The following is a 112,945-nucleotide window of genomic DNA, read 5'->3' as shown; positions in this document are numbered from 1 at the left end:
TTGGTGGAGAAGTAAGCCGCGTGCGGGCCACCGAAGCCCAGCGGCACGCCGAAGCGTTGCGCCGAACCGATGGCGACGTCCGCGCCGAACTCGCCCGGGGCGGTCAGCAGGGTCAAGGCCAGCAAGTCAGCGGCCACGGCCACCAAGGCGTTGGCGGCGTGGAAGCGCTCGGTCAGTTCGCGGTAATCGAACACGTCACCGTTGCTGGCCGGGTATTGCAGCAGCGCGCCGAAGAACGGCGTTACGTCAGTCAGTTCACGCTCATCGCCAACAACCACATCGATGCCCAGCGGCTCGGCACGGGTGCGCAGCACGTCGAGAGTTTGCGGGTGGCTGTGGATCGAGGCGAAGAATTGGTGGCTGCCCTTGTTCTTGCTCAGGCGTTTGCAGAAGGTCATGGCTTCGGCAGCGGCAGTGGCTTCGTCGAGCAGCGAGGCGTTGGCGATCGGCAGACCGGTGAGGTCGCTGATCATGGTCTGGAAGTTCAACAGTGCTTCGAGACGGCCTTGGGAAATTTCCGGCTGGTACGGGGTGTAAGCGGTGTACCAGGCCGGGTTTTCCAGCAGGTTGCGCAGGATTGGCGACGGCGTGTGGCAGTTGTAGTAGCCCTGGCCGATGTAGGTCTTGAACAGCTGATTCTTGCCGGCGATGCCTTTGATCATCGCCAGGGCATCAGCTTCGCTGAGGCCGTCGTCCAGGCCGAGCACGCTGGTGCCTTTGATGCTTTCAGGAATGACGCTGGCGCTCAGGGCTTCGAGCGAATCGAAGCCGAGGCTGTTGAGCATGGCTTGCTCGTCACCGGCGCGCGGGCCGATGTGACGGGCAATGAATTCGTTGGCGGTGCCGAGGTTGATCTGGGTCATGTCGGTATTCCTCAGGCTTCGGCTTGGGCTTTGATCAGACGGTCGTACGCGTCCTGGTCGAGCAGTTTGGCCACGGCCGATGCATCGCTTGGCTTGAAGCGGAAGAACCAGCCTTCACCCAGCGGATCTTCGTTGACCCGTTCCGGGGCATCTTCCAGCGCCGGGTTGACTTCCAGTACGTCGCCGTCGAGCGGCATGTACACGCCGCTGGCGGCTTTTACCGATTCCACGGTGGCGGCTTCGGCGCCTTTTTCGTAAGCCTGCAGCTCAGGCAGTTGCACGAACACCACGTCGCCCAAGGCGTTCTGCGCGAAAGCGGTGATGCCGACAGTAACGCTGCCGTCAGCTTCGGTGCGCAGCCATTCGTGATCTTCAGTAAAACGCAACTCGCTCATGGAAACTCCTCAGGGGGCCAGACTCGTCTGGTGGACGCGGTGGAATAGTCGGGCGCGAAGGCCCTTATTTATGAGGGGTTGATTAGCAAGAATGCGGCCAAGGTTGATTTGTATATGTAAATCAATGGTTTAGATGTTAGTGATGTCGGCAAGGTCGGCATGTCTGTAGCGAAATCGCTACAGCTTGGGGCGAGGATAAAAGCTGAACGGGATCAAAGCCTTGCACAGCAGTGATTGGGGGAGGGTGTATCGATATCGTTCCGCTGTAGCGCTTTCAGTACAGGTGGAGGTCGCTTTTAAACTGGGAACCCTGATTTTTTGAATTGGAAACCCGGACTGTAGGAGCTGCCGAAGGCTGCGATCTTGACCCGGGCAATACACATCCAAAGTCAAAAGATCGCAGCCTCCGGCAGCTCCTACAAGGGAATTTGTGGTGTGTTCAGGGTTTGTTGGGAATGCCGTACTTGCGCAGGCGATGGGCGATGGCCGTGTGCGAAGTTTGCAGGCGGCTGGCCAGTTGGCGGGTCGAGGGGTAGCTGACGTAGAGTTTTTCCAGCAGGGTTTTTTCGAAGGACTCGACCGCTTGTTCAAGGCTGTCGACATCGCTGTCTGACTGCCGTGCGACGGAGGTGCCGGCGATGTCGAGATCGCCAATATCCACCAGACTGCTCTCGCAAATCGCCGCCGCGCGGAAGATCACGTTCTGCAATTGCCGCACGTTGCCCGGCCAGCGGTTGCCGAGCAGTGCCGGGTAAGTTCCCGGGGCGAGACGGCAGACCGGGCGCTGAATCTGCGCGCAGGCCTGCTGCATGAAATAGCGCGCCAACAGCAGAATGTCCTGCCCGCGTTCACGCAACGGCGGCACTTCAACGTTGAGCACGTTGAGGCGATAGAACAGGTCTTCGCGGAACAAGCCTTCGCTGACCATTTTTTCCAGATCGCGGTGGGTCGCGCTGAGGATGCGCACGTTGACCTTCACTTCGCGATCACCGCCAACACGGCGGAAGCTGCCGTCGTTCAAGAAACGCAGCAGCTTGGCCTGCAAGTACGGCGACATCTCGCCGATCTCATCGAGAAATACCGTGCCTTGGTTGGCCAGTTCCATCAGTCCGGGTTTACCGCCGCGCGCCGCACCGGTAAAGGCACCGGGGGCGTAGCCGAACAGTTCGCTTTCGGCGAGGTTCTCCGGCAGCGCTGCGCAGTTGAGGGCCAGAAACGGTGCACTGTGTCGCGCACTGATGGCGTGGCAGGCACGGGCGACCAGTTCTTTACCGGTGCCGGTTTCGCCCTGGATCAGCAGCGGCGCATCGAGGGCGGCAACCCGTTGCGCACGAGCCTTGAGGGTGCGGATTGCCGGGGATTCGCCGAGCAGCGCGTCGAAACCTTCGGCGTGGTCGTGGTGCAGCGCCGAGAGTTGTTCGCCGATGCGGTTTGGTTGGTACAAGGTCAGCAGGGCGCCGGCGTCGGTGATCGGCGTGGCGTCGAGCAGCAAGGTCTGACCGTTGACGGTGATTTCACGCAGCGGCAGACGGAAGCCGTGTTCGAGCAAGGTGTCGAGCAGGGCGGGGTCGTTGAACAGTTCAGAGACGCTTTCACCGGCCGGTTCACGACCATAGAGTGCGATCAACGCCGGGTTGGCCAGCAGCACTTTACCGGCGCTGTCGAGGGCGAGCACCGGATCGGTCATCGCCGCGAGCAAGGCATCGAGCTGCAAGTGCCGACGCTGGCCAGGAAGAATGTCGACCACGGTTACCGCCTCGACGCCGAGCACGCGGAACAACGCATCTTTCAGCTCTTCGAGCACTTGCGGGCTCAGGGTCGGCGCGTCGATGTAGACGTTCGGCGGGATCATCTCCACCGCATCCAGATTGAGGTTGCGCCCACCGAGGATAGCCAGGACTTCCTGGGTGATGCCGACGCGGTCGATGAAGCTGACGTGGATACGCATGGGACGGTTCAGTGATCTGCAGAGCGGAGGGTGGCAAGTATGCCTTGGGCTTGGAGAGAGGTGAAAGCAAAAGCACCCTCATCGGAAACGCCGCCCGCCCATCCCTCTCCCGGAGGGAGAGGGGGCCGACCGAGGTGTCTGAGGTTTGACATCGACCTGAAAGAACCGGTCGATTATGGATTCGGTAAAGCAGAGTCGGGCCGGCAAAACTATCGAGCATCCCTCAATCAGTCCCCTCACCCCAGCCCTCTCCCGGAGGGAGAGGGAGCTGACCGAGGTGTCTGGCGCTACACGTCGACCTGAAAAATCGAGTCGATTATGGATTCAGTGATGCAGGATCAGGTCGGTGTAACTCTAGAGCATCCCCCAATCAGTCCCCTCTACCTTTGGGAGAGGGCTAGGGTGAGGGGCTTTTGCGGGTTATTCGAAATGCTCAAGATTGACCGGATCCCCGGATTGCATATTCAACTTCTGCCGAATGTCTTCAAACATCAGGTCGTAATGCTTGTGCACCGAACCGATCTGGCTGTGTGCCTTGGGGATCCCGTACTTCTCGGCAATCCGGGTCACGTCACGGGCGAAGTTATAAGCCTCTTCCTTGGGCAGGAAAAACGTTTCCTTCATGTCCTTGCCCTGCATATTGCCATGCAGGGTGAACTGTATTCCTTTGCCTTTCGAAGGATCGGTAAACACTTCATAGTCGAGGTGTACGTTGTAATTGACGTCATCGTCGGTCAACGCGTGCCGCTCGATATGCAAATGACCAGGTTCGAATTGGGCCATGGTTTTCTCCTTTCAAGGCATGGGAGAAGGGCAGACCCTCGGCCTGCCCCCGGAGTTTCTAATTATCGGTAAGTGATGCCCGGCTTCGCGGTGGTCACACGCGTACCGGCCGTGCCCTGGACGATGGCTTCGATGTCCGCCAGCGAACCGATCACCGCGACCTTGCCAGTATGGCGCGCAAATTCGCAGGCTGCCTGCACCTTCGGCCCCATGGAGCCAGCGGCGAAACCGAGGCGTTCGAGTTCATCTGGATGCGCTTCGGCAATGGCTTTCTGCGTGGGTTTACCGTAATCGATGAACGCCGCATTGACGTCCGTGGCGATCACCAACAGGTCGGCTTCCAGTTGCTCGGCGAGCAGCGACGAGCAGAGGTCTTTGTCGATCACCGCCTCGATGCCTTTGAGGTTGCGGTTCTCGTCGTACATGGTCGGAATCCCGCCGCCGCCAGCGCAAATCACGATGCTGCCCTTGTCCAGCAACCACTTGATCGGGCGGATTTCGAAGATGCGTTTTGGCCGTGGGCTGGCGACTACACGGCGGAACTTGTCGCCGTCCGGGGCAATTGCCCAGCCTTTGTCGGCGGCGAGTTTTTCCGCTTCGGCCTTGTCGTAGACCGGGCCGATCGGCTTGGTCGGGTTCTTGAAAGCGGGGTCGTTGGCGTCGACCTCAACCTGGGTCAGCAGGGTGGCGAACGGCACTTCGAAATCGAGCAGGTTGCCCAGTTCCTGTTCGATGATGTAGCCGATCATGCCTTCGGTTTCCGCACCGAGTACGTCCAGCGGATAAGGGGTGACCGAGGTGTAGGCCGCTGCTTGCAACGACAGCAGGCCGACTTGCGGGCCATTGCCGTGGGCGATGACCAGTTGGTTGCCGGGATGGATCTTGGCGATTTGCTCGGTGGCGATGCGGATGTTGGCGCGCTGATTGTCAGCGGTCATCGGTTCACCACGGCGGAGCAGGGCGTTACCGCCCAGCGCTACGACGATACGCATAATGCAATCCTTTCAGAGTTCGATGACCCTGTAGGAGCTGCCGAAGGCTGCGATCTGTTGATCTTGATCTCTAACAAGCAAAGTCAAAAGATCGCAGCCTTCGGCAGCTCCTACAGGTTGTTGGTTGATCAGGAGAACCTGATCATCCAGTTACAGATCAGCGAGGGTCGAGACCAGAATCGCCTTGATCGTGTGCATGCGGTTTTCCGCTTGCTCGAAGGCGATGCAGGCAGGCGACTCGAACACGTCGTCGGTCACTTCGATGCCGTTTTTCAGGTGCGGATACTGTTCGGCGATTTGTTTGCCGACTTTGGTGTCGCTGTTGTGGAACGCCGGCAGGCAGTGCATGAACTTGGTGCGCGGGTTGCCGGAGGCTTTCATCAGCTCGGCGTTGACCTGGTACGGCAGCAATTGCTGGATACGCTCGGCCCAGGCTTCCACTGGCTCGCCCATCGATACCCAAACGTCGGTGTGAATGAAGTCGACGCCTTTAACGGCGGCTTTCGGGTCTTCAGTCAGGGTGATGCGTGCGCCACTTTCTTCCGCATATTTATGGCAACGCTCGACCAGATCATCCAGTGGCCACAGCGCTTTTGGCGCGCAGATGCGCACGTCCATGCCGAGTTTGGCGCCGACCAGCAGCAGCGAGTTGCCCATGTTGTTGCGCGCGTCGCCGAGGTAGGCGTAGCTGATTTCATGGATCGGCTTGTCGGCGTGTTCACGCATGGTCAGCACGTCGGCGATCATCTGTGTCGGGTGATATTCATCGGTCAGGCCGTTGAACACCGGCACCCCGGCGAACTTGGCCAGCTCTTCGACGATTTCCTGTTTGAAGCCACGGTACTCGATGGCGTCGTACATGCGCCCGAGCACGCGGGCGGTGTCTTTCATGCTTTCCTTGTGGCCGATCTGCGACGAGTTCGGGTCGATGTAGGTGACGTTGGCGCCTTGGTCATACGCCGCCACTTCGAACGCGCAACGGGTGCGGGTCGAGGTTTTTTCGAAGATCAGGGCGATGTTGTTGCCCTTCAGGTGCTGCTGCTCGGTGCCGGTGTACTTCGCGCGTTTCAGATCGCGGGACAAGTCCAGCAGGTAACGCAGCTCGCGTGGGGTGTGGTGTTCCAGGCTGAGCAGGTTTCGGTTGTGAATGTTAAAAGCCATGATGGATCTCCTTCGGTGTCGGTTATCCCCCTGGCCGCACGTTGTAAGTGACGGCCAGGGCTCAGAGGTTTAGTAATCGATCGGGTCGCGGATGATCGGACAGGTCATGCAGTGGCCACCGCCACGGCCACGGCCCAGTTCACCGGCGCTGATGGTGATGACTTCCACGCCTGCCTTGCGCAGCAGGGTGTTGGTGTAGGTGTTGCGGTCGTAGCCGATGACCACGCCCGGCTCCACGGCCACCACGTTGTTGCCGTCGTCCCATTGCTCGCGTTCAGCGGCGAAGCTGTTGCCGCCGGTTTCCACCACGCGCAGCTTCGGCAGGTTGAGGGCTTTGGCCACGGTGTCGAGGAAGGTGCCTTCTTCGCGGCGGATGTCGATGCCGCCCTGTTTGCTTTCGTCTGGTCGCAGGGTGAAGGCGACGATCTGATTCACCACCTCAGGGAAAATCGTTACGAGGTCGCGGTCGCAGAAGCTGAACACGGTGTCGAGGTGCATCGCCGCGCGGGATTTCGGCAGGCCGGCGACGATGACTTTTTCCACGGCTTTGTTCTTGAACAGGTTCAGCGCCAGTTGGCCGATGGCCTGACGTGATGAGCGCTCGCCCATACCGATCAACACCACGCCGTTGCCGATTGGCATGACGTCGCCGCCCTCTAGGGTGGAGCTGCCGTGTTCCTTGTCCGGGTCGCCGTACCAGATTTCGAATTCGGCGTTGGTGAACTGTGGATGGAATTTGTAGATGGCGGTGGCCAGCAGGGTTTCCTGACGGCGCGCTGGCCAGTACATCGGGTTCAACGTCACGCCACCGTAGATCCAGCAGGTGGTGTCGCGGGTGAACTGGGTGTTCGGCAGCGGCGGCAGAATGAAGCTGGAGTGGCCGAGGAAGTCGCGGAACATCTGGATGGTTTTGCCACCGAAGCTGTCCGGCAGATCATCGGCGGAGACGCCACCAATCAGAAATTCGGCAATGTGCCGTGGTTCCAGGCTTTTCAGCCAGGATTTGACTTCGTTGATCAGGCCCAGGCCCACCGAATCGGCGGTGACCTTGCGCTCGAGAATCCAGTCCAGCGCTTCCGGGATGGCGACGATGTCGGTCAGCAGGTTGTGCATCTCCAGTACATCGATGCCGCGCTCACGCATTTTGGTGACGAAGTCGAAGTGGTCGCGCTTGGCCTGGGCCACCCAGAGCACGTCATCGAACAGCAGCTCGTCGCAGTTGTTCGGGGTCAGCCGCTGATGGGCCAGACCTGGGGAGCACACCATGACTTTGCGCAGTTTGCCGGCTTCGGAATGTACGCCGTACTTAACTTTTTCCGTGGTCATTTCAGATCCTCCAGATAACAAATCAATCAGGGATTACAGAGTCAGGAAGCCGTCGTAGAGACCGTAGGCAGCCACCAGGGCACCCACGACCACTGCGGCGAAAATCAGCTTCTCGACGTTAGTGAAAATCGGTTGTTTGAGTTCCAGCTTGGCTTTGGCGAACAGGATCGCGCCAGGTGCGTAGAGCAGGGCCGAGAGCAGCAGATACTTGACCCCGCCGGCATACAGCAGCCACACCGCGTAAATCAGCGCGATGCCGCCGATAATCAGATCCTTGCGCCGTTCGGCCGCGAAGCCTTCGTAGCTTTCGCCGCGCACCGCCAGCAGCAGGGCGTAGGCCGCTGACCACAGGTACGGCACGAGAATCATCGAGGTGGCGAGGTAGATCAGCGACAGGTAAGTACTGGCCGAGAACAGCGTGATGATCAGGAAAATCTGCACCATCGCGTTGGTCAGCCACAGGGCGTTGACCGGTACGTGGTTGGCGTTTTCCTTGCGCAGGAACTCGGGCATGGTGTGGTCTTTGGCGGCGGCGAACATGATCTCTGCGCACAACAGCACCCACGACAGCAGCGCCCCCAGCAGCGAAATGATCAGACCGACGCTGATCAGCACCGCGCCCCAGTGACCGACCACGTGCTCAAGCACGGCGGCCATCGACGGGTTCTGCAGTTTCGCCAGTTCCGGCTGAGTCATGATGCCCAGCGACAGCACGTTCACCAGCACCAAAAACAGCAGCACGGTGATGAAACCGATCACGGTGGCTTTACCGACGTCCGAGCGTTTTTCGGCGCGGGCCGAGAAGATGCTCGCGCCTTCGATACCGATGAACACCCACACGGTGACCAGCATCATGTTGCGCACCTGGTTCATCACACTGCCCAGATCCGGGTTTTTGATGCCCCAGATGTCGGCGGTGAAGATGTCCAGTTTGAAAGCGAACACCGCGATCAATACGAACAGCAGCAGCGGTACCACTTTGGCGACCGTGGTCACGAGGTTGATGAACGCCGCTTCCTTGATCCCGCGCAGCACCAGAAAGTGCACGGCCCATAGCAGCACCGAGGCGCCTATTACGGCTGCGACGGTGTTGCCCTCACCGAAAACCGGAAAGAAATAGCCGAGGGTACTGAACAGCAGAACGAAGTAACCGACGTTGCCCAGCCAGGCACTGATCCAGTAGCCCCAGGCGGACGAGAAACCCATGTAATCGCCGAATCCGGCCTTGGCGTAGGCGTAGACACCGCCGTCCAGGTCAGGCTTGCGATTGGCGAGGGTTTGGAAGACAAAAGCGAGGGTGAGCATGCCGACAGCGGTGATGGCCCAACCGATCAGTACCGCGCCGACGTCGGCGCTGGCGGCCATGTTTTGTGGCAAAGAGAATATCCCGCCACCGATCATCGAGCCGACTACCAATGCAACCAGTGCACCTAGTCGTAGTTTTCCGGGAGCTTCAGACATTGCATGACTCCATTGCAGGAGAGAAGAGATCACAGCGTAGTTCTGTTGTCTGTTCAAACAGCTGACTTAGATCAGTGCATGGTCACATTCCATTGTTAATGAATGACTTAGGCTTCGGCTGAAGGCATAAAGCTCCTGCCTGCAAGGCCCGTCCTAGAGGTGTTGTGGCTACATTTTTGGGAATGGCTATTATTACTTTAGAATTATCACGCTAGTTCTTTTTCAGCTTTTGGCAAATTTTCCGCCTCTGTTTTCAGTACAGAATTGATTTATCAGGATCAGCGCACAAAACTGTCTTAACGTGCTAGGCGTTAGCGTCATCGGCTATATATAAATGGGCGTTAATTGGCGTTACCTGATAAACGTCATCTACCTTTATCCGTTTAGTTAATAGTTGTTACAAATAAACTCTCACCACACTTCAAAGGGAAACTGAAATGTCGCAACCGACGCAAAAGCTGCGCCTTGGCGCGTTGATCGCCCTGGTGGTGGGTTCGATGATTGGCGGGGGGATTTTCTCGCTGCCGCAGAACATGGCGGCGCGCGCCGACGCCGGGGCGATTCTGATCGGTTGGGGGATAACCGCGATCGGCATGCTGACCCTGGCATTCGTGTTCCAGACGCTGGCCAATCGCAAGCCGGAACTGGACTCAGGTGTCTATGCCTACGCCAAGGCCGGGTTTGGCGACTACATGGGCTTCTCGTCCGCCTGGGGTTACTGGATCAGCGCGTGGCTGGGCAACGTCGGTTATTTCGTCCTGCTGTTCAGCACCCTTGGCTATTTCTTTCCGGTGTTTGGCCAGGGCAATACGCCGATCGCCATTGGCTGCGCCTCGGTGCTGCTGTGGGCCGTGCATTTTCTGGTGATGCGCGGGATCAAGGAGGCGGCGCTGATCAATCAGCTGACCACGGTGGCCAAAGTCGTACCGCTGATCATGTTCATCGTCATCGCTGCCGTCGCCTTCAAGGCTGACATTTTTACCCGCGATATCTGGGGCACCAGCAACCCGAACTTCGGCGGGGTGATGGATCAGGTGCGCAACATGATGCTGGTCACGGTGTTCGTGTTCATCGGCATCGAAGGCGCCAGCGTGTACTCGGCGCGGGCGGAAAAACGCAGCGACGTCGGCCGCGCCACGGTCATCGGTTTTGTCGGCGTGCTGGCGTTGCTGGTGCTGGTCAACGTGCTGTCGCTGGGGATCATGAGCCAGCCGGAGCTGGCCAACTTGCAGAACCCGTCGCTGGCGGCGGTGCTCGAGCACATTGTCGGGCCGTGGGGGGCGTTGTTGATCAGTATTGGTCTGGCGATATCCCTGCTCGGCGCGTTGCTGTCGTGGGCACTGCTGTGTGCGGAAATCCTTTTCGCCACGGCAAAGGACAAGACCATGCCGGCGTTCCTGAAAAAGGAGAACAAGAACCACGTGCCGGTCAACGCGTTGTGGCTGACCAACGCGATGATCCAGATTTTCCTGTTGATCACGCTGTTTTCGGCGGGCACTTACACCAGTCTGATTTACTTGGCGTCGTCGATGATTCTGGTGCCGTACCTGTGGTCGGCGGCGTACGCGGTGTTGCTCAGCGGGCGCGGCGAAACTTACGAACACGCTTCGGCCGAGCGCACCAAAGACCTGCTGATCGGCGGTATTGCCCTCGGTTATGCGGTGTGGCTGTTGTATGCCGGCGGGGTGAAGTATTTGCTGCTGTCGGCGCTGTTGTATGCGCCGGGGGTGATTCTGTTTGCCAAGGCCAAGCATGAGGCGGGTGAACCGTTGTTCACCCATGTCGAGAAAGGCATTTTTACCTGCGTGGTCATCGGCGCGGGGTTGGCAGCGTATGGGTTGTACAGCGGTGTGCTGTCGTTGTGAGGTTGTCGCTTGCGTATGCGCCGCCGTATGACTGGGAGGCGATGCTGGGGTTTCTGGCGGCACGGGCGGTGGTAGGGATGGAGACCGTGAGCGATGGCGTGTATTCGCGCAGCATCGGGTTAAACGGTGTTCACGGCACGGTTTCGGTGTGGCTTGGGACGGCGCATGCGCTGGAGGTCGAGCTGGACTTTCCTGATCCGGCAGCGGTGCCAGAGATCGTTATCAGGTTGCGGCGGATGTTTGATCTGGATGCAGATCTGACGCTGATGCAAGCGCATCTGGCGAATGATCCGTTGCTGGCGCGGTTGATCGCCGAGCGTCCGGGATTACGGATTCCCGGGGCGTGGGATGGTTTGGAACTGGCCTTTCGCGCGGTGCTCGGGCAGCAGATTACCGTGGTTGCGGCGATTCGCTTAGCGGGCAAACTGGTTGCGCAATATGGCGCGCCGCTGGATTCGGGCGTGCCGGGGCTGACTCACGTGTTTCCCGAGGTGGGCGTGTTGGCGGCGGCAGATCTGGCAACGCTGGGCATGCCGAAAAGTCGCGGGCGCACGCTGTCAGGTGTGGCGCAGGCGTTGCTCGATGAGCCTTCATTGTTTGAACCGAATCGCGAGGGCGGCATGGCGCGGTTGTTGGCGTTGCATGGGATTGGCGAGTGGACGGCGCAGTACATTGCGTTGCGGCAGTTGCGCGATCTGGATGGGTTTCCGACCGGAGATGTCGGGTTGTTGCGGGCACTGGAAGTGCTGGAAGGAGAGCGGCCGACAGCGCGGAATTTGTCTTTGCGGGCAGAGGCGTGGCGGCCGTATCGGGGGTATGCGGCGCAGCTTTTGTGGACATCTCTGAGCCGGGCAGATTGATACATCATCTCTCAGCCTGAAATCGCAGCCCTCACCCCAGCCCTCTCCCGGAGGGAGAGGGGGCCGACCGAGGTGTCTGGCGCTATACGTCGACCTGTTAAATCGAGTCGATTATGGATTCAGTGATGCAGGGTCAGGTCGGCGTAACTCCGAAGCATCCCCCAATCAGTCCCCTCTCCCTCTGGGAGAGGGTTAGGGTGAGGGGCTTTTTAAACCCACTGTGGTCGATGGGAGCCCAGTTCTGTAGCCGGCAACGCCCACCGAATCGGTGTGCCGCTGATCTTCACCGGCACCTGCAAACGATGCGCCGGGCCCCACGGGGTCTGCTCTATCAACGTGCTCTGGTCCTGTTCATCCTCGACGCGCAACGCTTGCGTTGTCCCCGGCCCATGCTCGATCAACAACTTTGCCGTACGCGCCAGCGACAATCGCGCCGAGCCCGAGCGGCCATTCGCCAACTGCTCAGTCAGCAACCTGAGCGCACTGGCCGCCATCAAGTACCCGGTCGCATGATCCAGCGCCTGCACCGGCAATGGCGTCGGGTTGTCAGCTTGTTTCCAGCGCTGCCCGGCCTCGGCGATACCGCTGCTCATCTGCACCAGACTGTCAAAGCCCCGGCGGTTCTGCCACGGGCCACTCCAGCCGTAGGCGTTGAGGCCGACATCGATCAGGCCCGGTGCCAGATGGCGACGGCGCTCAACGCCGAAACCGAGATTTTCCAAGGCGTCGGCGCGGTAACCGTGCAGCAAAATATCGGCGTCTTTCAACAAGCCTTCGAACACCGCGCGATCCGCCGGATCCTGCAGGTTCAACCGCGCGCAACGTTTGCCGAGGGTCATTTCCGGGACAACACCGGGCTCGTTCCAGGTCGGTGAATCGATGCGCAATACATCGGCGCCAAGGCCAGCGAGAAAACGACTGGCGGTGGGGCCAGCGAGCACCCGCGTCAGATCCAGTACCTTGATCCCGGCCAACGGCTGCGCCACCGAGCCTTGCCACGCTTGCTTGTGTTCATCCGGCGAATCGATGAAATGCACCAGCGGCTCGGCATTTACCGCCAAGCCTTGCGGATGCTTCTGCCACTGCGCCCAACTGCGCATCTCGGCCGCGCAACCCTTGACCTCGACTACCGCTTGCTCCAGGTCCGTGCTCGTCCACTGCGCGACTTTCGCCGCCATCGCGGCACGGTCGGCGCAGGCACCGAGCACACGTTCAGCGGCGGCGCGGTGATGCGGGGCGTTGGTGTGCAGACGGATCCAGCCGTCTTGCGTGAGGTAATCGCCGGCAACCGGGTCCCACAGCGGTGGTACTTGCCAGCCCATCGGGCGCAGCGAGGTCGAGAACCAGAACGAGGCGAGACGTCGGTCGACTGCAATGTTGGATAGGTGGCCGGTTTGCTGATGCAGGAGTTCGCTGACAGCCTGACCGGCAGCGGCGATGCTGGCGCAGGCAAGCTCAGTGACGGCGAATGCCGAGGGCAGGGCGCCACGATCTGTGAACGGAATCGGCGTGCGGGGCAAGCCGAGTGCGGCTTGAATGGACGTGAGCAAATCAGTCATCGAAGGCCCTCCGGAGCGAGAGGGCGATGATAGTGCAAAACAACTTTGAATCAGATGAAATCCCCGATTGCAGGGTTGCCACTTGACCCTGTGGGAGCTGGCTTGCCAGCGATAGCGGAGTGTCAGTCAACAATGTACTGACTGATGTGCCGCCATCGCTGGCAAGCCAGCTCCCACAAGGTTTTGTGGTGGATTGAGTGGCGGGCTCAGACGCGGAACTGATCCATCAACTTCATCTGCTGACTGGCCAGGGCATTGAGCTGGCTGCTGATCGCTGCCGACTCAGTGGCCTGCTCGGTCAGCGTTTCAGTCACGGTACGAATCGCCGAGACGTTGCGATTGACCTCTTCGGCCACCGCACTCTGTTGCTCAGCCGCGCTGGCAATCTGCAGGTTCATGTCGCTGATCACCGTTACCGCATCGCTGATCTTGCCCAGCGCATCCACCGCCTGACGAATCTGCCCGGCGTTGTTGTGCGCCTGGGTCTGGCTCGAATGCATGGTCGCGACCACGCCTCGGGTGCCGGTCTGAATCCGTTCGATCACGATGCGAATCTCTTCCACCGAATCCTGCGTACGTTTGGCCAGGTTGCGGACCTCGTCGGCAACCACGGCGAAACCACGGCCACTCTCACCGGCACGGGCGGCTTCAATCGCCGCGTTGAGGGCGAGCAGGTTGGTCTGCTCGGCGATGCTGCGGATCACCTCCAGTACCGAACCGATTTGCTCGCTGTTGACCGCCAGCGCTTCAACCTCGGTCACCGCTTTGCTGACTTCATCGGCCAGTTGATTGATGTCACGGGTGCTGCGCTCGATGATCGACATGCCGTCCTTGGCCGACTGATCGGCACCTTTCGCGGCATTGGCCGCGTTGGATGCGCTGTTGGCGACGTCATGGGCAGTGGCGCTCATTTCGTTGGAGGCGGTGGCCACCTGATCGATCTCGCGGAACTGCACCTGCATGCCTTCGCTGGTCTGGCGGGCGATTTCCGAAGACTGGTCGGCGGTGCCGCGTGCTTCGGTGATGCTCTGTTTGATCTGCGCGATAGTCGGTTGCAGCTTGTCGAGGAAGCGATTGAACCAGTTGACCAGTTCGCCCAGTTCATCCTTCTTGCTGTAGTTCAGGCGTTGGGTCAGATCGCCTTCGCCGCTGGCAATATTTTTCAGCATCTCGGCAACGCTGTTGATCGGCCGGGTGACGCCGGATGCGGTCAGCCAGATCAGCAACAGACCGACCAGACCAGCGACCACGGCAACCAGCAGCGCCGTGATCACACCGGTTTCCTGAGCATCGTCGAGTACCGCTTGCAGCTTGACCGAGTCGGCCAGCAGCACGTGTTTCGGCAGGTCGATGACCACGCCCCAGGCGCGCGAGTTGCCAATCGGATCGACCGGGTACACGGCACGAATCAGCTCGCCCTGTTCGAGAATCTTCGGTGTGCCCGAAGTGAGCAGTTGCAGCACATCCTTGCCATCGGCACCGAGGGTGTCGCTGATTTTCTTGCCGACCTTGCTCGCGTCGGAACTGTCGGCAGCGAGCACGCCGCTGCCGGAGACGATCAGCATGTGCCCGGCGTTGTTGAACAGGCTGCGCTGGGAATCCACGGCAGCGGCTTGCAGGGCGTCGAGGGCGATGTCGACACCGACCACGCCGATGGCTTTACCGTCGACGATGAGTGGGACGGAAATGGTCGTCATGAGCATTTCCTTGTTGCCCACGGTATCGGCATACGGATCGAGCAGGCAGGTACGCTTGTTGTCGCGAGGGCAGGTGTACCAACTGTTGTAGGGCGTGCCACTGACGCTGAGGGTGGTTTTGGTCAGGTCTTCTTCGACCATGATGGTGTTCAGCGAGGCGCCGGCGGCGCGACTCCAGTAGGTGGCGAAACGCCCGGCTTCGTTGGATTGGCGGGCGGCGTCGTTAGCGAATTCGCTGTCCTTGCCGTCGAGAGCGTTCGGTTCGAAAGCGAGCCAGATGCCGAGCACTTTGTCATTGCGCTCGAAGGCGGTTTTCAGGCTCAGGTTCAACTCTTCCCGCAAGGCGCCGGCGTCCAGCGAACGCTTGGCGGCCATCACCCGCAGGTCCTTGATCTGATCCGCTACGGCAGTGATCACCGTCAGGCTTTCGCCGAAGGTCTTCTGCACGCGCACGGCCTGCTCGGCGGCTTTGGCTTGCAGCAGATTTTCGACACTGGCGGTGAGCAGCTTGTTGCTGGAGTCACTGACCAGTTCGTCGTTCTGATTGGTCTGGTAGATGTTCATGCCGACGATCAGCGCAACCACACCGAGCAGGCACAGGCCGGAGAGCAGAACGATTTTCAGGCGAATGGACAGAGAGTCGAACATGGGGCGATCTCGCGAATGAATAAACGGGTGGCAGGCGGATATGAACTATCCGGTTCGCCAAATCCATTCAGCGCCATTCAATGCTCATCGGCGTGGAACGAGAGCGCATGAGGCGGCTGCCGACGAACGGTCAGCGCTAAACGTTTGCGCAGGGGAAAGTGCTGAAAAAGCGATTAATTACAGGGATGTTTCAGTGCGAAGACGGGTCAGTGCAGACCCGGATGGATTCCGGGCGCGACCAGATCCACAGATTGCCCAGGCTCATCCCGGCAATCGCCAGATAGACCGGCCAGCCGTGGTCGAGCATCACCAGCATCAAGGTGGCGCACAGCAACATGCTCACCGTCGCACTGACCTTGGCCTTGCGCGCAATGATCTTGCCATTGCGCCAGTTGCTCAGGATCGGCCCGAACAGCCGATGGTTTTCCAGCCAGGCACTCAGGCGCGGCGAACTGCGGGTCGCGGCCCAGGCGGCGAGGAGGATGAACTCGGTGGTCGGCAGGCCGGGCACGACAATGGCGATCAGGCCGATGCCGAGGCTGACGTAGGCCAAGAGGCCGAACAGCACGCGGGCGAGTTTCGAGGAGGCGGGTTGCGGCATGGGCTCAGCGGTGGCTTCTGAAGCGGAATGGAGATCTTACAGGCTTACGCAGGACACCTGTAGGAGTGAGCCTGCTCGCGATAGCGGTGTATAAGTCGACATTCATGTTGAATGACAGGACGCCATCGCGAGCAGGCTCACTCCTACAGGGGGATGTGTGTTGTGTCAGGCCGGTTCGGCTTCAGTGGCGTAAGCCTGTTCCAGCAACACGGTGAAGCGGTTGAACGCATCGATCGCGCCTTGCTCGACTTCAGCTTCTTCTTCAGCAGTGAACTGCAGCGAATCGAGAGTACGCACGAAGCTCTTCCAGCCCTCGGCACGGCCACCTTCTGGCTCACCCAGATGACGGGCGCCAAAGGTTTCGCTCAGCTCCAGCGCCACAGCGCGTTTGATCAGGAACGCCGCACCGAGCTTCGAACCTTCGGAGACAAAAATCCAGCCAAGAGCACGAGCCTTGCTCGGGTTTTTCACCGCGCCTGCGACCGCTGCCGGCACTTCAGTGTCGAGGTCGGCAAGGTCAGCCTTGGCCGCTTCGGCGCGGCAACGGGCCGGCAGATCCGGGACGATCGCAGTCAGTTCTGCATCGTTGTACAGCTCGACCAGTTCCGACTGGAACAGGTATTGCGCGACGACAAAACGGGCGAAGTTGGCGCGGGTCTCGAACGGCGCATGGGCTTTGACCAAGGCGTCGAGCTTGCTGTGCGGCTCGTGGGTGATCTGGTTCAAGCGTTGCGAACGCAGGGCTTTTTCCGAAGTGGTCATGACATGTCCTTGATAAAAGAGGCGCTTGATAACGAGACGAACAAGAAGACGTGCAAGCGTAAAAAAACCTCACGGCGCGGTGCCTGAACACGCGCCTTGAGGTTGGCCGGATCAGATGTCCCAGATCAGGTTGATCGCGAAGTTGCGGCCCGGTTGGGTCAGGCGATCGAGGTTGGCCGGTTGCGTTACCGATGCTTCGCCGACGCTGTCGTAACCACGCACGTCATCCCACAGCCAGTATTTCTTGTCGGTCAGGTTGTAGATGCCGCCGCTGACGGTGACGTCGTCGGTGACTTTGTAGTACCCGGCCAGATCAAGAATGCCGAAGCCCGGGGTTTTGAACTGGCTGCTGACGCCATCCGGCGACTTGAAGTTGCTGTCGTCGACGCGATCCTTTTTCTTCACCACGGTCCAGCTCAGCAGGCCGCCATAGTTGTCCTGGTCGTAACCCAGACCGAACACACCGGTCAGCGGGTTGACGCTGTTGATCGGCTCGCCGTTGTCGTTGTTGCGACCGTAGGCGTAGGCGATCGAGCCTTGGGTATACAGGCCTTGCGGGGCGCCGAACGCATCCAGATTCAGGCGACCTTTGACTTCCGCACCTTTGATGGTGGCGTGCTTGATGTTGGCCGACTGGAAGGTCAGTTCGTTGCGGCCCGGGGTCACGGCGTCTTCATTAATGAAATCACGGTACTTGTTGTAGAACACCGCTACGTCAAACGAGCCTTGTTCGAAGTTGCCGCGCAGACCGGTCTCATAGCTTTTGCTTTTTTCCGGTTCGAGGTCCGGGTTCGGCGCCACGCTGTATCCGGTGGTGGTGTTTTCGAAGCGGCCGTACAGGGCTTTCGCGGTCGGCGTACGGAAACCTTCAGCGTACTGACCGTACCAGGTGTAATTCTCGGTCAGGGCGTAGGTCAGACCGAATTTCGGCGAGACTTTGTGCCAGGTCTTGTTCTTGTCGCTGACCGTGCCTTGGCCGTCAGCCGCCACGGTGTTGAGGAATTCCTGGGTGATGTGCGGCTTGAGCTGGGTGTAGTCGTAGCGCAGGCCCGGCAGGAAGGTCCAGTTGTTCCAGCTGATCTGATCCTGAGCGAACACGCTGTAGGTGTTGATGGTCGGGTCCGGGAAGTCGGTGGCTTTGGCCAACACGTCAGCGGTGCTGGTCGCACCAATGGCGGTGCAGCCACGACCGACCGCCAGGCAGGTACCGTCGCCGCTGCGCGAGCCGGTGACTTTCTGTTGCTTGATGGTGGTGCCGTAGGTCAGCACGTGATCGGTGTCGCCGATGGCAAACGCCTTGTCCAGTTGCGCATCGAAGACCCACTGCTTTTCTTCGTAAATGGTGTCGCGAGTACGCAGCACTTTACGGGTGATCGGGTAGTAGAACTCGGTGGTGCTCTGGTCGGTCTTGGCGATCTGGTGGTTGAGGCTCCACTTCACGTTGTCGACCAGCAGGCTGTCGAGGGCGAAGCGGTGTTCGATACCGAAGCGCTCACGGGTGATGGTGTCGTTACCGGTGCGCCACTGGTACATGCCGCCGGGCAGCACGCTGTTGGGAATGGTCGGCGCGCCGTTGAAGTACGGGCCGCCGTAAGCACTTTTCTGATCGGTATCGCGATCATCCTTGTACTTTTCGTAGGTCAGGCCCAGGCGCGAATCTTCGTTGTAGTTCCAGCCGATCTTGGCCAGCACGTTGTAGGCGTTGACGTCTTCCGGGTTGGCGGCGGTGCGCTCAAGGCCAGTGCCATTGTTACTGCCGTAGGAGTCGGTTTCGTGACCGTCGCGCTGACTGTAGTGCAGCAAGCCGTCGAACTGGTTGGCGCGGCCGGCGACGGTGGCGGACTTCAGCCAGCTGTCATCGGCCGAGCTGTAACCGGTTTTCAGGCGCGCACCGACATCTTTGCCCGGCTTGATGATGTCGTCGGCATCGAGGGTGTAGTAGCTGACCGCGCCGCCGATGGCGTTGCTGCCGTACAGCACCGAGGCCGGGCCTCGGAGGATTTCCACGCGTTTGACGATTTCCGGATCGACGTAATTGCGCTGAGTCTTGGCGTACGGGCCGTTGAAGAAGCCGTCCGGGACTTCCACGCCGTCGACTTGCGTCAGGATGCGGTCGCCGTCGATACCACGGATGTTATAGCCGCTGATGCCGCCACGGGTGCCGGCGCCGCCGACGGAAACGCCCGGCTCATAACGCACCAGATCCTTGATGGTGTTGACGTTGTTGCGGTCCAGGTCCTGGCGGGTCTGCACGGTGACGGTGGCCGGCACGCTGTTGACCGACTGCTCCTGACGGGTGGCGCTGATGGTCACCTGATCCAGATTGAGGGTGCCGCTGGCGTTGCGCTTTTCCAGCACGACATTGTTGTTGCTGATTTTGCGGAAGCTCAGGTTGGTCCCCACCAACAGACGCTCCAGAGCTTTTTCCGGTGGCAGCGAGCCACGCACGCCCGGCGACGACACGCCCTGACCCAATTCTGCCGGCAAACCGACCTGCCAACCGGTCACGGCGGTGAAGGCGTTGAGTGCCGACACCAGCGGCTGTTGGCCGATGGAGAACGAGTAATCACCCATGTTGCGTGCCGGTTGCTCGGTGGCCGCCATCAGCGGCGCAGTGCCGGCCATCAGGATGGCCGCGGTCAGCAGCGACAATACGCGGGAAGGGGAGGAAGTCTGGCGGGTAAGGCGTGAGGACATCGATAGCGCTCCGTGTCGCACGAATCTTTATAGGTGCTGATTGGTTCGCGTGATGCGAATCAATTGCATTGGCTATAACGAGACGTACTGACGCTGGCTATCGAGTAAAAATAATTCTCATTTAGTTCAGGATAACCAGGGCGGGGAATTCTTTCAGTTGCGCTGACGTGATGTGAGCGAGGGAGCGAACCACATCAAGCGGCTGGTCGAGACGGTAATTACCGGTCACGGCGACGTCGGCCAGTTGCTCGTTGGTGTTGATGATCCAGCCTGGATAGTAGCGGCGCAATTCGGCCAGCACCTGGTTCAGCGGGCAGTTCTCGAACACCAGTCGGCCCTGCACCCAGGCCAGATCAGTGTTGGTATCGAGTTTGGCCGGGCGGTCGAAACCGTTGGGACCGATGCGAATACTTTCGCCGGCCGTCAGGCGCACACGGGCATCGTTGTGGGTGGCGCGCAGATCAACGTCACCGCGCTGCACATTGACCTGCGCCACGCCGTCGAGGTAACGCACGGCAAACGCGGTATCGCGTACGCTGGCGGTGACCGGCCCGGCATCGATTTCCAGCGGTTGACTGCGGCCGCTGGCAATTTCGAAAAACGCCTCGCCCTGAAACAACCGGGCGACGCGCTGTTGATCGTTGATGGTGCTGGAGAATGCCGAGTTGGTATTGAGCAGGACTTTCGAGCCGTCCTCCAGTTGCAGACGCTGGCGCTCGCCCACCACAGTCAAATGATCGGCCTGAATGCGCATCGGCAAATTGCTGAAACTGAACAAACCGAGCACCAGCACGGCGGCGGTGGCCAGCGGTTTCCAGTGGGGGCGCAGACGCTTGAGGAAGGTGACTTTCGCAGGTTTGGCCGCCAGGCTTTGCGCGCACTGGGCGATTTGCGGGCCGTCCCAGATCGCCTGGGCCTTGGCGAACGCTTCGGCATTCAACGGATCGGCCGCCAGCCAGGCGTGAAATTGCCGGGTCTGCTCCTCGTCCGGGCTGCCGAGCACGATGAGCCAGTCCAGTGCCTGGTCCATTGCGTTTGCAGCGTCCTGCACCGAATCCGGCGAAGGCGAGCGGTGGGTGTCCGTCACGGTGTTTCCTCGGGCTTCTGGCGAAGCAGTTTCTAGCGTCAAGCTGCAAGCTGCAAGCCAGATGCGTGTACTGCTTTTCGTTTTTACCTGGAGCTTGAAGCTTACAGCTTGCCGCTGCTGTCGTGTCGTTCGGCGACGCCGATGCAAATGGTCATGATCAGCTTCAGTTCTTTTTGCACGGTGCTGAGGGAGACGTTCAGTTCATCAGCGATTTCCTGATAACTGTTCCCGTGCAACCGGCTGAGGATGAAAATCTGCTGCTGGCGCGGGCTGAGTTGACTGAGGCTCACGTTCAGGCGCTCCAGCATCTGTTCGGCGTGGGCGGCGTCTTCGGCGCTGCTGGCGGGGGCGGCGATGCTGTGCACGACATCTTGCGGCACGTCATCGACCATGGTCCGTGAATGGATCTTGCGCGCGCGCAAGTGATCCAGCGCCAGATTGCGCGCGGTCTGGAAGACAAACGGTTCGAGGTGATCGATGGCCCGCTCGCTCAACGCCCGTGTCACGCGCAGGTAGGTCTCCTGCAACAGGTCTTCAGCGGTGCTGTGATTGTTGACCATCCGTTCCAGCGTGCGCAGCAAGGACGTGCGCTGGGTGAGGAAGACGTGGTTGAAGCGCGATTGACTCACGGGAGGACCTGATCCATTTTGAGCAAATGATAATGCTTATCATCTGCCCGTATGGTCAAGCCCTGAATTGTCAAAGAACGGTAAAGCCCGGGATGGAACCCAATGCAGGAGCTGCCGAAGGCTGCGATCTTTTGATGTTGATCTTAAAAACAAAATCAAAAGATCGCAGCCTTCGGCAGCTCCTACAGGGGGGACAGGGCAACCTTATTCCGCGTTACACAGCGCCAGGCAGTTATCCAGCATGCGGTTGGAGAAGCCCCACTCGTTGTCATACCAGGCCAGCACTTTCAGCAGTTTGCCGCTGGATTTGGTGTGGTTGGCATCGAAGATCGACGACAGCGGGTTGTGGTTGAAGTCGCTGGAAACCAGCGGCAACGTGTTGTAACCCAATATCTTCGAATGCTGGCTCGCAGCCTTGAGCAGGGCGTTGACTTCTTCTGCGCTGGCTTCTTTTTTCAGCTGCACTGTCAGGTCCACCAGCGACACATTGATCACCGGCACCCGTACGGCCATACCAGTCAGTTTGCCAGCCAGTTCCGGCAGCACCAGACCCACCGCTTCAGCGGCGCCGGTCTTGCTCGGGATCATGTTCTGCGTGGCCGAACGCGCGCGGTACGGGTCGGTGTGATAGACGTCGGTCAGGTTCTGGTCGTTGGTGTAGGCATGAATAGTGGTCATCAGACCGCTTTCAATGCCCAGTTCGCGGTGCAGCACTTGCGCCACTGGCGCCAGGCAGTTGGTGGTGCACGAAGCATTGGAGATGATCTGGTGCGACTGGCGCAGAATGTCGTGGTTCACACCGTAAACCACGGTAGCGTCGGCGCCTTTGGCCGGCGCCGAGATGATCACTTTGCGCGCGCCGGCAGTAATATGCGCGGCGGCTTTGGCGCGGTCGGTAAAGAGACCGGTGCATTCGAACACCACATCAATCTTTTCCGCCGCCCATGGCAGTTCGGCCGGGTTGCGAATCGCGCTGACCGCAATGCGGTCGCCATTGACGGTCAGACTTTCGTTGTCATGCTCGACTTGAGCATCGAATGTGCCGTGAACGGTGTCGTACTTGAGCAGATGGGCATTGATCGAGCTGTCGCCCAGATCGTTGATGGCGACGATCTGCAAATCCTGTCGATAGCCTTGGGTATACAGTGCGCGCAGGACATTACGGCCGATGCGGCCAAAACCATTGATTGCGATTCGAAGAGTCATGGAACAGCGCCGCCGTCGTTTTGTTGTTGGAATTACAAGATTATTCGCATAAAAATAGAAAACAAGCCTTTTTAGTGGCAATATTTTGTTTTATCTACAACGAGTGACCTGAATCAACTGGTCCGAATGGTCAAAAAAGCCGTCTGTCATTCCAACAACAACGGCGTTTGATCAGCATAGACAATCAGGTCGCCACATCCGTTAGCCTGGAGTTCTACACATGCATCCCCGCGTTCTTGAGGTCACCGAACGGCTTATCGCCCGCAGCCGCGCCACGCGTCAGGCTTACCTTGCACTGATTCGCGGCGCCGCCACTGACGGGCCGATGCGCGGCAAGCTGCAATGCGCCAACTTCGCCCATGGCGTGGCCGGGTGCGGCAGCGAAGACAAGCACAGCCTGCGGATGATGAACTCGGCGAACATCGCCATTGTTTCGTCTTATAACGACATGCTCTCGGCGCACCAGCCGTACGAAGTGTTCCCGGAACAGATCAAGAACGCCCTGCGGGAAATCGGTTCGGTCGGCCAGTTCGCCGGCGGTACGCCGGCGATGTGCGACGGCGTCACCCAAGGCGAGCCAGGCATGGAACTGAGCCTGCCGAGCCGCGAAGTGATTGCCATGTCGACCGCTGTGGCGCTGTCGCACAACATGTTCGACGGTGCGCTGATGCTCGGCATCTGCGACAAGATCGTGCCGGGCCTGATGATGGGTTCGCTGCGTTTCGGCCACCTGCCGACGATTTTCGTCCCGGGCGGGCCGATGGTTTCGGGGATTTCCAACAAGGAAAAAGCCGACGTGCGCCAGAAGTACGCCGAAGGCAAGGCGACCCGCGAAGAGCTGCTGGAATCGGAGATGAAGTCCTACCACAGCCCGGGCACCTGCACCTTCTACGGCACCGCCAACACCAACCAGTTGCTGATGGAAGTCATGGGCCTGCACTTGCCGGGCGCCTCTTTCGTCAACCCGAACACGCCGCTGCGTGATGCGCTGACCCGCGAAGCCGCGCACCAGGTCACGCGCCTGACCAAGCAGAACGGCAACTTCATGCCGATCGGCGAAATCGTCGATGAGAAGTCGCTGGTTAACTCGATTGTCGCGCTGCACGCCACCGGCGGTTCGACCAACCACACCCTGCACATGCCGGCCATCGCCATGGCCGCCGGCATTCAACTGACCTGGCAGGACATGGCCGACCTCTCCGAAGTCGTGCCGACCCTGAGCCACGTCTACCCGAACGGCAAAGCCGACATCAACCACTTCCAGGCTGCTGGCGGGATGTCGTTCCTGATCCGCGAACTGCTTGGCGCCGGCCTGTTGCACGAAGACGTCAACACCGTGCTCGGCCGCGGCTTGAGCAAGTACACCAAGGAACCGTTCCTTGATAACGGCGAGCTGGTCTGGCGCGAAGGCCCGGTCGACAGCCTCGACGAAAACATCCTGCGCCCGGTCGCCCGTGCATTCTCGGCAGAGGGTGGTTTGCGCGTTATGGAAGGCAACCTCGGTCGTGGTGTGATGAAGGTCTCCGCCGTTGCGCTGGAAAACCAGATCGTCGAAGCACCGGCGATGGTGTTCCAGGATCAACAGGATCTGGCCGATGCGTTCAAGGCTGGTCTGCTGGAAAAAGATTTCGTCGCGGTGATGCGCTTCCAGGGTCCGCGTTCCAACGGCATGCCCGAGCTGCACAAGATGACGCCGTTCCTCGGCGTGCTGCAGGATCGCGGCTTCAAAGTCGCGCTGGTGACGGACGGCCGGATGTCCGGCGCCTCGGGGAAAATCCCCGCAGCGATTCACGTCAGCCCGGAAGCTTATGTCGGTGGCGCTTTGGCGCGCGTGCAAGAGGGCGATATCATCCGCGTCGATGGCGTCAAAGGCACCTTGGAACTCAAGGTCGATGCCGCCGAATTTGCAGCGCGCGAACCTGCCAAAGGCCTGTTGGGCAACAACATCGGCAGCGGACGCGAACTGTTTGGCTTCATGCGTTTGGCCTTCAGCTCGGCGGAGCAGGGCGCCAGCGCCTTCACTTCTGCCCTGGAGACGCTTAATTGAAACTGGCTTTGGTCGGTGACATCGGAGGCACCAACGCGCGGTTTGCGTTGTGGAAAAACCAGCAACTGCAATCGGTTCAGGTCTTGGCCACCGCCGACCACGCCAGCCCGGAAGAGGCAATCAGCCTCTACCTGAGCGGGCTCGGTCTGGCGCCGGGTTCGATCGGTTCGGTGTGCCTGTCGGTGGCCGGCCCGGTCAGTGGTGATGAATTCAAATTCACCAACAACCACTGGCGCCTGAGCCGCACGGCGTTCTGCAAAACCTTGCAGGTCGAGCAGTTGTTGCTGGTCAACGACTTCTCGGCGATGGCGCTGGGCATGACCCGGTTGCAGCCGGGCGAATTCCGTGTGGTCTGCGAAGGCACGCCGGAGCCATTGCGTCCGGCGGTGGTGATCGGGCCGGGCACTGGTCTTGGCGTCGGCACCTTGCTCGATCTCGGTGAAGGTCGTTTTGCGGCGTTGCCGGGCGAGGGCGGTCACGTCGATCTGCCGCTGAGCAGCCCGCGTGAAACCCAACTGTGGCAGCACATCCACAACGAGATTGGCCATGTCAGCGCGGAAACCGCGTTGAGTGGCGGCGGTTTGCCGCGAGTCTACCGCGCGATTTGCGCAGTGGACGGGCATGAGCCAACGCTTGATACGCCGGAAGCGATCACGGCGGCCGGTCTGGCGGGTGATCCGATTGCCCTGGAAGTGCTCGAGCAGTTCTGCTGCTGGCTCGGCCGTGTCGCCGGCAACAACGTGCTGACCACGGGTGGACGTGGTGGGGTTTATATCGTCGGTGGTGTGATTCCACGGTTTGCCGATTTCTTCCTCGAAAGCGGTTTCGCCCGCAGCTTCGCTGACAAAGGGTGCATGAGCGATTACTTCAAAGGCATTCCGGTGTGGCTGGTGACAGCGCCGTATTCCGGCCTTGTCGGCGCTGGCGTAGCCCTGGACCAATCAATCCCGACCTGAAATGCAATCAAACTGTAGGAGTGAGCCTGCTCGCGATAGCTGTCTTGGATTCAACACATTCGTTGACTGACAAACCGTTATCGCGAGCAGGCTCACTCCTACAGTTGTTTTGTGGTGTTTGTAAAATCAGTGCTTAAGGCATAATCCGCCCCAATTCCAACAACAAGGATGCCTTCGAAGTGAGCTCAGTCAACAAGTCGATATTGTTGGTCGATGACGACCAGGAAATACGCGAGTTGCTGGAAACCTACCTGACCCGCGCCGGGTTTCAGGTACGGGCCACCGCCGACGGTGCCAGTTTCCGTCAGGCCCTCAACGAGGCGCCGAGCGATCTGGTGATCCTCGATGTCATGCTGCCCGACGAAGACGGCTTCAGCCTGTGCCGTTGGGTGCGTCAGCATCCGCGTCAGGCGCAGGTGCCGATCATCATGCTCACCGCCAGTTCCGACGAAGCCGACCGCGTGATCGGTCTCGAACTCGGCGCCGACGACTACCTCGGCAAACCCTTCAGCCCACGCGAACTGCAAGCGCGCATCAAAGCCCTGCTGCGGCGTGCGCAATTCGGTCAGGAGCGCAGCGGCAGTGACGTGCTGGCCTTCGACGAGTGGCGGCTGGACATGGTCAGCCATCGGTTGTTTCACACCGACGGCGAGGAAGTGATTCTCTCCGGTGCCGACTTCGCCCTGCTGAAACTGTTCCTCGATCATCCGCAGGAAATCCTCGACCGCGACACCATCGGTAACGCCACCCGGGGCCGCGACCTGATGCCGCTCGATCGCATCGTCGACATGGCCGTCAGCCGTTTGCGTCAGCGTCTGCGCGACACGGAAAAACCGCCACGACTGATCCGCACCGTACGCGGCAGTGGCTACCAACTGGCAGCCAATGTGGTTGCCAGCAATGGTCACTGATTCGCTGCGTAAACTCGCCGCCAAGGTCCCGGTTCCGCGCTCGTTGCTCGGGCGCATGTTGCTGCTGACGCTGTTGGCGGTGTTGTTCGCACAGACGCTGTCGAGCGTGATCTGGGTCTCGCAACTGCGCGCAACCCAGCTCGAAGGTCTGGTCACCAGCGCCCGCAGCCTCGCCCATTCGATGACTGCCAGCGTCAGTTACTTCCGCTCGTTGCCGGTGGCTTATCGGCCGTTGGTGCTCGATCAATTGCGCAGTATGGGTGGTACCCGCTTCGTGGTGACCCTGAACGACAAACCATTGGGTATGGACGTGCTGCCGGTCACGCCGCGTAAAGCGGCGGTGATGAAAGCGGTCGACGAAGTGCTGCGGCAGACGTTGGGCCATGACACCGATATCTCGGTGACCTTTGTCAGCCCCGAAGACCTGCGGATCTTCAACGCCGGGCTGAAACTCGATGAGCTGCCGCGCTCGTGGGCGCATTACGCGCTGACCCTGGAGCCGGTGAATCCGCCCGTGCTGGTCACGCAGATTCAAATGGCCCCGGGCGAATGGCTGTACATCGCCTCATTGTTGCCCGAGCCGTACACCAGTCTTGAAGAACAGGGACTACCCTCGCAACAGGTGTGGTTCATCGTCCTCACCAGCGGATTCCTGCTGCTGTTCATCGGCGTGCTGGTGCACTGGCAAAGCCGGCCGCTCAAACGTCTGGCACGTTCTGCGCGGGATCTGTCGCTGGGCGCTGACGTCGAGCCGGTGGCCGAGGGCGGTGGCAGCGAAGTGGTCGAAGTGGGGCGTGCGTTCAACACCATGCGCGAGCGCATCAGCCGTTACCTGACTGAACGCAGCCAGTTGTTCAGCGCAATCTCCCATGATTTGCGCACGCCGATCACCCGATTGCGTTTGCGCGTCGAATTGCTTGAAGACGAGAAGCTGCAGGCCAAATTCGGCCGCGATCTGGATGAACTGGAGCTGCTGGTCAAAGGCGCGCTGCAATGCGTGAAAGACACCGACATCCACGAGAACATCGAACCGGTGGATCTCAATCATGTGCTCGACTGTCTCGTCGAGCCTTATCTGGCGCCGAATGGCAACGGTCGCGTGACGCAGCATGGTCGCGCGCTGGCGGCCTATCCGGGTAAGCCGCTGGCGTTGAAACGCTGCATCGGCAATCTGATCGACAATGCGTTGAAGTATGGGCAGAACGCACATCTGCACATCGATGACGATGACAGCGCGTTTGTCTTGCACGTTGATGATGAGGGGCCGGGTGTGCCGGAGCAGCGGCTGGAGCAGGTGTTTGAGCCGCACTTCAGATTGGCGGGGCAGCAGCAGGGCTATGGGCTTGGGTTGGGCATCGCGCGCAATATTGCCCACAGCCATGGTGGGGAGGTGACGTTGCAGAATCTGCGTGAGGGTGGGTTGCGGGTGACCCTGCAATTGCCGCGTTCGGTGGATTGAATCAAAAGCTTTCCCTCACCCTAGCCCTCTCCCGGGGGGAGAGGGGACTGACCGAGGCGTATTTGGCTATCCGCCGACCTGATGCATTGAGTCGATTATGGATTCGGTACAGCACTTTCAGGTCGGCGCAACTCTTCAGCATCCTGCTATCGGCCCCCTCTACCTCTGGGAGAGGGCTGGGGTGAGGGGCCGCTCTTTGTCACGGACTGGTGACAAACCCCGCCCCCTTCGTTACAAGCCCACCCCGGCCCGTTGTTTAGACTCCCCGCAGTCATAACAACAAAAAAGGCCACCCATGGATCTCTTCCAACCCGGCTTCAGCAGTTGGCTGAACGCCCCTGCCCACCAGCAATGGCTCGCCGCCGAAGGCCTACGCCTGCTGGATTTCGCCAAGGCAGCAAAACTCCCGCAAGGCTTCGGCAACCTCGACGAACGCGGCCGTCTGCCAGCGAACGCACAAGCCGAAACCATGAACACCGCGCGCATGACCCACAGCTTCGCCATGGCCCACATTCAGGGTTTGCCGGGTTTTGCCGAATTGGTCGATCATGGCATTGCCGCCCTGCGCGGGCCGTTGCGTGACGCCCTGCACGGTGGCTGGTTTGCCGTCGCCGAACACCGCGACGACAACACCGGCAAGAACGCCTATCTGCATGCCTTTGTCGCACTCGCCGCCAGCTCTGCGGTGGTCGCACAACGTCCCGGCGCCCAGGCGCTGCTGGATGATGCGATCGACATCATCGACACCTACTTCTGGAGCGAAGAAGAGGGCGCCATGCGCGAATTCTTCAATCGCGACTGGAGCGAAGAAGAAGCCTATCGCGGCGCCAACAGCAACATGCACGCGACCGAAGCGTTCCTCGCGCTGGCTGATGTCACCGAAGATCCGCGCTGGCTGATTCGCGCGCAACGCATCGTCGAGCGGGTGATCCACGGTCACGCCGCCGGCAACGGTTACATGGTCATCGAGCATTTCGACCGCGACTGGCAGCCGCTGCGTGAATACAACCACGACAATCCCGCTGACGGTTTCCGCCCTTACGGCACCACACCGGGCCACGGTTTCGAATGGGCGCGGCTGTTGCTGCACCTCGAAGCCGCGCGGGTTCAGGCTGGCATGCTCACGCCGGGTTGGCTCGCGACCGACGCGCAGAAACTTTTCGAGAACAACTGCCGCAACGGCTGGAACGTCGATGGTTTGCCCGGCATCGTCTACACCCTCGACTGGGACAACAAGGCTGTGGTGCGCCATCGCCTGCACTGGACGCACGCCGAGGCCAGCGCCGCTGCCAGCGCGTTGCTCAAACGCACCGGCGATGAGCAATACGAGATGTGGTACCGACTGTTCTGGGAATTCTGCGAGGTACATTTCATCGACCGTTGCGACGGCAGCTGGCACCACGAACTCAACCCGCAAAACCTCCCAAGTGCCGATATCTGGCCGGGCAAACCTGATCTTTATCACGCCTGGCAAGCCGTGCTGATCCCTCGTCTACCCTTGTCACCCAGTATGGCGACTGCGCTGGCACAGCCGTCCCAGCGTATTCCTGTGTAACCATGTGGTGACATTCGCGCGTCCCTTCGTTACCTGCGAAGGGAAACGTCCTGTTTAAACTCCTGTGCAGCGCAAGCACCAGACTTGCATGCATAACAACAAGAAAGGTACATCTCAGATGAATGCGATTTCTCGCCTCGCTACTGTCATTTCTGTCGCCTCCCTGTTCCCGCTCGCAATTCTGCCTCTCAGTGTTTCCGCTGCCGAATCCAAAGGTTCGGTCGAAGTCGTGCACTGGTGGACCTCCGGTGGCGAAAAAGCCGCTGTTGATGTGCTCAAGGCGCAAGTCGAAAAAGACGGTTTCACCTGGAAAGATGGCGCTGTCGCCGGTGGTGGCGGTGCCACTGCCATGACCGTGCTGAAAAGCCGTGCCGTTGCCGGCAACCCACCTGGCGTTGCTCAGATCAAAGGCCCGGACATCCAGGAATGGGCGTCGACCGGTCTGCTCGACACCGACGTGTTGAAAGACGTCGCCAAGTCGGAAAAGTGGGACAGCCTGCTCGACAAGAAAGTCTCCGATACCGTGAAGTACGACGGTGATTACGTTGCCGTACCGGTGAACATTCACCGCGTGAACTGGTTGTGGATCAACCCGGAAGTGTTCAAGAAAGCCGGGATCACCAAGAACCCGACCACCCTCGAAGAATTCTACGCCGCTGGCGACAAGCTCAAGGCTGCGGGCTTCATCCCGCTGGCTCACGGCGGTCAGCCTTGGCAGGACAGCACCGTGTTCGAAGCCGTGGTGCTCTCGGTCATGGGGGTCGACGGTTACAAGAAAGCCCTGGTTGATCTGGACAACGCCGCGCTGACCGGCCCGGAAATGGTCAAGGCGCTGACCGAGCTGAAAAAAGTCGCGACCTACATGGACGCCGACGGCAAAGGTCAGGACTGGAACCTGGAAGCGGCCAAAGTCATCAACGGCAAGGCCGGCATGCAGATCATGGGTGACTGGGCCAAGTCCGAATGGACCGCTGCCAAGAAAGTCGCTGGCAAGGACTACGAGTGCGTAGCGTTCCCGGGCACCGACAAGGCGTTCACCTACAACATCGACTCGCTGGCCGTGTTCAAGCAGAAGGACGCAGGCACTGCGGCTGGTCAGCAGGACATCGCCAAAGTCGTGCTGGGTGAAAACTTCCAGAAAGTCTTCAGCATCAACAAAGGCTCGATCCCGGTTCGCAACGACATGTTGAACAACATGGACAAGCTCGGCTTCGACTCTTGCGCGCAAACCGCTGCCAAGGACTTCCTGGCGGACGCCAAGTCCGGCGGCCTGCAACCAAGCATGGCGCACAACATGGCGACCACGCTGGCGGTGCAAGGCGCGTTCTTTGATGTCGTGACCAACTACATCAACGACCCGAAAGCCGACCCGGCCGACACCGCCAAGAAACTTGGCGCAGCGATCAAGTCGTCCAAATAAGCCGTAACGGCAAGCTGCGAGCCGCAAGCTACAAGCTTGAGCTCTATCGGTCTTGCAGCTTGCGGCTTGCAGCTGCTCTTCTCTTTTTTTGATGGATTTCCCCATGAGTTCTGTTGCTGTGTTCAGCAAGGCCTCGCCGTTCGATGCATTGCAGCGCTGGCTACCCAAACTGGTGCTGGCGCCGAGCATGTTCATCGTGCTGGTGGGCTTCTATGGCTACATCCTGTGGACGTTCGTGCTGTCGTTCACCACCTCGACGTTCCTGCCCAACTACAAGTGGGCCGGTCTGGCGCAATACGCGCGTTTGTTCGACAACGACCGCTGGTGGGTCGCGAGCAAAAACCTCGCAGTGTTCGGCGGCATGTTCATCGGCATCACTTTGGTGATCGGCGTGTTGCTGGCGGTGTTCCTCGACCAGCGCATCCGTCGCGAAGGTTTTATCCGCACCATTTACCTGTACCCGATGGCACTCTCGATGATCGTCACCGGTACCGCGTGGAAATGGCTGCTCAACCCGGGCATGGGCCTGGACAAATTATTGCGTGACTGGGGCTGGGAAGGCTTCCGTCTCGACTGGCTGATCGACCCGGATCGCGTGGTTTACTGCCTGGTGATCGCCGCTGTCTGGCAAGCCTCGGGCTTCATCATGGCGATGTTTTTGGCCGGCCTGCGTGGCGTGGATCAATCGATCATCCGTGCTGCACAGATCGATGGCGCGAGCATGCCGACGATCTATTGGAAAGTGGTGCTGCCAAGCCTGCGTCCGGTGTTCTTCAGCGCGGTGATGATCCTGGCGCATATTGCGATCAAGAGCTTCGACCTGGTCGCGGCGATGACCGCCGGTGGTCCGGGCTATTCCTCCGATCTGCCAGCGATGTTCATGTATTCCTTCACCTTCAGTCGCGGCCAGATGGGCATGGGCTCGGCCAGTGCGATTCTGATGCTCGGTGCGATCCTCGCGATCATCGTGCCTTACCTGTATTCCGAGCTGAGGACCAAGCGCAATGACTAGTCTCGCTGCCAAACCTGCTATCAGCCTGAGTCGCGTCGCGATCTACGCGGTGCTGATTTTCGCAGTGTTCCTGTATCTGGTGCCGCTGGTGGTCATGCTGCTCACCAGCTTCAAGACCCCGGAAGACATCAGCACCGGCAACCTGCTGAGTTGGCCGACCGTGGTTAGCGGCATCGGTTGGGTCAAGGCCTGGGCCACGGTTGACGGTTACTTCTGGAACTCGATCAAGATCACCGTGCCGGCCGTAATCATCTCCACCGCCATCGGTGCGTTGAACGGTTATGTGCTGTCGTTCTGGCGTTTCCGTGGTTCGCAGTTGTTCTTCGGTCTGCTGTTGTTCGGCTGCTTCCTGCCGTTCCAGACCGTGCTGCTGCCGGCCTCGTTCACCCTCGGCAAAATGGGTCTGGCGAGCACCACCACCGGCCTGGTGTTTATCCACGTGGTTTACGGTCTGGCGTTCACCACGCTGTTCTTCCGTAACTACTACGTGAGCATTCCGGATGCGCTGGTGAAAGCCGCACGCCTCGACGGCGCAGGTTTTTTCACGATTTTCCGGCGGATCATTCTGCCGATGTCGACGCCGATCATCATGGTCTGCCTGATCTGGCAGTTCACTCAGATCTGGAACGACTTCCTGTTCGGTGTGGTGTTCTCCAGCGGTGATTCGCAACCGATCACGGTGGCGCTGAACAACCTGGTCAACACCAGCACTGGGGCCAAGGAATACAACGTTGATATGGCAGCGGCGATGATCGCCGGCCTGCCGACCCTGCTGGTCTATGTGGTCGCAGGCAAGTATTTCGTGCGCGGGCTGACGGCCGGCGCAGTCAAGGGGTAATCATGGCAACGCTCGAACTTCGCAACGTAAACAAGACCTACGGTGCCGGCCTGCCGGACACCCTGAAGAACATCGAACTGTCGATCAAGGACGGTGAGTTCCTGATCCTTGTTGGCCCGTCCGGCTGCGGCAAATCGACGTTGATGAACTGCATCGCCGGCCTGGAAACCATCACTGGTGGCGCGATCATGATCGGTGATCAGGACGTCAGCGGCATGAGCCCGAAGGATCGCGACATCGCCATGGTGTTCCAGTCCTACGCGCTGTACCCGACCATGAGCGTGCGCGAGAACATCGAGTTCGGCCTGAAGATTCGCAAGATGCCTCAGGCGGCGATCGACGAAGAAGTCGCGCGCGTGGCCAAGTTGCTGCAGATCGAGCACCTGCTCAATCGCAAGCCGGGTCAGCTCTCCGGCGGTCAGCAACAGCGTGTGGCAATGGGCCGTGCACTGGCGCGTCGACCGAAGATCTATCTGTTCGACGAACCGCTGTCCAACCTCGACGCCAAGCTGCGCGTCGAGATGCGCACCGAAATGAAACTGATGCACCAGCGCCTGAAAACCACCACGGTCTACGTGACCCACGACCAGATCGAAGCGATGACCCTGGGCGACAAAGTGGCGGTGATGAAGGACGGCATCATTCAGCAATTCGGTACGCCGAAAGACATCTACAACAACCCGGCCAACCTGTTCGTGGCGAGCTTCATCGGTTCGCCGCCGATGAACTTCATTCCGCTGCGTCTGCAACGCAAGGACGGCCGTCTGCTGGCGCTGCTCGACAGCGGCCAGGCGCGTTGCGAGTTGCCGATGAGCATGCAGGACGCCGGGCTTGAAGATCGCGAAGTGATCCTCGGTCTGCGCCCGGAGCAGATCGTTCTGTCGAACGGCGAAGGCAATGGTCTGCCAAGCATTCGTGCCGAAGTGCAGGTCACCGAGCCGACCGGTCCGGACACCTTGGTGTTCGTCAATTTGAATGAAACCAAAGTCTGCTGCCGTCTGGCGCCGGACGTGGCACCGCAAGTGGGCGAAAGCCTGACGCTGCAATTCGATCCGTCGAAAGTGTTGTTGTTCGATGCCAACACCGGCGAGCGCCTCGGCACTGCCGGTCAACCACAGACCGATGCGCGGTCTGCGAACGTCGCCCAATTCAAAGGCCGGTAAACAGATCAAGGTTGGAATGCAGTCATGTGGGAGCTGGCTTGCCAGCGATGCAGGCAACTCGGTTCACAGTGGAACAGAGTCGATGCCATCGCTGGCAAGCCAGCTCCCACAGGGATTGGATTCCAAAAGGAGCACGCGGTGGAATGCCTGTAATCCATCGCAATTTATGTAAACCGCGTTAGATAAAAACAGTTAATAACAATAAAGACGAGGATGTAGGGATGAAAAAGAAACACGTCAATGCCCGGTTGATCTGCCAAGTGTCAGCTGCGGCGGCATTGGTGCTGGCCGGTAACGCCATGGCGGCGGATGCCTTCAGCTCCGACTCGAAATGGATGACCGGTGACTGGGGTGGCGAGCGGACCAAGCTGATCGAGCAGGGTATCGACATCAAGGCCGACTACGTTGGGGAAATGGGCGCCAACCTGCACGGCGGCTACAACGATGACAAGACTGGGCGCTACAGCGATCAGTTCGGTCTGGGCGTGGCTCTCGATCTGCAAAAGCTGTGGGGCTGGGATAACACCCAGGCGAAGATCCAGCTGACCAACCGTAATGGCTACAACATCTCCAACGACCGCGTTGGCGATCCGCGTGCCGGCACCCTCAGCTCCTCGCAAGAAGTCTACGGCCGTGGCCACATGGTGCGTCTGACCCAGTTGTGGATTCAGCACCAGTTCTTCGACAACAAACTCGACGTCAAGGCCGGTTACTTCGGTGAAGGCGAAGACTTCAACACCTTCCCGTGCGACTTCCAGAACCTGGCGTTCTGCGGTTCCCAAGTGGGTAACTGGGCGACCAACATCTGGTACAACTGGCCCGTCAGCCAGGCCGCTATCCGTGTGAAGTACAACATCAACGACGAGCTCTACGCGCAGATCGGTGCGTATAACCAGAACCCGTCGCAGCTGGAACACGGCAACGGCTTCAAACTCAGCGGCAGCGGCACCAAAGGTACTGTGTTGCCAGTCGAGCTGGTCTGGTCGCCGAAGGTCAACAGCCTGCCGGGCGAATACCGCGTCGGTTACTACAAGAGCACGGCGGATGCCGACGACGTACGTGAAGACGTCAACGGTTTCGACGCTGCGACTACTGGCGACGCGTACAAAACCCACAACAGCAAAAGCGGCTACTGGTTCGTCGCGCAACAGCAACTCACCAGCCACAACGGTGATGCAACTCGCGGTCTGAACATCGCGGCCAACGCCACGTTCCACGACAAGGACACCAACTTCATCGACAACTACCAGTCGGTGATGTTTGTCTACAAAGGCCCGTTCGACGCGCGTCCGAAGGATGACGTCGGTATCGGCGCGGCACGTATCCACGTCAACGACGACGTGAAGAAAAACGCCGAGCTGCTGAACGCTTCCAACGGTGTTTCGGATTACGACAACCCGGTGTTCTCGCCGATTCGTGAAACCGAATACAACTACGAGATCAACTACGGCTTCCACGTCACCAACTGGCTGACCGTACGCCCTAACCTGCAGTACATCACTCACCCGGGTGGTGTGGATGAAGTGGACAACGCTTTGGTCGCTGGCCTGAAAATTCAGTCTACGTTCTAACGCGTCTGCGATAAGCTCCTCTCTATGTGCGCATATTTGCGGACAGCCAAGGCTGTCCGCTTTTTTTTGAGGGTTCGCGCAGCCCATGACAGTTGAATTCGGAACCGTGGCAAATGCATGAGCATCCGCTACAACGCTTCTTCAAATCCCTGCGTGAACAACCGGTGTTCGCCTGGGAGCGCTATCAGATGCGCGACGTGTTGGTGATCGATCACCCGCTGTGTCAGGCAGTGTTCAGTCGTCAAGGCGCGCAGTTGCTGCACTTTCAGCCGCGTGGGCAAAAACCGTGGTTGTGGTGTGCGGCGAAGTGGCCGCATGTTGGTGCAATCCGTGGCGGCGTGCCGGTGTGCTGGCCGTGGTATGGCCGTCATCCGAGCGAAAACGCCTGGCCGTCCCATGGTTGGGCACGGTTGCTCGACTGGAAATTACTCGACAGCAGCAGCGCTGACGATGGCGTGCGCCTGCATTGGCAATTGCAGCTGTGCGACTGGCAGGTCGACCTGCACGCCCACCTTGGCGAACGTATGGAATTACGCCTGAGCACCGAGCATCAGGACGACATGCCGTGCCAGTTGAGCCAGGCTTTGCACGCTTACTGGCGTATTGGCGATGTTGGCGAGATAGCGCTGTCTGGGCTCGAAGGGGCGCAGGGTTATGACCAGTTGAATCGCCAGGTTTGCCAGCAGGAAGGCGAGTTGCGGGTGGATGGCGGGTGTCAGCGGGTGTTCCAGCATGACGGCGAGTTGCAGTTGAAAGATCATGCCTGGCAGCGCGAGTTGTGCATCGATACCGGTGACAGCGCCGACACAGTGGTCTGGCATCCAGGGGCGCGGCCGCTGTTGGGCGTGACGTGGGATGAGATTTCCGAGTTTGTCTGTGTGGAAGCGGCGGCGGGTGGGACGGACAGTCTGCATCTGGCGCCGGGGGAGAAGGCGCATCTGAGTTTGCAGGCGTGGGCGGCGGCTTGAGTGTGTCAGTTACATCGTAGCCCCTCACCCTAGCCCTCTCCCGGGGGGAGAGGGGACCGAATGGGGGATATTCGAGAGATTCACCGACCTGAACGAATGTCGGTGAATCCATAATCGACTCAGTGTTTCAGGTCGATGTATAGCGCAAGACACCTCGGTCGGCTCCCTCTCCCTCCGGGAGAGGGCTGGGCGGGCGGCGTTCCGATGAGGGTTGGCTTTCGCTTTTAGCGCCTTAGTTGAACTCGTCACCCACCGGATACCGGCTGGCATTCAAACTCTCTTTGATCTTGCGCAGATGCGGCTGGAAATCCACTCCGCGACGCAACGTCATCCCCGTCGCCAGCACATCCAGCACCGTCAACTGAATGATCCGCGACGTCATCGGCATATAAATGTCGGTGTCTTCCGGCAACGGAATGTTCAGGCTCAAGGTACTCGCCTTGGCCAGCGGCGAATTCTCTGCCGTCAAACCCAGCACCGAAGCACCGTTCTCACGAGCAATGCGCGCCACTTCCACCAGTTCACGCGTACGCCCGGTGTAGGAAATGATCACGAACAACTCACCGGTATGCGCCACCGACGCAATCATCCGCTGCATCAACACATCGGCATGCGCGGTGACCGCGAGGTTGAAGCGAAAGAACTTGTGCTGCGCGTCCAGCGCCACCGGTGCCGAAGCGCCGAGGCCGAAGAAGTGGATCTGCCGCGCCTGAATCAACAGGTCGACAGCGCGGCTGATCAGGTTCGGGTCCAGCGCCTGACAAGCACTGTCCAGCGAGGCAATGGCGCTGCCGAAAATCTTCTGTGTGTACGCCTCGGGATTGTCATCGGCCTCGACCGCGCGGCTGACATACGCCGCGCCGCTGGCCAGGCTCTGCGCCAGTTGCAGCTTGAGTTCGGGGTAGCCGCTGACACCGAACGAACGGCAGAAACGGTTGACCGTCGGTTCGCTCACCGAGGCTGCCTGGGCGAGGGCGGCGATGCTGAAGCGGGTGGCCTGCTGCGGGTTGAGCAGGATCACCTCGGCGACTTTGCGTTCGGCCTTGTTCAGGTCTTCAAGGCGACTCTGGATCTGTTCCAGTAAATTTCGCACGCGGTCCATATGGAATTCCTAATTCACCTGCGCAAAGGTGCGCCGGGCTATGCAAATTGGGCCTTTGATATCGCCCGTAACGGTGGCCTATCCTACTGATGGCTCCGACCGACCACCACTCGGAATCTGTATTTTGCGAAAATGTTGTGGTTATTACTACATTTTCCCTTGAGTGATGCCTTGAAAAAAGGTATTTGTAGCTTAACTTGATAAAAGAACAAACATCATGCCTTCGATTACGGTTGAACCGTGCACCTTTGCCTTGTTCGGCGCGCTTGGCGATCTGGCCCTGCGCAAGCTGTTTCCTGCCCTTTATCACCTCGATGGCGCCGACTTGTTGCACGAGGACACGCGCATCATCGCGCTGGCCCGTGAAGAAGGTTCCCAGCAGCAGCACATGGCGTTCATCGCCGCCGAACTGCGCCGCTACGTGGGCAAAGAGCTGGACGAGGCCGTCGCCGAGCGTTTTCTCGCACGCCTGACCTACCTGCACGTCGACTTCCTCAAGTCTGAAGATTATGTGGCGCTGGCCGAACTGGCCGGCAGCACGCAACGCATGATTGCCTACTTCGCCACGCCGGCAGCGGTGTACGGCGCGATCTGCGAAAACCTGGCGAAAGTCGGTCTGGCAGAAAACACCCGCGTGGTGCTGGAAAAACCGATCGGCTCCGACCTTGAGTCGTCGCGCAAGGTCAACGACGCGGTGGCGCAATTCTTCCCGGAGAACCGCACCTACCGCATCGACCACTACCTGGGCAAAGAGACCGTTCAGAACCTGATCGCCCTGCGTTTCGCCAACAGCCTGTTCGAAACCCAGTGGAACCAGAATTACATCTCCCACGTGGAAATCACCGTGGCCGAGAAGGTCGGCATCGAAGGCCGTTGGGGTTACTTCGACAAGGCCGGCCAGCTGCGCGACATGATCCAGAATCACCTGTTGCAGTTGCTCTGCCTGATCGCCATGGACCCGCCGGCTGACCTGTCCGCCGACAGCATCCGTGACGAGAAAGTAAAAGTGCTCAAGGCGCTGGCACCGATCAGCCCGGAAGGCCTGACCACGCAAGTGGTGCGCGGCCAGTACATCGCCGGCCACAGCGAAGGCAAATCCGTACCTGGCTACCTCGAAGAACCGAATTCCAATACCCAGAGCGACACCGAAACCTTCGTCGCCCTGCGTGCCGACATCCGCAACTGGCGCTGGGCCGGCGTGCCGTTCTACCTGCGTACCGGCAAGCGCATGCCGCAGAAGCTGTCGCAGATCGTCATCCATTTCAAGGAACCGTCGCACTACATCTTCGCCCCTGAACAGCGCTTGCAGATCAGCAACAAACTGATCATCCGCCTGCAGCCGGACGAAGGCATTTCCTTACGCGTGATGACCAAAGAGCAGGGCCTGGATAAAGGCATGCAACTGCGCAGCGGCCCGCTGCAACTGAATTTCTCCGACACCTGGCGTAGCGCGCGGATCCCCGACGCCTACGAGCGGTTGTTGCTGGAAGTGATGAACGGCAATCAGAACCTGTTTGTCCGTAAAGATGAAATCGAAGCCGCGTGGAAATGGTGTGACCAACTGATCGCCGGGTGGAAAAAATCCGGTGACGCGCCCAAGCCGTATGCGGCCGGGTCGTGGGGGCCGATGAGCTCCATTGCATTGATCACGCGGGACGGGAGGTCGTGGTATGGCGATATCTAATGTGCAACTGCCGGCGGGCGTAAATGCCCACGAATTCAACAGCCCGGTGTTGTTGGCCGAAGGTCTGGCGCTGAACGTTGCCAAGCAATTGAGCGACGCCATTGCGGCACGCGGCAACGCGGTGCTGGTGGTGTCTGGCGGTCGTAGCCCGGTGGCGTTTTTCCAGCACCTGGCGAAGCAGGATCTGGACTGGTCGAAGGTCGTTGTGACCCTCGCCGACGAGCGCTGGGTGCCGGTTGAACACGCCGACAGCAATGCCGGCCTGCTCAAGCAATACCTGCTCAAAGGCCCGGCGGCGAAAGCGCAGTTCCTCAGTCTTTATAGCGCTGCAGCGAACGTCGAGCAGGCAGCCGAGCAAGCCGACCGCTTGCTCGCCGAACTGCCGCCGATTGACGTGCTGGTGCTGGGCATGGGCGATGACGGCCACACCGCGTCGCTGTTCCCCGACAGCCCGAACCTTGCCGAAGCTCTGCAAGCTGATGGCACACGCCGTTGCTGGCCGATGCTGGCGCCAAGCGTGCCGCGTCAGCGTCTGACCATGAGCCGTGCGCTGCTGGCCTCGGCCCGTCACAAGATTCTGTCGATTTCCGGTCAGTCGAAACTGACCACCCTGAATGCCGCACTGGCATCCGACGACGTCGCCGCCATGCCGGTGCGCGCGTTTCTGCAACCTACGTTAGAGATTTACTGGTGCCCATGAGCCAAGGAACAGCCGCTATGACAACCCCATCCCCGACCGTTTCCATGGCGGACAAAGTTGCCCTGATCGACAGCCTCTGCGCCAAGGCGCGGATCCTGCCGGTGATCACCATCGCTCGCGAACAGGACGTGCTGCCGCTGGCCGACGCTCTGGCCGCCGGTGGTCTGACCGCGCTGGAAGTGACCCTGCGTTCGCAGTTCGGCCTCAAAGCCATTCAGATCCTGCGCGACCAGCGTCCGGAACTGATGACCGGTGCCGGCACCGTGCTCGATCGCAACATGCTCGCGGCGGCAGAAGCGGCCGGTTCGCAATTCATCGTCACCCCGGGCATTACCCGTGATTTGCTCGAAGCCAGTGTCGACAGCCCGATTCCGCTGTTGCCGGGCATCAGCAACGCCTCCGGCATCATGGAAGGCTACGGTCTGGGTTATCGCCGCTTCAAGCTGTTCCCGGCTGAAGTCAGCGGTGGCGTGGCGGCAATCAAAGCTCTCGGCGGCCCGTTCGGCGAAGTGAAATTCTGCCCGACTGGCGGCGTCGGCCCGGCCAACATCAAGAGCTACATGGCGCTGAAAAACGTCATGTGCGTGGGCGGTAGCTGGATGCTTGATCCGGAGTGGATCAAGAACGGCGACTGGGCGCGTATTCAGGAATGCACCGCCGAGGCGTTGGCGCTGCTGGACTGATTGTTACCAGACACTTCGTTGTGTGTTCTACGGCTTTACGGTGCGCTTGGTCGGTGCACCGTTTTTTTTTGCCTGAAAATTGCTATGTAGAAGCTATGTAGGAGCTGTCGAGTGAAACGAGGCTGCGATCTTTTGACCTTGCTCTTGAGCGCCAACATCAAAAGATCGCAGCCTTCGGCAGCTCCTACATCGACACCGTTACGACGCGATACATAGTTACCGCACAGCCGCGTTTGCGTGGCGCTAATCTGCGTTCATCTTACGGAAGAGAGAACGCCTCATGGACGACCATCAATCTGTCGCTGTAATACGTAACCCATTGCATCAACCGGGGCCGCAAGGCGGCAGCCCGGTCTGGCGAGAAACGGCGGGAAAGGTGCGCAACATCAGCCGTGGCGTCGAAGGCCTGCCACTGGTATTGCGTCTGGCCCTGGTCGACGCCATGACCGGAGAACCGGTCGTTGGCGCCCAGGTCCGGATCGAACAGAACATTGGCGCAGACACACTGTGCGGCACCCAGTCGACCGACAACAAAGGCATCGTACGGTTTACCAGCATTTACCCGGATCGGCAGTCTGGCGCAGCTTCGTGCATCGCAGTGACCGTGTGCATCGCCAGTGATGATCAACGCCCGCAAGTACATCAGGAAGCCTGGACAGGACAGTTACATCTACCCTGTGCTTGCAGCTGCGAAACCGAAGGGCGTGACGCCGCGAAATTGGTGTTGCAGCCGATTGGCAGTGAAAGCCTGGAGGACGGCTACTTTGGCTGCCAGACGATCGGCGTCGACACCTTTGCGGTGTCGTCGCAGATCGGCCTTGCGGGCTACGAAAAGCCCACGGGCGCGGTGTTTTAGCGCAGCTCGTTCAGCGCCCGCACCAGTAACTGCATCTCGGCAGCCGTGGTGGTCAGCCCCGGTGTAATGCGAATGCTCGGCCCGCTGGCGGCGCCGTTGCGCACCACGGTGAACAGGTTGTAGTCGTTGAGCAGACGCTCGGCCATCGCCTGTTGATCGTCGTGCCGGGTGAATCGCAGCGAGGTGATGCCGCAATACAGCCTTGGATCGTCTGGCGTCATTACCTCGATGCCCGGCAAATGCCGCACCGCACTGACCCACAGATTGCGCAGATAATTGACGCGAGCGCCTTTGGCCGGTGCGCCGCCGAGGGAACGATGCTCCTCGAACACCAGCGGCAAGGTCATCAGCGCCGGAATGTTGGGCGTGCTGTACGAGGTGCGCGCACGGATGTCATTAGCCGGGTAATGCATTTCCCCCATGTCCGGATCAATGTCGGCCAGACGTTGCGGCGCGATATAGAGGAAGCCGAGGGTGAGCGGCGCACCGATCCACTTGTGCAGGTTGTAGCCGGCGAAAGCGATGCCCAGCGCTTCAAGATTGAACTCGACCTGACCCAGCGCGTGGGCGCCGTCGAGGATGACATCGACGCCATACTCTTTGGCGAGTGCGGCGATGGCTTGCACCGGCATGACCAGACCGGTGCGGTGAGTGACGTGAGTCAGGGCCATCAGCTTGATCTTCGGGTGGCCGCTGAACGCTTCGCGGTAAGTCTCCAGCAGACTGTCGTAACTGGCCGGGTGCGCGTGGGCAATCTCGATCACTTCGGCGCCGCGATGTCTGGCCAGCCAGCGCATGGCGCCTTTGACCGTGTCGTATTCCAGGTCACTGATCAGCACTTGATCGCCCGGCTGCAAGCGGTTGTAGTTGCGGATCAGCGATTGCAGGCCTTCAGTGGCGTTGCGGGTGAACGCCACGCTTTGTGCGCGTACGCCAATCAGCTCGGCCAGTTGCGCGCGGATATCGAGGTTGTCGTGCTGCTCGAAACGCTGGCGCACGTACACCGAGTTGCTGGTGTTGATCAGCTCGATATTGCGCTGGTACTCCTCGATCACCGTGCGCGACATGCGCCCGAAGTAACCGTTTTCCAGGTTCACGGGGCCGGGTTGAACGTCGTAACGATCAGCGAACGTTTGCCAGAAGGCTTCGTCACGGGCGCGGCGGGTGTTATCGGGCATGGTCGGCTGACTCTGAGAGAGGAGGGCGCTTCAATGGCGCGGGGCAGGTTTGCCGTGTTTGGCGCGCAGTGGTTCGAGCAGGTCCGAGAGGCCGTTATGGTCGATCTCCTGCATCAGCGCGAGCAAGCCACCGAGTTCGCCGTGCGGAAAACCTTCGCGGGCAAACCAGTTCAGGTACGGCCCCGGCAGGTCGGCAATGATCCGGCCCTTGTACTTGCCGAAGGGCATTTCGCGGGTTATCAGCAGTTCGAGTTTTTCGGGATTCATCAGGGTTTTCGTCTGGCTTCAAAACAGTCAGGAAAATACAGGCATTCTGCATGCAGGCCAAATGACAGATCATGCAAATAACCGTGATACAAATAGTTCATTTAACTTTAACTTATTGATAAATAACGATTTTTTAAAAATAAAAAAGCTGGCATGCACACTGCAATATCCCTTGCATCTTCAACCAATCGCAAGGAATTGAAAAATGACCGACATGAATAAAGAAGCCATCTCTGTACTCAATGACCTGATTGAAACCAGCAAGGACGGTCAGGAAGGGTTCAAGACTTGCGCTGAAGACATCAAGCATCCAGAGCTGAAGACCTTGTTTGTCACGCGCTCTGCTGATTGCGCCACTGCTGCCGCTGAACTGCAAGCCGAAGTTCGCAAGCTGGGCGGCGATCCGGAAACCTCTACCAGTGTCAGCGGTGACCTGCACCGTCGCTGGGTCGACGTCAAAGCCATGTTCACCGGCAAAGACGAAGAGGCTGTGCTGAACGAAGCCGAGCGTGGTGAAGACCATGCGCTGAAGGCTTATCGTGAAGCCATCGAGAAGATCAACAAGCACAACCTGGTGGGTATTCGTGATCTGGTTGAACGCCAATACCACGGCGTACAACGCAATCACGACCAGGTGAAAGCCCTGCGTAACCAGGCTCGCGCTCGTTCGTAAGCGTTTACCGGGTAGAAAAAACGCCAGCTAGTCTGGCGTTTTTTTATGTCTGGGGGAAAGCCAAAGCAAGAGCCCCTCACCCTAACCCTCTCCCAGAGGGAGAGGGGACTGATCGGGGTGTTCTTTCGAGGTACGCCGACCTGAAATATCCAGTCGAACTCAAGATCTGAAAACCACGGAGATCGGCTCCCTTTCCCCTCGCCCCCTTGGGGGAGAGGGCTGGGGTGAGGGGGAGAAAGCTTTACCTGACACCCCGCCAGTCAATCAGCCAATGCTGATCGCCGGCAAAGTCGGCAACGTCACCGTCTGCTGCTTACGCGGCGCCAGAATCTCAGCCTCGCCATCCACCACCAGCTCATCCTTCTGGTTGAACACGCGAGTGGCAATGCGCACTCGAAACTTCGGCAGCTTCTCGAGAATCTCCAGACGCACGGTCAACGTGTCGCCAATTTTCACCGGCTTCTGAAAACTCATCTGCTGACCGATATAAATAGTGCCCGGCCCAGGCAATTCGCAGGCAACGGCGGCACTGATCAGCGCACCGCTGAACATACCGTGAGCGATTCGCTCCTTGAACATGCTGGCGGCGGCGAACTCGGCGTCCAGGTGCACCGGGTTGTGGTCGCCCGACATCGCGGCGAACAATTGAATGTCGCGCTCTTCGACGGTCTTGCTGTAGCTGGCGGTCTGGCCGACTTCGAGGGCTTCGTAAGGGATGTTGGTAACCTGGGTCATCGGTCTCGATTCCTGTGACGGATTCAGTGAATCCACAAAAAATTATTCGCTGCGATGCGGGCGCGGATGGCTCAAGGCCTGATCGATCCAGGCCAGCACATCAGCGATCACTTCGTCGCGGTTGGTTTCGTTGAACAATTCGTGCCGCGCCTGCGGGTAGATCTGCAGTTGCAGGTGCTGGCTGCCGGCCGTGCGTAACGCATTGGCCAGATCTGTCAGACGCTTGCCTTCACTCACCGGATCACATTCACCGCCGATTACCAGCAGCGGCAGGCCCGGGTCGATCTGGGCGAGATTGGACGCTTTGCTGATCTGCTGCAAGCCGCCGAGCAGGTCGATCCACAGTTGATTGGTGCAGCGAAAGCCACACAGCGGGTCGTTGGCGTACAGGTCGACCTCGGCCGGGTCGCGGCTCAGCCAGTCGAACGGTGTGCGCGCAGGTTTGAACTTGTTATTGAACGAGCCGAACGACAGCCACTCGATCAGCGCACTGCGGCCCTTGCCACCTTGACGCAGTTTCTCCAGGCGGGCGATCTGCCGCGCAGCGCGATACAGCGCAACGGGCTGAAAATTGGAACCGCTGAGTATCGCTCCGTGCAGACTGGCGCTGTGATGCAGCAAATAACCTTGGGCGATGTAGCTGCCCATGCTGTGCCCCAACAGGATGATCGGCACGCCGGGGTGCTGCTGGCCGAGGTGTTGATTGAGGCTGGCCAAATCGCCGAGCACTTTGCACCAGCCATCGTCATCGGCGAAGTGGCCGAGGGTGCCGTGATTGGCGGTTTTGCCATGTCCGCGCAAATCCGGGGCATACACGCCATATCCTTTGTCGCAAAACGTGTCAGCCAAACGGGCATAACGGCCGCTGTGTTCGGCCATACCGTGGGCCAGCAGGATCACCGCTTTCAGCGGCGCCGCCGGCAGCCATTGATTGACGAACAGGCGGCTGCGGTCACTCGCGTCCAGCCATAGGGTGTCGTGGATCATGGCGCTTCCTTTGCTCAGAGTCGGAACATTGTATAGCGCGTCTGATCAGCCCACGCCACGGCAGGAAGATTCACACGATCAATGACGGCTTTGTCCATATTTGCCTCAATGGCCATAACTGCTAGTGTCCGTGAAGCTCCGCTTTTTCAGAAATGACAGAAAGCGGCCCCGGATCGGCTCAGGTAAAGAGGACAAGAACAATGCAACCTGATTTCTGGAACGATAAACGCCCGGCCGGCGTACCGCTGGACATCGACATGGGTGAGTTCAAGTCGGTGATCGAGGTGTTCGAGCGTTCCTGCAAGAAGTTCGCCGACCGCCCGGCATTCAGCAACATGGGCATCACCCTGACCTACGCCGAACTCGAACGCCAGAGCGCTGCGTTCGCCGGTTACCTGCAAGCGCATACCGATCTGGTGCCGGGCGATCGCATCGCGGTGCAGATGCCCAACGTCCTGCATTACCCGATTGCCGTGTTCGGTGCCTTGCGCGCCGGATTGATCGTGGTCAACACCAACCCGCTGTACACCGCACGGGAGATGCGCCACCAGTTCAAGGATTCCGGCGCACGGGCGCTGGTGTACTTGAATATGTTCGGCCAGAAAGTCCAGGAAGTGCTGCCCGATACCGACATTCAATACCTGATCGAAGCGAAGATGGGCGACTTGATGCCCACCGCCAAAGGCTGGCTGGTCAACACCGTGGTCAGCAAAGTGAAGAAAATGGTCCCGGCGTATTCGCTGCCGCAGGCGATTTCCTTCAAGAGCGCGTTGCGCATGGGCCGCGGTCTGGGGATCAAGCCGCTGAAGGTCGGCCTCGACGACATCGCCGTGCTGCAATACACCGGCGGCACCACCGGGCTGGCGAAGGGCGCGATGCTGACCCACGGCAACCTGGTGGCGAACATGCAGCAAGTGCGCGCCTGCCTCGCACAACTCGGCCCGGACGGCCAGCCGCTGTTGCGCGAAGGCCAGGAAGTGATGATCGCGCCGCTGCCGCTGTATCACATCTATGCCTTCACCGCGAATTGCATGTGCATGATGGTTTCCGGCAACCACAACGTGCTGATCACCAACCCGCGCGACATTGCCGGTTTCATCAAGGAGCTGAAGAACTGGCGCTTCTCGGCACTGCTGGGCTTGAATACCTTGTTCGTGGCACTGATGGATCACCCGGACTTCAAGACCCTCGATTTCTCCAGCCTGAAACTCACCAACTCCGGCGGCACCGCGCTGGTCAAAGCCACCGCCGAGCGCTGGGAGCAGATGACCGGATGCCGCATCACCGAAGGTTACGGTCTGACTGAAACTTCACCGGTGGCCTGCACCAATCCGTACGGCGATCAGTCGCGGCTGGGCACCGTCGGTTTGCCGGTACCGGGCACGTTGCTCAAAGTCATCAACGATGACGGTGTCGAGCAGCCGATGGGTGAGCGTGGCGAGTTGTGCATCAAGGGCCCGCAGATCATGAAAGGTTATTGGCACAAACCTGAAGCCACGGCCGAAGTGCTGGATGCCGAGGGCTGGTTCAAGTCCGGCGATATTGCGGTGATCGATCCGGACGGTTTCGTGCGCATCGTCGATCGCAAGAAGGACATGATCATCGTCTCCGGTTTCAACGTTTATCCAAATGAAATCGAAGACGTGGTCATGGCCCATCCGAAAGTCGCCAATTGCGCGGTGATCGGTGTGCCGGACGAGCGTTCGGGAGAGGCGGTGAAGCTGTTTGTGGTGGCGCGGGAAACCGGGGTCAGCCTCGAAGAGCTCAAGGCCTATTGCAAAGAGAATTTCACCGCGTACAAAGTGCCGAAACACATCGTGTTGCGTGAGTCATTGCCGATGACGCCTGTCGGGAAAATTCTGCGGCGCGAGTTGCGCGATATCGCGTAAAAGTCAAAAACACAAAGATCGCAGCCTTTGGCAGCTCCTACCTTGGAATGCATTTCCTGTAGGAGCTGCCGAAGGCTGCGATCTTTTGCTTTAAGTCCACGAAAACCGGGGCTTTCAAGGTGATCTAGGATTTTTGCTCTAAAATGACTGCTTGGTAGTCTTGAGTCATAATAATGACTGTAGGGGCCGCTTTTGGCTCTAGTCGACCCTTGGCAAAGCTGCTACTCTCGGCGCGCTTTGTGACTTCTCGGCCTATGTAAAAGCCAGATTCACCAATACCAAACACACACCAATAATAATCGCATCAAATGCGGTGAAGAATTCGCGTTGCTGAGGAGTGGGCTTCCATGATCGAAGACTTTTGGAAGGATAAATACCCGGCTGGAATTGCTGCCGACATCAATCCGGACGAGTATCCGAACATTCAGGCAGTGTTGAAGCAATCCTGCCAACGCTTCGCCAACAAACCGGCTTTCAGCAACCTGGGCAAGACAATCACCTACGGTGAATTGTACGAATTGTCCGGTGCGTTTGCCGCGTATCTGCAACAGCATACCGATTTGCAGCCCGGCGATCGAATCGCCGTGCAACTGCCCAACGTTCTGCAGTACCCGGTGGCCGTCTTCGGTGCGATTCGCGCCGGGCTGATCGTGGTCAACACCAACCCGCTGTACACCGCGCGGGAAATGGAACACCAATTCAACGACTCCGGTGCCAAAGCCCTGGTTTGCCTGGCGAACATGGCACATCTGGCCGAAGCCGTGGTGCCGAAAACCGGCGTCAAACACGTCATCGTCACTGAAGTCGCCGACCTGTTGCCACCGATCAAGCGCTTGCTGATCAACAGCGTCATCAAGTACGTGAAGAAAATGGTCCCGGCCTATCACTTGCCAAAAGCCGTCAAGTTCAACGACGTGCTGAGCAAGGGCCAGGGCCAGCCTGTGGCCGAAGCCAACCCGGACAGCGGCGATGTCGCGGTGCTGCAATACACCGGCGGCACCACTGGCGTGGCCAAGGGCGCAATGCTCACTCATCGCAACCTCGTCGCCAACATGTTGCAGTGCAAAGCGCTGATGGGTTCCAACCTCAATGAAGGTTGCGAGATCCTGATCACGCCGCTGCCGCTGTACCACATTTATGCGTTCACCTTTCATTGCATGGCGATGATGCTGATCGGCAACCACAACATCCTGATCAGCAATCCGCGCGACCTGCCAGCGATGGTCAAGGAGCTGTCGAAGTGGAAGTTCAGCGGTTTTGTCGGCCTCAACACGCTGTTCGTGGCGCTGTGCAACAACGAAGGTTTCCGCAAGCTGGATTTCTCCGCGCTGAAAGTCACCTTGTCCGGCGGCATGGCCCTGCAACTGGCTGCTGCCGAGCGCTGGAAAGCGGTCACTGGTTGCGCCATCTGCGAAGGTTACGGCATGACCGAAACCAGCCCGGTGGCCACGGTCAACCCGATTCAGCACATCCAGATCGGCACCATCGGCATTCCAGTGCCATCGACCCTGTGCAAAGTCATCGACGATGCTGGTGTCGAGCAGCCGCTGGGTGAAATCGGCGAGCTGTGCGTCAAGGGTCCGCAAGTGATGAAGGGCTACTGGCAGCGTCAGGAAGCCACCGATGAAATGCTCGACAGCGAAGGCTGGCTCAAGACTGGCGATATCGCGCTGATCCAGCCGGACGGCTACATGCGCATTGTCGATCGCAAGAAAGACATGATTCTGGTCTCCGGTTTCAACGTCTACCCGAACGAACTGGAAGACGTGCTGGCGACCTTGCCGGGTGTGTTGCAGTGCGCGGCCATCGGCGTGCCGGACGAGAAGTCGGGCGAGGCGATCAAGATTTTCATCGTCGCCAAACCGGGCGTGACGCTGACCAAGGAAACGGTGATGGAGCACATGCGGGCCAACGTCACTGGCTACAAGGTGCCGCGTTCGGTGGAGTTCCGCGACGCGCTGCCGACCACCAACGTCGGCAAGATCCTGCGTCGCGAGCTGCGGGATGAAGAGCTGAAAAAGATCAAGGCCAAGTCCGCCGCTTAAAACAAAAAGCCCCGCAGATGCGGGGCTTTTTGTTGGGGCGGGGCAGGGCTTGGATTTCGCGTTGAGCCTACCCCTCACCCCAGCCCTCTCCCGAGGGAGAGGGAGCCGATCGCGTGCAGTCCAAGACCTGAGTTCGACTCGATATCTCAGGTCGGTGTATCTCGCCTGAACACCTCGGTCAGTCCCCTCTCCCTCTGGGAGAGGGTTAGGGTGAGGGCTACTGACGAAACGGCGCAAAATTCACGTTAGTCCCCGCCGGGCGCATGTCCTGCAGATACGAATCCTTGTCCGCGCTCAACTCCAGGCTCAACGCCGCCTTGCGCTTGCCTTCATTGCGAATCACCAGCCCTTCGAGCTTTTCACGCAAAAACACCGTCGGCACCTTCAGGTGCAGCAACTCGTCGGTGGCCGGGGTGTGCATCAGCAGGTGAATCCACTCGTACTGACCGATCGCCAGTCGCGACACGGGCAGATCGAACCACCAGATGTTGCGGTTACGGTTCAGTTCGGCGAAGTGGCAGTTGTTGGTGCCGAGCACAGCGCCGCCCAGTTCCTTGTTGCGTCGGGCGATGGCCTGCGTTTTATCGAGTTTCATAACATTCCTGCGGGATCGGTTCCTGGCGCGTGGCGCCTATATGGTGGGCATTCTCGTGGGTTGGGCAGCAAACATAAAGCCCAACCTGCACGCCGCGACGAAATGAACCCCCGAAAATAAATGAAACTTGGCGCAAACCCGGCCAGTCAATCATTACGTACTGACTTTTCCCCCTTAATGCACCAAGGAGAAACACCATGAGTAGCACAGGCGATAAAGTAAAGGGCATGGCCAACGAAGCGGTCGGTAACGTCAAGCAAGGCGTCGGCAAAGCCACCGATAACACCAAGCTGCAGGCCGAAGGCAAGGTTCAAGAGAAAAAAGGCGAAGCCCAGCAAGCGGTCGGCAAAGCCAAAGACGCCGTCAAAAAAGGCGTCGACAAGGCGTAATCCAGCCTTGAACGAAATACACGAGCGGCCATCCAAGGATGGCCGTTTTTGTGTCGAAATCCTGCTGACACCCGGCAAGGTTCGCCAAACAGGCTACCTTGATGTAAAAAACGGCCCCTGAGTCGCCACGACTTCAAACCTGTACTGCGGCGAAAGGAGACGCGAATGATATTTCCAGACATGAAAGGTCTGCCCCTGCATCGGGTGATGATGCGCACGGTCACTGAATTCGTCGACGACGAAATGTCGACCTACGCCTCGGCACTGGCCTACCAGATGCTGTTCTCGCTGTTCCCGTTCATTCTGTTTCTGATTGCCTTGATCGGTTTCCTGCACTTGCCGGACTTCTTTTCCTGGCTGCGCCTGCAATCGGAACTGGTCTTGCCACCGCAAGCACTGGAACAGGTCAATCCGGTGATCGATCAGTTGCAGCAGTCCAAGGGTGGCCTGCTTTCAGTCGGTATCGTGATCGCCCTGTACACCGCATCCGCCGGTGTGCGCTTGATGATGAGTGCGATGAACGCGGCGTACGACGTGGTCGAAGGCCGACCGGTCTGGAAGCGCTTCCCATTGTCGATTTTCTACACCGTCGGCATTGCCGGGATGCTGCTGGTGGCCGCCGCGCTGATGGTGCTCGGGCCGCAAGTCATGGGCTGGATTGCCGCGCAGGTGGGACTGGAAGACTTCATCGTCACCGTGTGGACCATCGCGCGCTGGCCGGTGATCGTGATTCTGATGATGGTCGCCGTGGCACTGATCTACTACGTGATGCCCGACGTCAAACAGGAATTCCGCTTCATCACACCCGGTTCGGTATTGGCGGTGGTGGTGTGGATCATCGCCTCACTGGGTTTCGCGTTCTACGTGAAAACCTTCGCCAACTACAACGCGATGTATGGCAGCATCGGGGCGATCATCGTGCTGTTGCTGTACTTCTATATTTCTGCCGCTGTGTTGCTGCTCGGCGCGGAGATGAATGCGGTGATCGAGCACATGTCCAGCGAGGGCAAGGACCCGGGTGAAAAAGTCCCCGGCGAACTCGATGAGCATCCCAAACAACACGTCTCGGGCCTGGGTCGCGATCATTCGCTCAAGCCGGACACTGACGAAGTCTGATCATGATCCGTGAAATTCTGAAAATGGGCGACGAGCGCCTGCTGCGCATCGCCCCGCCAGTGCCGGCCGAGATGTTCGACAGCCCTGAGTTGTGGCAACTGATCGACGACATGTTCCAGACCATGGAAAGCGTCGGTGGCGTTGGCCTGGCTGCGCCGCAAATCGGCGTCGATCTGCAATTGGTGATCTTTGGATTCGAACACAGCGAACGTTACCCGGACGCTGAAGCGGTGCCGCAGACGATCCTGATCAATCCGCTGATCACGCCGCTGAGTCCGCTGACGGAAGAGGGCTTTGAAGGCTGTTTGTCGGTACCGGGTTTGCGTGGCGCGGTGGAGCGTTATCAGCAGATTCGCTATGAAGGGTTTGATCCGAAGGGTGAGCCGGTTGTGCGCACTGCTTCGGGCTTCCACGCGCGCGTTGTGCAGCACGAGTGCGATCACCTGATCGGCCGCTTGTATCCGTCGCGGATCACCGATTTCAGCAAGTTCGGTTTTACCGAAGTGATGTTTCCGGATCTCGATCCCACAGCCGACGACTGATCCCCGAGAACACCACTACCCCCTGTAGGAGTGAGCCTGCTCGCGATAGCGGTCTGTCAGTGACATTTTCGGTGACTGACATACCGCTATCGCGAGCAGGCTCACTCCTACAAGGTTTTGCGTCAGATTGAAGGGGCCAGCTCCATAGCAATCATCGGCTTGCTCCGCGCATACCGGCTCAATCGCTCTGCCATCGCTTGCGGCAGCGCCGGATCGAACGTGAACCCGCGTCGCTCATAAAACTCACGCAAATCAGGATGACAGAACAGCCACACCGGCTCGCTCACATCCTGCACCGCTGCTGCGATCAATTGTGCGGCAACGCCCTGTTCACGACACCCCGGATCCACAAACAGCCCGGTCAACCATTGCCCGCCGGACACTGGCCGCAAGCACAACGCGGCAACAATCTCTCCCCGTCGCGCGACCCACAATTGCGCATCGCGAACCGCTTTCATCGAGGACTGGTGGCTGCGGTAAAATTTGTTCATCAACGGCCATAACGACTCGTCGAGCAAGGTGTAATGGGTGTCAGGCATGGGTTCGGACTGTCGGTGGGCAAAGCGGCAATTATAAAAGAACGCACGGCTCTGGATAGGTGTATACCTGACCTCACATCCCCTGTGAGTGGAGTACGCATCATGTCCAAAGGTATGGATTCAAAGAAAGCCGCGAAGAAGAAACCGGCCAAGACCGCGATTGAAAAACGCGCAGAGAAGAAAGCCAAGAAAGTCGACATCTTCGGTCACTGATCACACCTTTCCGGAGCCCGGTTCTCGGGCTCCTGCCTTGACCTGAAAAAAATCTGCAAGATCCAGCATCGTTGTTGCACAGAAGGGCAAGACTCCCGTTTGAGCAACGCCATGCCCCATTACTTCGACGCCGCCCATCGTCAGCAGATCGACACCCTGCGCCAACGCTTCACCGCCCGTACCGAATGGCCGACCTGGCTGTTACTGATCGGCGTCTATGGCGGCTGGTTTGCCATTGTTCTCAATAGTCACTGGCTGGGCCGCGCCTTGAGCACGCTGTTGCTGATCCCGCTGCTGGTGCTGTGGCTGTCGGTACAGCACGAGTTGTTACACGGGCATCCGACGCGCTGGGTACGCCTCAACAAGATCCTTGGCTATGCGCCTTTTGCCGTGTGGTATCCGTATACGCTGTATCGCGACAGCCATTTGCTGCATCACCGCGATGAGGATCTCACTGTGCCCGGCGTCGATCCGGAAAGCCGTTACCTGACCCGCGCTGGCTGGCAGGGCAGTTCGCTGTTTGAACGCAGCCTGCACTGGCTGAACAAAACCGTGCTCGGCCGCTTCGCGATCGGAGCACCGTTGGCATTGATGGCGCTGGCCCAGGAAGAGTTGCTGCGGCTGAAGAATGGCGAACGCCAGGCGTGGTTGATGTGGCTGACGCATGCTGCGTTCACAATATTGATGCTGTGGTTCATCGCCCGTTTCAGTGTGCTGCCGGTCTGGCATTACCTGCTGCTGATCAGTGTGCCGGCGCTGTCGATCGCGATGATCCGCTCCTATTATGAACATCGCCCGCATGTGCAACCGGAACAGCGCACGGTGTTGAACGAAGCGGGTTGGCCGTGGCGCTGGTTGTTCCTGAATCTGAATTTTCATCTGGTGCATCACGACTTGCCCAAGCTTGCGTGGTACGACTTGCCGACGGTTTACCGGATGCATCGCGAGCAGTGGATCGCGCGCAGTGGCGGGTTTCTCGTTCAGGGGTATGGCGAGTTCTGGCGGCGTCATGGCTTCAAACCGATCGACAGTCCCGAGCATCCTTATCACTAACCCAAGAACACTACCGTCCCCTGTGGGAGCGAGCTTGCTCGCGAATGCGGCTTATCAGTCCAAAATGTTTTGAATGACACACCGCATTCGCGAGCAAGCTCGCTCCCACATTGGAAAATCGTTGTATGGGAAAGCACTGATGACCCACCACCACACCGAACTTCTGATGTACATCGCCCCCGAGCCAATCCGCGCGGCCAATGAGCGCTGGATTGCGCGCATTCTCGAGCAACTTGGCCACACTCGACTGAATGCTGAAGGCCTGTCATTGCTTGAGCTCTGGCTATCACCGGATCTGCTGCTCACACAAACCTGCGGCTATCCGCTGATGACTGCATTGCGCGGACACGTGCGCATCGTCGGCCGCCCACGCTACGAACTCCCCGACGCCAGCGCCGGCAGGCATTGCAGCCTGATCCTCGGCCGCGCTGACGACCCACGCACAACCCTGGCGGACTTTCACAACAGTCGCGGGGTGATCAACAGTGAGGACTCCAACAGTGGCATGAACCTGCTGCGTCAGCGTCTGGCGCCGTTGCAGCAGGACGGACAATTCTTCGCCTCGGTCGACATCAGCGGCGGCCATCGCGAGAGCCTGCGTTGGTTGCGCGAACACCGCGCCGATCTGGCTGCCATCGACAGCGTCACCTACGCCTATCTGGCGCAATATGCGCCGGAAGAAGTCAGTGCCTTGCGGGTGATCGCTCGCAGTGCGTGGGGGCCGACCTTGCCGTTCATTACGGTCGGTAGCGCTACGGATGAGCAGATCGAGCAGCTCCGACAGGTAATGAATGAAACCTTGCGCGAACTCCCTGATGTCGTGCAGACCTTGAGATTGCCTGAGGTGCTTGCGGCTAGCGAGAGCGATTATCAGATCCTCCTCGACTATCAGCGTGAGGCTGAAGAACTTGGCTATGGCCGCTTGCGCTAAAAGATCGCAGCCTTCGGCAACGCCTACAGGGGATCGATGCAGGAGCCGCAGAGGCTGCGATCTTTTGTTTTATATTTCAAAATGGAATATAAAAATGAAATATAAGTATTATTAAAGAATAAGGCGCCTTGCTACGATCGCGCCACCGGAACACCGGACATTCAGCGACCCCTAACCCAGGAGCCCCTATGTCCGGCGCCGACCTTTCCCATCGTCACACCGTGGACGGCCTGTTTCGCGCCCACTATCGCTGGCTCTGTAGCTATCTGCGTCGTCATCTGCATGACGCCGCCAGTATTGAAGACATCGCCGCGGAAACCTTCGTGCAGTTACTCGAAGCACCGTCGCTAAGGGCTATTCGCGAACCTCGCGCCTTGCTGACGACGATCGCCCAGCGCTTGCTTTATCAGCGCTGGCGGCGCGGTGATCTGGAGCGTCGCCATCGCCAGCAGATCGACGTCGATTACGCCGCATCAGCGGAAGAACTCGTCCAGCTGACGCAAACCCTCAACCGCCTCGATCACAGCTTGCAGCGCTTGCCCGGCAAGGTTCGCACAGCGTTTCTGCTCGCGCGCATCGACGGCCTGACCTACCCGCAAATCGCCGCCGAACTGGGCATCTCCCAGCGCTCGGTCAGCGAGTACATGAACCGTTCCCAAGCGCTGTGCGATCGCCACAGCGCCAACCAATTCCTGCAAGACAAGAGGTTCGCATGAGATCGATCAAAACCGTGCTCGGCAGCTCGCTATTGGCGTTGAGCCTGAGCGTCGGCGCTGTTTCGGCGACGGAAAAAACCGCGCCGATCCACTTCGGCGACATCACTTGGGAGAGCGGTAGCTTTATCACCGAAGTGCTGCGCCTGATCGTTGAAAAAGGCTACGGCTACCCGACCGACACCTTGCCCGGCAGCACGGTCAGCCTTGAGGCCGCACTGGCGAAAAACGATATTCAGGTGATCGGCGAAGAATGGGCCGGGCGCAGTCCGGCGTGGGTCAAGGCCGCTGCCGAGGGCAAGGTATTTGGCCTCGGCGACACGGTCAAAGGCGCGACCGAAGGCTGGTGGGTGCCGGAATATGTGATCAAGGGCGATCCTGCGCGCGGGATCAAAGCGTTGGCGCCAGAGCTGAACTCGGTGGCGGATCTGCCGCGCTACAAAGACGTGTTCCGTGACCCGGAAGATCCTTCTCGTGGACGTTTCCTCAACAGCCCGACCGGCTGGACCTCGGAAATCGTCAACAGCCAGAAGCTCAAGGCTTATGCGTTGAACGACAGTTTCGTCAACTTCCGCACCGGTTCCGGCGCGGCGCTGGATGCCGAAGTGGCGTCGTCGATCAAACGCGGTAAACCGGTGTTGTTCTACTACTGGTCACCGACGCCGCTGCTCGGCCGGTTCAAACTGGTGAAACTGGAGGAGCCGCCGTTCGATGCCGAGGCCTGGAAGACCCTGGCCGATGCCAATAACCCAAACCCCAAGGGCACCCGTTCAATGCCGGCGCGCCTGGCGATTGGCGTGTCGGCGCCGTTCAAGGCACAGTACCCGGAACTGGTGACGTTCTTTGAAAAGGTCGATTTGCCGATTGATCTGTTGAACCAGACATTGGCCGGGATGGGCGAAAAACGTTTACAGCCGAGGGTGGTGGCAGAGGCGTTTTTGCGTGATCAGCCGCAGGTCTGGAAGCCTTGGGTGCCTGCGGAGGTGGCGACCAAGGTAAGTGGAAGCCTGTAACTCATTTCTGTCGTTTTTGTAGTTTTGTAATGGCCTCATCGCTGGCAAGCCAGCTCCCACAGGAAACGCGCTGATTTGATCTAAAGCGCAGAACCCTGTGGGAGCTGGCTTGCCAGCGATGGCGTCCGACCTGCCGTCACCTCCCCGCTGAACCGTTTCTTGTGCAAAAAGTGCCAGATACTGGCCGACTAGTGGCCTTGCGCAAGGCTTGCCGCTGGCTATGCTTCCTGTAACTAACTATGTCGACCGTCATGCAAAAATATGCCGGATGCACAGCGTTTGTCCGTGAATTCATGCTGCCAGAGTGCGCAAGCCAAGGCACCGACACTGAACCAACAAGGAGCGTCGCTTACATGGAAGTTCTTCAACGCGTTAGGGCTGGCCCGCGTGCGGGCTATCAAGAGAAGGATGTCTTGATTAGAGCGTCGCTGCATGGACGCTCCGATTGATCATCATTTATCACCTGACAACTTCCTCCCGTGGAGGAATGCGTGTGCCTGTTCTGTGGAACGTAGTGGTGGATCTTGAAAGAACTGAACTTTCATCAAATCAAAAGTCCGCGCGGAAGGTGATACAACCATGTTCAACCTACATCACAAGGCTGACCTGCAGCAGATCGAGCGATTCAGCTGCGCCTTGACCGAGGCCAACGCCAAGCTGGAAGCGATCAGCCGTTCGATGGCAATGATCGAGTTCACCCCTGAGGGCATCGTCCTGGATGCCAACGAAAACTTCTGCAAGACCATGGGTTACAGCGCCGATGAAGTGCGCGGCAAGCATCACCGGATCTTTTGTGAGGAAGCGTTTTACCGCAGTGAGGAGTACGCCAGGTTGTGGCGTGATCTGGCTCGCGGTGAACCCATCAGCGGCACTTTTCTGCGCTTGAACAAGGGCGGCAGGGAGGTTTGGCTCGAAGCCAGTTACATGCCGGTGTATGGCCCGGACAAGCAAGTCAGAAGCGTGATCAAAGTAGCGGCGGACATCACCGCGCGGATCAACAAGGAACATGAAGAAGAAAGCATGCTGGCCGCGATCAGCCGCTCGATGGCGGTGATCGAGTTCACCCCTGAAGGCAATGTCATCACCGCCAACGACAACTTTCTGAAGACCATGCAGTACTCGCTCAACGAAATCGTCGGGCATCACCACAGCATGTTCTGCCATCGCAGCGAAGCGGAATCCTCGCAATACAAGGCATTCTGGGCCTCGCTCAATCGCGGCGAATATCACTCGCATCGTTTCGAGCGCAAGAACAAGTCCGGGCACATGGTCTATCTGGAAGCGTCGTACAACCCACTGTTCGACGCCAAGGGCCGCCTGTACAAAGTGGTGAAATTCGCCAGCGACATCACCCATCAGATGACCACGTTGCAGAACGCTGCCGAATCAGCCCACAGCACCTCGGTACAAAACGACGCCTGCGCGCAAAAAGGCTCACAGGTCGTGCAGCAAACCGTGCAGATCATTCAGGACATTTCCCGCGACCTCAACGAAGCCGCGGCGAGCATCGATGCGGTGAGCAAACAGTCGGACATCATCGGCACCATCGTCCAGACCATTCGCGGCATTGCCGACCAGACCAACTTGCTGGCGCTCAACGCTGCGATCGAAGCAGCGCGGGCCGGTGAGCATGGGCGCGGCTTTGCGGTGGTTGCGGATGAGGTGCGTAGCCTAGCGGCGCGGACCAGTCAGGCGACGCTGGAAATTGTCGATGTGGTGCGCAAAAACCATGACCTGTCGCTGAGCGCGGTGTCGAGCATGCAGTCGAGCCTGAGTCGGACCGGGCTTGGCGTGGAATTGGCGAATGAAGCGGGGGAGGTGATTCTGGAGATTCAGCAGGGCTCAAGGCATGTGGTGGATGCGATCAGTCAGTTCAATGAAACCCTGCAACTGAACTGAGGATGACAGAGCACCTGTCACTCGGACTTGAGGGACAGGTGCTGATCAGCAAGCGCACGGCAATGCCCTGACTATTGTTGCAAATTGAAGTTTCCATTGATTTCGGCGGATTGGCTCCCGTCTTGCGAGGTGGCGGTAAAAAAGAAACTGCCTTTTGCAGTTTTATTTTCCCAGTCTATTTCGTCGATTTTGATCTCACCGCTACCGGAGCGAGAAGACCAGGAACTGCTCTCGAAATTTGCCGGGTTGTAGTTGCCACGGGCTCCTTCTGATTCGAAGAGGTAAGTTTTGTTTGCTTCGATTTTTCCGAAAATGTAGATATCTGCACCCTGTGAATCGAGATTCTTATCAGCGAACCCAGCTACATAGAACTGATCAGTGCTCAGGTCTAGCGTGAGGCGGGAGGTTGGAACAGGCTTACACCCTTCGTTGTTTTCATTCACGTTCAACGCAAAGTGCCCAATGGCTCTGGTAGCTTTTTTTCTCAAGTCTTTGTTCATGTATTGTCTTCCTGCTAAGCGGGGATGGCCTTCGCCCGATCACTGCTTCGAGAACGAAAAATTTCCGTAGACGTCTGCGGTTTTGTCTTTGTCGTGACTGTCCTGGACGGTGAACTGGAAGTTGCCGGCAATACTTCTTGTCTCGATGTCGACTGCCGTCACGGTAATTTCGCTGGCATCACTGATCGAGCCCCAGGATGCATTGGCGTTTATCGGGTTATAGAAGCCGCTGTTACTGGAGTTATTAAAACTGTACGTACCCACTTTAATCGGCTGACCGATGTGGAACTCTGCACCCCACTGCGGTGCGGTAGTTTTATTGTCGAATCCGCCCACTCTCAATAGATCGGGCGTCAGATCGAAAATGATGCGGCTGGTGGGGATCAATTCTTCCTCTCCACCTTTTTCCTTAACCTTCAGATTGAGAAAGTCGACGGCGTTTTTATCCTTGCTCATGGCCTTATCCCTGCAAATCATCAATGGAGTTACGCATAGGGTTATGCGCGAACAAATCCATAGTTCTTCAGGCAGAGCATGTCGTCTACTGTCAGAAATTACAGGTGCGACGGTATTTGCGACGAACGGTTTACCCCTCCAAACAAAAAAAGTCCCTGGCGGGACTTTTTAAAAACAGCCGAATCACAGCGCAGCGAGAAACTTGTCCGCCTGCTTGTCACTGTCCTTCACATCGTTGTCTTTCTCAGCCTGCGCCAGCTTCATCTTGTCCTGCAAGCGCTCGGCAATCTCTTTGCCGATGGCCAATTGTTTCTCCGGCGGCATGGCTTTGATGTCGTCTTCGGTCAGCCCCATCGACTGCAGGATACTGTCGCGCAGACGCTGTTCTGGCGTTTTGCTCATGTAGTCCTTGAACTCGTCGGTGGCGGATTTTGCCGAGGCGGTGGTGGCATCGGTCGATTGCAGACCCACGCGCGTTTTGGCGAACGCTTCGTCGACGTTGTCGCTGATGCGCGAGGCTTCACTGACTTGCTGGGTGGCGATCTGCGTGGCCGAGTCCTGCACTTTGGCGGTGGCTTCAGCGGTTTGCGCCTGGGTCTGGTTTTGCAGGGTTTGCAGCATGGCGCCGTGCAGGCCACCTTGCAGACCGGCTGCGGCGGTGGACGTCGCATCGTCATTCAGCGCTTTGGGCAGGTGAATGATTTGCTGTTGTTTGGCACTGATCAACATGATGTGCGGACCTGTAGGTAATTGCTGACTGGCGTAGTGGAGCAATTACCGTGCCTTCTGAATAAATCCTTTTATTTCAATAAGTTGATCATTGATCAGGTGTTGGCGGCGGTCATCCCTTGCCGATAAGCGGCAGAGGATGACCGTTGCCTCTCAGCGATGGGCAATGTTCTCCAGCGCCAGATTGCGTGTGCGCGGACCGAACCAACCGATGGTCACCATCACGATCAGCATGCTGCTGACGATGAACGCCAATACCCCCGGTGTGCCGAAGTTGTCGAGAAACAAACCGATCAACAGACTGCTGAACACCGTCGACAAACGACTGAACGAATAGCAGAAACCCACCGCGCGGGCGCGGATGTTGGTCGGGAACAGTTCGCTCTGGTACGAGTGATAACTGAAGCTCAACCAGGCGTTGCAGAAGGTGATCATCACCCCGCAGAAGATCAGCCCGAACGCGCTGGTCTGCAGCGCGAACAACGTACCGAAGGTCATCGCGCCGAGGGCCGAGCCGACGATCTGCCACTTGTTCTCGAAGCGGTTGGCGAACTTCACGAACAGTAGCGGCCCGAGCGGGTAGGCGAGGGTGATGATGAACGCGTACATCAAACTATGGGTAACGCTGACACCCTGACCGGACAGCAGCGCCGGCAACCAGTTGCCGAAGCCGAAGAAACCGATGGCCTGGAAAATGTGGAAAACGATCAGCATCAACGCGCGACGGCGGTACGGTGGCTGCCAGATATCGGCGAAGCGGCCCTTGCCTTCGACATCGACCGGAACGGCTTCGGGGGCGTCCAGCGGTTTACCGTGATCCTTTTCACAGCGGGCCTCGATAGTGTCGAGAATCCGCTTGGCCTCATCAAAGCGGCCATGCTGCGCGAGCCAGCGTGGCGATTCCGGCAGACGCTTGCGCAGCCACCAGATAAACAGCGCAAACACCGCACTGGCCAACACCACCCAGCGCCAGCCGGATACGCCGAATGGCGCTTGCGGCACCAGCCACCACGACATCAACGCCACCGCTGGCACCGACAGAAACTGCACGAAAAACGCGAAGGCGAACGCCGAACTGCGCATGCGTTTGGGCACCAGTTCCGAGAGGTAGGCGTCGATGGTCACCAACTCGATGCCCAAGCCGATGCCGACCAGAAAACGCATGCAAATGATACCCAGCGCCGAGCTCTGTATGCCCATCAACACTGTCGCCACCGTGTACCAGACCAGCGCAAAAGTGAAGATCGCACGGCGGCCGAAACGATCCGCCAGCGGGCTGAGCAGGCTGGCGCCGAGGAACAGGCCGAGGAATGTTGCCGAAGCAAACGCCGCTTGATCGGAGAAACCGAACACGCCCTGATTGCCGGTGGCGAAGATGCCGTCGCGGATCAGACCGGGGCTGATGTAAGCGGTCTGGAACAAATCATAGAGTTCGAAAAAACCACCGATCGACAGTAGCGCCACCAGCCGCCAGATCGTTACGACCGCCGGAAGGCGATCGATGCGGGCGGACACCTGAGCGGCGCGGATCGGGTCGATGCCGTCGCTTTGCGCGGCGGCGGGGGCGTGAGCAGTCATGGGCTGATCCATTTTTTATTGATGGAAAAGCTTAGCCTGCTATCGGAGTTAACGGATTGTGAATATCGGCGAATTATCCCGGTAAACCGCTGATTTCTCGCAATATCTGTTTACGAATTAACGATTTATGCTGCAGCCGGCGAATCCGGCAATGCCGAGGCAGGCAGCCCGAAAATCCGATCGAACAGCCAGTTGAAAGCGAACGTGTAGCACGGGATGAAAATGATCAGCGCCAGATCCAGCAGAAACGCCTGCACCAGGCTGATGTTCATCCACCAGGCGATCAACGGAATCAGGAACACGATCAACGTCAGTTGAAAACCGACCGCGTGAGCGATGCGCCGTTTCACTGTGCGGGTTCGCGATATCTGCCGACTCTCCCAGTGTTCGAACATCGAGGTGTAAATGAAATTCCAGGTCACGGCGATGGTGGTAATGATCACCGCCAGCGGCCCGGTGCTGCCCGGCGAAGTGCCGGACAACAATGCCAGACCGAGGGCCGAGAAGGTCATGCCGATCACTTCGTAGAGCGACACGTAGACCAGTTTGCGTTTGACGCCTTGCATGGGGATTTGCCTCTTTCTTGCCGTTTGTTGGCCAGCGGGACTGGCGAAGGCGACGAAAGATAGCTTCAATAGGGCTGACAGAAAAAGTCAGCTACTTTCAGTTTTATTGATAGGTGTGCAGGGTGAATTTCAACAGCGACAGCATCGAGCTGTTTCTTGCCGTGATCGAACGCGGCTCGTTTTCAGCGGCGGCGCGTGCGTTAGGTCGGGTGCCTTCCGCCGTCAGCATGAGCATTGGCAACCTTGAAGCCGAACTGGGTTATCTGCTCTTCGACCGCAGCCACCGCGAACCGCAACCCACGGCGATGGCGCTGTCACTGGTGCCACACGCGCGGCTGATCGCCGAGCAACTCAAGCAACTGCAAGTGCACGCGGTGGAATTGTCGTTGGGGCTGGAGAGCAAGTTGTCGATCGGCGTGGTCGCGGACATCGACCGGCGGCGTTTGCTGGCCGCGATCAAGGTGATCGCCGCGCGTCATCCATTGCTCGATATCGAAGTGCTGACCGCACCGCAGGATGACGTGCTGGCGATGCTGCACAGCGGCCGGGTCAGCGTGTGCCTGGCGTTCGCCGGGTTGAGCATGAACGTGCTGGAGCGTTTTCAGTTTGTCGGCAGCGAACGGATGATCGCCACGCTGGCAGCGGACAGTCCGCTGTTGCAGGGGCAGGATGTGTTTCTTGAAGACCTGGTGCATGTGCGGCAGATCATCGTTGCCAGTCGCGATCTGCCGATCAGCGAAACACGGCCGTTGGTGGCAGAATCGTACTGGCGCACCGACAGCCTCGAGACGGCGATGGAAATGGTCGAGGCGGGATTGGGCTGGGGCAACTTTCCGTTGTCGGTGGTGCAGTCGCGGATCGAGGCCGGGCGGCTGAAACGGCTGAACTTCCGCAACATCGAAAACGGTCTGGTGATGCCGGTGCATGCGGTGTGGCTCAAGAGCCAGCCGCTACAGAAAGGCGCGCTGGCCCTGGTTGACCTGCTCAGCCACTAGCGAATGTGGCGCTCCCACAGGAATTGTGGTCGAACTCTGGATTTGTGAACACCACAAAACCTGTGGGAGCTGGCTTGCCAGCGATAGCGGTGTATCAGCCAACAAATTATCGACTGAGCTGCCGCCATCGCTGGCAAGCCAGCTCCCACAAGGTTTCGAAGGTCAGGTACTTTCGCGAATCTTCAGTTCAAAGCCCATGTCTTCCACCGGCCGCGCCACGCTGTTACCGGCCATCAACGTCAGCATCTGCTCCGCCGCACGCCGGCCAATCGCTTCACGCGGGGTGTTGATGCTGCTCAGACGCGGCACCATGTGTTCCGACATCGGCAAGTCATTGAAACCGAGAATCGCCACTTGCTGAGGAATCTTGATGCCATTGCGTAATGCTTCGAGCAACGCACCCTGTGCCAGGTCGTCGTTGCCAAAGAAGATCGCATCGACATCCGGATGCGCCGCGAGCAACTGCATAAACAATTCCCCACCCAACCCCACCGACGAAGCGCGTGGCGTCAGCACTTCCAGATCCGGGTCATAACGCCCGGCCTTCTGCAACGCTTTGCGGAAACCCTCACCGCGCAACAAGGTGCGCTGATCAAGCTGCGCGCCAATGTAAGCGAGACGCTTGCGTCCACGAGAGAGCAAATGCTCCGCCGCCGTTTCACCGGCGCTGAGCTGCGAGAAACCCACGCAATTCACGCCAGCGGCACTGTCCAGCTCCATCATGTACACGCACGGAATGTTGCTCGCCTCGATCATCCGCCGCGAACTTTCCGTGCGATCAAACCCGGTCAACAGGAAACCGCGCGGCTGATAGGCCATGTAGTTGCGCAGCAGGTTTTCTTCTTCATCACGGGAATAGTGGAAATTGCCGATCAGCACTTCGAAGCCTTTGGGCGTCAATACCCGATGAATGGCTTCCAGCGTGTCGATGAACAACAGGTTGGACAGCGAAGGCACTAACACGACCACTGAATGGCTCTGCGCCGAGGCCAGCGCACGGGCGGCGGGGTTCACCACATAGTTGAGTTCACTGGCGGCTTTCTGCACTTTTTCCACCAGTTCCGTGGCCACGGTGCTGACCCCACGCAAGGCGCGGGAGGCGGTAATCGGGCTGACACCGGCCAGGCGGGCAACTTCATTCAGGGTGGGACGGCCGGTGGTGCGGGTATTTTTATCGTTTTTAGGGGTGGTCATCGACGGCTTGCCAAACAAAAATCAAGGCACTAAGGTAGCGCTGTCCTGATGCAGCTGTAAATGCGTAAGCGAGGTCCTGCCTGATCTTCGCTTTTTGGTGTTGGGAACAAACCTGCTGCAACCCAAAAAAACGACAAGAAGGCGTCGGCAACTTCTGCCTGTGCACTAGAGTCATAGCTAGCAAAGGTAGCGCTGTCTGCGCGCTGAGGTGTTATATGAGTCATCCCATCACCGCCCTGGTCATCATGGGCGTTGCCGGTTGCGGCAAGACGTGCGTCAGCGAGGCCCTGTGCCAATTGAGCGGCGCCACTGCCATTGAAGGCGATACTTTCCATCCGGCCGCGAACATCGAAAAGATGAGCGCGGGGATCCCCCTGAACGACGACGACCGCGCCGGCTGGCTCGACAGCCTGTGCGATGAACTGCGTCGCGTCGATGCGTCGGGCAAACGCCCGGTGCTGACCTGCTCGGCCCTTAAACACAGTTATCGCGAAGTGCTGCGCAGCGCCTTGCCGGGCCTGGGTTTCGTGTTTCTTGAATTGACCCCTGAAGTCGCCGCTGAGCGTGTGTCCCATCGTCCGGGCCACTTCATGCCGGCCACGCTGATCGAAAGCCAGTTCGCCACCCTCGAATCGCCCAAGGGCGAGCCGTTGACGTTGGCCCTGAATGCCTCGATCCACAGTGTTGAAGAGTTGGCGTCCCAGGCTCACGTCTGGTGGCAGGCCCACGGTCTGAAACAGGCGGTATGAGTGTGTTGAAAGAGCTAGCGCGGTCCTCCCGACTTCTGTTTAACCCGCTTTAATAACAACAACAATCCAGGAGACACCCCCCATGTTTGGCATGTCCCACGACGCGTTTCTGCTGCTTGATGCAGTGGTCACGGTGATCGGACTGATTGTCCTGATCACCAAGTTCAAGCTACACCCGTTTATCTCCCTGACCATTGCCGCCGCGTTCCTCGGTCTGACTTCCGGTATGCCGGTCGGCACCATCATCAAGGCGTTCCAGGACGGTTTTGGTGGCGTACTCGGTTTCGTCGGCATCATCCTCGCGCTGGGCACCATGCTCGGCAAAATGATGGCCGAGTCGGGCGGGGCGGATCAGATCGCCCAGACCCTGATCCGTGCGTTCGGTAAAGAAAAAGTCCAGTGGGCAATGATGTTCGCCGCGTTCCTGGTGGGCATTCCGCTGTTCTTCGAGATCGGTTTTGTCCTGCTGATTCCATTGGTGTTCATCGTTGCGCGCCGCACTGGCGTATCGATCATCAAGATCGGTATCCCGCTGCTCGCAGGTCTGTCCGCCGTGCACGGTCTCGTGCCGCCGCACCCGGGCCCGCTGCTGGCCATTGGCGTGTTCGGCGCGGACATCGGCAAGACCATTCTGTACGGTCTGATCGTTGCGCTGCCGACCGCGATCATCGCCGGTCCGATCTTCGGTACGTTCATCGCCAAGCACATTCCGGGTCACCCGAATCAGGAACTGGTCGATCAACTGGCCCGTGAAAACGACGACTCGGCCAAGCTGCCGAGCTTCAGCATCACCCTGATCACCGTGCTGTTGCCAGTGTTCCTGATGCTGCTGAAAACCTTCGCTGACGTGGCGCTGCCGGACGGCCACTTCTTCCGCACCTGGATGGACATGATCGGTCACCCGATCTCCGCACTGCTGCTGGCGTTGCTGCTGTCGCTGTACACCTTCGGGCACAAGCAGGGCATCGGTTCCCAGCAGATGCTCAAGTGGCTCGACGCCAGTCTGGCGCCAACCGCCGCGATCATTCTGATCATCGGTGCGGGCGGTGGCTTCAAGCAGATGCTGGTCACCAGCGGTGTGGGCGACGTGATTGGCCACATGGCGGTCAGCGCGCAGATCTCGCCGATCCTGTTGGCGTGGCTGGTGGCGGCGGTGATCCGTATCGCTACCGGTTCGGCAACGGTCGCAACCATCACGGGCGCGGGCATTGTGGTGCCGGTGGTGGGGATGATTCCGGGCGTTAACCGTGAGTTGCTGGTACTCGCTACCGGCGCTGGTTCGTTGATCTTGTCGCACGTGAACGACGCCGGTTTCTGGCTGGTGAAGCAGTACTTCAACATGACCGTGGCCGAGACGTTCAAGACCTGGACGGCGATGGAAACTATCCTGTCGGTGGTTGCGTTGGGCTTTATCCTGCTGTTGTCGCTGTTCGTTTAAACAGCTTCTTGCAGACACAAAAAAACCGCAGCGATGCGGTTTTTTTGTGGGTGATGATTTTTTCGCTACACACAAAACCAATGTGGGAGCGAGCCTGCTCGCGAAAGCGGTGGGTCAGTCAGCATTAATGTAGCTGACACGACGCCTTCGCGAGCAGGCTCGCTCCCACAGGGGATAGGTGTTAGCCGCCAGTTTTTGCGACTAGACCATCGGCTCGGAACATCCCGCGAATCCCGCGCACAGCCTGACGAATCCGGTCCTGGTTTTCGATCAGCGCAAAGCGCACGTGATCATCGCCATACTCACCAAACCCCACCCCCGGCGAGACGCAGACCTTGGCCTCGGCCAGCAGTTTCTTGGCGAATTCCAGCGAACCCAGATGCGCATACGCCTGGGGAATCTTCGCCCAGACATACATCGACGCCTTCGGATTTTCGACCATCCAGCCCAGCTCATGCAGACCTTTCACCAGCACGTTGCGACGCTGGCGATACTGCTCGGCGATGTCGCGCACGCATTGCTGATCGCCTTCCAGCGCGGCAATTGCCGCGACTTGCAGCGGAGTGAAGGTGCCATAGTCGTGGTAGCTCTTGATCCGCGCGAGAGCGTTGACCAGTTCCGGGTTACCGACCATGAAACCGATGCGCCAGCCGGCCATGTTGTAGCTCTTGGACAGGGTGAAAAACTCCACCGCGATGTCCTTCGCGCCCGGCACCTGCATGATCGACGGGGCTTTCCAGCCGTCGTAAACGATGTCGGCGTATGCCAGATCGTGAATCACCAGCACGTCGTATTGCTTGGCGAGAGCGATCACGCGTTCGAAGAAATCCAGTTCCACGCACTGCGCAGTCGGGTTGGACGGGAAGCCGAGGATCATCATTTTCGGCTTCGGAATCGAACCACGAATCGCCCGCTCCAGCTCATCGAAGAAGTCCACCCCCGGCACCAGCGGCACCGAACGCACCTGGGCGCCGGCAATCACCGCGCCGTAGATGTGAATCGGGTAGCTCGGGTTCGGCACCAGCACAGTATCGCCCTGATCCAGGGTCGCCAGCATCAAATGCGCCAGGCCTTCCTTGGAACCTATGGTGACAATGGCTTCGCTTTCCGGGTCGATGTCGACCTCGTAGCGTTGCTTGTACCAGTTGGAAATCGCCCGGCGCAGGCGCGGAATGCCCTTGGACGTCGAGTAACCATGGGTGTCTTCGCGTTGGGCAACTTGTACGAGTTTTTCGACAATGTGCGGCGGCGTGGCCCCGTCGGGGTTGCCCATGCTCAAGTCGATGATGTCTTCACCACGACGCCTGGCGGCCATCTTCAGCTCGGCGGTGATGTTGAAAACGTAAGGGGGGAGTCGATCTATGCGCGCAAAGCGGCGCGGCGAACCTTGTTCGGCCATTGTTGCCTCGGATAACGTAAGCGCCCGGAACCGTCCGAGCGACGCTGGTCACTGCGGTGACCTGTGGCGGAAGATAAGGGCTGTGATGGCATGCTGTCCAGCGCGTTTTTCAACAAATTTTGCCCAAGGAAATCGGTAGATGGAATTCACCAGCGGCTTCTTGCTGAGCCTTTCGCTGTGCCTGGATATCGGCGTGGCCAACATCGCCATGATCACCCTGGCGATGCAGCGCGGTTACTTTCAGGGCTTTGCACTGGGCCTCGGCACCTGTGTCGGCGACCTGATTTACGCGGTGTTGGCGTTGGCCGGCATGACGGTTTTGCTGCAGTACGAAAGCGTGCGCTGGGTGCTGTGGATCGGTGGTTCGGCGCTGTTGATCTACTTTGCGGCGAAGATGATCTACTCGGCGATCCATCACGAAACGCTGCTGGCCGAGACCGCCGAGGTAGGGCAGAACTCCCATCGCAAGGAGTTCTTCCGTGGGATTTTTCTCGCTATGTCATCGCCAAGCGCGATTCTCTGGTTTGCAGCGGTCGGTGGCACCTTGATCGCCCGTTCCGGTGGCGGCGGCCCTTTGAGTTCGGCGCTGTTCCTTGGCGGTTTCCTTTGCGCCGGGCTGTTGTGGTCGGCGGGTTTATGTTTTGCCGCGAGCCACGGTGGCAAGCTGCTGGGTGACAAGCTGCTGCGCTATTCTTACATGGCATCTGCAGCGATCTTCTGCTATTTCGCGGTCTACGTGATCGTATCTGGCTATAACGAATTTATCGGTTCGGGCGCCGTCGAGCAGTTGCATTCGCTGTAAGCGTGCGAATTGGGTTTGGCTTTCTATACTCCCAGCCGAACCCCTTTCTTGTTCCAGGAGTCGAGTCATGGATGAGCAAAAACGCGTCGAAGTGGCTGAACCTCGCTTCGAACATGGACACTTCCTGCTGATTGCAGGTTTTCGCGGTCGTTTTACCCAAGACACTGCCAAGGACATTCCCGCGTTGTGGGAAAAGTTCTTGCCGCACTTGGGAAAAATACAGGGGCAAAAGAACGAAGTGACCTACGGGGTATGCAGCAACTTCGACGGCAAGGGCGGCTTCGATTACATCGCCGGGGTAGAAATCAGCAAGCTCGATGACCTCGACCAGAAGGTCTACCAATGGGTCGAAGTGCTGCCCCGGCAATACGCGGTGTTCGAGCACCAAGGGCCACTCGATCAGCTGCCGCAAACCCTGCAATACATCTACAAGACCTGGTTGCCGACCTCTCATTACGTGGAGCTCAACGCCCCGGAGCTGGAGCGTTACAGCGCGGATTTCAATCCGAAGCTGCACACCGGCAAACTGGAAATCTGCGTGCCGGTCGATACCAAGGTTTGAGCAGACAACCATGCGGCTGATCACTGATCCGCCGCATGGTTTTCAACCGCGCTTGCCTTTGCCCAACCGTCGCGCCCGCAACAGGTCGATGCCCAAGGTGATAAAGCCGAACGTACTGATGCCCAACACCATCAACAGGCCAATTTCAACGCTGCTCATAAGCGGTTCCCCCCAAGGGTAGTCAGAGACACACCTCAGAAATAGCCCGCTCCGACCGCGAAGAAAAGCGCTTATACGCAAGCTTTACGCCGCCCATGCGCATCGATATGCAGGCCTTATTCCTTTATGCTTTCGGCACTTTCTTCTGCTGATTTCCGAGCCGCCATGAACACCGTCATCCGCAACGTCACCGCCACCGACCTGGACCGCTGCTACGCCATCGAAACCGTTGCCTACGAAGGCGACGAAGCGGCGACCCGCGACAAGATCGCCACGCGCATCGCCACCTGGCCGGAAGGCTTTGTTGTGGCAGAAGTGGATGGCGTGGTGGCAGGGTTCATCAATTCGGGTGCGGCGTTTGATGTGCAGATGTCGGACGAGGCGTTCAAGGAACTGATTGGCCACGACCCGAAAGGGCCGAACGTGGTGATCATGTCGGTGGTGGTGCATCCGGATTATCAGGGGCAGGGTTTGGCCAAGCGTTTGATGGGCGAGTTCATCGAGCGTATGCGCGGGATGGATAAAGCGACGATTCACCTGATGTGCAAAGAAAAACACATCCCGCTGTATGCCGGGTTTGGCTTCGCCTACATCAAACCATCGGAGTCCGACCACGGCGGCATGGCGTGGCACGAGATGATCCTGACTCTCTGACCCAAAACCGATCAAAACTGTGGGAGCGAGCCTGCTCGCGAAGAGGCCGTGTCAGCCAACCAATTTGTTGACTGATATGACGCTTTCGCGAGCAGGCTCGCTCCCACAGGGGGTTGTGGCGCTTTGAGTTCCGCGTTCAGTAGAGGGTGTCGCTTACTCTTTTTGGCGCTTCACGATCGTAAGTGTCGGCATCAAACTGCCCATCATTCAGGCGTTTGTGGAAGGCGCCAGCAGAGGGCAGGGCGGAGCGCGGCAGATGCGTTTCCGGGTTCCATGCATCGGAGCGGACGAAGGCTTTAGAGCAATGAAAGAACGCCGCTTCCACCGTCACCAGCAACACCGTTTTCGCCGGTTTGCCATTCACCGCAAAGCTTTCCAGCAGCTGCGGATCGTCGCTGATCGTCGCCGTGCCATTGACCCGCAACGTCTCGCCAATCCCCGGAATGATGAACAGCAGCGATACTCGCGGATCCTGCAGGACATTGCGCAAAGTATCGATGCGGTTGTTGCCCGGGCGATCCGGCAGGGCCAGGGTGTTTTGATCAATGATCCGCACAAACCCGGCTTTGTCACCCCGCGGTGAATTATCCAGGCCATCGGCGCCCACCGAGCTGACGATCACCAGCGGCGAAACCCGCACCATCGCCTGATAATCCTCGTTGAGAAAACCAATCTGCTTGCGCACCGCGCGGTCGTGGGGCAGTCCGTAAATCGCTTCCAGCGCTTCGATCGAATCGATCATCCTTGCTCTCCCGCTGACTTAGAAAAACAGACCCATGCGTCGTTCGTAACCGATCCGGCCCTTGTACGCTTCGCCGCTGTCGACGTAGCCGTACTTGGCGTAGAGCGCGATAGCCGCGTCATTGTCTGCGTCCACCGACAATTCCAGTCCTTTGATTTCCGGCCACGCCAGACGCGCGGCCGAGGGCAGCGCTTGCAGACAGGCCTTGCCGTAACCCTTGCCCTGCGCCCGGCGATCAACCTGCAACGCATGCAAGGTGGCGCTGTGTTCATCAGCCCAGGCCGGCAACACTGGCGGGCGTTTGAGCAACAGAAACGCCACCGGTACTTCATCCGCCAGCAGCGCAAAACCCTTCACGCCGGGGCCGGGTTTCGACAGCAAAGTATGCAAGGCACCATGAATATCGCCAGAGAACTTGATCTGCTCGGCATGGATTTCAATCGCTTCGACTTGCTCACGCTGCAAAGCGTTAAGGCTGTCGTACGGCACGAGTTGGGCTGACACGGGAATTTCCTTTTTCCTACAAAGACGAGCCTCGGATTCTAGCGATTTTGTCTGCGGTGGAAATTTTTTGTTTCGTCTGTCGATCTGCCGATCCACCAAGCGACTAAGGGTGTCCTCACAACAAAAACCACGGAGAACACCATGAGCGCACAATCTGACATCCAGACCCTGATCAACACCTACCGCGAAGCCGTCATGACCAAGGACGTGGAGAAAGTCATGGCGCTGTACGCCGACGACATCGTCTCCTTCGACGCGATCAAGGCTTTGCAATTCAAGGGCAAACCTGCCTACCGCGCGCACTGGGTGGCGTGCATGGAAATGTGCCCCGGCCCGCACATTTTCGAGTTTCACGAAATTGCCATCGAAAGCGCCGACAACATCGCCTTCGCCCATTGGGTCGCCAACTGCGGCGGCACCAATGAGAAAGGCGAAACCCAGAGCTGCTGGATGCGCGTCACCGCCTGCTATCGGCAGGTCGGCGGGGCGTGGAAAATCGCCCATGAACATTGGTCGGCCCCTTTCGATCCGATGAGCGGCGCGACCCTGTTTGATGTGCAGCCCTGATCTTCAGCCATAGTGAAACGTCCGATTCAGGAGAACGCCATGAAGTATTTATGCCTGGTCTACAGCGACGAGCGTCTGCTGCATTCATCGCCCGACAGCCCGGAGGACGCCGAGTGCTGGGCCTACGCCGAGTCGATTCAGGGCAGCGGGCGGATGGTTGCCGCCGAGGCGCTGGAGTCGGTGCAGACCGCCACCACGGTGCGCATGCGCAACGGCAAGTTGTCGATCACCGATGGCCCGTTCGCTGAAACCAAGGAGCAATTGGCTGGTTTCTACCTGATCGACGCCAAGGATCTCAACGAAGCGATCCAGGTCGCCGGCAACATTCCGGCGGCGCGGGTTGGCAGCGTTGAAGTACGCCCGGTGCGGCAGTTGAATGTCTGAGGTTCGGGCGCGGGTCGAGCAGGTCTATCGCGAAGACTCGCGGCGGATTCTGGCGACGCTGATTCGCCTGTTGGGTGATTTCGACCTCGCCGAAGAAGCCTTGCATGAGGCGTACTTCGTCGCGGTCGAGCGCTGGCAGCGCGACGGCGTGCCGGACAACCCGCGCACCTGGCTGGTGTCGACCGGGCGCTTTAAGGCAATTGATGTGTTGCGTCGACGTGCACGCTTCAAAGCTTCACAGCCCTTGCTGTTGGCGCAGCTGGAAGAACTCGAGCAGGCCGACTGGAGTGGTGAAGATGTGGAAGACGATCGCCTGCGGCTGATCTTCACCTGTTGCCACCCGGCGCTGGCGGCGGATGCGCAAGTGCCGCTGACGTTGCGTGAAGTCTGCGACCTCACCACCGAGGAAATCGCCCGCGCCTTTCTCTGCGCGCCAGCGGCGATTGCCCAGCGCATCGTGCGCGCGAAAGCCAAGATCCGTGACGCAAAAATCCCTTATCAAGTACCGAGCCTGAGCGAATTGCCCGAGCGCCTCGACAGCGTGTTACGGGTGATTTATCTGGTGTTCAACGAAGGCTATTCGGCGTCGGGCGGGGCTGAATTGACCCGGGAGGATTTGACCCGTGAGGCGATCAGGCTGGGGCGGTTGTTGATGGAGTTGCTGCCGGAACCGGAAGTGATGGGGCTGTTGGCGATGATGTTGTTGCATGAATCGCGACGGGCGGCGCGCACTTCGGCGGAGGGTGAACTGGTGCTGCTGGATGATCAGGATCGTTCATTGTGGGATAGCAAGTTGATCGCTGAAGGTTGTGCGCTGGTTGAGCGTGCGCTGACTACGCGGCGGTTCGGGCCGTATTGTTTGCAGGCGGCGATTGCGGCGGTGCATGCCGAGGCACCAACGGCAGCAGAAACCGATTGGGAGCAGATCGTTGGCTTGTATGACGTGCTGTTGCGCGCGGTGCCTTCGCCGGTGATCGAGTTGAACCGGGCGGTGGCGGTGGCCAAGCGTGATGGGACGTTGGCGGGGTTGAATCTGATTGAAGGTATTTTGGCCCGGGGTGAGCTGCAGGATTATCACTTGGCGCATTCGGCGCGGGCGGAATTTTGTCGGCAGTTGGGCAGGGTGGAAGAGGCGAGGGCGGCGTATTTGCGCGCCTTGGAGCTTACGCGGCAGGAACCGGAACGGCGGTTTATTGAAGGGCGGCTTTCGGCGCTGGAATTGCCCTCACCCTAGCCCTCTCCCAGGGGGAGAGGGGACCGATTGGGGGATGCTGTAGAAGTACGCCGACCTGAAAATTCAATTGTGAATCCATAATCGAGGTGTAAACCTTAGCTATACATCCATAATCGACTCGGTCTTTCAGGTCGATGTACGACGCAAGACAACTCGGTCGGCCCCCTCTCCCTCCGGGAGAGGGCTGGGGTGAGGGCCTTTGAGCTCATATCCAATGAATCCATAATCGACCCGGTCTCTCAGGTCGTTGTCTGACGCAAGACAACTCGGTCGGCTCCCTCTCCCTCCGGGAGAGGGCTGGGGTGAGGGGGCTCGATCTTCAACCGCTACTCCAGCATCTTGCTCAACAACCAACTCCCCGCCGGCCCCGGTGGATACAGCCGCGACCACAACGCATCGACAAACACCGGTTTCGGCCACCCGCGCACTTTCAACTCGACCAACAGATCATTGCCAAACCGCTGCGCCAGCCAGCGCGGCAACGGCGCCCAGCCAAAGCCCTTCTCGGCCATTTCCAGCAGCATCAGGTAACTCGGCGCCGACCACACGCGACCTTTGCCACGACTGTCATACGGATTGACGATCGTCGCCAGGCGCAACTCGCGATGCTGCTCGAGGATGTGCTGATCAATGTGATCAAGCTTGGCCAGCGCATGGTCGCGACTAACGAACAAGGCGATCTCCGTGCGCTCGGCCACGGTCGAGGTGACCAGATCCGGCGGGTAGCTCTCTTGCATTTCCGCGAATGCCAGATGCGCGCGACCACGCTGCACCAACTCGACCAGGTCATCGCATTCGGCGATCAGGCACTCCAGCTCCAGGTCCGGATAACGCTGTTCGAAGTCCACTAACGCCGCTTCAAAACGGTACGACTGATAAGTATCGGAAATCGCCACGGTCAGCTTTGGCTCAACGCCTTGGGACAATTGCCGGGCGGTCATTTCCAGGCGGCTGCTGGCCGCCAGAATCGCCTCGGCGCGTTGCAGCATCACATGCCCGGCCGGGGTCAGCGTCGGTTTGCGGCTGCTGCGATCGAACAGTTGCAGATCCAGATCGATCTCCAGGCTGGCCACCGCCGCGCTGATGGTCGACTGGCTGCGCCCGAGCTTGCGCGCCGCTGCCGAAAACGAACCTTGGGTGGCAGCCTGGACAAATGCCAGCAGCACTTCCTGTGAAATCATCAACTATCGCCTTGATCGATGGTTATTGGTTATGAAGTATCGATGCGAGCATAGATCATGGCAACCATCTTCACTCAAGGACTCAGGCCATGACTGCCAACAAATCCATCACTGAACGTATTTTCCAGGCCATCGGTTTCGAACTGCTGGCGATTCTGATCTGCACCCCGTTGCTGGCGTGGATCATGCAAAAACCGATGCTTGAAATGGGCGCGGTGACTGTACTGATCGCCATGCTGGCACTGGGTTGGAACGTGGTGTTCAACCGCTTCTTCGATCGCCTGCTGGTGCGGATGGACGTTGCGCACAACGCCTGGGTACGGGTGGTGCACGCGCTGCTGTTCGAGGGTGGTTTGATCGTGATGGGTGTGCCGCTGATTGCCTGGTGGCTGTCGGTCAGCCTGTGGCAGGCGTTTTTGCTCGACATCGGCGTGTTGCTGTTTTTCCTGCCGTACACCTATGTGTATCACTGGGGCTATGACGTCTTGCGCGAGCGCTTGGTAATGCGTAACGCGTGTCAGGGTTGAACAAAAAATCGCAGCCCCTGAAGGCTGCGATTTTTTGTGCCCGGTATTTAGAGAAACATCCCGCCGGATGCCTCGACCCGCTGACCATTGATCCACTGCGCACCCGGCGACAGCAACAGCGCCAACGCCCCGCCAATATCATCCGGCTGGCCGGCGCGACCCAACGCAGTGTTGTCGGCGACCATTGCATTCACTGCCGCGTTGTCGCGAACGGTGCCGCCGCCAAAGTCGGTTTCAATGGCACCGGGTGCCAGGGTGTTCACGGCAATTTGCCGTGCGCCCAACTCCTTCGCCTGATAGCGGGTCAGCACTTCAATCGCGCCTTTCATTGCGGCATAAGCGCTGGCGCCGGGGATGGTGAAACGCGCGAGGCCGCTGGAGATGTTGATGATCCGACCGCCGTCGTTGATCAGTGGCAGCAGTTGCTGGGTCAGGAAGAACGGCCCTTTGAGGTGCACATTCATCAGCAGGTCGAATTGCTCGACGGTGGTCTCGGCGAAACTGGCATGCAAGCCGAACCCGGCGTTGTTGATCAGGAAATCAAAACGCTGGCGGCCGAAAGTCTGCTGCAACGCCTGCACAACACGTGTACCGAAATCGGCAAAGGTTTCGCTGCGGCCAACATCCAGTTGCAGCATCACGGCTTTGCCGCCGAGTGCTTGCACTTCGCTCACCAGCGCCTGAGCTTCATCGACGCGGCTGTGGTAAGTGCCGATGATGTCGATGCCTTGAGCGGCAAGGTGCAGGGCGGCGTTTTTGCCGAGGCCACGGCTGGCGCCGGTGATCAATGCGATTTTGCGATTCATGGAGGCTTCCTCGATTGCGGTGAGTGGTGACGGGACTCAGTTTATTTATCCGCCCTAAGATGATAAACAGAGCTGAACCGGAATCACTGATCGGATAGTCCGAACAATCAAGGGCCCGCCATGAACAAACTGGAACTGCTGCGCACCTTCGTCCGTGTCAGCGAGCTGTCGAGTTTCACCCTCGCTGGCGAGAGCTTGGGCTTACCGAGATCGACCGTTTCCGAGCATGTGCAAGCGCTCGAAGCACTGGTCGGCACGCGCCTGCTGCAACGCACCACACGCAAGGTGCAGGCGACTCAGGACGGACTGGTGCTGTACGAACGCAGCAAGGATCTGCTCTCGCACATGGACGAGATTGAAGGGTTGTTCCGCCAGGACGAGGCTTCGCTGACCGGGCGTATTCGCGTCGACCTGCCGAACATTCTCGCGCGACGCCTGATCATGCCGCGCCTGCCGCAATTCATGGATCGCCATCCGAATCTGGAGCTGGAAATCAGCAGCACCGACCGCCGCGTCGACCTGCTCAGCGAAGGCTTCGATTGCGTGGTGAGGATTGGCGCACAGCCGGATCAATCGGTGGTCGCCCGGCACCTCGGTGACTTCCCCATGGTCAATTGCGCCAGCCCTGCCTATCTCGAACGCTACGGTGTGCCGCAGTCGCTGGAAGATCTCGCGCAGCATCGATTGGTGCATTACGTCGGCGTACTCGGTTCGCGTTCGGAAGGATTTGTGTACGAGGAGGGCGGGCAGGTGAAACGATTGCCGATGGCAGGCAGCATTACTGTCAACAGCACTGACGCTTACGAGTCGGCGTGCCTCGGCGGCTTCGGTCTGACGCAGGTGCCGCGCACCGGCATGCAACCACATCTGGATAACGGCGAACTGGTGACGGTGCTACCGCAATTCACGGCGCCGGCGATGGGCATTTCATTGCTGTATGCGCGACAACGGCATCTGCCGTTGCGGGTGCGGGTGTTTATGGATTGGCTCGGCGACCTGATTCGCTCCGCGCTCTAACCAGCACCACACATCCAAATGTAGGAGCTGCCGAAGGCTGCGATCTTTTGATTTTGCTTTTTAAAAACAAGATCAAAAGATCGCAGCCTTCGGCAGCTCCTACAGGGGATTTGTGGGGGGTCAGAAGATCTGGGTGAACAGCCAGTAAAGGCTGCCCGACAGCAGGATCGCGGCCGGCAGCGTCAGCACCCACGCCATCAGCAGATTGCGGATGGTCTTCATCTGCAACCCGCCGCCATTGGCAACCATGGTCCCGGCCACACCCGACGACAACACATGCGTGGTCGACACCGGCAAACCAAACATGTCCGCCGCACCAATGGTCAGCATGGCCACGGTTTCCGCCGATGCACCTTGCGCATAGGTCAGGTGGGTCTTGCCGATCTTCTCGCCCACCGTCACCACAATCCGCTTCCAGCCGACCATGGTGCCCAGCCCCAGCGCGATGGCCACGGCGATCTTCACCCACAGCGGAATAAATCGCGTGGCGTTGTCGATCTGTTGCTTGAACAGTTGCAGTTTGCTGCTGGTGTCGGCGTCGAAATTGCCGACCTTGTTCTTGTCCATCAGGCGAATGCTTTCGCTGGCCAGGTACATGTCATTCCGCACGTTGCCCATGGCTTCGGCCGGGACTTTCGCCAGCGAACCGTAGCCTTTGACTTCTTCGCCAATGTGCCCGGTGAGGGCGGCGAGGGCGGGGATCAGTTGCGGCGTGGCTTCCTTGCTGCGCACGTAATCGGAGAGGACCGCACGCGGATCGGCCGGTGTCGGCAGCGGTGCACTTTTCACCAGCGCTTGCTGGGTGACTTGTGCCACGGCGGCAAACTGCAGCGACTGTTCTTCCGGCATCGTGCGGTTCAAGGCGTAGGCCATCGGCAGCGTGCCGACCAGAATCAACATGATCAGGCCCATGCCTTTCTGGCCGTCATTGGAGCCGTGAGCGAAGGACACGCCGGTGCAAGTCAGAATCAGCAAACCGCGAATCCACCACGGTGGCGGCGCGTTGCCTTCCGGGGCCTTGTACAGCGAGCGATTCTTCACGAACGCGCGCAGTGCCAGCAGCAACAGCGCCGCACAACCGAAACCCACCAACGGCGACAGCAGCAAGGCGTAACCAATCTTGGTCGCCTGTGCCCAGTCGACACCGCTGGTGCCGTCGCGGCCGTGCATCAGGGCGTTGGCCACGCCGACGCCGATGATCGAACCGATCAAAGTGTGTGAAGACGACGCCGGCAAACCCAGCCACCAGGTGCCGAGGTTCCACAGAATCGCCGCGATCAGCAGGGCGAAGATCATTGCGAAACCGGCAGAGGAACCGACCTGCAGAATCAGCTCTACGGGCAGCAAGGCGATAATGCCGAACGCCACCGCACCACTCGAAAGCAGCACCCCGAGAAAGTTGAAGAAGCCCGACCAGACCACCGCGACATTCGGCGGCAGCGAGTGCGTGTAGATCACCGTCGCCACGGCGTTGGCGGTGTCATGGAAACCGTTGACGAACTCGAAACCCAGGGCAATCAGCAGCGCTACTCCGAGCAACAGAAACGGCGTCCAAGTGGTCACCACCGTGCCGAGTTCGTGCATGTCGTGCATCAGGCTATAGGCGGTGAACAACATCCCCATCGCCAGCACGGCGAAAAAGATCACGTACGTAAACGGGCTGGTTTTCTTGTCGAGGGCTGGCCTGCCGCTGGCGGCGGACGCGGGGCTGGCGGTCAGGGAGGGAGTAGCCATGGGAGGACAATCCTGAGCGAGGGAAGGAGTGTCGCCCATGATCGTTGCAGAATGTTACAGAGAGACTGCGCCATGTCAGTGTTTGGCTGAATAGCCTGACCATTGATCTGGAGGCAAAATCAAAAGATCGCAGCCTTAGTAATCTCCGCGCTTGCGAAACGCCCAACGCCCGGCAATCACGGTAAACGTCGCCACCAGCGCGACCAATATCCAGAACCCTTCCGGATCCTGCGACAACGGCACGCCACCCACATTCATCCCGAAAAAACCGGCAATGATGTTGATCGGCAACGCGAGCACAGTCACCACCGTCAGCGTAAACAGCGTGCGGTTGCTCTGTTCGTTGAGGTTGGCGGCGATCTCTTCCTGGAGCAGTTTGATCCGCTCGCCGAGGGCGGTGAGGTCGTTGATGATCAGCGCAAATTCCTCGGTGGATTTGCGCAGTTCCTTGACGTCCTCCTTCTGCAACCAAGGCGGCGGCCGATTGAGCAAACGCAATAACGAACCCGGCTCCAGCGCCAGCAGCCGTTGCAGGCGCACCAGCACACGCCGGTTGGCACCGAGTTCGGCACGGTTGGTCGACAGCCGCGAGGAAAGCAATTCGTCCTCGACCTGATCGACGCTCATGCTGGTCTTGCGCACGATCTGCGTCAGCACTTCACCCTGATCACGCAACAGATGTACGAGCAGTTCCGAGGGCGAACGAAAGCGTTCGCCGGCCTTCACCGATGAGCGCAATTTGTCCACCGAGTGCAACGGTTGCAAGCGCGCACTGACGATCAGCTTGCTGCGCACACAGACCCACAGCGTCGACACGTCCGAGGAGACCATGCTGCTGAGGTTGAACACCACATCGTTGACCACCGCCAGCAACGCCGAGTCGACGTGCTCGATGCGCGTCGAGCGCGAACCTTCGTGCAGCGCCTCGAAAAATTCTTCGGGCAATTGCAGATGGCTTTTCATCCAGCGCTCGCACGCGGCATGCGCCAGATTGAGGTGCAGCCAAAGGAATTCACCCGTGTCGTTGTCATCCTGCAAACAGCGCAATGCCGTGGCCGAATCGACTTCGCGGCCACGTTCGCCGGGCAGGAAACGAAAGCCGTAGAGCAGGCCAAACAGATCAGGATCGCGATGACTGATATCGAGGCTGTGGTTCATGAAGGCTCGCTGCGAGGAGGGTACGTCGGTCGCGTAAATGGCAGGTTCACTGAGCCGCATCATCGCAATGTCACATGACGTTTGTGTGACAGCAAAATGACGTCAAATCAGCGGCTTACCGATGGTCGGATTTTCTTCAAGAAGCGCTCTGGCACGCCGATGACGCTTAGGTTACGTTGCGCGCCATTGGCCATGAGCCAAGGCTCGCCGACATGGATGTCCGGCAAAATTTCACGCCTTACCGGGCGTGCCTCATCCTTGTCTTGAGTATCTTTCGATGCTGCAAAAATCCCTGAGAGCGCAAATTCTCGCCCTGCTGAGCGGCAGCCTGCTGGCGGTGCTGTTGATCGCGCTGGCCTGTTTTCATTTCCTCTCCAACGGCGTGCAAAGCTACAGCCAGTTGATCGCCGGTCCCCTGCACACCTCGCAATTGATCGACGAAGCCAACCTGCAATTCAAGGTGCAGGTGCAGGAGTGGAAAAACGTCCTGCTGCGCGGCAAGCAACCGGCGGATCTGGCCAAGTATTGGGGCCAGTTCGAAGATCGTCAGCGCGATGTGCAGAACATCCTTGGTGAACTGGCCGGGCAGAAAGGCATTGAGCCCAGTCTGAAAGCGCGCATCGAGCGTCTGCGTGACGAACACCGTCAACTGGGTAGCGCTTATCAGAGGGGACGCGATGCCTACGTGGCCGCCGGTGGCGATCCGACGGCGGGTGACACAGCGGTCAAAGGCGTTGATCGCGCCACCAGCGATCAGATGAGCGAACTGGTCGCTGAATTGCGCAAGCAAGGTACAGAGCAGTCGGCGCTGATCAGTGCCGAGGCCGATCGCACGGTGTTGTTTGGTTTGCTGGTGATGCTCGCGTCGGGGCTGTTGATCGGCCTGTTGAGTCTGTGGCTGGTCAACCGCAACCTGGTCGAGCCGATCCGCAAACTCATCGATTACGTCACCCAGTTGAGTCGCGGCAAACTGGCCGAGCGTGTAGTCAGCGACCGTCAGGATGAGTTGGGCAATCTCGCTGCAGCGGCCAACACCCTGCGTGATTTTCTCGCCGACACCTTCACCCGCTTGCAGCGCAGCGCCAGCGATCTGGACAGCGCCAGCGGTGAGTTGAACGCCATCGCCACGACCATGGCCGGCGGCACCAACGAACAGTTCAACCGCACCGATCAGGTGGCCACGGCGATGAATGAAATGTCCGCCACTGCGCAGGAAGTGGCGCGTCACGCCGCCGATGCCGCGCGTGCTGCCGACGATGCCGATCAGTCCGCCCAACAGGGTGAAAAGGTCATGCAGAGCACCATCCACTCGATCACTCAGATGCGCGGCGAAATCGCCAACACCGCCACGGTGATCCGTCGCCTGGAAGCCGACAGCGGCCGCATCGGCAAAGTGCTGGAAGTGATTCGCGGCATCGCCGAGCAGACCAATCTGCTGGCACTCAACGCCGCGATTGAAGCGGCGCGGGCCGGTGAGGCCGGGCGTGGTTTTGCCGTGGTCGCCGATGAAGTGCGCAACCTCGCACAGCGCACCGCCGAGTCGATCATCGAGATCAACCAGATCATTCAGAGCGTGCAGACTGGTGCGGTGGATGCGGCGCAAGCCATCGACAGCGGTCAGACGCGCAGCGATGAAAGTGTCGAGCAAGTGACTCAGGCCGGCGCGATGCTGGAGCGCATTACTCACGCGGTGGAAGCGATCCGCGACATGAACCGTCAGATCGCTACCGCTGCGGAGGAGCAGACGTCGGTGGCCGAGGACATCTCGCGCAACCTCACCGAGATCACCTCGATCGCCAGCACCAACCTCGACAACGTGCAGCGCACCGAAAGCGCCAGCCAGAACCTGCATGGTCTGTCAGGGCAACTCAATGAAGTCACCGCTCGCCTGAGCGCCTGACGCTATCAGACGTGTACCGGTTCGGATACCGAGTCGGTACACAGTCGATCTCAAATTGAGGCGGGCAGGGTCGATGACCGGTTATCTATAACCGGCATTGGAGCCTTTCCATGGTCAGCATCACTTCTGTTTCGATCAACCAGACTGTCACCACACCCACCAGCAAAACGTCGATCAGTGACGTTGGTGACGACACTTCCACCAGTGCAACCGCCAGCACTGACGCAGCCACCGACGCGCCGAAAGCGGCTGGCGGCGCAGCACCTTCGGGCGGCAGCAGTTCCAGCAGCAGCGAAGAATCGGATTCGGTGAAAGAACTGCGCAAGCAGATTGCCGAGTTGCAGAAGCAATTGCAGGAGGAGCAGCAAGCGCTGCAAGCGGCGCAGGCGAAGCAGGAAAGTTCGGATGCCAAGGCGACTGAAGTGGCGGCGGCTCAGGCGCAAATCACCGCCACCTCGGCCTCCCTGTCCACCGCCACAGCCTCATTGTTGCAGGCCTTGCAGGATTCCGACTCGAGCACCTCGGGTTCGCTGGTCAGCACCTCGGCGTGATGCCTTTTCCCCTCACCCTAGCCCTCTCCCAAAAGGAGAGGGGACTGACCGTGGTGACTATTCGAGTTACGCCGACCTGAAATATCGGCTCGAACTCAGGGCTTGAGTAACCGCCGATCTGCTCCCTTTCCCCCTCGCCCCTTGGGGGGAGAGGGCTGGGGTGAGGGGGAGAAAATCTCACTGACAACCAATTAAAAAAGCCGAACACAAAAAAGCCGCACGATCATTCAATCGTGCGGCTTTCCCTATTCGCGGTATCAAGTGTCTTGCTTGTTGCTCAACACCTTGCCAGTGGTGGCATCAAAGTCCACATCGAACTCTTTGCCATCAGCCGTCTTCAATTCAACTTCGTACTCATAACCATTGAAGTGGTTATCCAGATCCGTGTCAGTGATGGTCGCACCCGGATGCAGTTTCAGCGCTTCGGCGTTCATCGATTCCAGCGACTTGATCTTGCCCGACTTAACCAGTTCAGGAATCTGGTCAACGCGAACATCAGCCTGGGCCAGGCCAGCGGTAAGAGTCAGGGCAGCGGCGGTAAACAGGGCAGTCAAAGTTTTCATCGGTTCAATCCTTTAGGTGTTTGTCTAAGCGGGTGTGCTGTTTCAGTGGGTTCAGATTAAACAGCGCAACTTAACTCACCCTTAAAACGCTGCACTCGATTGCGTCGTTTGTTCAATTAGCCCACGCCGCGACATTTCATGCTGTGGCTTCAATCAATGGAGGTGCTCATGAAACGTATCGTTGCCCGGTTGTACGCGCCGCTGTTCTGGGGCGGATTTATTGGTGGCGGGTTGTGGCTGGCGCAGTGGTCGACGTTATGGCTGTTGCTGCTGTTTGTTGCAGCGCTGGCGGTATCGTTCACGGCGGAATGGCTGCTGCCCTATGAGACTGTCTGGAACCGCCCGGCGGATGATCGACGACGCGATACCTTGCATGCGCTGGTCAACGAAGCGTTGAATGCGCTGGGCCTGCTCGCATTGCCCGGGTTGGTGGCGGTGCTGGCGATTGACGGCGTGTGGCCAAAAGGCTGGCCGTTATGGCTGCAACTGGGCCTGGCGATTTTCATCGCCGACGCGGGCATCAGCCTGATGCATTACGCCAGCCATCGCGTGAAGTGGCTGTGGCGATTACACGCGGTGCATCACAGTGTTGAACGGCTCTACGGTTTCAACGGCTTGATGAAGCATCCGTTGCATCAGTTGCTCGAAGCGTCGGCGGGGCTGTTGCCGTTGTTGGTGCTGGGCATTCCTTTGCAAGTGTCGACGTTGCTGGCGTTTGCCATCGCGATCCAATTGTTGCTGCAGCATTCCAACGTCGACATGCGCCTCGGTTTCCTCCGCCGGATTTTCGCCTGGGCGCCGCTGCATCGCTTTCATCACATGAAGTACGGGCGCGCCGGTGACGTCAATTTCGGTCTGTTCTTCAACGTGTGGGATTGGCTGTTGGGCACTGGTTTCTACACCGAAGAGTATCGGATCGGGCAGGGTGATCTGGGCATTGGCAGTCGCCCGGATTTTCCCAGGGATTACCTGGCGCAATTGCTTGATCCGTTTGACACGGTAACGTTGGCTGGCGAACCGACAGTGCCCGAGGCGCTGCGCCGCTGAATCAGCTCAACAGCTTCAACTCGATGTGTTGAAGCGCCTGGCGAGCGGTGACCCCGAAGAGTTTTTTCAGGCTGCGCGAGAAGTGCGCCGAATCGGCGAACCCGGCAGCGTGCGCAGCGGTGGTCACCGGGCTGCCCGCGAGAATCGCCGCCATGGCCATGCGCAAACGCCGCCACAGCACCAGCCTGCGCACCGGCAAACCGACCTGATCGACCAGCAATCGCTGCAATTGGCTCAGGGACAAATTCGCCGTATCGGCCACGGAACGGGCGGCGACTTTGCTGCCCAGCGAGGCATCAACGGCGGCCAGTGCACGTGTGATGCGCGGATCATTCAACGAGCGGCGCGGGCATTGGCGTAGCGCGATATCCAGCGCGGTCAAAGACAGTTCGGCGTTGAACACAGCATCACGCAGCACCGGTGCTTCGAACAGCAACGGCTCTGCATAAACACTAAACAGCGGATCCGGCGCTTCAACAATCGCGTGACGCACGTTGGAAGCAATCAACAGCCGAGAGCTGCTGACGGTTTCGCCCTCGAGCCACACCGTGGCCGGTCGCTCAGGGGCGAGGATGATCTGATGGGCATAGTGGCTATGGGGCGCAGTGCGCCCCGACACTCCGTGGATCAGGCCATAGTCGTGCCCCAGCCAGAGGCGGCCTGTCCACTCGGTGTTTGCGCTCACTCAGAAGCCGTTGTTCTTCAACACCTGATCGACACTGGCGGCGGCCGGGCGTTTGTAGAACTTCAACAGTTCGCTGGCACGGTTGGTGAAGATACCGTCGACACCTGCCGCCATGACTTTCTCGAAGTCCACCGGCTCGTCGACGGTGTAGACGTGCACCAGCAGGCCCTGATCGTGGGTGTATTGATTCATCCACGGTTGCACCAGATCCGAATAGCTCTGGTCACCGCCCTTGGTCAGCTTCGCCGACGGACCGGTACCGATGGCACCTTGCGACTTCGCGTAGTCCACCCATTGCTTGAATTCGGCTTCAGACTTCGGCTCTTGTTTGCCGTAGAAAACGTTTTTGTCTTTCTCGCCGGACTCAGCAAAAGACACCTTGGATTTCGGCTCGATGCTGCCTTCGCCCACCCACAGCAGAAGGATCTTCGGCACCTGCGGCATTTCTTTTTCCAGCAGGGCGAGGCTGTTCTTCTCGAATGTCTGCAATATCACCTTGCCTTTGCCCTGACCGACGCCCAGCGCGCTTTTCGCCAGTTTCGAACCGGCCGGGCTCAGCCAGCCGCGATCCTGCAGTTTTTCCTTGAGGTCTTTCTCGATCCCGGGAAACAGCTGCGGCTCTTTGGTCTCGATGTACAAGCCAGGCTTGTGTTGCGGATTGGCCTGGGCGATGTCGATGATTTCGTCGAGGGTCAGAATCTTCAGCCCGGCGTAGGACGGACGGGCACGATCAGGGTAGGCCTTGTTGTACCAGCTACCGGCGTCGAGGGTTTTCAGTTCGGCCATGGTGAAGGCATTGGCCGGGCTGTCCTTGCGCTCCGGGAACTTGCTGGCGACGTCGGTGGTGCGTTGCAGGTTGTTGTCGTGCAGGGCGAACAGCACGCCGTCCTTGCTGCGCTGCAAGTCCATTTCCAGGTAATCGGCGCCCAGATCACGGGCCAGTTTGTAGGAGGCGGCCGTGGATTCCGGTGCATCGAAGGACGCACCACGGTGAGCAATCACCGCCGGGTGCGGGATGCCGTGGGCCGCAGCAACGGCGGCAGGATCCGTCTGGCTGGCGGCGTGAGCCTGACCGAGGCCGAGCAGCAGGCTCAGGACCAGAGCGCTTTTGGTGAAAGTGGCGGGCATGTTCGAGTTCCTTTCGCAGGGCATGTTCAAAGACGTACCTTTTAACAACTGAATCGATTGCGTGCTATCGCCAGACCGACATAAACGTATTAAAAGCGATTTTTCCTGCACTTTTGTGGCGCCGTTTGCAGTACGCTTGCCCTCGGCAGACGTCCCGGCAGAGGGCGCGCCGCTCAGTTGCCCTGCGTGTAAACCATCGATCACCTTTCGTGAGGTTTACCATGCGCATCACCTCCCAACTCATCTGCCAGGCTGCCGACGATCTCAAAGGATTTGTCGGCCTCAACCGCAAGACCGGTCAGTACATCGTGCGCTTCAGCGAAGATTCGTTCGGCATGGACGTGGCCGATGACGGCATTATTCCTGTGAATGAATTTGTCTGGGCGCCGGCGACAGCGCAGACGATGACGCTTAAACGCGAGTTGCTTCAGTTGTTGCTGGATCAGAACATCGATGACCGGATCAACATCACCGAGCCGTTACGCGTTTATATGAGCAAGGTTGAAGTGCCGGAGATTGAGGCGGTGCGCAGTCTGCTGCGCGGCTGAGATTTTGTAGTGGCTGTACTGGCCCCATCGCTGGCTTGCCAGCGATGAGGCCGGTGAGTTCACCACCAATATCACAGGCTGAATTGATACTCGCGTTCGACTTTGCACACCCGCGTATGAAACGCCGAATACCATTCCGAGCGCCCACGCGCTTGAATCAGCCGATGCTCAGGGTGCTGCCGCCACGCCAGAATCGCCGCTTCGCTTTCCCAATACGACACCGTAATCCCCACGCCATCCGCCCCACGAACTGACTCGACACCCAGAAACCCCGGCTGCTCACTCACCAACGCGGCCATGCGCTCAGCCGCCTCGGTATACCCGTTGTCACCTGCGGTTCGTGTCGAGGTAAAAATTACCGCAAAGCAGGAAGCCATCAACGTCGCCCCGCACAAGCTTCGATAAACGCGCGCACCAGTGGCGGCATCTGCCCTTTGAGCGCCGCACGTTCCGGCTGAAACAACGTCGCGACAAAGAAGCGGTGATCCTTGAGTTCAAACGCGCGTAAATCCCCCGACGAATCATGGCCTACGGCTTGTAACCGATCGCCCAACAGTTGCTGTTCGAACTGCGGATTCACACCGAAGCGGCAGCGATAGCCTTCACGAATCAGCGACGTTTCGTACGCCTTGGCGATCAACGAACCGGGCACCAATTGAATGCTGTCCACCGCTTCGACCAGCGAGCAAGTCAACGGCGTGAGCACCGCGCGCTCGGAATCGGGCGAGGTCTCGCCATGCTCGGCATCCGCCCAGCCCAACACGTTGCGGGAAAATTCCAGCACAGCATGCTGAAAACCGCCGCAGGTGCCGAGGAAAGGGCGCTGCTGTTCGCGGGCAAAACGGATCGCCCGCAGTGCGCCTGATTCACTTTTGTAAGGGCTGGCCGGCACACACCAGAAACCGGCGAAGCGTTCGAGTTGTGTGTCGGCGTGGATCTGGTCAGTGGGCAGCCATTCGAATTGCACGTTCTGGCTGAGGTATTCGGCGACCAGCCCGAGGGCGACGGGAATGGCTTGGTGGGCGGTGACTTGCGAATCGTAGTCGCCAATCAGGGCGATACGGATGGCGCTATTTTCCATGGAGGTTCCCTGCGCTTGTTGATTGATGGTCCTCACTATAGATTGGCGTTCACGCACTCAATATGGGCGTTTACCCAAGTGATCAATGCAGTGACGCACTATCAACTCGACTACGCCGACTTGGCCCTGATTCTCGCATTGGTGCGAGGCGGCTCTCTGGCCCGGGCCTCGCAGTTATTGAAGGTCGATGTGTCGACGGTGTTCCGCGCCGTGCGCCGTCTCGAAGCTGCACTCGGTCAGCATCTGTTCGAAAAAAGCCGCGCCGGTTACTTACCGACCACCCTCGCGCAGACGCTGGCCGAGCAAGCCGAACGCGCCGAACAGGCACTGGAAGCCGCGCGTATCGGCGTGGAGCAGGGCGGCGAAGTGGTCAGCGGCACGGTGCGCCTGACCTGTACCGATTCGGTGTTGCAGGGTTTACTACTGCCAGCGCTGGCGCAATTCATGCCCCAATACCCAGCGCTGACTATCGAGCTGAGCACCTCCAACGATTTCGCTAACCTCAGCCGCCGCGATGCCGACATCGCTCTGCGCCTGACACGCACACCGCCGGAGCATCTGGTCGGACGACAACTGGCGAAGATTTCCTACCGGGTCTGCGCCAGTACGCGGTATCTGCAGAGTGTCGATGCATCGGATCTGACGACACTGACGTGGATCGCCCCGGACGACTTTTTACCCGATCACCCGACCATCGCCTGGCGCCGCCAGCATCTTCCCGGCGTCACCCCGGGCTACCGCTGCAACAGCATGTTGTCGGTGACTGAACTGGTCCGCGCAGGCCTCGGCGTCGCGGCATTGCCGGACTTTCTGATTGGCGATGATTTGCAGGCGTTGGGTGAACCGCTGCACGGTTACGACACCGCGCTGTGGCTGCTGACTCGCCCGGATTGCCGGGCGTTGCGCTCGGTAGTGACGCTGTTCGATGAGTTGGGGCGGGCGCTGCGGTTGCCGTGATCGGGGCTGGCCTCTTCGCGGGCATGCCCGCTCCCACAGGTTCATTGGTCGTACACAAAACGTGTAGTCGACCTGGTCCAGCGGGAGCGAGCCTGCTCGCGAAGGCGGCAACTCGGTTTATGGCCCAGACACAATCTTTGATCCCGCCGACTATTCCGAGTGAATCCGCATCACCCTGGAGCCCGCTCATTGGCAAACATGCTCACCGCATCCACCGCCTCGCTGGCGCCATCACGAATCTGCAAGATCACCGTGCCCGCCTGATTCGCCAAATCGACCCCTTCAGCCGCGCGACCCCGGGTGCCCTCCATGCTCTTGATGGCCTGCCGGGTCTCGTTCTGGATCAAACCGATCATGTTGGAAATCTCCGCCGTCGAGCCGCTGGTACGTGCCGCCAGTTGTCGTACTTCATCAGCGACCACAGCAAATCCGCGTCCCTGTTCACCGGCGCGTGCAGCTTCAATGGCAGCATTGAGCGCCAGCAGATTGGTCTGGTCGGCAATCGCGCGGATGGTGTTGACGATGGTGGTGATCTGCTCGGAGCGCTCGCCCAGTTGCGCAATCAACGTGGACGATTGGGCAATGTCCTCGGCGATTTCGCGCATTTCGCTGGCGGCTTGCTGGATCACCTGCGTACCTTGCTCGGCGACTTTTCGCGTGGCCACCGAGATGTGATACGCCGCGCTGGCACTGCGCGCGTCCTGTTCGTGTTGCTCGACCCGGGCGGTGACATCGGAGGCGAATTTCACCACTTTGCACAAGCGCCCGGCGGCGTCGTAGACCGGGTTGTAATTGGCCTCGAGCCACACGGTCTGCCCGCGCTTGTCCACGCGCTCGAACTGACCCTGGAAAAGCTCGCCCTGATTCAAGCGCCGCCAGAAATCCTGATAGGCACTGCTATTGATCAGTTCCGGTGTGCAGAACAAACGGTGATGTTTACCTTTGAGTTCGGTAAGTGTGTAACCCATGCGCGTCAGAAAATTCTGGTTGGCCGTGAGAATACTGCCGTCGAGATTGAATTCGATGACCGCCATCGCCCGGTCAATTGCCTGCAACTTGGCATTGGCCTCGCTTTCCTGTTGCACCTTGGCGGTCACGTCCATGGCGTACTTGACCACTTTCACCACGCGGCCCGCAGCATCCTTGATCGGGTTGTAACTGGCTTCGAGCCAGATCGGCTGACCCTTGCTGTTGACCCGTTCAAACGTACCGGACTGGAACTGGCCGTTTTTCAGGCGTGACCACAAATCAGTGTATTGAGCGCTGCGCCCGAACTCTGGGGTGCAAAAGCGTCGATGGGGCTGGCCGATCGCTTGTTCCGCGGTGTAACCCATGGTCTTGAGAAAGTTGTCGTTGGCGCGCAATACCACGCCATCCAGGTCGAACTCGATCACTGCCATCGAGCGATTGATCGCGTCGAGCAAGCCGGCTTGTTCGGTGAGGGAACGCTGAAGATCGGCGACGGCGGATTTGTGGCGATTGAAGAACATGCTCGCAGTACTCTGGAAGGAGGGAAGATCGAGAATTCAGTCCCTATTCCCGCGCTGGCAGACCGAATGCGCGAACGGCATTCGGCGGTGACTGCTCAATGCCAGCATTCCTTAACTGGCAGATGGCTACTTATACAAAACTTCATAAAGTTGTACAAGAAAGTAATTATTTGTAAGTTTGTATAACTTTTTAGGCGTCTGCGCTGTCCGTCGCTAACCCGGTCAAGGCAACGCTGATGGTGTTGCGGCCCGTGTGTTTAGCGGTGTAGAGCGCTTTGTCGGCATCGTCCAGCCAGTCGAGGGCATCCTTGTACAAGGGCTGATACCGCGCCAGACCGATACTCAGACCCACTCGCAAGTCTGGCACCTGCGGATGACGGTACTGTTGTAACGCCTCGCGCAATTGCTCCATCAGCGCTTCGGCCTTGTGCAACGGCAGTGTCGGCAGGACCACGCAGAACTCGTCACCACCGTAGCGCCCGGCCAATTCGTACTGATCGAGCAGGCGTTTGAGTTCCTGACTCAATTGCCGCAGCACCTCATCGCCGACGATGTGCCCGAAGCTGTCGTTGATCTCCTTGAAATGGTCGATATCGATCAACGCCAGCGTGGCTTGGGTTTTGTGCTGGCGGCATTGCTGAAATTTCAGATGCAGCAAGTCTTTCCAGGCGCCGTGGTTGAGCAGTCCGGTCAGGCTGTCGGTACGGCTGAGGGCGGTCAACGTGCGTTTGTGTTGCGAGAGTTTGATCGCCAGGCGATAACAGACCATGCCCAGCGCCAGCGGGTACAAGGTGAGCATCGGCAGGCACGCCCAGACTTGCGCCTGCGTCATCATCAGCCTGAATTTGAAACCGAAGATCGTCCAGCCGAGCAAAACGCCGGCGAGTTGGGCGATGGCGCCGAATACGAACAACCGATAGCCACCGGCGGCGACGTTGTTCATGGTCATCATCGACAGGATGGTTACGGTGGTCAGCGGATTGAATTGGAAACACGCCGCCCAGAAACCGCCGCACAGCGAGTCGTAGAGCAAATTGCGCCGTTCAGCCTGATACGGGAAAGCCGAACGCGTGGAGATCTGATAAGCCAGATGCGGCCAGACAAAGCCATTGAAGATCAACATTGCCCAGATCCAGCCGGGCATATTCAACGGATACAACGCAGCACCGACGCTGAAGAAACCGATTCCCAGACCGATGGCCCTGGGCAGGTAAATGCGTTTGGCGAATGACAAGCCTTTGCCGCGTTGGTTTTCCATGATGCCCTGCGCGAAATTCATCCTGAAATACTTTGCAGTATTTTCTCAGGCTAACCGTTCGTCGGTCGATTGTCGGACATTGTCATTTATTCCAACGGGAATAATCAGTGTCCTTCCGAGCCATTTAATCGGTGGCTCGCGCAGGAGAGGGGCGATTTAGAGCTGATAGTGGGCCAAAAACATTTCCAGCGCCGATTCGGCGACGGTGTTTTGCATATCGATATCAAGAGCGGCGCGGCCCATCGACATCTGTGGCCAGAAGGCAAAGGTCTTGAGCAAGCCTTGCACCTGGTGCGCGGCGAACTCCGGATCGACCGGCTTCAGTCGGCCATCTGCCTGTGCGGCGCGAATCCAAACAGTCAGACCCTCCTCACGTTCACCCATACGCTCGACCATGTTCTGCGCACACTCCGGCGAATGGATCGTGGCGGCAATCGCCACGCGTGCCAAGGTCAGGAAGTTCTCGTCGGCCATCAACTGCACCTTGGCCTGCAGCATCTTCAGTAACTGCTCACGCAATGGCTGATCGCGGCCGTAGGTCACCGATTGCTCGGCGCTGATTCGTGCCCATAACTGGTTGAGAATTTCGGCGAAAAGCTCTTCTTTACTAGGGAAGTGATTGTACACCGTGCGCTTCGACACACCGGCGGTGGCAGCGATCTTGTCCATGCTGGTGACTTCGAAACCGTTGGAGCGGAATTCGGCAATCGCCGCCTGAATAATGGCTTCGCGTTTACGGTCGGTGAGGCGCTGTGGAGCTGTCATAAGTACGCTTCGGCAGAGAAAAGATGAAATTACACTTGGCAGTTTACTTGTCATCCGCTTTGATGCAACCTAGAAACTACACCGTTCAGTGTAATGTTGCGTTAATCCTCGCAACCTAAAAAACAGCAGTTCGGCCTATGCGTGCAGCTTTGGCCATTTATCGTCCCACCGTGGAAAAACCGTGAATTGCGCGGTTTTTCTGGAGTCATTCAGTCATGGCCAATCCTGTTTCTATCCCGGATAACACATCCACGCCTGAAGCCTCGCGGCAAAATCAGGGGCTGTTTCGCAATCACGCACCCGTGCAACGCGAAGGCCTACGCAAAATGCTGCGGATCATGTGGAACATGATTTTCCACAAACCGCGCAACACCCGGCCCGCAGCGCCGATCCCGGTGCAGGCGTTGACTCGAGAAGCGTTGTTGGCGGCGCCCAACCACAGCGTCTATCGCCTAGGTCATTCGACCCTGCTGCTGAAACTGCGCGACAAATTCTTTATCACCGACCCAGTCTTCGCCGAGCGCGCATCGCCGGTGCAGTGGGCCGGACCGAAACGCTTCCACCAGCCACCGATCAGCATCGACCAGTTGCCGCCGATCGAAGCGGTGATTCTGTCGCACAACCATTACGACCACCTCGATTACCAGGCCGTGCTCAGGCTGGCCGCCAAAACCAACCTGTTCCTGACCCCGCTGGGCGTCGGCGACACCCTGATCAAATGGGGCATCGATGCCAGCAAAGTTCGCCAGTACGATTGGTGGCAGGGCGCCGAGATTGCCGGCATCCGTTTCGTCGCCACACCGTCGCAGCACTTCTCCGGCCGTGGCCTCTTCGACGGCAACAGCACCCTGTGGGCGTCCTGGGTGATGATCGACGGCGACACGCGAATTTTCTTCAGCGGCGACAGCGGCTACTTCGACGGCTTCAAACGCATCGGCGAACAATACGGCCCGTTCGACCTGACCCTGATGGAAACCGGCGCCTACAACGTCGAATGGCCACACGTGCACATGCAGCCCGAAGAAACCTTGCAAGCGCACATCGACCTCAAGGGCCGCTGGCTCTTCCCGATCCACAACGGCACCTTCGACTTGGCGATGCACGCCTGGCACGAACCGTTCGACCGGATTCTGGCACTGGCGTGGGAACGCAGTATTTCCATTACCACGCCGCAGATGGGTGAGGCGTTTAATATCGCTCAGCCGCAACGCGGGGAGGCGTGGTGGTTGGCGGTTGAAGGGGAGAGTGAGGCGGTGGTGCAGAGCGCGTAATAAGTTTCAGGTTAAGCAAACACCACTTCAATTCGGCCTTCTTTCCGTGATCGGGGGGCCGATTTCACTACGATCTGCACGTCTCGCCCAAGATGCGAAAGACATTCCATCATTTTGGCTTCACTGATCCCTCGAAATTTACCCCGCAGCATTTCGGAAAGTTTTGGCTGGGATAATCCAAGGATTTCAGACGCCTGAATCTGAGTGAGATGGCGAGCCTTGATGATCTCGCCGATCTTCGCCGCGAGCTGCGACTTAACCTGCATTTCACTGGCATTGGGCAGTTCGAGGTCTTGGTAGACGTTCCCGCTACCCTTTTCAATTTCTATCATTTTCTGATCCTTTCGCGTGATCCTGAGCGGCTCGAAGGCGGTTTCGTATCAGATCAACATCGGACTGAGCCGTTTTGATTCCGGTAGTCGACTTCTTTTGAAAGCAGTGCAATACATAAATGGCACTGCCGAAACGAACCGTATAGATGGCACGGTAGGTGTTGGTGTCGAAGTTTTCGATCAGCTCCAGTACACCTGCGCCTCCAAACCCTTTCAGGGGTTTTGCATCCGGATGCTTCAAACCACTCTGGGCCAAATCCAGTGCATAACCAAAAACATCCTGTACGTCTGTGGGCATCTGCTTGAGATCTTTCTTGCTACTGCAGACCCACAAGAGCGGCTTCCTTGCACTCATGCGAAAATATACCTATTTAGGAATAAAGATCAACTCGTTCTCTCAATCAGCCATCGCAAAATCCCCACGCCCCATCGCTTCCGACGACACGCCCTGAACACTGGCACTACGCCCCGGTGCAAACCCGGGAAAGAACACCAGCCCCTGTGCCTCGAACCGATAAGCCAACGCCAGTCGCGCCGCATCCGCGACATCCTGCTGCGCTTCAAAACGATGAATGTCTTCAACCGAAATCTCAGCCTCCCGCGATAGCTGTTCCACGCTCCAGCCCAGCATCGCTCGGGCCTGGACGCAGTGCGTCGGGGTGAACTGGAAAAGGGCAATGCGTTCGAGGATGTGGTTCATCGCAAGAGAGGCCATGGTGTGCTCCGGGCTCAAGAGTGCTGATTGAAAATGTACTGTGTTTTTGTACAGTTGTTTTCGGCCGGGATCAAACGCATTTTTTGATTTGCGCTAATTCGCCGCCTCCAACCAGACGGACGGTGCCTGACCGAGGATCCGCCGGAACATCGTCGAGAACGCCGCCGGGCTCTCATAACCGAAGTCCAGCGCGATGCGCGTCACCGCTTCACCCGAGGCCAAGCGCGCCAGCGCCAAAACCACGCAAGCCTGCTGCCGCCATTCTCTGAAGCTCAGCCCGGTCTGCTGACGGAAAAGTCTGTTGAAGGTGCGCAAGCTTATGTGTAATTGGTCGGCCCACTGCTGTGGTGATTGGTGGGCGTACGGCTGATGCAGAAAGGTCTGACACAGAGACAGGAGCTTTCCGTCAGTCGGTAGCGGGATGTGCAACGGCAGCGGCGCACTGCGCGTCAATTCGTGCAGCAACAGATCGATCAACACGCCATCGCGTCCGCCCAGGTCATAGGCTAGCGGCACCTCCACCGCCTCCATCAGTAAATGCCGCATCAGCGGCGACACACTGACTACTTGGCAGCGCTCGCCCAAATCCACTGCGTCCGGCTCGATATACACACTGCGAGTGCTGACCCCAAGCATCAACACCTCATGCGCCACCCCCGGCGGAATCCACACCGCCCGCTGCGGCGGCACAACCCAGTTGCCGTCATGGGTGCGGACCTGCATCACACCGGTCGCGCCGTATAACAATTGCGCCCGTCGATGCGTGTGAAAAGGCAGCAAGTGACCGTGGGAATAATCCGTACCGATCGCCACCACCGCGCGCGGAGTGTCATCCAGCAGATTGATCGAAACATTGCGCATCAGACGTTTCCCGGTGGTTGGCGTAAACGCAAACATTATTGGCTGACTTGCTGAAGCAGGCCAAGCGATGCCGTTCTATCGTCGAGCGCTCTCCCACCACGGACGCCTCGACATGTTCTATTTACTGCTGACCCTCTTCGGTTGCCTGACCGGCATTACCGCCGTGCTGTTCGGCTTCGGCGGCGGCTTCGTCGTGGTGCCTCTGCTGTATCGCCTGCTCACCGCCAGCCACGGCGCCGACGACCCGATCGGCCAATCGGCGATGCACATCGCCGTCGCCACTTCGACCTGCGTGATGATCGTCAACGCCCTGATCGCCACCGACAAACACCGCCGCGCCGGCAACCTCATCCGTCATTACCTGTGGCCGTTGGGAGGGTTTATCGGCGTAGGTGCGGTCGTTGGTGCAATAGCGGCGGTGTGGGTCAGCGGCGACGTGATTCGCTACGCATTCATCGCCTACCTCGGCGTGACCATCGTCGATTGCCTGCTGCGACGCGGCTTTCTCACTCAGAACCCAGACGTCATCCCACGCCGACTTGGCGTCACGGAAACTTCCGCAGGTGGTGTAGGCATCGGCGCCATCGCGACGTTTCTCGGTGTAGGAGGCAGCGTCATGACCGTGCCGTTGTTGCGCCGTTGTGGATTGAGCATGTCGCAAGCGACGTCCATGGCCAATCCGTTGAGTGTGCCGGTCGCAGTGGCTGGGACGCTGACGTACATGGCGTTGGCCGGGTTCAGTCAGGCTGAACTGGGCGCGTGGTTTGTCGGGTATGTGGATCTGCTCGCGTTTGCGGTGCTGACGGTTGGCTCGCTCATCGGGATTCGATTGGCCGCGCCATGGATTGGGCGGATCCCGGATCGGGTGCATGCCTGGGTTTATATCGGGTTGCTGATTATTGTGCTGCTGTGCATTTCGCTTAAATGAACCATTGCCAGGCTACAGCGGAAGAAATCAAAATCGGTAATTGAGCGCCGTCCTCCAGCAACTACGAGAGAACCCGGATGTTGATCTTCAATTGCACCGAAGCCGCCAGCAAATTCTTCAGCCGTGTTCACAAGGGCAAAAAGATCACGCCGGTGGATGCTAATCCGCCGTCCTCCATCATTGAAGATGATGAGTCGAGCGGCGCTGACGAGCAGTGGCTGGTGCACGCGATAACGGTACAACGCAAGCATGTGTTGCTGGTCATTCACGTCCAGACCCGCTATTGCCTGATTTTCGCTGATGCGAAAAAGGCTGACACAGAAGACTTTGTTGATCGATTTGTGGATCGTTGGGTCAAGGGGATAGTGATCAACGCACATCATCATGACCTCGGGCAGTGGCTTAACCCGGAGTTGATGTTGGCGCGGCTGAAACAGACTTGTGAGCATCAACGGTTCTATCGACGTAGCCATCGCAGCGCGCAAAAACACATTGATGAGATTGCATGGATGTTCCAGGACAAGGTCGCCCATACGGGGTCTTTGCCACCGGATGACATCACAGCGATGGTATTCGACGAGCAAATGAATGACACGCCCAGGAACAGCAAGGGCGCCAAGTCTTACTACTTTCCGGATGAGGAAATGGCGCTTCACTGGTTGCGTCACTACTGCTTTCTCGATGACGTCCAGCTTCATACTGCCAAGGAACGTCGCCAACAAATGGCTCGGGAAATTGCGGCCCTTGAGCACGAAGCCTGGCTTAAAAAGTACGAGCAAGAACACTCGAATAGTTAAGCCACCCCCGCCATAATCCGCAGCGTATTTTTCAGCGTCGGCGCCTGTGTGCCGACGCGACCACCGACTCCTTCAAGGATTGATTCATGCTCAAGGGACTGATGCGCCTGGCGCCATATGCCGCGGCGCTGTTCACACTGATTTCCACTGCTCATGCTGAAGATGGTCGGCGCGTGTTTAACGGTACGCTGGGTAAGACACCGATTGTCGTGGAGCTCAACACCACGCAGCCGGACGAAGTGACTGGTCGCTATTTCTACGAGAAGTATCATCGCGATTTACCTCTCAGCGGTTTGTTTCAGGGCAGCACACTGAGCCTGACCGAGGGCAACAATCGTTACGGTGATGAAAAGCCGCTGCCTACGCTGAAGCTGGAAGAGACCGGCGATGGCTGGCAGGGCGAGTGGCAAAGTCCGAAGGGCAAGAAGTTGCCGGTGAAACTTGCCGAAGCCAAACTTCCAGCGCCGACATCAACGACTTTGCCTTTCATTGCCACGCTGCCGAAGAGCGAACCCTACGAGTATTTGCGCTTACAGGGACTCAAACTCAAACCCGCGAAGACTGAAAGTTTCATGGGTTATAACCTGCAGTGGTGGGTCGAACCTGAGTCGAAAGTTTCACTGTTCAGCGTGGCCTCCGGCTACCCAGCGCAAGATCAACTACGCATCAACCAGCTATTGCTTGAGCGACTCTGGCAAGAGGTCATCAGCTACCACGCCTGCATGCTGCAAGGTGGCGAAAATGCCGAGCAGTATCAGAGTGTCGCGCCCACGTTCCTGTCGCCGGATGTGGTCAGTCTGAACATCAACACCGGGTATGACTGTGGTGGCGCACACCCCGATGTCAGTAACTCCCCCGTCAACCTCAATGTTCACACGGGCCAAGACATAAAGCTGCAAGACGTGTTGTGGGTTGGCGAGCGCGAGAATACTTCGACTGGAGCAAGCGCCAGCAATCAGAGCGACGTGTTGGCGCCGTGGCTGATCAAACAATTCACAACGCTGTATCCCAACGAAATGAAGAAACCAGCCGACGGTGATGAGGACAGCTGTGATTACACCGATGAAAATGTCTGGAGTGTTTTGAATTGGCACTTCACTGCCAAGGGCATTTACCTGGGACCGTACTTCCCGCGCGTACAACGTGGTTGCGATGAACCAGAGTGGTCGATCCTGCCGTACTCCCTCGTCAAACAACACCCCGGCGCCGTCAACCTACAACTGCCCCAAGGCTAACCGTCACTCCAGACCCGGCGCTTCACGAATAATGAAGTGATCCAGGTTCTCGATATTGGCATTGAAGACCTCGAAAGGCTTTTCGGGGTTCTTCTTGCCGGGCACCTGCTTCAACTCCGGCGTCACCCCATAGAAGAAACAGAACAACGCCTTATCGCTATCCACCGCGTGCTTGATCTCTTCCAGAAACGCCTTGCGCTTGCGGTAGTTGTCGATCAGCTTCTTGTTCAGATAAACGCTGACCGGATACGGCTTCTTCTTACTGTCCTCGGGCTTCTTGAACCAGACCTTGTCTTCGAAGTCGATGCGAAAACTGGCACTGTGGAAGTCCTCGATCTTCTTGATCCGCCCCCAGTAAATCAGCCCCTTGTTGTCCGTCAGATATTCAATCTTCTTGAAGAACGAACTGTACGGCGCCGTATGCTCGCCGACCTTCAACGGCATCCGCTTAAGCAACTCCTTGTCCGCGAAGTTGGAAACGAAACACTCCACCGGATGCGCGAACACACTGGTCTTGTCCGGGGCCGATTCACGACCCGCCGACTCTTTACCACCGTCCGCCGCCACCCGCACCGGATCATCGCGCAACACATCCGCCGCCCCCGCTGGCGCGACAGGCTTGCGCACATACTCACGCCGGGTCAGCAACAACTCCGATGGAAAGTGTTCCTCACGACCGTCATCCGCTTCGCCATCCGCCGTCTCAACGCCAGACGCCGACGCCTTCAAACTCACATACGGACAACCCGCCACATGCTGCGTAGTGGGCAGATTCTTGAAGTGCGGCGTGCGTACGTAATTCACATTCTTGGCGTTGAACGTGCCCAACTCGTTGGACGCCTCGAACGCCGAACGACAGGCATCGTTGGGGCATTGGAAGTGTTCCTTCGCCGAGTCAAACGCCACCGTCTCATCGAAATTGAGATCGCGAACGTCATAGATCGACAACTTGTCGTCGAGGCTGAGGCAGTAGGCGAGATCGAATTTCATGGTGGGGCTCGGATCCTTGAGTGGGGGAGGGGTATTAATAGCGGGAGGTGGCGCGGGTTGCACTGATTGTTTTCAGGATGATGCGGGTTTGTGGGAGCCGGCGTGCTGGCGATTGGTGGCATCATCCAGATTTCACGACCGAGAGAGCGCAAGCTCCCTCGTCACATAGTTTTGCGGTTCGGGTACTCACGCTTCAACCGTTCGACCCTGGCATAAAGCGACTCGGTGAACTCTTTGCTGTCATTCGAGTGATGGCAGCGCCGATGACAGTTCGGACAAAGCGCTACAGCATTGCTGATTCGATCAGAACCCTTATTCGCCAAATGCTTCACGTGATGAACTTCAAGGTAAGGCGAGTCATTTTTAGTGAACGGCGCCGGTTCACCGCACCCTTCACATATCCCTTTGGCTTTCTGACGGACCCAGGCTCTAACCTTCGGATCACGTATAAATGCAGTGCTTTGGGCGGGAGCGCGCTTCGGCTTCACAATCCCCGCAGGTTCGTCTTCAAGAGGCAGTTTCTCTAGCGCCAGAGCTCTCTGCTCTAGTGCTTCTTCATCCGCAGTCGCAACCGTTGGATCCCCAAGCGTTACCCCTTTGGCAATCAATACTGCCCGGATGGCTGGCTCAACATTAGTCCCAACGTTTCTAGCTGGCTTGTACCCTTTGATGTATTCCCTATGCATTCTTAATAAAACGGCAGAGATGTTCTGCATGCGGAATTCAACCGAGCCTTCAGTGCGGTTGTGTAGGGCAGATGCACGCAGTACGCGATTCTCATGTGCCTTGTTGAATTTTTGGCCGATTCGCTCAAGCTCAAACATTTTCAGGTAGGCATCAACCGCTGCCTCAATCTCAGCAACAGTCCAGTCAGTGTCTTTTTTCTTGTCGCTCATAAAATCGCCGAGGGTTGAAAACCCTCGGACGATACTGAGTGGCCATTACTGCTGTCTACGAAAATTCCTACAGAAAAGAGCGACGAATCTTGCGCATTCCTACAAACCTATCTCTAGCCCATCGAGTGCTTCGAAGAATGAAACACCTGCGTGACCCTTCGCCACCAGGGTTTCTCTAGAGGAGCTCGTCGTGGGTTTTTATCGTTTAACAGGTAAGGCATATCCCGCAGGCGAATCCACCCCTCATCCTGCCAATGCAGCAAACTCAAAGACATCTCCGGCCAATCCAACAAGCTCAACATTGGCCGGTTCGAATCTCCTGAATCTGCAGCATCCCGCAAGGTTGGCACTACCTCATTGGTCAACCACTCTCGCAACAACCGATTCCCCGGTACGTAGTGATACACCAACAGTGCATATACCCCGGATTCACTGAGCATCAACTGCTGTTCGGGTTCTCGAAAGTACTCAATCCACATGACGCGGCGCTGATCGCCATCCAGCTTGTTGACTACCCGATCATTCAGATGGAAACCCATCAAGCGGCCGAAGTCACGAGCGGAGAACCAAGGCTGGTTTTCTATTAGGAGGGCATGTAGAGAAAGGTTGTGGCGAGAGAAAACAGTTACCGAGCATGGATCAGACATATTTATGACCTCTACGTTTTGGATTTTTGGAGGGCCTGACCCCAACGTAGAGCGGACTTAAGAAATCCCAACGAGCAGAGCAGTTGCCACCGACGAATTACACGTCTGTGTCACTGACCAAGCTTTCTACGTTGGGCGTTTCTTAGGCACCTGCGATAGAGCTTAGTAGCGCTCGCAGCACGCTTCAATGGGAAGCGACTGTAAGTGCTGTAGGAGATTGAACGCTGTGACGTAAGCGTAAATAAGATTACCGATCGCCCATAAAAAAGCCCCGATCAGATCGGGGCTTTTTGCTTTCTCGACTTGCCGACTCAGGCAGCAATCGTCAAATCGTGCCGAGCGAGACCATTAGTCCCAGCTCAGCGCACCACCAGTTTGGTATTCGATCACGCGAGTCTCAAAGAAATTCTTCTCTTTCTTCAAGTCCATAATCTCGCTCATCCAAGGGAACGGGTTAGTCGTCCCTGGATACTCTTCCTTCAAACCAATCTGGCTCAAACGACGGTTAGCGATGAACTTCAGATAGTCCTCCATCATCGCCGCATTCATACCCAACACCCCGCGAGGCATGGTGTCACGCGCGTATTCGATCTCCAGCTGCGTACCCTGCAGAATCATCTGGGTCGCTTCTTCCTTCATTTCGGCATCCCACAAATGCGGGTTTTCGATTTTGATCTGGTTGATCACGTCGATGCCGAAGTTCAGGTGCATGGATTCGTCGCGCAGGATGTATTGGAACTGCTCGGCGACGCCGGTCATTTTGTTGCGGCGGCCCATGGAGAGGATCTGGGTGAAGCCGCAGTAGAAGAAGATGCCTTCCAGAACGCAGTAGTAAGCGATCAGGTTGCGCAGCAACTCTTTGTCGGTGTCCGGGGTGCCGGTTTCGAACTTCGGATCGGAAATCGAACGGGTGTATTTCAGGCCCCAGGCTGCCTTTTTGGCGACCGATGGGATCTCGTGGTACATGTTGAAGATCTCGCCTTCATCCATGGCCAGCGATTCGATGCAGTACTGGTAGGCGTGGGTGTGGATCGCTTCTTCGAAAGCCTGGCGCAGGATGTACTGGCGGCATTCCGGGTTGGTGATCAGGCGGTACACGGCCAGTACCAGGTTGTTGGCAACCAGGGAGTCGGCGGTGGAGAAGAAGCCGAGGTTGCGCATGACGATGCGGCGCTCGTCGTCGGTCAGGCCTTCCGGGTCTTTCCAGAGGGCGATGTCGGCGGTCATGTTGACTTCTTGCGGCATCCAGTGGTTTGCGCAACCGTCCAGGTACTTCTGCCAGGCCCAGTCGTACTTGAATGGCACGAGTTGGTTGAGGTCGGCGCGGCAGTTGATCATGCGCTTTTCGTCAACGGCGACACGGGCGGAGGCGCCTTCGAGTTCGGCGAGGCCTTCGGCAACGTCGAGGGAGTTCAGTGCAGCCTTGGCGCGGGCGACAGCGGCGGAGTCGTCGGCGGTCACGGCGCGGGCTTCGATTGCGGCGGCACCGCCAGCGTTGTCGAGGCGGTCCATGTTGGCTTCAGTAGCGTGGCCGGCGTTGGCGCCTTTCACTGCTGCTACTTCACTGTCTTCTTTGTCGAATTCGTCCCAGCTCAGCATGACGTGTCGTCTCCTGCGTGAGGGCCTGTCGCCCGTGTGAAACCTGATTGGTTGGTTTTTCACACGGTCGTACAGACCGCGTTGGATCTAAAGGAATCGTTCTTTGCAGCAGCTAAACGCAGGCATCAAACAGAATTTTGTACGGGTTTCCGAGAGCCTCTGACGGGCGCAGTTCGCGTTGAACGCGTCTGCGGGGCTTCAGAATGGCTTTTGATCCCTGTAAGGGAATATTGCTGACCCGATTAGGGCGGCATTATAGGGAAAAAATTGTGCTCGTGGGGGAGGGCGAAAGCGCGCAGGGCGGTCGAACGGGAGGGGGATTTGAGTCGGAGCGAGGGTTTACAGGGCTTTCGCCGATGTTGGCCCGTTAGATTTTTTTTTGATTAATTTTTTCGCCGGGCTTTGGTTGCTCAAGAAATGAGCAAAAAACCGCGTTTTTCACTATATCTTGTGTTTTGCAACCCTTTTCAACGACTCCAGACACAACTGAGCCCGACCGAAGTCGGGCTGGAATCGACCCTCAATGAAGCGCTGAGAGATCCAATTCGGTGCAGTCTCGAATCATCAATTGGTGCAGCCGTTGCCCATGACACTGTAACGCAGGATGTGGCGCTGACCTTTGGAGTCGTCGTACTCCATTTTTGCCGGTACTACTTCGCAGACGTTGGGAATTTCACTTATCGATACAACGTTGGCGATGTCCAGGTGGGTGGAGTAAGTGTATTCCTCGATCACCGGTTGTTGCTGTGCGACATCAGTCGGGGCCTCATCTGCCATGGCGGTTGCGCACAGACTGCTGAGGGCCAGAACCAATAAAGCTTTCATTTCAATTTTACCTTTTTGAGGTCGAGTGGGGTCACGCAACCTTTATGGGGTTGCGTGTGTAACTTCATCGTTTGCTGTTATTACTTGAGAGCTGGATTAACGGCCTTCGTGGGGGCTGTAACGTTGTTAATCGCGTTTGCCTTGTCGGCGAGGTGAATTCTAGGGAGGTGGGGCGGGGGTAAACAGAGCGGGTTTTGATAAACACCTTTGGCAGATTTGGTAACAATCCCCGAAATCCCCCCTCAATCCCTATGTAGGAGCTGCCGAAGGCTGCGATCTTTTGATCTTGCACCTAAAGATCAAAGTCAAAAGATCGCAGCCTTCGGCAGCTCCTACAGGGGCTTCGTGGGTGGGGGAGGGCTTGTTACTACCATCGTCGAATGGTTCTATGGCCCCCGCCCCGTTACAACGGGGTCATACAAAAACAACTATTACACCGAGGTAGGAAAGATGAGTGCGGCTTCTCTGTATCCCGTTCGTCCCGAGGTTCTGGCTAACACGCTGACTGACGAGGCGACCTACAAAGCCATGTACCAGCAGTCGGTCGTCAACCCTGACGGCTTCTGGCGCGAGCAAGCCCAGCGTCTCGACTGGATCAAACCTTTCACCACGGTGAAACAGACGTCGTTCGACGATCACCATGTCGACATCAAGTGGTTTGCCGACGGCACCCTGAACGTTTCCTACAACTGCCTCGACCGTCATCTGGCCGAGCGCGGCGATCAAGTCGCGATCATCTGGGAAGGCGACGATCCTTCCGAGAGCCGCAACATCACCTACCGCGAACTGCACGAACAAGTGTGCAAACTCGCCAACGCCCTGCGTGGTCAGGACGTGCACCGTGGCGACGTGGTGACCATTTATATGCCGATGATTCCCGAAGCCGTGGTCGCCATGCTGGCCTGCACCCGGATCGGCGCGATTCACTCGGTGGTGTTCGGCGGTTTCTCGCCGGAAGCTCTGGCCGGTCGCATCATCGACTGCAAATCGAAAGTGGTGATCACCGCTGACGAAGGCATTCGCGCCGGCAAGAAGATTTCCCTCAAGGCCAACGTCGACGACGCGCTGACCAACCCGGAAACCAGCAGCATCCAGAAAGTCATCGTCTGCAAGCGCACCGGTGGCGACATCAAGTGGAACCAGCATCGCGACATCTGGTACGAAGACCTGATGAAAGTGGCGGGCACCGTTTGCGCGCCGAAAGAGATGGGCGCGGAAGAAGCGCTGTTCATCCTTTATACCTCCGGCTCCACCGGCAAGCCGAAGGGCGTGCAACACACCACCGGCGGTTATCTGCTATACGCGGCGATGACCCACGAGCGCGTGTTCGACTACCGTCCGGGCGAGGTTTACTGGTGCACCGCCGACGTCGGCTGGGTCACCGGCCACAGCTACATCGTCTACGGCCCGCTGGCCAACGGCGCGACCACGCTGCTGTTCGAAGGCGTGCCGAACTACCCGGACATCACCCGGGTGGCGAAGATTGTCGACAAGCACAAGGTCAACATCCTCTACACCGCGCCGACTGCGATTCGCGCAATGATGGCCTCGGGTCAGGCCGCGGTTGAAGGTGCGGATGGCAGCAGCCTGCGTCTGCTCGGTTCGGTCGGCGAGCCGATCAACCCGGAAGCCTGGGACTGGTACTACAAGAATGTCGGCAAGTCGCGTTGCCCGATCGTTGATACCTGGTGGCAGACCGAGACTGGCGGCAACATGATGAGCCCGCTGCCGGGTGCGCATGCGCTGAAGCCGGGTTCGGCGGCGCGTCCGTTCTTTGGTGTGGTGCCGGCGCTGGTCGATAACCTCGGTAACATCATCGAGGGCGAGGCTGAAGGCAATCTGGTGATTCTCGATTCGTGGCCAGGTCAGGCGCGCACGCTGTATGGCGACCATGACCGTTTCGTTGATACCTACTTCAAGACTTTCCGTGGCATGTACTTCACCGGTGACGGCGCACGTCGTGATGCCGATGGTTACTACTGGATCACCGGGCGTGTCGATGACGTGCTCAACGTGTCCGGTCACCGCATGGGCACGGCCGAGATCGAGAGCGCAATGGTTGCTCACCCTAAAGTCGCTGAAGCGGCGGTGGTGGGTGTGCCGCATGACATCAAGGGGCAGGGCATTTATGTCTATGTCACGTTGAAGAATGGCGAGGAGCCGACCGAGCAACTGCGTCTGGAGCTAAAGAACTGGGTGCGTAAAGAGATCGGGCCGATTGCTTCGCCGGACGTGATCCAGTGGGCGCCGGGGCTGCCGAAGACCCGTTCGGGCAAGATCATGCGCCGCATTCTGCGCAAGATTGCCACGGCGGAATACGATGGGTTGGGGGATATCTCGACGCTGGCGGATCCGGGTGTGGTGCAGCATTTGATTGATACGCACAAGACCATGAATGTTGCTTAAGTAATGATTCACAGAAGCCCTGTCCGGTGATGCCGGGCGGGGCTTTTTTGTGTCTGGAGATTTTGGGGTGATCTGACCGGCCTCATCGCTGGCAAGCCAGCTCCCACAGGTTTTGTGGTGTGTCGGAAATTTCAGCTTCGCCGCATATCCCTGTGGGAGCTGGCTTGCCAGCGATAGCAATCTGTCAGGCAACTGTGTAGTCCACTGTCGGAACACAAGACCACCCAACCAATAATTATCGATCTACCCCGTAAGACATTTCCCACTGTTACCCGCCGCCTTTCACGTAACCGAATGTGTAACCGCCCGCCCCGCGACGGGGCAAAGGGAAACGCATTGCCCCGTTTTAGAGCCTCGAAACCCCCGGTGAAAAATAAGACACAACGCTGCGCTTGCCGGATTAGAAGGGTTTGCGAATAATAGGCCCGCAATTTGCAGCATAGATCGGTTCACTGTCTTTCGCTCTTGCATGAAATTGCAGGGCTGTCAATGTGCCAAAGTCGCTTTCTCTGTGCATCTGTAATTAGTTGTCGCATTGAAGAAATATCGGCTTCGGGCCTGTCGTTAGAATGCCGATCACTCGCTCATCGTGGCTGACGTTGAAACCTCCTTCGGTTTCAATGGGAAATTTCCCACCGATGCAGCAACCGATTTCCCGTTTCACCCATTCGCATATTGGGCTGTCGCTCACTCTGCCGTTTTTGCCCTTTACCGATGGAGTCCCAAGATGAAGAAACTTGTGCTGCTTGGCGCCCTGGCACTGTCCGTGCTGTCGATGAACGCCTTCGCTGACGAAAAACCTCTGAAGATCGGTATCGAAGCGGCTTACCCTCCGTTCGCCTCGAAAGCACCGGATGGCAGCATCGTTGGTTTCGACTACGACATCGGCAACGCTCTGTGCGAGCAGATGCAGGTCAAGTGTGTGTGGGTCGAGCAAGAGTTCGACGGTCTGATCCCGGCACTGAAAGTGCGCAAGATCGACGCAATCCTGTCGTCGATGTCGATCACCGAAGACCGCAAGAAGTCGGTCGACTTCACCAACAAGTACTACAACACCCCGGCACGTCTGGTCATGAAGGCCGGTACTCAGGTCAGCGAAAACCTGAGCGAGCTGAAGGGCAAGAACATCGGCGTACAGCGTGGTTCGATCCACGAGCGTTTCGCCCGCGAAGTTCTGGCTCCACTGGGTGCCGAGATCAAGCCGTACGGCTCGCAGAACGAAATCTACCTCGACGTGGCCGCTGGTCGCCTCGACGGTACCGTGGCTGACGCTACCCTGCTGCAAGATGGCTTCCTCAACACCGACGCCGGCAAAGGTTTCGCCTTCGCAGGCCCGGCGTTCACCGACGTCAAATACTTCGGCGACGGCGTAGGCATTGCAGTGCGCAAGGGCGACGCCCTGAAAGACAAGATCAACGCGGCCATCGCGGCCATTCGCGAAAATGGCAAATACAAAGCAATCCAGGACAAGTACTTCGCCTTCGATATCTACGGCAAGTAACACGTCTCTGCGACAAGTCCGAAATGGCGCAAGCAACAGGATCTCTGCGGTTTGCGCCATTTTTTCATCCCAACTTTCGAGGACCTGAATCATGTTGAAAGGCTACGGGGCTGTCATCCTCGATGGCGCATGGCTGACGCTTCAGCTCGCCTTGTCGTCCATGGCTCTGGCCATCGTTCTCGGGCTGATCGGTGTTGCGTTGCGCCTGTCGCCGGTGCGCTGGCTGGCCTGGCTGGGCGATCTGTATTCCACGGTGATCCGCGGGATTCCCGATCTGGTGCTGATCCTGCTGATCTTCTACGGCGGTCAGGACTTGCTCAACCGCGTCGCACCGATGCTCGGCTATGACGACTACATCGACCTGAATCCACTGGCCGCCGGTATCGGCACCCTCGGTTTCATCTTCGGTGCGTACCTGTCGGAAACCTTCCGTGGCGCGTTCATGGCGATCCCTAAAGGTCAGGCCGAAGCGGGCATGGCATACGGCATGAGCAGTTTTCAGGTGTTCTTCCGGGTGATGGTGCCGCAGATGATTCGTCTGGCGATTCCTGGCTTCACCAACAACTGGCTGGTACTGACCAAGGCGACCGCGCTGATTTCCGTGGTCGGTCTGCAAGACATGATGTTCAAGGCCAAGCAGGCGGCAGATGCCACCCGCGAGCCTTTCACCTTCTTCCTCGCAGTGGCGGCGATGTACCTGGTGATCACCAGTGTTTCGTTGCTGATTCTGCGTCAACTTGAGAAGCGCTACTCGGTAGGCGTAAGGGCGGCTGATCTATGATCTTCGACTACAACGTCATTTGGGAGGCCATGCCGCTGTACCTCGGCGGGCTGTTGACCACCCTCAAACTGCTCGCACTGTCGCTGTTTTTCGGTCTGCTGGCGGCACTGCCGCTGGGGCTGATGCGCGTCTCGAAGAACCCGGTCGTCAACGGTGCGGCGTGGCTTTACACCTACGTGATCCGTGGCACGCCGATGCTGGTGCAGCTGTTCCTGATCTACTACGGTCTGGCGCAGTTCGAAGCGGTCCGCGAAAGCTTCTTGTGGCCATGGCTGTCCAGCGCAACGTTCTGTGCGTGCCTGGCCTTCGCGGTCAACACCAGCGCCTACACCGCGGAAATCATCGCCGGCAGCCTCAAGGCCACGCCGAACGGTGAGATCGAAGCGGCGAAAGCCATGGGCATGTCGCGCTTCAAACTGTACAAGCGCATCCTGCTGCCATCGGCCCTGCGCCGGGCGCTGCCGCAGTACAGCAACGAAGTGATCATGATGCTGCAGACCACCAGTCTGGCCTCCATCGTGACCTTGATCGACATCACCGGCGCGGCACGTACCGTCAACGCACAGTTCTATCTGCCGTTCGAGGCGTACATCACCGCTGGCGTGTTCTACCTGTGCCTGACGTTCATTCTGGTCAAGCTGTTCAAACTGGCCGAGCGTCGCTGGTTGAGCTACCTGGCCCCGCGGAAGCACTGATATGGAACGCATCGACCACGTATTGCCGTGGAGCCATTTGGGCAGCGAGCGCAAAATTTCGGTGTTCCGCTTTGGCCACGGCGAGCGCAAGGCCTACATTCAGGCCAGTCTGCACGCTGACGAATTGCCGGGCATGCGCACCGCTTGGGAGCTGAAAAAGCGCCTCGGTGAACTCGAAGCCAAAGGCCTGCTCAACGGTGTCATCGAGCTGGTGCCAGTCGCCAACCCGTTGGGTCTCGGGCAGTTGCTGCAAGGCAATCACCAGGGACGTTTCGAGGCGGGCAGCGGCAAGAATTTCAACCGTGATTTCGTTGAGCTGAGCGCGCCGGTTGCGGCCGCGCTGGCCGAGAGTCTCGGTGATGATCCGCACGCCAATGTGCGCCTGATCCGTCAGGCCATGGCTGATCATCTGGCGGCATTGCCGGAGGCAAGCAGCCAGTTGCAAGGCATGCAGCGCGTGTTGCTCAGCCATGCCTGCACCGCCGATGTGGTGCTTGATCTGCATTGCGATGCCGAAGCCGCGTTGCACATGTACGCATTGCCGCAGCACTGGCCGCAGTGGCGTTCGCTGGCTGCGCACCTGAATGTGAAGGTCGGATTGCTCGCGGAAGATTCCGGCGGCAGTTCGTTCGATGAAGCGTGCTCGTTGCCGTGGTTGCGTCTGTCGCGGCAGTTCCCTGATGCGCAGATTCCGTTGGTGTGTCTGGCCACGACCATTGAGCTGGGCGGTCAGGCCGATACCGGTCGCGCCGAAGCTTGCGCGTATGCTGAGGGCATTCTGGCGTTCCTCGCCGAGCAAGGTTTGATCACTGGCGAGTGGCCGAAACCGGCGCACGAAGCCTGTGAAGGCATGCCGTTCGAAGGCACCGAGTTGCTGTTCGCGCCACATCCGGGCGTGGTGAGTTTTCTGCGCAAGCCTGGCGAATGGGTCGAGGCGGGCGACGAGATTTTTGAAGTGATTGATCCTCTGTCCGATCGGGTCAGCACGGTATGTGCTGGTACCTCCGGGGTGCTGTTTGCCATTGAACGGCTGCGTTATGCCCAACCCGGTTTCTGGCTGGCCAAGGTGGCGGGGCGCGAAGCGCTGCGTCACGGGCGCTTGCTCAACGACTGACTGACTGTTTTTGTGAGAACCGACCGCATGTACAAACTTGAAGTCCAAGACCTGCATAAACGCTATGGCAGTCACGAAGTGCTCAAGGGCGTGTCCCTGAAAGCGGCAGCCGGCGATGTGATCAGCATCATCGGCTCCAGTGGCTCCGGCAAAAGTACTTTCCTGCGCTGCATCAACCTGCTCGAGCAGCCGCACGCGGGCAAGATTCTGCTCAACAACGAAGAGCTGAAACTGGTAGCGAACAAGGACGGCGCGCTGAAGGCCGCTGATCCGAAGCAGCTGCAACGCATGCGTTCGCGCCTGTCGATGGTGTTCCAGCATTTCAACCTGTGGTCGCACATGACCGCGCTGGAAAACATCATGGAAGCGCCGGTGCATGTACTCGGCGTGTCCAAGGCTGAAGCCCGCGAGAAAGCCGAGCACTACCTGAACAAGGTCGGCGTGGCCCATCGTAAGGATGCTTTCCCTGGGCACATGTCCGGTGGCGAACAGCAGCGTGTGGCGATTGCCCGTGCGCTGGCGATGGAGCCGGAAGTGATGCTGTTCGACGAACCGACCTCGGCCCTCGACCCGGAACTGGTGGGCGACGTGCTGAAAGTCATGCAAGCGCTGGCGCAGGAAGGTCGCACCATGGTTGTGGTTACGCACGAAATGGGTTTTGCCCGTGAAGTGTCGAACCAGTTGGTGTTCCTGCACAAAGGTGTTGTTGAAGAGAGCGGCAACCCGCGTGAAGTGCTGGTCAATCCGCAATCGGAACGTTTGCAGCAATTCCTCTCGGGCAGCTTGAAATAATTCAGGGCTGCCGTTGTGCACCGAGATAGTGCATGCTTCGCAACCTGAAGGCTGGCTTCAATTTCCTGTAGGAGCTGCCGAAGGCTGCGATCTTTTGATCTTCAACAACAAGATCAAAAGATCGCAGCCTCGTTTCACTCGACAGCTCCTACAGTTGATCGGTGCTGGTCTCAAGATTTGTGTTCATTTACGGGCTAGCATTGGCCCATGCCTTCATCACTGTTCCTCGTTTCGGATTGCCCGCCCATGACTGCCCATCGAATTGGTTTCCTGATTTGGCCCAGCACTAAAGCGTTGACGCTGGCGCTGGCGGAGGAAGCCTTGCGTGTTGCTCAGCGTGTGCACCCGGACGTGGTCTACGAACTGTCGTTCCTGCAGGCCGAAGCCATTACAGGAACTGGGGCCGAAGGCGCCTGGCAATTGCCCGGTGAGGCCTGGACCGGCAAGCTCGAAAACTTCCAGAAACTGTTCCTGCTCGCTGACGAGCCACCGACCACACTTGCCCCGGCACTCAGCAGTGCGCTCAAGCAACTGGTGCGTGCCGGCACGGTCATCGGCGGTTTGTCCGCCGGTGTCTACCCGTTGGCGCAACTCGGTTTGCTCGACGGTTATCGCGCCGCGGTGCACTGGCGCTGGCAGGACGATTTTGCCGAGCGCTTCCCGAAAGTCATCGCCACCAGTCATCTGTTCGACTGGGATCGCGATCGCCTGACCGCGTGCGGCGGCATGTCGGTGCTCGATCTGTTGCTGGCGGTACTCGCCCGTGATCACGGTGCGGAACTGGCCGGTGCGGTCTCGGAAGAACTGGTCGTTGAGCGCATCCGCGAGGGTGGCGAGCGTCAGCGCATCCCGTTGCAGAACCGCCTCGGCTCCAGTCATCCGAAGCTCACCCAAGCGGTGTTGCTGATGGAAGCCAACATCGAAGAGCCGCTGACTACTGACGAAATCGCCCAGCACGTGTGCGTATCCCGTCGCCAGTTGGAACGGATCTTCAAGCAATACCTCAACCGTGTGCCGAGCCAGTACTACCTGGAACTGCGCCTGAACAAGGCCCGGCAGATGTTGATGCAAACCAGCAAGTCGATCATCCAGATCGGCCTGTCGTGTGGCTTCTCCTCAGGCCCGCATTTCTCCAGCGCCTACCGCAATTTCTTCGGCGCCACGCCGCGGGAAGATCGCAACCAGCGGCGCAGCAGCAGCCCGTTCGAATTGTCGTCGGTGCCGCCTGAACGTGGCTAACAGGTGACCAGGTCGTCGCAGAACAGCGATGACTGCCACGTTGTTGACCATTGTGCTCAATCGGAAAAAGACATCTCCTCGAAATTGTCGAGTGCCTGATCGAGGCTTTCCCGTCTGCGTCGCTTTTCAAGCAAGCGTGCTTCATTCACTTCGTTGTAAGTCGCCAGGCGTTGCTGGCTGTCCGCGCTTAGCGGATTGCCTGTGAAGTCATAAGTGGCACCCACACCGTCAGGATGAAAAGGTAGCTGCATGGGTAGCTCGGTAATGGCGTTGCCGGCCAGGTCGGCGTAGATCAAATTTGGCAGAGCGAACAGTCCGGCGGGTATCTCGCCAAGCCCGGTGTTGCTCAGATGCACAGAGCGGCATTTCTGCATATTTCTCAGATCGGGTGCTCTGCCCAGCGGATTGTTGCTCAAGTCCAGCGATCGAAGGTTTGTCATGGTCGCCAGGGCGTTGGCAGTTTGCTGGTTCAGGACGACTCGGCAATAAGGCAACTCCAGATCTTCAAGATTGTTCATGCTGAAGACGACGGAAGGAATTTCGTTGAGTTGATAGGCCCGGATATCCAGCGTTGTCAGATTCGGGAACAGTTCAAGCAGTCGGTCAACTCTGGGGTGCACGTTCGCTGTACTTGTCAGGGTCAGTTTGCGCACATAGTCGAAGCGCCCGATCAGTGCCGGCAGCTCGCCGGTGAATGACAGATCGCAGATGAACTCGGTCGACATCAGGCCTGTCGGGAAATCACGCAAGCGACGCTCCAGGCCGTCCCTGAACCACGTTCTGTTGGCATTTTCCTGAGCACGGGCAGCGCCTTCCAGCGGCGTTTGCGTAACAGGATCGCGCGGCACTTCGCCGGCCCATACTGCAAGTTCGTTGAGCAGCGTGGTCAGCTCGGTCTGCCGGCGCAGCAGTTCCAGATGTCCGTCGGCGAGTGTGCCCGGCAAGCGATAGATGAGTTCAACGGTATCTACACCGTTGAGCTGTGGATAGAGAGTTTGTGCCAGCTCGATATCCACCCGCTCGGGCGGTACGCCGAGGTCGTGACCATTTGCCTGGAAATAGACTTTCACCCGGTCTCGGGACGCCGCGGACAAGGGATTACTGCCCAACTCAACGCCGTGCCCGGTGAAAGGGCTCAGATTCTCGGGCAACTCCACAATGGTGTTTTCACTCAGCAGCGCGATTTCCAGCCGAGGCAACTGAGCCAGCCCGGCGGGAATGCTATCAATGCCTGTACGGGTAAGATCCAGAAACGTCAGCGCCTGCAGCGCCGTGAAATCCGGTACACCGCCCAATGGATTGTTGTACATGTCGATCGTCTGCAATCGGGTGAGTGCGGACAGTGTTGACTGGCCCGTTGCGTCGAAGACGACACTGCAACTGCTCAGCATCAACTTTTCAAGTGATTGCATACGGGCCAGGCTCGAGGGAAATCGCCCCAGATCGAGACCGCGCAACTCCAGGCTGCGCA

Annotated in this window: 108 protein-coding genes and 3 pseudogenes (2 of these 111 cut by a window edge); 56 read left to right on the top strand and 55 right to left on the bottom strand. The window is 58.6% G+C overall.

What is annotated here, in order from left to right:
- The 8 genes from gcvP to arcD (U6037_RS22305) form a co-directional block, all read right to left on the bottom strand.
- Positions 1-863, bottom strand: partial view of an aminomethyl-transferring glycine dehydrogenase gene (gene gcvP / locus U6037_RS22340; RefSeq protein ID WP_322844561.1) — the start only. Its footprint begins 1,990 nt before the window's first position; only the first 863 of its 2,853 coding nucleotides appear in the window; its start codon is at positions 861-863; its stop codon lies beyond the left edge, outside the window.
- A gap of 11 nt (positions 864-874) precedes the next feature.
- Positions 875-1,258: a glycine cleavage system protein GcvH gene (gene gcvH / locus U6037_RS22335; RefSeq protein WP_322844560.1), complete on the bottom strand. Its 384-nt coding sequence runs from the start codon at positions 1,256-1,258 to the stop codon at positions 875-877.
- 439 nt (positions 1,259-1,697) lie between these two features.
- Positions 1,698-3,206: a sigma-54-dependent transcriptional regulator gene (locus U6037_RS22330; RefSeq protein WP_322844559.1), complete on the bottom strand. Its 1,509-nt coding sequence runs from the start codon at positions 3,204-3,206 to the stop codon at positions 1,698-1,700.
- 420 nt (positions 3,207-3,626) lie between these two features.
- Positions 3,627-3,989 carry a DUF5064 family protein gene (locus U6037_RS22325; protein ID WP_322844558.1) on the bottom strand — a complete coding sequence of 121 codons (363 nt, stop codon included), beginning with the start codon at positions 3,987-3,989 and terminating at the stop codon, positions 3,627-3,629.
- Positions 3,990-4,051: 62 nt separating this feature from the next.
- Positions 4,052-4,981: a carbamate kinase gene (arcC, locus tag U6037_RS22320; protein WP_064119120.1), complete on the bottom strand. Its 930-nt coding sequence runs from the start codon at positions 4,979-4,981 to the stop codon at positions 4,052-4,054.
- 150 nt (positions 4,982-5,131) lie between these two features.
- Positions 5,132-6,142, bottom strand: coding sequence for an ornithine carbamoyltransferase (locus U6037_RS22315; protein WP_008086805.1), 1,011 nt, complete (start codon positions 6,140-6,142; stop codon positions 5,132-5,134).
- Between the two features lie 69 nt (positions 6,143-6,211).
- The gene (gene arcA / locus U6037_RS22310) at positions 6,212-7,468 is read right to left on the bottom strand and encodes an arginine deiminase (RefSeq protein ID WP_008086806.1); all 1,257 of its coding nucleotides are present in this window, start codon (positions 7,466-7,468) and stop codon (positions 6,212-6,214) included.
- A gap of 33 nt (positions 7,469-7,501) precedes the next feature.
- Positions 7,502-8,929: an arginine-ornithine antiporter gene (gene arcD / locus U6037_RS22305; protein WP_008086807.1), complete on the bottom strand. Its 1,428-nt coding sequence runs from the start codon at positions 8,927-8,929 to the stop codon at positions 7,502-7,504.
- A 437-nt stretch (positions 8,930-9,366) separates the two neighbouring features.
- Here arcD (U6037_RS22305) and arcD (U6037_RS22300) point away from each other — a divergent pair, with 437 nt between their 5' ends.
- Together arcD (U6037_RS22300) and U6037_RS22295 are read left to right on the top strand one after the other, a co-directional pair.
- A complete protein-coding gene (gene arcD / locus U6037_RS22300; protein WP_160041547.1) occupies positions 9,367-10,794 on the top strand; it encodes an arginine-ornithine antiporter in 1,428 nt (475 codons plus the stop codon).
- Positions 10,791-11,654, top strand: coding sequence for a DNA-3-methyladenine glycosylase (locus U6037_RS22295; protein ID WP_322844557.1), 864 nt, complete (start codon positions 10,791-10,793; stop codon positions 11,652-11,654). The genes arcD (U6037_RS22300) and U6037_RS22295 overlap by 4 nt, the downstream gene beginning before the upstream one ends.
- A gap of 209 nt (positions 11,655-11,863) precedes the next feature.
- Here U6037_RS22295 and U6037_RS22290 read toward each other — a convergent pair whose 3' ends face one another.
- From U6037_RS22290 to gap, 9 genes and pseudogenes are all read right to left on the bottom strand, one after another.
- Positions 11,864-13,213: a CoA transferase gene (locus U6037_RS22290; RefSeq protein ID WP_322844556.1), complete on the bottom strand. Its 1,350-nt coding sequence runs from the start codon at positions 13,211-13,213 to the stop codon at positions 11,864-11,866.
- A 206-nt stretch (positions 13,214-13,419) separates the two neighbouring features.
- Positions 13,420-13,947: pseudogene (locus U6037_RS29535) on the bottom strand (methyl-accepting chemotaxis protein); the annotation flags it as partial.
- A gap of 378 nt (positions 13,948-14,325) precedes the next feature.
- A pseudogene (locus U6037_RS29530) lies at positions 14,326-15,285 on the bottom strand (chemotaxis protein); the annotation flags it as partial.
- Between the two features lie 463 nt (positions 15,286-15,748).
- Positions 15,749-16,159 carry a YbaN family protein gene (locus tag U6037_RS22280; protein WP_064119128.1) on the bottom strand — a complete coding sequence of 137 codons (411 nt, stop codon included), beginning with the start codon at positions 16,157-16,159 and terminating at the stop codon, positions 15,749-15,751.
- A gap of 165 nt (positions 16,160-16,324) precedes the next feature.
- Positions 16,325-16,921 carry a biliverdin-producing heme oxygenase gene (locus U6037_RS22275; protein ID WP_322844554.1) on the bottom strand — a complete coding sequence of 199 codons (597 nt, stop codon included), beginning with the start codon at positions 16,919-16,921 and terminating at the stop codon, positions 16,325-16,327.
- Positions 16,922-17,032: 111 nt separating this feature from the next.
- Entirely contained in the window at positions 17,033-19,618 is a 2,586-nt protein-coding gene (locus tag U6037_RS22270) for a TonB-dependent receptor (protein ID WP_322844553.1), read from the bottom strand.
- 121 nt (positions 19,619-19,739) lie between these two features.
- Positions 19,740-20,705: a FecR family protein gene (locus tag U6037_RS22265; protein WP_322844552.1), complete on the bottom strand. Its 966-nt coding sequence runs from the start codon at positions 20,703-20,705 to the stop codon at positions 19,740-19,742.
- 101 nt (positions 20,706-20,806) lie between these two features.
- Positions 20,807-21,334, bottom strand: coding sequence for a sigma-70 family RNA polymerase sigma factor (locus tag U6037_RS22260; RefSeq protein ID WP_322844551.1), 528 nt, complete (start codon positions 21,332-21,334; stop codon positions 20,807-20,809).
- A 204-nt stretch (positions 21,335-21,538) separates the two neighbouring features.
- Positions 21,539-22,540, bottom strand: coding sequence for a type I glyceraldehyde-3-phosphate dehydrogenase (gene gap / locus U6037_RS22255; RefSeq protein ID WP_077574258.1), 1,002 nt, complete (start codon positions 22,538-22,540; stop codon positions 21,539-21,541).
- Between the two features lie 220 nt (positions 22,541-22,760).
- Between gap and edd the strand changes: the two genes are divergently transcribed.
- From edd to U6037_RS22200, 11 genes are all read left to right on the top strand, one after another.
- Entirely contained in the window at positions 22,761-24,587 is a 1,827-nt protein-coding gene (gene edd / locus U6037_RS22250; protein ID WP_322844550.1) for a phosphogluconate dehydratase, read from the top strand.
- Positions 24,584-25,543, top strand: coding sequence for a glucokinase (locus tag U6037_RS22245; protein ID WP_123593660.1), 960 nt, complete (start codon positions 24,584-24,586; stop codon positions 25,541-25,543). The genes edd and U6037_RS22245 overlap by 4 nt, the downstream gene beginning before the upstream one ends.
- Before the next feature lie 179 nt (positions 25,544-25,722).
- Entirely contained in the window at positions 25,723-26,454 is a 732-nt protein-coding gene (locus tag U6037_RS22240; RefSeq protein WP_102900192.1) for a response regulator, read from the top strand.
- Positions 26,444-27,913 (top strand): ATP-binding protein, encoded by a 1,470-nt coding sequence (locus U6037_RS22235; RefSeq protein WP_322844549.1) that lies wholly within the window; start codon positions 26,444-26,446, stop codon positions 27,911-27,913. Before U6037_RS22240 ends, U6037_RS22235 begins: the two co-directional genes overlap by 11 nt.
- Positions 27,914-28,208: 295 nt before the next feature.
- On the top strand, positions 28,209-29,468 hold the full coding sequence (locus U6037_RS22230) for an AGE family epimerase/isomerase (RefSeq protein ID WP_322844548.1): 1,260 nt from the start codon (positions 28,209-28,211) through the stop codon (positions 29,466-29,468).
- Positions 29,469-29,586: 118 nt separating this feature from the next.
- Positions 29,587-30,888 (top strand): ABC transporter substrate-binding protein, encoded by a 1,302-nt coding sequence (locus U6037_RS22225; RefSeq protein WP_016983700.1) that lies wholly within the window; start codon positions 29,587-29,589, stop codon positions 30,886-30,888.
- A 103-nt stretch (positions 30,889-30,991) separates the two neighbouring features.
- The gene (locus tag U6037_RS22220; protein WP_007917874.1) at positions 30,992-31,900 is read left to right on the top strand and encodes a carbohydrate ABC transporter permease; all 909 of its coding nucleotides are present in this window, start codon (positions 30,992-30,994) and stop codon (positions 31,898-31,900) included.
- Positions 31,893-32,738, top strand: coding sequence for a carbohydrate ABC transporter permease (locus U6037_RS22215; RefSeq protein ID WP_322844547.1), 846 nt, complete (start codon positions 31,893-31,895; stop codon positions 32,736-32,738). The genes U6037_RS22220 and U6037_RS22215 overlap by 8 nt, the downstream gene beginning before the upstream one ends.
- A 2-nt stretch (positions 32,739-32,740) precedes the next feature.
- A complete protein-coding gene (locus tag U6037_RS22210; RefSeq protein WP_322844546.1) occupies positions 32,741-33,901 on the top strand; it encodes a sn-glycerol-3-phosphate ABC transporter ATP-binding protein UgpC in 1,161 nt (386 codons plus the stop codon).
- A gap of 221 nt (positions 33,902-34,122) precedes the next feature.
- Positions 34,123-35,472 (top strand): carbohydrate porin, encoded by a 1,350-nt coding sequence (locus U6037_RS22205; protein ID WP_322844545.1) that lies wholly within the window; start codon positions 34,123-34,125, stop codon positions 35,470-35,472.
- Positions 35,473-35,585: 113 nt separating this feature from the next.
- Positions 35,586-36,440: a D-hexose-6-phosphate mutarotase gene (locus U6037_RS22200; protein WP_175553397.1), complete on the top strand. Its 855-nt coding sequence runs from the start codon at positions 35,586-35,588 to the stop codon at positions 36,438-36,440.
- A 232-nt stretch (positions 36,441-36,672) separates the two neighbouring features.
- On the opposite strand, the gene U6037_RS22195 is transcribed toward U6037_RS22200, so the two are convergent.
- Entirely contained in the window at positions 36,673-37,533 is an 861-nt protein-coding gene (locus tag U6037_RS22195; RefSeq protein WP_171057240.1) for a MurR/RpiR family transcriptional regulator, read from the bottom strand.
- A gap of 226 nt (positions 37,534-37,759) precedes the next feature.
- On the opposite strand from U6037_RS22195, the gene zwf reads away from it, so the two are divergent.
- The 4 genes from zwf (at position 37,760) to U6037_RS22175 (ending at position 41,465) form a co-directional block, all read left to right on the top strand.
- The gene (zwf, locus tag U6037_RS22190; protein WP_077574250.1) at positions 37,760-39,226 is read left to right on the top strand and encodes a glucose-6-phosphate dehydrogenase; all 1,467 of its coding nucleotides are present in this window, start codon (positions 37,760-37,762) and stop codon (positions 39,224-39,226) included.
- The gene (pgl, locus tag U6037_RS22185) at positions 39,213-39,926 is read left to right on the top strand and encodes a 6-phosphogluconolactonase (protein ID WP_322844544.1); all 714 of its coding nucleotides are present in this window, start codon (positions 39,213-39,215) and stop codon (positions 39,924-39,926) included. Before zwf ends, pgl begins: the two co-directional genes overlap by 14 nt.
- Before the next feature lie 17 nt (positions 39,927-39,943).
- Positions 39,944-40,609, top strand: a complete 666-nt coding sequence (locus U6037_RS22180) for a bifunctional 4-hydroxy-2-oxoglutarate aldolase/2-dehydro-3-deoxy-phosphogluconate aldolase (RefSeq protein WP_008082815.1) — start codon at positions 39,944-39,946, stop codon at positions 40,607-40,609.
- A gap of 280 nt (positions 40,610-40,889) precedes the next feature.
- On the top strand, positions 40,890-41,465 hold the full coding sequence (locus tag U6037_RS22175; protein ID WP_322844543.1) for a hypothetical protein: 576 nt from the start codon (positions 40,890-40,892) through the stop codon (positions 41,463-41,465).
- Here the strand turns inward: U6037_RS22175 and U6037_RS22170 are convergent.
- Positions 41,462-42,643 carry an aminotransferase class V-fold PLP-dependent enzyme gene (locus U6037_RS22170; RefSeq protein ID WP_322844542.1) on the bottom strand — a complete coding sequence of 394 codons (1,182 nt, stop codon included), beginning with the start codon at positions 42,641-42,643 and terminating at the stop codon, positions 41,462-41,464. The genes U6037_RS22175 and U6037_RS22170 overlap by 4 nt on opposite strands.
- A 30-nt stretch (positions 42,644-42,673) precedes the next feature.
- On the bottom strand, positions 42,674-42,910 hold the full coding sequence (locus U6037_RS22165; RefSeq protein ID WP_003227425.1) for a DUF3820 family protein: 237 nt from the start codon (positions 42,908-42,910) through the stop codon (positions 42,674-42,676).
- 205 nt (positions 42,911-43,115) lie between these two features.
- Between U6037_RS22165 and U6037_RS22160 the strand changes: the two genes are divergently transcribed.
- Positions 43,116-43,583, top strand: a complete 468-nt coding sequence (locus U6037_RS22160) for a ferritin-like domain-containing protein (RefSeq protein WP_034153383.1) — start codon at positions 43,116-43,118, stop codon at positions 43,581-43,583.
- A 264-nt stretch (positions 43,584-43,847) separates the two neighbouring features.
- On the opposite strand, the gene U6037_RS22155 is transcribed toward U6037_RS22160, so the two are convergent.
- Positions 43,848-44,318 (bottom strand): MaoC family dehydratase, encoded by a 471-nt coding sequence (locus tag U6037_RS22155; protein WP_160059149.1) that lies wholly within the window; start codon positions 44,316-44,318, stop codon positions 43,848-43,850.
- A 42-nt stretch (positions 44,319-44,360) separates the two neighbouring features.
- A complete protein-coding gene (locus U6037_RS22150) occupies positions 44,361-45,305 on the bottom strand; it encodes an alpha/beta hydrolase (RefSeq protein WP_322844541.1) in 945 nt (314 codons plus the stop codon).
- Positions 45,306-45,505: 200 nt separating this feature from the next.
- Here U6037_RS22150 and fadD2 point away from each other — a divergent pair, with 200 nt between their 5' ends.
- On the top strand, positions 45,506-47,194 hold the full coding sequence (gene fadD2, locus U6037_RS22145; protein ID WP_322844540.1) for a long-chain-fatty-acid--CoA ligase FadD2: 1,689 nt from the start codon (positions 45,506-45,508) through the stop codon (positions 47,192-47,194).
- Between the two features lie 347 nt (positions 47,195-47,541).
- Positions 47,542-49,239 (top strand): long-chain-fatty-acid--CoA ligase FadD1, encoded by a 1,698-nt coding sequence (fadD1, locus tag U6037_RS22140; RefSeq protein ID WP_322844539.1) that lies wholly within the window; start codon positions 47,542-47,544, stop codon positions 49,237-49,239.
- A 217-nt stretch (positions 49,240-49,456) separates the two neighbouring features.
- Here the strand turns inward: fadD1 and U6037_RS22135 are convergent, their stop codons facing one another.
- Positions 49,457-49,834 carry a hypothetical protein gene (locus U6037_RS22135; RefSeq protein WP_007917843.1) on the bottom strand — a complete coding sequence of 126 codons (378 nt, stop codon included), beginning with the start codon at positions 49,832-49,834 and terminating at the stop codon, positions 49,457-49,459.
- Positions 49,835-50,031: 197 nt separating this feature from the next.
- Between U6037_RS22135 and U6037_RS22130 the strand changes: the two genes are divergently transcribed.
- The 3 genes from U6037_RS22130 (at position 50,032) to def (ending at position 51,881) form a co-directional block, all read left to right on the top strand.
- Positions 50,032-50,223, top strand: coding sequence for a CsbD family protein (locus U6037_RS22130; protein ID WP_053122994.1), 192 nt, complete (start codon positions 50,032-50,034; stop codon positions 50,221-50,223).
- Between the two features lie 165 nt (positions 50,224-50,388).
- Positions 50,389-51,339 carry a YihY/virulence factor BrkB family protein gene (locus U6037_RS22125; protein ID WP_322844538.1) on the top strand — a complete coding sequence of 317 codons (951 nt, stop codon included), beginning with the start codon at positions 50,389-50,391 and terminating at the stop codon, positions 51,337-51,339.
- A 2-nt stretch (positions 51,340-51,341) separates the two neighbouring features.
- On the top strand, positions 51,342-51,881 hold the full coding sequence (def, locus tag U6037_RS22120; RefSeq protein WP_322844537.1) for a peptide deformylase: 540 nt from the start codon (positions 51,342-51,344) through the stop codon (positions 51,879-51,881).
- Positions 51,882-52,003: 122 nt separating this feature from the next.
- Here def and U6037_RS22115 read toward each other — a convergent pair whose 3' ends face one another.
- Positions 52,004-52,420 carry a GNAT family N-acetyltransferase gene (locus tag U6037_RS22115; protein WP_322844536.1) on the bottom strand — a complete coding sequence of 139 codons (417 nt, stop codon included), beginning with the start codon at positions 52,418-52,420 and terminating at the stop codon, positions 52,004-52,006.
- A 324-nt stretch (positions 52,421-52,744) separates the two neighbouring features.
- Here U6037_RS22115 and U6037_RS22110 point away from each other — a divergent pair, with 324 nt between their 5' ends.
- The 6 genes and pseudogenes from U6037_RS22110 (at position 52,745) to U6037_RS29520 (ending at position 58,242) form a co-directional block, all read left to right on the top strand.
- The gene (locus U6037_RS22110) at positions 52,745-53,686 is read left to right on the top strand and encodes a fatty acid desaturase (RefSeq protein ID WP_322844535.1); all 942 of its coding nucleotides are present in this window, start codon (positions 52,745-52,747) and stop codon (positions 53,684-53,686) included.
- 139 nt (positions 53,687-53,825) lie between these two features.
- Positions 53,826-54,617: a phosphate/phosphite/phosphonate ABC transporter substrate-binding protein gene (locus tag U6037_RS22105; protein ID WP_322844534.1), complete on the top strand. Its 792-nt coding sequence runs from the start codon at positions 53,826-53,828 to the stop codon at positions 54,615-54,617.
- Positions 54,618-54,805: 188 nt separating this feature from the next.
- Positions 54,806-55,333, top strand: a complete 528-nt coding sequence (locus tag U6037_RS22100) for a sigma-70 family RNA polymerase sigma factor (protein ID WP_322844533.1) — start codon at positions 54,806-54,808, stop codon at positions 55,331-55,333.
- Complete coding sequence (locus U6037_RS22095; RefSeq protein WP_322844532.1) at positions 55,330-56,343, top strand: ABC transporter substrate-binding protein; 1,014 nt, start codon at positions 55,330-55,332, stop codon at positions 56,341-56,343. The genes U6037_RS22100 and U6037_RS22095 overlap by 4 nt, the downstream gene beginning before the upstream one ends.
- 579 nt (positions 56,344-56,922) lie before the next feature.
- Positions 56,923-57,651: pseudogene (locus U6037_RS29525) on the top strand (PAS domain-containing protein); the annotation flags it as partial.
- Positions 57,652-57,702: 51 nt separating this feature from the next.
- Positions 57,703-58,242, top strand: a complete 540-nt coding sequence (locus U6037_RS29520) for a methyl-accepting chemotaxis protein (protein ID WP_224789345.1) — start codon at positions 57,703-57,705, stop codon at positions 58,240-58,242.
- Positions 58,243-58,313: 71 nt separating this feature from the next.
- Here the strand turns inward: U6037_RS29520 and U6037_RS22085 are convergent, their stop codons facing one another.
- The 5 genes from U6037_RS22085 to U6037_RS22065 form a co-directional block, all read right to left on the bottom strand.
- Positions 58,314-58,742: a hypothetical protein gene (locus U6037_RS22085; protein ID WP_322844530.1), complete on the bottom strand. Its 429-nt coding sequence runs from the start codon at positions 58,740-58,742 to the stop codon at positions 58,314-58,316.
- Between the two features lie 39 nt (positions 58,743-58,781).
- On the bottom strand, positions 58,782-59,198 hold the full coding sequence (locus tag U6037_RS22080) for a hypothetical protein (protein WP_322844529.1): 417 nt from the start codon (positions 59,196-59,198) through the stop codon (positions 58,782-58,784).
- 183 nt (positions 59,199-59,381) lie between these two features.
- Positions 59,382-59,927, bottom strand: coding sequence for a hypothetical protein (locus tag U6037_RS22075; RefSeq protein ID WP_322844528.1), 546 nt, complete (start codon positions 59,925-59,927; stop codon positions 59,382-59,384).
- Positions 59,928-60,080: 153 nt separating this feature from the next.
- Positions 60,081-61,505 (bottom strand): MFS transporter, encoded by a 1,425-nt coding sequence (locus U6037_RS22070; protein WP_322844527.1) that lies wholly within the window; start codon positions 61,503-61,505, stop codon positions 60,081-60,083.
- 125 nt (positions 61,506-61,630) lie between these two features.
- Positions 61,631-62,071, bottom strand: coding sequence for a PACE efflux transporter (locus tag U6037_RS22065; protein ID WP_322844526.1), 441 nt, complete (start codon positions 62,069-62,071; stop codon positions 61,631-61,633).
- A 122-nt stretch (positions 62,072-62,193) separates the two neighbouring features.
- Here U6037_RS22065 and U6037_RS22060 point away from each other — a divergent pair, with 122 nt between their 5' ends.
- A complete protein-coding gene (locus U6037_RS22060; RefSeq protein ID WP_322844525.1) occupies positions 62,194-63,066 on the top strand; it encodes a LysR family transcriptional regulator in 873 nt (290 codons plus the stop codon).
- Between the two features lie 162 nt (positions 63,067-63,228).
- On the opposite strand, the gene U6037_RS22055 is transcribed toward U6037_RS22060, so the two are convergent.
- On the bottom strand, positions 63,229-64,260 hold the full coding sequence (locus tag U6037_RS22055; RefSeq protein ID WP_322844524.1) for a LacI family DNA-binding transcriptional regulator: 1,032 nt from the start codon (positions 64,258-64,260) through the stop codon (positions 63,229-63,231).
- Positions 64,261-64,475: 215 nt separating this feature from the next.
- Between U6037_RS22055 and U6037_RS22050 the strand changes: the two genes are divergently transcribed.
- Both U6037_RS22050 and U6037_RS22045 read left to right on the top strand, forming a co-directional pair.
- Complete coding sequence (locus U6037_RS22050; protein ID WP_007917804.1) at positions 64,476-65,009, top strand: gluconokinase; 534 nt, start codon at positions 64,476-64,478, stop codon at positions 65,007-65,009.
- Positions 65,010-65,091: 82 nt separating this feature from the next.
- Positions 65,092-66,447, top strand: coding sequence for a GntP family permease (locus U6037_RS22045; RefSeq protein WP_322844523.1), 1,356 nt, complete (start codon positions 65,092-65,094; stop codon positions 66,445-66,447).
- Between the two features lie 181 nt (positions 66,448-66,628).
- Here the strand turns inward: U6037_RS22045 and alaC are convergent, their stop codons facing one another.
- The gene (gene alaC, locus U6037_RS22040) at positions 66,629-67,846 is read right to left on the bottom strand and encodes an alanine transaminase (protein ID WP_322844522.1); all 1,218 of its coding nucleotides are present in this window, start codon (positions 67,844-67,846) and stop codon (positions 66,629-66,631) included.
- Positions 67,847-67,985: 139 nt separating this feature from the next.
- Between alaC and U6037_RS22035 the strand changes: the two genes are divergently transcribed.
- The 3 genes from U6037_RS22035 to U6037_RS22025 all read left to right on the top strand — a co-directional run bounded on the left by U6037_RS22035 (position 67,986) and on the right by U6037_RS22025 (position 70,023).
- Positions 67,986-68,648 (top strand): LysE family translocator, encoded by a 663-nt coding sequence (locus U6037_RS22035; protein ID WP_322844521.1) that lies wholly within the window; start codon positions 67,986-67,988, stop codon positions 68,646-68,648.
- Between the two features lie 67 nt (positions 68,649-68,715).
- Positions 68,716-69,210 carry a GyrI-like domain-containing protein gene (locus U6037_RS22030; protein ID WP_322844520.1) on the top strand — a complete coding sequence of 165 codons (495 nt, stop codon included), beginning with the start codon at positions 68,716-68,718 and terminating at the stop codon, positions 69,208-69,210.
- A gap of 324 nt (positions 69,211-69,534) precedes the next feature.
- Positions 69,535-70,023 (top strand): GNAT family N-acetyltransferase, encoded by a 489-nt coding sequence (locus U6037_RS22025; RefSeq protein WP_322844519.1) that lies wholly within the window; start codon positions 69,535-69,537, stop codon positions 70,021-70,023.
- 136 nt (positions 70,024-70,159) lie between these two features.
- Here the strand turns inward: U6037_RS22025 and U6037_RS22020 are convergent, their stop codons facing one another.
- On the bottom strand, positions 70,160-70,765 hold the full coding sequence (locus U6037_RS22020) for a pyridoxamine 5'-phosphate oxidase family protein (protein ID WP_322844518.1): 606 nt from the start codon (positions 70,763-70,765) through the stop codon (positions 70,160-70,162).
- A gap of 18 nt (positions 70,766-70,783) precedes the next feature.
- Positions 70,784-71,269 (bottom strand): GNAT family N-acetyltransferase, encoded by a 486-nt coding sequence (locus tag U6037_RS22015; protein WP_322844517.1) that lies wholly within the window; start codon positions 71,267-71,269, stop codon positions 70,784-70,786.
- A gap of 141 nt (positions 71,270-71,410) precedes the next feature.
- Here U6037_RS22015 and U6037_RS22010 point away from each other — a divergent pair, with 141 nt between their 5' ends.
- The 3 genes from U6037_RS22010 to U6037_RS22000 are packed head-to-tail and all read left to right on the top strand — an operon-like array spanning position 71,411 to position 73,454.
- Positions 71,411-71,836, top strand: a complete 426-nt coding sequence (locus U6037_RS22010) for a YybH family protein (protein ID WP_322844516.1) — start codon at positions 71,411-71,413, stop codon at positions 71,834-71,836.
- A 39-nt stretch (positions 71,837-71,875) separates the two neighbouring features.
- Entirely contained in the window at positions 71,876-72,220 is a 345-nt protein-coding gene (locus U6037_RS22005) for a YciI family protein (RefSeq protein WP_008081988.1), read from the top strand.
- Positions 72,213-73,454 (top strand): RNA polymerase sigma factor, encoded by a 1,242-nt coding sequence (locus U6037_RS22000; RefSeq protein ID WP_322844515.1) that lies wholly within the window; start codon positions 72,213-72,215, stop codon positions 73,452-73,454. The genes U6037_RS22005 and U6037_RS22000 overlap by 8 nt, the downstream gene beginning before the upstream one ends.
- Positions 73,455-73,780: 326 nt before the next feature.
- Here the strand turns inward: U6037_RS22000 and U6037_RS21995 are convergent, their stop codons facing one another.
- The gene (locus U6037_RS21995) at positions 73,781-74,635 is read right to left on the bottom strand and encodes a LysR family transcriptional regulator (protein ID WP_322844514.1); all 855 of its coding nucleotides are present in this window, start codon (positions 74,633-74,635) and stop codon (positions 73,781-73,783) included.
- A gap of 89 nt (positions 74,636-74,724) precedes the next feature.
- Between U6037_RS21995 and U6037_RS21990 the strand changes: the two genes are divergently transcribed.
- Positions 74,725-75,162 (top strand): multidrug/biocide efflux PACE transporter, encoded by a 438-nt coding sequence (locus U6037_RS21990; RefSeq protein ID WP_322844513.1) that lies wholly within the window; start codon positions 74,725-74,727, stop codon positions 75,160-75,162.
- 47 nt (positions 75,163-75,209) lie between these two features.
- Here the strand turns inward: U6037_RS21990 and U6037_RS21985 are convergent, their stop codons facing one another.
- The gene (locus tag U6037_RS21985; protein WP_322844512.1) at positions 75,210-75,968 is read right to left on the bottom strand and encodes an SDR family NAD(P)-dependent oxidoreductase; all 759 of its coding nucleotides are present in this window, start codon (positions 75,966-75,968) and stop codon (positions 75,210-75,212) included.
- Positions 75,969-76,088: 120 nt separating this feature from the next.
- Between U6037_RS21985 and U6037_RS21980 the strand changes: the two genes are divergently transcribed.
- On the top strand, positions 76,089-76,985 hold the full coding sequence (locus tag U6037_RS21980) for a LysR family transcriptional regulator (protein ID WP_322844511.1): 897 nt from the start codon (positions 76,089-76,091) through the stop codon (positions 76,983-76,985).
- A gap of 120 nt (positions 76,986-77,105) precedes the next feature.
- Here U6037_RS21980 and U6037_RS21975 read toward each other — a convergent pair whose 3' ends face one another.
- Positions 77,106-78,719, bottom strand: coding sequence for an inorganic phosphate transporter (locus U6037_RS21975; protein ID WP_322844510.1), 1,614 nt, complete (start codon positions 78,717-78,719; stop codon positions 77,106-77,108).
- Positions 78,720-78,854: 135 nt separating this feature from the next.
- A complete protein-coding gene (locus tag U6037_RS21970; protein WP_099756971.1) occupies positions 78,855-79,877 on the bottom strand; it encodes a transporter in 1,023 nt (340 codons plus the stop codon).
- A 277-nt stretch (positions 79,878-80,154) separates the two neighbouring features.
- Between U6037_RS21970 and U6037_RS21965 the strand changes: the two genes are divergently transcribed.
- Complete coding sequence (locus tag U6037_RS21965; protein ID WP_322844509.1) at positions 80,155-81,777, top strand: methyl-accepting chemotaxis protein; 1,623 nt, start codon at positions 80,155-80,157, stop codon at positions 81,775-81,777.
- 110 nt (positions 81,778-81,887) lie between these two features.
- Positions 81,888-82,328 carry a hypothetical protein gene (locus U6037_RS21960; RefSeq protein WP_322844508.1) on the top strand — a complete coding sequence of 147 codons (441 nt, stop codon included), beginning with the start codon at positions 81,888-81,890 and terminating at the stop codon, positions 82,326-82,328.
- Positions 82,329-82,585: 257 nt separating this feature from the next.
- On the opposite strand, the gene U6037_RS21955 is transcribed toward U6037_RS21960, so the two are convergent.
- On the bottom strand, positions 82,586-82,891 hold the full coding sequence (locus U6037_RS21955; RefSeq protein WP_007917758.1) for a PepSY domain-containing protein: 306 nt from the start codon (positions 82,889-82,891) through the stop codon (positions 82,586-82,588).
- A gap of 168 nt (positions 82,892-83,059) precedes the next feature.
- Here U6037_RS21955 and U6037_RS21950 point away from each other — a divergent pair, with 168 nt between their 5' ends.
- A complete protein-coding gene (locus tag U6037_RS21950; protein WP_322844507.1) occupies positions 83,060-83,938 on the top strand; it encodes a sterol desaturase family protein in 879 nt (292 codons plus the stop codon).
- 1 nt (position 83,939) lies between these two features.
- Here U6037_RS21950 and U6037_RS21945 read toward each other — a convergent pair whose 3' ends face one another.
- Entirely contained in the window at positions 83,940-84,623 is a 684-nt protein-coding gene (locus U6037_RS21945; protein WP_322844506.1) for a helix-turn-helix domain-containing protein, read from the bottom strand.
- A complete protein-coding gene (locus U6037_RS21940) occupies positions 84,624-85,751 on the bottom strand; it encodes a glycerophosphodiester phosphodiesterase (RefSeq protein ID WP_322844505.1) in 1,128 nt (375 codons plus the stop codon).
- 221 nt (positions 85,752-85,972) lie between these two features.
- Between U6037_RS21940 and U6037_RS21935 the strand changes: the two genes are divergently transcribed.
- Positions 85,973-86,299 carry a DUF2025 family protein gene (locus U6037_RS21935; RefSeq protein ID WP_322844504.1) on the top strand — a complete coding sequence of 109 codons (327 nt, stop codon included), beginning with the start codon at positions 85,973-85,975 and terminating at the stop codon, positions 86,297-86,299.
- Positions 86,300-86,370: 71 nt separating this feature from the next.
- Here the strand turns inward: U6037_RS21935 and U6037_RS21930 are convergent, their stop codons facing one another.
- Together U6037_RS21930 and U6037_RS21925 are read right to left on the bottom strand one after the other, a co-directional pair.
- On the bottom strand, positions 86,371-86,676 hold the full coding sequence (locus U6037_RS21930; protein ID WP_322844503.1) for an antibiotic biosynthesis monooxygenase: 306 nt from the start codon (positions 86,674-86,676) through the stop codon (positions 86,371-86,373).
- A complete protein-coding gene (locus U6037_RS21925; RefSeq protein WP_322844502.1) occupies positions 86,676-87,380 on the bottom strand; it encodes a CTP synthase in 705 nt (234 codons plus the stop codon). The genes U6037_RS21930 and U6037_RS21925 overlap by 1 nt, the downstream gene beginning before the upstream one ends.
- A gap of 15 nt (positions 87,381-87,395) precedes the next feature.
- Here U6037_RS21925 and U6037_RS21920 point away from each other — a divergent pair, with 15 nt between their 5' ends.
- Positions 87,396-88,337 carry a LysR family transcriptional regulator gene (locus U6037_RS21920; RefSeq protein ID WP_322844501.1) on the top strand — a complete coding sequence of 314 codons (942 nt, stop codon included), beginning with the start codon at positions 87,396-87,398 and terminating at the stop codon, positions 88,335-88,337.
- Between the two features lie 170 nt (positions 88,338-88,507).
- Here U6037_RS21920 and U6037_RS21915 read toward each other — a convergent pair whose 3' ends face one another.
- The 3 genes from U6037_RS21915 to U6037_RS21905 form a co-directional block, all read right to left on the bottom strand.
- Positions 88,508-89,827, bottom strand: coding sequence for a PAS domain-containing methyl-accepting chemotaxis protein (locus U6037_RS21915; protein WP_322844500.1), 1,320 nt, complete (start codon positions 89,825-89,827; stop codon positions 88,508-88,510).
- 190 nt (positions 89,828-90,017) lie between these two features.
- Positions 90,018-91,085, bottom strand: a complete 1,068-nt coding sequence (locus tag U6037_RS21910; protein ID WP_322847354.1) for a diguanylate cyclase — start codon at positions 91,083-91,085, stop codon at positions 90,018-90,020.
- A 156-nt stretch (positions 91,086-91,241) separates the two neighbouring features.
- Complete coding sequence (locus U6037_RS21905) at positions 91,242-91,850, bottom strand: TetR/AcrR family transcriptional regulator (RefSeq protein WP_322844499.1); 609 nt, start codon at positions 91,848-91,850, stop codon at positions 91,242-91,244.
- A 215-nt stretch (positions 91,851-92,065) separates the two neighbouring features.
- Between U6037_RS21905 and U6037_RS21900 the strand changes: the two genes are divergently transcribed.
- Complete coding sequence (locus U6037_RS21900; protein WP_322844498.1) at positions 92,066-93,121, top strand: MBL fold metallo-hydrolase; 1,056 nt, start codon at positions 92,066-92,068, stop codon at positions 93,119-93,121.
- A gap of 11 nt (positions 93,122-93,132) precedes the next feature.
- Here the strand turns inward: U6037_RS21900 and U6037_RS21895 are convergent, their stop codons facing one another.
- From U6037_RS21895 to U6037_RS21880, 4 genes are all read right to left on the bottom strand, one after another.
- On the bottom strand, positions 93,133-93,453 hold the full coding sequence (locus U6037_RS21895) for a helix-turn-helix domain-containing protein (RefSeq protein WP_095048140.1): 321 nt from the start codon (positions 93,451-93,453) through the stop codon (positions 93,133-93,135).
- Positions 93,440-93,751 (bottom strand): type II toxin-antitoxin system RelE/ParE family toxin, encoded by a 312-nt coding sequence (locus U6037_RS21890; protein ID WP_198431069.1) that lies wholly within the window; start codon positions 93,749-93,751, stop codon positions 93,440-93,442. Before U6037_RS21890 ends, U6037_RS21895 begins: the two co-directional genes overlap by 14 nt.
- A gap of 99 nt (positions 93,752-93,850) precedes the next feature.
- Positions 93,851-94,168, bottom strand: a complete 318-nt coding sequence (locus U6037_RS21885; RefSeq protein WP_322844497.1) for an XRE family transcriptional regulator — start codon at positions 94,166-94,168, stop codon at positions 93,851-93,853.
- Positions 94,169-94,261: 93 nt separating this feature from the next.
- A complete protein-coding gene (locus U6037_RS21880) occupies positions 94,262-95,029 on the bottom strand; it encodes a helix-turn-helix transcriptional regulator (protein WP_322844496.1) in 768 nt (255 codons plus the stop codon).
- A 112-nt stretch (positions 95,030-95,141) separates the two neighbouring features.
- On the opposite strand from U6037_RS21880, the gene U6037_RS21875 reads away from it, so the two are divergent.
- From U6037_RS21875 to U6037_RS21865, 3 genes are all read left to right on the top strand, one after another.
- Complete coding sequence (locus U6037_RS21875; protein ID WP_322844495.1) at positions 95,142-95,957, top strand: sulfite exporter TauE/SafE family protein; 816 nt, start codon at positions 95,142-95,144, stop codon at positions 95,955-95,957.
- Between the two features lie 77 nt (positions 95,958-96,034).
- Positions 96,035-96,754 (top strand): DUF6933 domain-containing protein, encoded by a 720-nt coding sequence (locus U6037_RS21870; protein ID WP_322844494.1) that lies wholly within the window; start codon positions 96,035-96,037, stop codon positions 96,752-96,754.
- Between the two features lie 86 nt (positions 96,755-96,840).
- Complete coding sequence (locus U6037_RS21865) at positions 96,841-97,989, top strand: hypothetical protein (RefSeq protein ID WP_322844493.1); 1,149 nt, start codon at positions 96,841-96,843, stop codon at positions 97,987-97,989.
- A 3-nt stretch (positions 97,990-97,992) separates the two neighbouring features.
- On the opposite strand, the gene U6037_RS21860 is transcribed toward U6037_RS21865, so the two are convergent.
- From U6037_RS21860 to U6037_RS21840, 5 genes are all read right to left on the bottom strand, one after another.
- Positions 97,993-98,979 (bottom strand): hypothetical protein, encoded by a 987-nt coding sequence (locus tag U6037_RS21860; RefSeq protein ID WP_322844492.1) that lies wholly within the window; start codon positions 98,977-98,979, stop codon positions 97,993-97,995.
- A 161-nt stretch (positions 98,980-99,140) separates the two neighbouring features.
- Positions 99,141-99,875 carry an HNH endonuclease gene (locus U6037_RS21855; RefSeq protein WP_322844491.1) on the bottom strand — a complete coding sequence of 245 codons (735 nt, stop codon included), beginning with the start codon at positions 99,873-99,875 and terminating at the stop codon, positions 99,141-99,143.
- 113 nt (positions 99,876-99,988) lie between these two features.
- Entirely contained in the window at positions 99,989-100,522 is a 534-nt protein-coding gene (locus U6037_RS21850; protein ID WP_322844490.1) for a Bro-N domain-containing protein, read from the bottom strand.
- A 348-nt stretch (positions 100,523-100,870) separates the two neighbouring features.
- Positions 100,871-102,121: a ribonucleotide-diphosphate reductase subunit beta gene (locus U6037_RS21845; protein WP_064119947.1), complete on the bottom strand. Its 1,251-nt coding sequence runs from the start codon at positions 102,119-102,121 to the stop codon at positions 100,871-100,873.
- A 564-nt stretch (positions 102,122-102,685) separates the two neighbouring features.
- The gene (locus U6037_RS21840; RefSeq protein WP_322844489.1) at positions 102,686-102,946 is read right to left on the bottom strand and encodes a DUF2790 domain-containing protein; all 261 of its coding nucleotides are present in this window, start codon (positions 102,944-102,946) and stop codon (positions 102,686-102,688) included.
- Between the two features lie 450 nt (positions 102,947-103,396).
- On the opposite strand from U6037_RS21840, the gene acs reads away from it, so the two are divergent.
- The 7 genes from acs (at position 103,397) to argR (ending at position 111,474) form a co-directional block, all read left to right on the top strand.
- Positions 103,397-105,352 carry an acetate--CoA ligase gene (gene acs / locus U6037_RS21835; protein WP_034153332.1) on the top strand — a complete coding sequence of 652 codons (1,956 nt, stop codon included), beginning with the start codon at positions 103,397-103,399 and terminating at the stop codon, positions 105,350-105,352.
- A 727-nt stretch (positions 105,353-106,079) separates the two neighbouring features.
- Positions 106,080-106,853 carry an ABC transporter substrate-binding protein gene (locus U6037_RS21830; protein WP_108227156.1) on the top strand — a complete coding sequence of 258 codons (774 nt, stop codon included), beginning with the start codon at positions 106,080-106,082 and terminating at the stop codon, positions 106,851-106,853.
- 91 nt (positions 106,854-106,944) lie between these two features.
- Entirely contained in the window at positions 106,945-107,634 is a 690-nt protein-coding gene (locus U6037_RS21825) for an ABC transporter permease (RefSeq protein ID WP_007912702.1), read from the top strand.
- Positions 107,631-108,329: an ABC transporter permease gene (locus U6037_RS21820; RefSeq protein ID WP_007912703.1), complete on the top strand. Its 699-nt coding sequence runs from the start codon at positions 107,631-107,633 to the stop codon at positions 108,327-108,329. Before U6037_RS21825 ends, U6037_RS21820 begins: the two co-directional genes overlap by 4 nt.
- 1 nt (position 108,330) lies before the next feature.
- The gene (locus U6037_RS21815; protein ID WP_322844488.1) at positions 108,331-109,443 is read left to right on the top strand and encodes a M14 family metallopeptidase; all 1,113 of its coding nucleotides are present in this window, start codon (positions 108,331-108,333) and stop codon (positions 109,441-109,443) included.
- A gap of 27 nt (positions 109,444-109,470) precedes the next feature.
- Positions 109,471-110,235: an ABC transporter ATP-binding protein gene (locus U6037_RS21810; RefSeq protein ID WP_003227281.1), complete on the top strand. Its 765-nt coding sequence runs from the start codon at positions 109,471-109,473 to the stop codon at positions 110,233-110,235.
- Positions 110,236-110,481: 246 nt separating this feature from the next.
- Positions 110,482-111,474, top strand: coding sequence for a transcriptional regulator ArgR (gene argR, locus U6037_RS21805; protein WP_322844487.1), 993 nt, complete (start codon positions 110,482-110,484; stop codon positions 111,472-111,474).
- Positions 111,475-111,530: 56 nt separating this feature from the next.
- On the opposite strand, the gene U6037_RS21800 is transcribed toward argR, so the two are convergent.
- Positions 111,531-112,945 carry the 3' portion of a dermonecrotic toxin domain-containing protein gene (locus tag U6037_RS21800; protein WP_322844486.1) on the bottom strand. 6,391 nt of this gene lie beyond the right edge of the window, so the window shows 1,415 of its 7,806 coding nt (coding positions 6,392-7,806); its start codon lies beyond the right edge, outside the window; the stop codon is at positions 111,531-111,533.

The sequence above is a fragment of the Pseudomonas sp. B33.4 genome, assembly GCF_034555375.1.
Taxonomy (GTDB): domain Bacteria; phylum Pseudomonadota; class Gammaproteobacteria; order Pseudomonadales; family Pseudomonadaceae; genus Aquipseudomonas.
This window is presented reverse-complemented; position numbering and strand designations above follow the sequence as displayed.

What these genes read in the sequence shown, in the direction of transcription:
- U6037_RS22225 (WP_016983700.1), top strand. Translation starts at nt 29,587, where the DNA reads ATGAATGCGATTTCTCGCCTCGCTACTGTCATTTCTGTCGCCTCCCTG.
- U6037_RS21935 (WP_322844504.1), top strand. Translation starts at nt 85,973, where the DNA reads ATGCGCATCACCTCCCAACTCATCTGCCAGGCTGCCGACGATCTCAAA.
- U6037_RS22070 (WP_322844527.1), bottom strand. Translation starts at nt 61,505, where the DNA reads ATGACTGCTCACGCCCCCGCCGCCGCGCAAAGCGACGGCATCGACCCG.
- U6037_RS22135 (WP_007917843.1), bottom strand. Translation starts at nt 49,834, where the DNA reads ATGAAACTCGATAAAACGCAGGCCATCGCCCGACGCAACAAGGAACTG.
- zwf (WP_077574250.1), top strand. Translation starts at nt 37,760, where the DNA reads ATGCCTTCGATTACGGTTGAACCGTGCACCTTTGCCTTGTTCGGCGCG.
- U6037_RS22035 (WP_322844521.1), top strand. Translation starts at nt 67,986, where the DNA reads ATGGAATTCACCAGCGGCTTCTTGCTGAGCCTTTCGCTGTGCCTGGAT.
- U6037_RS21870 (WP_322844494.1), top strand. Translation starts at nt 96,035, where the DNA reads ATGTTGATCTTCAATTGCACCGAAGCCGCCAGCAAATTCTTCAGCCGT.
- U6037_RS21975 (WP_322844510.1), bottom strand. Translation starts at nt 78,719, where the DNA reads ATGGCTACTCCCTCCCTGACCGCCAGCCCCGCGTCCGCCGCCAGCGGC.
- U6037_RS21905 (WP_322844499.1), bottom strand. Translation starts at nt 91,850, where the DNA reads ATGACAGCTCCACAGCGCCTCACCGACCGTAAACGCGAAGCCATTATT.
- U6037_RS22110 (WP_322844535.1), top strand. Translation starts at nt 52,745, where the DNA reads ATGCCCCATTACTTCGACGCCGCCCATCGTCAGCAGATCGACACCCTG.
- U6037_RS21960 (WP_322844508.1), top strand. Translation starts at nt 81,888, where the DNA reads ATGGTCAGCATCACTTCTGTTTCGATCAACCAGACTGTCACCACACCC.
- U6037_RS22000 (WP_322844515.1), top strand. Translation starts at nt 72,213, where the DNA reads ATGTCTGAGGTTCGGGCGCGGGTCGAGCAGGTCTATCGCGAAGACTCG.
- U6037_RS22075 (WP_322844528.1), bottom strand. Translation starts at nt 59,927, where the DNA reads ATGTTGATCAGTGCCAAACAACAGCAAATCATTCACCTGCCCAAAGCG.
- U6037_RS21845 (WP_064119947.1), bottom strand. Translation starts at nt 102,121, where the DNA reads ATGCTGAGCTGGGACGAATTCGACAAAGAAGACAGTGAAGTAGCAGCA.
- U6037_RS21885 (WP_322844497.1), bottom strand. Translation starts at nt 94,168, where the DNA reads ATGGCCTCTCTTGCGATGAACCACATCCTCGAACGCATTGCCCTTTTC.
- def (WP_322844537.1), top strand. Translation starts at nt 51,342, where the DNA reads ATGATCCGTGAAATTCTGAAAATGGGCGACGAGCGCCTGCTGCGCATC.
- U6037_RS22230 (WP_322844548.1), top strand. Translation starts at nt 28,209, where the DNA reads ATGGATCTCTTCCAACCCGGCTTCAGCAGTTGGCTGAACGCCCCTGCC.
- U6037_RS21875 (WP_322844495.1), top strand. Translation starts at nt 95,142, where the DNA reads ATGTTCTATTTACTGCTGACCCTCTTCGGTTGCCTGACCGGCATTACC.
- U6037_RS22030 (WP_322844520.1), top strand. Translation starts at nt 68,716, where the DNA reads ATGGATGAGCAAAAACGCGTCGAAGTGGCTGAACCTCGCTTCGAACAT.
- U6037_RS22020 (WP_322844518.1), bottom strand. Translation starts at nt 70,765, where the DNA reads ATGATCGATTCGATCGAAGCGCTGGAAGCGATTTACGGACTGCCCCAC.
- U6037_RS21915 (WP_322844500.1), bottom strand. Translation starts at nt 89,827, where the DNA reads ATGTTCTTCAATCGCCACAAATCCGCCGTCGCCGATCTTCAGCGTTCC.
- U6037_RS22045 (WP_322844523.1), top strand. Translation starts at nt 65,092, where the DNA reads ATGTTTGGCATGTCCCACGACGCGTTTCTGCTGCTTGATGCAGTGGTC.
- U6037_RS21850 (WP_322844490.1), bottom strand. Translation starts at nt 100,522, where the DNA reads ATGTCTGATCCATGCTCGGTAACTGTTTTCTCTCGCCACAACCTTTCT.
- arcD (WP_160041547.1), top strand. Translation starts at nt 9,367, where the DNA reads ATGTCGCAACCGACGCAAAAGCTGCGCCTTGGCGCGTTGATCGCCCTG.
- U6037_RS22155 (WP_160059149.1), bottom strand. Translation starts at nt 44,318, where the DNA reads ATGACCCAGGTTACCAACATCCCTTACGAAGCCCTCGAAGTCGGCCAG.
- U6037_RS21860 (WP_322844492.1), bottom strand. Translation starts at nt 98,979, where the DNA reads ATGAAATTCGATCTCGCCTACTGCCTCAGCCTCGACGACAAGTTGTCG.
- U6037_RS21890 (WP_198431069.1), bottom strand. Translation starts at nt 93,751, where the DNA reads ATGCCCACAGACGTACAGGATGTTTTTGGTTATGCACTGGATTTGGCC.
- U6037_RS21940 (WP_322844505.1), bottom strand. Translation starts at nt 85,751, where the DNA reads ATGCCCGCCACTTTCACCAAAAGCGCTCTGGTCCTGAGCCTGCTGCTC.
- U6037_RS21820 (WP_007912703.1), top strand. Translation starts at nt 107,631, where the DNA reads ATGATCTTCGACTACAACGTCATTTGGGAGGCCATGCCGCTGTACCTC.
- pgl (WP_322844544.1), top strand. Translation starts at nt 39,213, where the DNA reads ATGGCGATATCTAATGTGCAACTGCCGGCGGGCGTAAATGCCCACGAA.
- U6037_RS22010 (WP_322844516.1), top strand. Translation starts at nt 71,411, where the DNA reads ATGAGCGCACAATCTGACATCCAGACCCTGATCAACACCTACCGCGAA.
- U6037_RS22200 (WP_175553397.1), top strand. Translation starts at nt 35,586, where the DNA reads ATGCATGAGCATCCGCTACAACGCTTCTTCAAATCCCTGCGTGAACAA.
- fadD2 (WP_322844540.1), top strand. Translation starts at nt 45,506, where the DNA reads ATGCAACCTGATTTCTGGAACGATAAACGCCCGGCCGGCGTACCGCTG.
- U6037_RS21865 (WP_322844493.1), top strand. Translation starts at nt 96,841, where the DNA reads ATGCTCAAGGGACTGATGCGCCTGGCGCCATATGCCGCGGCGCTGTTC.
- U6037_RS22205 (WP_322844545.1), top strand. Translation starts at nt 34,123, where the DNA reads ATGAAAAAGAAACACGTCAATGCCCGGTTGATCTGCCAAGTGTCAGCT.
- U6037_RS21985 (WP_322844512.1), bottom strand. Translation starts at nt 75,968, where the DNA reads ATGAATCGCAAAATCGCATTGATCACCGGCGCCAGCCGTGGCCTCGGC.
- U6037_RS22290 (WP_322844556.1), bottom strand. Translation starts at nt 13,213, where the DNA reads ATGACTGATTTGCTCACGTCCATTCAAGCCGCACTCGGCTTGCCCCGC.
- U6037_RS22330 (WP_322844559.1), bottom strand. Translation starts at nt 3,206, where the DNA reads ATGCGTATCCACGTCAGCTTCATCGACCGCGTCGGCATCACCCAGGAA.
- U6037_RS21840 (WP_322844489.1), bottom strand. Translation starts at nt 102,946, where the DNA reads ATGAAAGCTTTATTGGTTCTGGCCCTCAGCAGTCTGTGCGCAACCGCC.
- U6037_RS21825 (WP_007912702.1), top strand. Translation starts at nt 106,945, where the DNA reads ATGTTGAAAGGCTACGGGGCTGTCATCCTCGATGGCGCATGGCTGACG.
- argR (WP_322844487.1), top strand. Translation starts at nt 110,482, where the DNA reads ATGACTGCCCATCGAATTGGTTTCCTGATTTGGCCCAGCACTAAAGCG.
- U6037_RS22220 (WP_007917874.1), top strand. Translation starts at nt 30,992, where the DNA reads ATGAGTTCTGTTGCTGTGTTCAGCAAGGCCTCGCCGTTCGATGCATTG.
- U6037_RS22080 (WP_322844529.1), bottom strand. Translation starts at nt 59,198, where the DNA reads ATGAGCAAGGATAAAAACGCCGTCGACTTTCTCAATCTGAAGGTTAAG.
- U6037_RS21815 (WP_322844488.1), top strand. Translation starts at nt 108,331, where the DNA reads ATGGAACGCATCGACCACGTATTGCCGTGGAGCCATTTGGGCAGCGAG.
- U6037_RS22170 (WP_322844542.1), bottom strand. Translation starts at nt 42,643, where the DNA reads ATGCCCGATAACACCCGCCGCGCCCGTGACGAAGCCTTCTGGCAAACG.
- U6037_RS22005 (WP_008081988.1), top strand. Translation starts at nt 71,876, where the DNA reads ATGAAGTATTTATGCCTGGTCTACAGCGACGAGCGTCTGCTGCATTCA.
- U6037_RS21900 (WP_322844498.1), top strand. Translation starts at nt 92,066, where the DNA reads ATGGCCAATCCTGTTTCTATCCCGGATAACACATCCACGCCTGAAGCC.
- U6037_RS22150 (WP_322844541.1), bottom strand. Translation starts at nt 45,305, where the DNA reads ATGATCCACGACACCCTATGGCTGGACGCGAGTGACCGCAGCCGCCTG.
- alaC (WP_322844522.1), bottom strand. Translation starts at nt 67,846, where the DNA reads ATGGCCGAACAAGGTTCGCCGCGCCGCTTTGCGCGCATAGATCGACTC.
- U6037_RS22235 (WP_322844549.1), top strand. Translation starts at nt 26,444, where the DNA reads ATGGTCACTGATTCGCTGCGTAAACTCGCCGCCAAGGTCCCGGTTCCG.
- U6037_RS21955 (WP_007917758.1), bottom strand. Translation starts at nt 82,891, where the DNA reads ATGAAAACTTTGACTGCCCTGTTTACCGCCGCTGCCCTGACTCTTACC.
- edd (WP_322844550.1), top strand. Translation starts at nt 22,761, where the DNA reads ATGCATCCCCGCGTTCTTGAGGTCACCGAACGGCTTATCGCCCGCAGC.
- U6037_RS21970 (WP_099756971.1), bottom strand. Translation starts at nt 79,877, where the DNA reads ATGAACCACAGCCTCGATATCAGTCATCGCGATCCTGATCTGTTTGGC.
- U6037_RS22125 (WP_322844538.1), top strand. Translation starts at nt 50,389, where the DNA reads ATGATATTTCCAGACATGAAAGGTCTGCCCCTGCATCGGGTGATGATG.
- U6037_RS21995 (WP_322844514.1), bottom strand. Translation starts at nt 74,635, where the DNA reads ATGATTTCACAGGAAGTGCTGCTGGCATTTGTCCAGGCTGCCACCCAA.
- U6037_RS22115 (WP_322844536.1), bottom strand. Translation starts at nt 52,420, where the DNA reads ATGCCTGACACCCATTACACCTTGCTCGACGAGTCGTTATGGCCGTTG.
- U6037_RS22085 (WP_322844530.1), bottom strand. Translation starts at nt 58,742, where the DNA reads ATGAACAAAGACTTGAGAAAAAAAGCTACCAGAGCCATTGGGCACTTT.
- U6037_RS22315 (WP_008086805.1), bottom strand. Translation starts at nt 6,142, where the DNA reads ATGGCTTTTAACATTCACAACCGAAACCTGCTCAGCCTGGAACACCAC.
- U6037_RS22095 (WP_322844532.1), top strand. Translation starts at nt 55,330, where the DNA reads ATGAGATCGATCAAAACCGTGCTCGGCAGCTCGCTATTGGCGTTGAGC.
- U6037_RS21830 (WP_108227156.1), top strand. Translation starts at nt 106,080, where the DNA reads ATGAAGAAACTTGTGCTGCTTGGCGCCCTGGCACTGTCCGTGCTGTCG.
- gap (WP_077574258.1), bottom strand. Translation starts at nt 22,540, where the DNA reads ATGACTCTTCGAATCGCAATCAATGGTTTTGGCCGCATCGGCCGTAAT.
- U6037_RS21880 (WP_322844496.1), bottom strand. Translation starts at nt 95,029, where the DNA reads ATGCGCAATGTTTCGATCAATCTGCTGGATGACACTCCGCGCGCGGTG.
- arcD (WP_008086807.1), bottom strand. Translation starts at nt 8,929, where the DNA reads ATGTCTGAAGCTCCCGGAAAACTACGACTAGGTGCACTGGTTGCATTG.
- U6037_RS22210 (WP_322844546.1), top strand. Translation starts at nt 32,741, where the DNA reads ATGGCAACGCTCGAACTTCGCAACGTAAACAAGACCTACGGTGCCGGC.
- arcA (WP_008086806.1), bottom strand. Translation starts at nt 7,468, where the DNA reads ATGACCACGGAAAAAGTTAAGTACGGCGTACATTCCGAAGCCGGCAAA.
- U6037_RS22270 (WP_322844553.1), bottom strand. Translation starts at nt 19,618, where the DNA reads ATGTCCTCACGCCTTACCCGCCAGACTTCCTCCCCTTCCCGCGTATTG.
- U6037_RS22275 (WP_322844554.1), bottom strand. Translation starts at nt 16,921, where the DNA reads ATGACCACTTCGGAAAAAGCCCTGCGTTCGCAACGCTTGAACCAGATC.
- U6037_RS22165 (WP_003227425.1), bottom strand. Translation starts at nt 42,910, where the DNA reads ATGAATCCCGAAAAACTCGAACTGCTGATAACCCGCGAAATGCCCTTC.
- U6037_RS21810 (WP_003227281.1), top strand. Translation starts at nt 109,471, where the DNA reads ATGTACAAACTTGAAGTCCAAGACCTGCATAAACGCTATGGCAGTCAC.
- U6037_RS22180 (WP_008082815.1), top strand. Translation starts at nt 39,944, where the DNA reads ATGACAACCCCATCCCCGACCGTTTCCATGGCGGACAAAGTTGCCCTG.
- U6037_RS22175 (WP_322844543.1), top strand. Translation starts at nt 40,890, where the DNA reads ATGGACGACCATCAATCTGTCGCTGTAATACGTAACCCATTGCATCAA.
- gcvH (WP_322844560.1), bottom strand. Translation starts at nt 1,258, where the DNA reads ATGAGCGAGTTGCGTTTTACTGAAGATCACGAATGGCTGCGCACCGAA.
- U6037_RS22280 (WP_064119128.1), bottom strand. Translation starts at nt 16,159, where the DNA reads ATGCCGCAACCCGCCTCCTCGAAACTCGCCCGCGTGCTGTTCGGCCTC.
- U6037_RS22215 (WP_322844547.1), top strand. Translation starts at nt 31,893, where the DNA reads ATGACTAGTCTCGCTGCCAAACCTGCTATCAGCCTGAGTCGCGTCGCG.
- U6037_RS21855 (WP_322844491.1), bottom strand. Translation starts at nt 99,875, where the DNA reads ATGAGCGACAAGAAAAAAGACACTGACTGGACTGTTGCTGAGATTGAG.
- U6037_RS21925 (WP_322844502.1), bottom strand. Translation starts at nt 87,380, where the DNA reads ATGGAAAATAGCGCCATCCGTATCGCCCTGATTGGCGACTACGATTCG.
- U6037_RS21910 (WP_322847354.1), bottom strand. Translation starts at nt 91,085, where the DNA reads ATGGAAAACCAACGCGGCAAAGGCTTGTCATTCGCCAAACGCATTTAC.
- U6037_RS21930 (WP_322844503.1), bottom strand. Translation starts at nt 86,676, where the DNA reads ATGGCTTCCTGCTTTGCGGTAATTTTTACCTCGACACGAACCGCAGGT.
- U6037_RS21965 (WP_322844509.1), top strand. Translation starts at nt 80,155, where the DNA reads ATGCTGCAAAAATCCCTGAGAGCGCAAATTCTCGCCCTGCTGAGCGGC.
- U6037_RS21895 (WP_095048140.1), bottom strand. Translation starts at nt 93,453, where the DNA reads ATGATAGAAATTGAAAAGGGTAGCGGGAACGTCTACCAAGACCTCGAA.
- U6037_RS22160 (WP_034153383.1), top strand. Translation starts at nt 43,116, where the DNA reads ATGACCGACATGAATAAAGAAGCCATCTCTGTACTCAATGACCTGATT.
- acs (WP_034153332.1), top strand. Translation starts at nt 103,397, where the DNA reads ATGAGTGCGGCTTCTCTGTATCCCGTTCGTCCCGAGGTTCTGGCTAAC.
- U6037_RS22065 (WP_322844526.1), bottom strand. Translation starts at nt 62,071, where the DNA reads ATGCAAGGCGTCAAACGCAAACTGGTCTACGTGTCGCTCTACGAAGTG.
- U6037_RS22050 (WP_007917804.1), top strand. Translation starts at nt 64,476, where the DNA reads ATGAGTCATCCCATCACCGCCCTGGTCATCATGGGCGTTGCCGGTTGC.
- U6037_RS22055 (WP_322844524.1), bottom strand. Translation starts at nt 64,260, where the DNA reads ATGACCACCCCTAAAAACGATAAAAATACCCGCACCACCGGCCGTCCC.
- U6037_RS21990 (WP_322844513.1), top strand. Translation starts at nt 74,725, where the DNA reads ATGACTGCCAACAAATCCATCACTGAACGTATTTTCCAGGCCATCGGT.
- U6037_RS29520 (WP_224789345.1), top strand. Translation starts at nt 57,703, where the DNA reads ATGACCACGTTGCAGAACGCTGCCGAATCAGCCCACAGCACCTCGGTA.
- U6037_RS22105 (WP_322844534.1), top strand. Translation starts at nt 53,826, where the DNA reads ATGACCCACCACCACACCGAACTTCTGATGTACATCGCCCCCGAGCCA.
- arcC (WP_064119120.1), bottom strand. Translation starts at nt 4,981, where the DNA reads ATGCGTATCGTCGTAGCGCTGGGCGGTAACGCCCTGCTCCGCCGTGGT.
- U6037_RS21980 (WP_322844511.1), top strand. Translation starts at nt 76,089, where the DNA reads ATGAACAAACTGGAACTGCTGCGCACCTTCGTCCGTGTCAGCGAGCTG.
- U6037_RS22025 (WP_322844519.1), top strand. Translation starts at nt 69,535, where the DNA reads ATGAACACCGTCATCCGCAACGTCACCGCCACCGACCTGGACCGCTGC.
- fadD1 (WP_322844539.1), top strand. Translation starts at nt 47,542, where the DNA reads ATGATCGAAGACTTTTGGAAGGATAAATACCCGGCTGGAATTGCTGCC.
- U6037_RS22325 (WP_322844558.1), bottom strand. Translation starts at nt 3,989, where the DNA reads ATGGCCCAATTCGAACCTGGTCATTTGCATATCGAGCGGCACGCGTTG.
- U6037_RS21950 (WP_322844507.1), top strand. Translation starts at nt 83,060, where the DNA reads ATGAAACGTATCGTTGCCCGGTTGTACGCGCCGCTGTTCTGGGGCGGA.
- U6037_RS22130 (WP_053122994.1), top strand. Translation starts at nt 50,032, where the DNA reads ATGAGTAGCACAGGCGATAAAGTAAAGGGCATGGCCAACGAAGCGGTC.
- U6037_RS22100 (WP_322844533.1), top strand. Translation starts at nt 54,806, where the DNA reads ATGTCCGGCGCCGACCTTTCCCATCGTCACACCGTGGACGGCCTGTTT.